The organism is Variovorax sp. V15, from assembly GCF_041154425.1.
GTDB classification, from domain to species: Bacteria; Pseudomonadota; Gammaproteobacteria; order Burkholderiales; family Burkholderiaceae_C; genus Variovorax; species Variovorax guangxiensis.
Genome location: NZ_AP028659.1, coordinates 3,697,300 through 3,808,919, shown reverse-complemented (window position 1 = coordinate 3,808,919; position 111,620 = coordinate 3,697,300). Strand labels below are relative to the sequence as shown.

Genomic DNA, 111,620 nt, shown 5'->3' with positions numbered 1-111,620 from the left:
TGGCTGGACCGCCAGTTGCCCGACGGTACGCGCATCATCTGCAGCCCGGCGCGGCGTTGCGAACAGACCGCGCTGGCGCTGGGCCGCAAATACAAGCTGCGCTCGGAACTCGCTCCGGACACCACCGCCGAGGCGCTGCTCGGCGCGGCCGGCTGGCCCAATGGCAAGTCTGTGGTGCTGATGATCGGCCACCAGCCATCGGTCGGGCAGGCGATCTCGCTGCTGCTGGGGCTGAAGCAGGACAGCTGCCCGGTGCGCAAGGGCGCGCTGTGGTGGATTCGTACGCGTGAGCGCGACGGCGACGTGCAGACCGTCGTGGTGACGGTGCAATCGCCCGAATTGCTCTGATCGGGAGCGAGAAAGCCCGGCAGTCGGGAGTGCTCAGCAGCCGCTGAGCTCGACCCGCCAGTTGCTGGTCTTCTGCCAGGCCAGCACTTCCTCGCGCAGCAGGTGCGCCGATTGCGGATAGGCCTCGGCCCAGTCCGGAGCGCAGGCGATGGCGAAGGCTCGTGCGCCCAGTGCTGCCAGGTGGAGCGCCTGCGGGTCGGGATCGCGCCGTGCGTGGCACAGGATCACCGCGAGCCGCAGCGACAGCAACTGCATCACGAAGGTTTCATCGTCCAGCGACGCCTCGAGCTTGCGAAGCTTGCCTCGCTGGCCCAGCACCAGCTGGCCCAGCGCATGCAGTTCGTTGACCGCAAAGCCGGGTGCGTCGGTGTTGTCGAGGATGTAGGCGCCATGCTTGTGGTAATCGCTGTGGGACACCAGCGTGCCGATCTCGTGCAGATGTGCGGCCCACCCGAGCTTGCGAAGCGCGCGGCCAGCCCGGTTGGTGGTGCTGCCGCCGCGCGCGGCGGGCGAGAGCTGCACGAAGAGGGCCGCGGCGGTGTCGCCGACACGGCGAGCCTGCTCCGGATCCACCGCGAACCGGCTGGCCAGCCGCGCGACGGTGGTGGTGCGCATGTCGGCGACGCTCTCGTCGCGCTCAAGCAGCTCATAGAGCACGCCGTGGCGCAGCGCACCCTGGGCGACCTTCATTTCGTCGATGGACAGGAGATCGAACACGGCACGCAGCACGCTCAGGCCGCCGCCGATCACGGCCTTGCGGTCTTCGCGCATGCCATCGATGCGCAGCTTGTCGGCGCTGCCGGCCTTGAGCAGGCGGTCGAGCAGCCAGTCGAGGCCCTCGCGGGTGACCAGGCCAGGCTCGCCGCCCGCCGCGGCCAGCACATCGCCGACCGCACCGATGGTGCCCGAGGCGCCATAGGCCACGTCCCACTGGTCACGCGTGTAGCTGCCGAGCGCGTCGTCGAGCACTGCCTTGGCCGCGACTTCGGCGGCGCGGAAGGCGGCCTGAGTGAAAAGACCTTCGCCGAAGTGCTTCATCGACCAGGCGACGCTGCCGACGCGATACGACTCCATGCGGTCGGCCTCCAGGGCGCGGCCGATGATCATTTCGGTGGAGCGCCCCCCGATGTCGACCACCAGCCGACGCTCGCGGTCGGATGCATCGTTGTGCGGCAGCATGTGCGCCACGCCCTGATAGATGAGGCGGGCTTCTTCCCGCCCAGGGATCACGTCGATGCCGAACCCCAGAATGGTGCGCGCGCGCAGCAGGAATTCTTCGCGGTTGCGCGCCTCCCGCAGCGTTTGCGTGGCCACTGCCCGGACCTGCGAGCGCTTGAAGCCTGCCAGGCGCTCGCCGAAGCGGGCTAGGGCGTCCCAGCCGCGCTGCATGGCTTCGGTCGTGAGATTACGGGCACTGTCCAGGCCGTTGCCCTGGCGCACCGTCTCCTTGAGATATTCGGTGCGGTGGATCTGGCCGTGGTCGACCTGTCCGATTTCGAGCCGGAAACTGTTCGACCCCAGGTCGACTGCTGCGAGGCGGGTGCCGTTTTGCATGTGATTCTGAAAAGGAGGGGCGGTGTCTTTGTGTTTGATCGTAGCGCCGTGACAGGGCGTGCCGCCTTCCGATCGCGCGATGGCGAGTTCCGGAAGGCTAGGGGGCTCGCATGACGGTTATGTGACAGCGTCACATGCAAGACCGGCGAAACAAAGGCATTTTCCCTCGGTAGAGGGGTGTCATATTGATGTCACAGAAGCTTTCTAGAGTCCGTCCCAAGCCCGGAAAGGGACTACTTCTTACTTCTAAAAGGAAGCTTCATGAAAACGACGTTCAAATTTGCAACAGCCGGTCTCGTGGCCGCGGTGTTCTCCATTCCCGCCCTCGCGCAAGACGTGACCGGTGCCGGCGCCAGCTTCCCGGCGCCGCTGTATGCCAAGTGGGCTTCCGACTTCAACAAGGCCACCGGCGTCAAGATCAACTACCAGTCGGTCGGCTCGGGTGCCGGCATCAAGCAGATCGAAGCCAAGACCGTCGATTTCGGCGCTTCGGATGCTCCCCTGAAGGACGACGAACTCCAGGCCAAGGGCCTGATGCAGTTCCCCACCGTCATCGGCGGCGTGATTCCCGTGGTCAACATCCAGGGCGTGAAGCCCGGCGAGCTGAAGCTCAACGGCCAGGTCCTGGGCGACATCTACCTCGGCAAGATCACCAAGTGGAACGACCCCGCCATCAAGGCGCTGAACGGTTCGCTGAACCTCCCCGACGCCGCCATCGCCCCGGTTCGCCGCGCCGACGGTTCGGGTACCAGCTTCCTGTTCACCAACTACCTGAGCAAGGTCAACGCCGAGTGGAAGACCAAGGTCGGCGAAGGTACGGCCGTGAACTGGCCTACCGGCGCGGGTGGCAAGGGCAATGAAGGCGTCGCCGCTTTCGTGAACCGCCTGCCGAACTCGATCGGCTACGTCGAATATGCCTACGTCAAGCAGAACAAGATGACGTACGCCCAGATGCAGAACGCCGCCGGCACCTTCGTGTCGCCCGACGACTCGGCATTCAAGGCCGCCGCCGCCGGCGCCGAATGGAACAAGAGCTTCTACCAGGTGCTGACCAACCAGGCTGGCAAGGACGCATGGCCCATCACCGGCGCCACCTTCATCCTGATGCACAAGGTGCAGGACAAGCCCGCCAACGCGACCACCGTGCTCAAGTTCTTCGACTGGGCCTACAAGAGCGGCGACAAGACGGCCGACGAGCTCGACTACGTGCCGATGCCCGACGCCGTGAAGGCCACCATCGCCAAGGCATGGGGCGAGGTGAAGGACTCGTCGGGCAAGGCCGTCGCGTTCAAGTAAACCTACCCATCAGTCCAGAACGGCGCGCCCATGAGCAATTCTTCGCTCGAGGACGCGCCGCTTTCGTCTTTGCCGGAGCGACCCGTGTCATCCACCTTTCCCGCCGCCACCACCTCTCTCGACCTCGCGGCCGAGCGCGGTCGTGCCACCGCACCTCCGCCGCCTGTGAAGGCGCCGCGTTCCGGCCCCATGGCCGACCGGCTGTTCGGCTGGGCCGCCAAGGGCGCCGCCTTGCTGACGCTGGCGATGCTCATCGGCATCCTGCTGTCGCTGGTTGCAGGCGCCTGGCCCGCCATTTCGAAGTACGGTCTCGGCTTCCTCACGAGCAGCGTGTGGGACCCGGTCAAGGACGAGTACGGCGGCCTGGTCATGATCTACGGCACGCTGGCCACCTCGATCATCGCGCTGGTGATCGCGGTGCCGGTGAGCTTCGGCATCGCGCTCTTCCTCACCGAACTCTCGCCCAGCTGGCTCAAGCGCCCGCTGGGTACGGCCATCGAGCTGCTGGCTGCGGTGCCCTCCATCGTGTACGGCATGTGGGGCCTGCTGGTGTTCGGGCCGATCCTGTCGACCTGGGTGCAGCAGCCGCTGCAGAAGCTGCTCTCCGACGTGCCGTATCTCGGCGCGCTGGTGTCCGGCCCGCCCGTGGGCATCGGCATCCTGTCGGCCGGCATCATCCTCGCGATCATGATCATCCCGTTCATCGCCTCGGTGATGCGCGACGTGTTCGAGGTGACACCGCCGCTGCTGAAGGAGTCGGCCTACGGCCTCGGCTCCACCACCTGGGAAGTCGTCTCCAAGGTGGTGCTGCCCTACACCAAGGCTGGCGTCATCGGCGGCATCATGCTCGGCCTCGGCCGGGCGCTGGGTGAAACGATGGCGGTCACGTTCGTGATCGGCAACATGAACCAGCTCAACTCCCTTTCCGTGTTCGAGGCTGCGAACAGCATCACCTCGGCACTCGCCAACGAATTCGCCGAAGCCGGCGCGGGGCTGCACCAGGCCGCGCTGATGTATCTCGGCCTCGTGCTGTTCTTCATCACCTTCGTCGTGCTGTCGCTTTCCAAGATGCTGCTGGCCAAGATGAAGAAGAGCGAAGGAACCAAGTCGTGAGCACCGCCCAGAACCTTCTCGTGGCCAAGGCGCTGGCCGAAACGCGCCAGGCCAAGTTCGCCGCGCGCAACCGCGTCAACAAGATCGCGCTCACGCTGTCGCTCGCCGCGATGGCCTTCGGCGTGTTCTGGCTGATCTGGATCCTCTGGGAGACGCTGCGCCAGGGCGTGGGCGGCCTGGCCATCGCCACGTTCACGCAGATGACGCCGCCGCCGAACGAGGCGGGCGGTATCGCGAACGCGATCTTCGGCTCGTTCGTGATGGTGATGCTGGCCACCTTCGTGGGCACGCCGATCGGCATCATGGCCGGCATCTACCTGGCCGAGTACAACCCCAAGGGACTGCTCTCTTCGGTCACGCGCTTCGTCAACGACATCCTGCTGTCCGCGCCGTCGATCGTGATCGGCCTGTTCGTCTATGCCGTGGTGGTGGCCTACTTCAAGACCTTCTCGGGTCTGGCCGGGGCCATCGCGCTGGCGCTGATCGTGATCCCGGTGGTGATCCGCACCACCGAAAACATGCTGCAGCTGGTGCCGCCGGGCCTGCGCGAAGCTGCCTATGCGCTGGGCACGCCGAAGTGGCGCGTCATCACCAACATCACGCTGCGCGCCGCCCGCGCCGGTGTGGTCACCGGTGTGCTGCTGGCCGTGGCGCGCATTGCCGGCGAAACCGCGCCGCTGCTCTTCACCGCGCTGAACAACCAGTTCTGGACCGCCGACGTGAGCCAGCCCATGGCCAGCCTGCCGGTCACGATCTTCAAGTTCGCGATGAGCCCGTACGAGAACTGGCAACAGCTGGCATGGGCCGGCGTGTTCCTGATCACGATTGCCGTGCTTGCCCTCAACATCCTGGCGCGGGTACTGACGCGCAACAAACATTGAATCCGGAAGAAGTCAACAACATGCCAAACACCGTCGCACAACCGTCGCGCTCGAAGATCTCGGTCAAGGACCTGAACTTCTACTACGGCAAGTTCCACGCGCTCAAGGGCATCAATCTCGAAATCCCCGAGAACAAGGTCACGGCCTTCATCGGCCCGTCGGGCTGCGGCAAGTCGACCCTGCTGCGTACCTTCAACCGCATGTTCGAGCTCTATCCGGAGCAGCGCGCCGAGGGCACCATCGCCCTCGACGGCGAGAACCTGCTGACCTCAAAGCAGGACGTGGCGCTGATCCGCGCCAAGGTCGGCATGGTGTTCCAGAAGCCCACGCCGTTCCCGATGTCGATCTACGACAACATCGCTTTCGGCGTGAAGCTGTTCGAGAACCTTTCGGCCAGCGAGATGGACGACCGCGTCGAATGGGCGCTGAAGAAGGCCGCGCTGTGGACCGAAGTGCGCGACAAGCTGCAGCAAAGCGGCTCGGGCCTCTCAGGCGGCCAGCAGCAGCGCCTGTGCATCGCACGCGGCATCGCGATCAAGCCCGAAGTGCTGCTGCTCGACGAGCCCTGCTCGGCGCTCGATCCGATCTCGACCGCGAAGATCGAGGAGCTGATCGCCGAGCTCAAGAACGAATACACAGTGGTCATCGTCACGCACAACATGCAGCAGGCCGCCCGCTGCAGCGACTACACCGCCTACATGTACCTCGGCGACCTGATCGAGTTCGGTGCCACCGAACAGATGTTCTTCAAGCCGCAGCGCAAGGAGACCGAGGACTACATCACCGGCCGTTTCGGTTGAAGTCAAAGGAGACAACAACATGACCGAGAAACACCTCTCCAGCCAGTTCGACAGCGAGCTCAACGGCGTTTCGTCTCGCGTGATGGAGCTCGGCGGCATGGTCGAGTCGCAGATCAATCAGGCCGTGTACGCGCTGCTGCAGTTCGACTCGGAAGCGGCCAATCGCGTGATGGAAACCGAGCACCGCGTCAATGCGATGGAAATCGACATCGACCGCGAGCTGTCGTCCATCATCGCGCGCCGCCAGCCGACCGCACGCGACCTGCGCCTGCTGATCGCCATCAGCAAGACCACCGCCAACCTCGAGCGCGTGGGCGACGAAGCCAACAAGATCGCGCGCATGGTCAAGTCGATCATCGAGAGCGGCGCCGCCCGCCAGCTGCCCACGACCGAGCTGCGCATCGCCGCCGATCTCGCCGCGGGCCTGCTGCGCAAGGCGCTCGACGCCTTCGCCCGTCTCGACACCGCCGCGGCGCTGTCGATCCTGAAGGACGACGACCTGATCGACAAGGAGTTCGACGGTTTCGTCCGCAAGCTGGTCACCTACATGATGGAAGACCCGCGCACCATCTCGGCCAGCCTGGACCTGCTGTTCCTGGCCAAGGCCATCGAACGCATCGGCGACCACGCGAAGAACATCGCCGAATTCATCATCTACATCGTCAAGGGTGCCGATGTGCGGCACACTTCGATGCAGGAAATCGAGTCCGCGCTGCAGTAACGGCTGCGGCAAGACTCCCAAGAAAGCATGAAGAAACCCCGAGTCCTGATCGTCGAAGACGAGTCCTCGATCGCCGAGCTGATCGCCGTCAACCTGCGCCACAACGGCTTCGAGCCGATCTGGTCGGAAGATGGCGCCGCGGCCCAGCGAGAGATCGACGCCTTCCTGCCGGATCTGATCCTGCTCGACTGGATGCTGCCCGGCCAGAGCGGCCTGCAGCTCGCGCGCCAGTGGCGCAAGGACCCGCGCACCAAGGCCATCCCGATCCTGATGCTGACCGCGCGCGGCGACGAACCCGACAAGGTTGCCGGCCTCGATGCCGGTGCCGACGACTACATCACCAAGCCGTTCTCCACCCAGGAGATGCTGGCCCGCATCCGCGCGGTGCTGCGCCGCCGGGCGCCGGAAGTGGTCACGGAGCGCGTCGAGATCGGCGAGCTGGCCCTCGACACCTCCACCCATCGCGTGACCTGGCAGGGTGGCGCGCTGAAGGTCGGCCCGACCGAGTTCAAGCTGCTGGCCTACCTGATGCAGCATGCCGAGCGCGTGCACAGCCGTGCACAGCTGCTCGACAAGGTGTGGGGCGACCACGTCTACATCGAGGAGCGCACGGTCGACGTGCACGTCAAGCGCCTGCGTGAATCGCTGGGCGCGGCGGCGCCGATGGTCGAGACCGTCCGCGGAGCGGGCTATCGCCTGACCGCCCAAGTCACGGTTTGAGCGCCGTGGCTTCCTTTGGCCGCGGGCGCGGATAATCGCCCGCCATGCCTTTCCGCATTGCTACTTTTTTAATAGCGTCCCTTGCAGTAGGAGCGGGCGCTGTTGCCATTTTTGGCTGGAAGTTCGGCTGGCTGGGGGCCTGGCTTGGTTCTGTGCTCTGGCTGGCGCTGGATGCATGGCGCGCCGACCGGCTGCTGCGCATCCTGCGCAACGACGCCGCCGGCCTGCCGTCTCGCTGGCCGGGTGTCTGGGGCGAACTCGCCGAGCGCATCCGCAAGCTGCTGCGCGACCGCGAGCAGCAGACCCGGCAGGCCGAAGACCGCCTGCAGGAGTTCCTCGCGGCCATCCAGGCATCGCCCAACGGCGTGGTGCTGCTCGACGAGCAGGGCCGCATCGAATGGTGCAACCAGACGGCGGCCAGCCAGTTCGGCATCGATGCGGAGCGCGATCTGGCACAGCATCTGGCGAATCTGGTGCGCGATCCAGCTTTCGTCGCATACCTTGCGTCCTGGAACTACAGCCGCGACGTCGTCATCGACGGCCCGGGGCTGGGGCATGGGCACCAGCGCAGCCATCCGGTCAGGCTCTCCGTGCAGGTGCACCCCTATGCCGGCAATCGCCGCATGCTGCTCACGCGCGACATCACCGCGCTCGAGCAGGCCGAGGCGATGCGCCGCGATTTCGTGGCGAACGTGTCGCACGAGATCCGCACGCCGCTGACGGTGCTGGCGGGCTTCGTCGAGACCCTGCAGAACCTGCCACTCGATGCGGACGAGCGCGCGCGCTATCTGTCGCTGATGGGGCAGCAGTCGCATCGCATGGAGACGCTGGTGAACGACCTGCTGACGCTGTCGCGCCTCGAAGGCAGCGCGCCGCCGTCCGGCAGCCAGTGGATCCGCATCCGCGCGCTGTTCGCGCAGTGCGAGGACGAGGGGCGCGGACTGTCGGAACGGCTGACGCCCAAGGGGCACCAGTTGTCGTTCGTCGTGGATGCCGAGTCGGAGGTGTCGGGCGCGCCGACCGAACTGCAGAGCGCGATGTCGAACCTGCTGAGCAACGCCATCCGCTACACGCCCGGCGGCGGCGAGGTGGCTGTGAGCTGGAAGGTGCTGCCCGACGGGCGCGGCGAATACGCCGTGAAAGACACTGGCCCAGGCATTGCCGCGGAGCACATCCCGCGGCTGACCGAGCGCTTCTATCGCATCGACCGCAGCCGCTCGCGCGAAACCGGCGGCACCGGGCTGGGGCTGGCGATCGTCAAGCACATCGCCCAGCGGCACGGCGCGGAGCTGCGCATCGAAAGCATGGTGGGCAAGGGCTCCCGCTTCGCGCTGGTGTTCCCGGCGGCACGTGTGCGGGAAGCACGCGTGATGGCGAAGTAGGCCTTCGGGCCTCGTCTCTTTAGTCTCTTTATCTTGCGCGCTGACCCATCGTCCAGCGCAGCAGCACGCCGAACAGCAGGGCGGTCAGGGCCAGAGCCGCGGCGCTCATGATCCAGAACGCCAGGGGCGACTGCATGGCTGCCCAAGGCCCAAGGCCGCGGTATGCGAGCAGATAGCTGCCGCCCAGGCCCACTCCCCACAGCATCGTGCAGTAGATGACCAGCGGCGCCAGCGTGACCCGGTAGCAGCGCAGCACGAACACGCAGAGGGTCTGCACCGCGTCGGCGACGTGGTATGCAGCCACCGCCAGCAGCAGCGCGCCCGCCATCGCGATCACGGCGGGGTTGTCGGAGTACACATTGGCGAGCTGGTCGCGCAGCAAGGCCATGGCCGCGGCATAGAAGAGCGCGCACAGGGCCGTCAGCTCGAAGCCCAGGCGACAGGCGTGCCGCGCCTTGGCTGCGTTACCGGCACCGAGCCAGAAACTCATGCGGGCGCTGGTCGCGATGCCCAGGGACAGCGGCGTCATGTAGGCCACGGCCAGCAGGTTCGATGCGATCTGGTGCGAGGCCGCAGCGGCGGTGCCGAGGCGGGCGATGAAGAGGGCCATCAGCGTGAACGACGTGACTTCGACCAGCACCGCCAGCCCGCCCGGCACGCCGAGCCGGGCGAACTTGCGGATCTGCTGCCAGTCGGGCGCCTCGATGCGCTTCCAGAGTCCGTAGTCGGCATAGAAAGGCTGGTTGCGCAGCAGCCAGATGGCGCAGCCGAGCATGGTCCAGTTCACGCACAGCGTGGCCCAGCCGCAGCCCACGAGGCCCATGGCCGGCAGGCCCGCGCCGCCGAAGGTGAACCAGATCGACAGGGGTAGCTTCACCAGCAGCGAGCCCAGTTGCAGCCACGTCACGAGCTGGGGCCTGCCCAGGCTCTGGTTCAGCGTGCTGAACAGGCGGAAGAGCAGGGCGGGCGCCAGCGCGAAAGCCAGCACGGCAAGGTAGGCCTCGACCTCGCCGCGCATCTCCGCCGGCACCTGGGTCCACTGCAGGACGGAGCCCGGCAGCAGCAGGATCGTCATGCCGACCACGATGGCGATGACCGCAAGGTACAGCGACTGCCGCACAGAACGCCCCACCTCGCTGCCGCGCCCGCCGCCGTGCAACTCGGCCCAGACCGGCAAAAGCGCCTGCAGAACGCCCATCAGCGACACGTAGACGCTCACGAAGACCGCGGCGCCGACCGACAGCGCAGCCAACGCGTGCTCGGAGTAGCGGCCCGCGATGATGGTGTCGGTCACGCCGAAGGCCATCACGGCCAATTGGCCGACGAGCACCGTGCCCGCGTGCCGCGCGATCAGAGCCCGCTCGCTCCTCACTGCGGCGTGATCTTCTGGTAGAGCAGGAGGTCGTCAGCGGCGCTGCTCGGTCGGCGCAGCGTGCCGGCGAAGCGCCACTGGTCGAACGGAATGATGGTGTGCAGGCGCTCGATCGTGTCAGGGCTCACCAGCAGCCACGGGCAGTCGGTGCCCAGCAGCAGCGGCTGCACGTTGAAGTTGCCGTGATGGCGCAGTGCCGCGATGTGCGGACGGCTCAGTGCCAGTTCCGCGATGCAGCGAGGCTGGCCCACGCGTTCGGCCACGGCGCGGATCTGCGGGACGTAGCTGCGCGCATAGTCGATCGGCGGCAGCCACAGGGTCATCAGCAGCATCCAGCACAGGGCCGTGCCGCCGGCCGGCAGCACCAGCGTCTTCCAGAGGGCGGCGCGGTGCCGTCCCGTGCGCCAGCGCACCAGCCAGCACCAGGCAATGGTCGCTGCCACGGCGAGGACCACGGCAATGGGCGAGAACTCGGGCACGAAGCCAGGCACCAGTCGCGCGACGCTGGCTGCGGGCTTGGGCGGCACGCCCGTCTGCATGGCGATCCAGTAGATCCAGCCCAGCACGGCGAGACCGCTGAAGAACAGCACGTTGAACCAGTCGATCAGCGCCGAGGCGCTGCGCCGGAAGGTGGGCAGGGCGAATGCCGCGAGCGTGGCGAAGGCGGGCAGGGCCAGCAGCAGCGAGCGGTCGGAGTAGTCGGTGCTCCAGGTGGCGGCCAGCGGCACCAGCGCGAACCAGAAAGGCAGGGCGACATGGCGCGCCGTGAGCTGTCGCCGCCAGCGCCAGAGCGTCCAGATGGCCAGCGGCCAGACCGGCCAGGTGAACCAGACCAGCAGCTTGGCCTGGCTGCGCACGTCGCCCAGCAGGGTGTTGCCGATCACGGTGATCTTCCAGGTCGGCAGCTTCAGGCTGAACACCAGCACCGCCGCCAGCGCGGTGATGCCGATCATCGTGAACAGCGCAGCCCGCGTGTAGCCGGGGCCGCTGCTTTCGTCGTCGACGAAGTCTTCGCTGGCGGATTGCGCGGCGAGCCGGCGTTCGTAGGCGACGTAGAGCACGCTGCCGATGGCCAGTGCGAGCCCGACCGTGGGTGCACCGCTCAACGTGATGCCGATGGTGCCGACCGCCAGTGCGATCACCGGGCCGTTGCGGCGATAGGGCAGCGCAGCCACGCCATAGAAAAGATGCGAGGCGAAGAAGAGCTGGGCCAGCGCGGGCGTGGTTTCGTGGCCGAGCTGGGCGAGGCCGAGGCAGGCGATCAGTGCCAGCAGGCCGCCGTCGGCGATGGCGCGCGCGTAATCGGTAGGCCGGGCCTCGCCGCCGAAGGCAAAGGCCACGGGCTGGGCGCGCGCGGTGCGGGCCAGGTAATAGACGGCGTACCAGGTGGCCGTGAAGGTGCCCCAGAGCAGGAATGCGAACGCGACGCGAACGGCCAGGTCCGGGTTGATCCATGCGGGGGCGATCTTGATGGCCAGGGCGCCGATCCAGTACGGAATCAGCGCCGGTGTTTCCGGTCGCAGGCCCAGCAGCATCGGATCGAACCAGCGCGCGATGCCGTCGGTGCTGCGGGCCAGCTCGGCCATGTAGCCGAAGGCCGTGATGTCCGCGCTCTTCCAGGGGCCCCGGCCGACCAGCCCCGGCAGCAGGTAAGCCGCACAGAGCAGCAGCAATGCGATGCGCGGCAGCCGGCGCACGGCGCTCTGGGCAACGATCGCGGGGGTGGGCTGGTTCAAGTGGCGGGAAGAGGCAGGATTGGGAAAGAAAAAGGGCAGCGCGGTAAACCGGGCTGCCCTCGACGCAAAAGCGCGTACCTTACTTCGAGGCGGCGCCGGTGGTCTTGCCGAAGCGGTTGCGGAACTTCTCGACGCGGCCGCCCATGTTGTCGACCGACTTCTGCGTGCCGGTGTAGAACGGGTGCGATTCGCTCGTGGTGTCGAGCTTGAACAGCGGCAGTTCGCGACCGTCGTCGGTCGTGCCCATTTCCTTGGTGTTCGCGCACGAACGGGTCACGAACTTGAAGCCGTTCGACATGTCGACGAACAGGACTTCGCGGTAATTCGGGTGGATGCCTTCTTTTGCCATGGTGTTTCCTTTTGCGCTTTTGGAATCAATGCGCGGTCGATGCGAGAGCCACCAGCGTGCCTAGAGTGGCGCGCTGCCTCGGAGGAAACCCGAGGAGCCAGGCGAAGCTGCCTGACCGCACTTTTCGCGAAGCCAGCGATTATCGCATACTGCCCCATTTTCGAGCAAACCGAAGGCTCCCCAATGACTTCCACACCCTTGCGCGCGGGCCTCGTCGGCTACGGATTTGCCGGCCAGACCTTCCACGCGCCCGTTCTTTCGGCCGTTCCGGGGCTGGAACTTGCGGCCGTGGCCAGTTCGCAGCCCCACAAGGTACATGCCGACTGGCCCGGCGTGGCGGTGGTGCCGGACGTGGCCGCCCTCGTGGCCCGTCCGGACATCGACCTGATCGTGGTCGCCACGCCCAACGCCCAGCACCATCCGGTCGCCAAGGCGGCGCTGGAGGCTGGCAAGCACGTGGTGGTCGACAAACCCTTCACACTCGACGTGGCCGAGGCGAGGGAGCTCGAACTGTTGTCAAAGCGCAACGATCGGCTTCTCGCGGTCTACCAGAACCGTCGCTTCGACTCCGATTACCTGACTCTCAAGGATGTCCTTGCGTCCGGCGAACTGGGCCGCCCCGTGTACCTGGAGTCCCATTTCGACCGCTTCCGTCCCGAAGTGAAGGAGCGCTGGCGCGAACAGGCAGTGCCCGGCTCCGGCCTCTGGGTCGACCTGGGCTCCCATCTGGTCGATCAGGCGGTGCAGCTTTTCGGCCGTCCCGACACGATCCAGCTCGACACTGCCGTGCTGCGCGACGGCGCCGTGGTCGAGGACTACTTCCATGCCGTGCTGCGATACGAGTCCGGGCCGCACGCACCGCTGCGCGTGGTGCTTCATTCGACGACGCTGGCGGCTCATGCGGCGCCGCGCTACATCGTCCACGGCACGCTCGGAAGCTACGTCAAGCACGGCGTCGATACCCAGGAAGATGCGCTGCGCGCCGGGCAGCGGCCGCCCGCCGTAGGGTGGGGCGACGATCCGCTGGACGGACAGCTTTCGCTGGCCGGACCCGGCGGGACCTTCACCAAGCGGAGCATTCCCACGCGGGCCGGCAACTACGTCGACTACTACGCCGCGGTTCGCGATGCCATCCTGGGTCACGGACCCAATCCGGTACCACCCGATCAGGCTGTCGCACTGATGGAGCTGCTCGACCTCGGCCGCCAAAGCGCCTTGGAGGGCCGAGCGATTCGCACATGAAAAATGCCCGCACAAGGCGGGCATTCATTCGTGGGGTGCCACTGATCCGGCTTTGCCGGTCAGTAGGCACCGCCCCCGGTAGGGGGTAGGCGTAGCGACACGAAGTGCGCGCAGCCTGGGGGCGAGCAACAGCTACCCGCCGCGACGCATCATGTCGAAGAACTCGACATTGGTCTTCGTCGCCTTCATGTTCTTGAGCATCAGCTCCATCGACTCGATCTCGTCCATGTTGTACATGAGCTGGCGCAGGATGCGGGTCTTCTGCAGGATCTCGGGGGCCAGCAGCAGTTCTTCGCGACGGGTGCCGCTGCGGTTGAGCTGGATCGAGGGGAACACGCGCTTTTCGTACAGGCGACGGTCGAGGTGGATTTCGGAGTTGCCGGTGCCCTTGAACTCTTCGAAGATCACTTCGTCCATGCGGCTGCCGGTGTCGATCAGCGCGGTGCCGATGATGGTCAGCGAGCCGCCTTCCTCGACGTTGCGCGCGGCGCCCAGGAAGCGCTTGGGGCGCTGCAGCGCGTTGGAGTCGACACCGCCGGTCAGCACCTTGCCCGACGAGGGCACGACGTTGTTGTAGGCGCGGGCGAGGCGGGTAATGGAGTCGAGCAGGATCACCACGTCCTTCTTGAGCTCGACCAGGCGCTTGGCGCGCTCGATCACCATTTCAGCCACATGCACGTGGCGCGCGGCAGGCTCGTCGAAGGTCGAGGCAATGACCTCGCCCTTCACCGTGCGCTGCATTTCGGTCACTTCTTCAGGGCGCTCGTCGACGAGCAGCACCATCATGTGGACGTCGGGGTAGTTGGCGCTGATGGCGTGGGCGATGTGCTGCATCATCACCGTCTTGCCGCTCTTGGGCGGCGCCACGAGCAGGGCGCGCTGGCCTTTGCCGATGGGGGCGATGATGTCGATGATGCGGCCCGTGATGTTCTCGTCGCCCTTGATGCCGTCGCGCTCGAGCTTCATCTGCTCCTTGGGGAACAGCGGCGTCAGGTTCTCGAACATCACCTTGTGCTTGTTCTGCTCCGGCGGGCCGTTGTTGACCTTGTCGAGCTTGGTCAGCGCGAAGTAGCGCTCGCCGTCCTTGGGCGTGCGCACCTCGCCTTCGATCATGTCGCCGGTGTGCAGGTTGAAGCGGCGCACCTGGCTGGGCGAGATGTAGATATCGTCCGTGCTGGCCGTGAAGCTGGTGTCGGGGCTGCGCAGGAAGCCGAAGCCGTCGGGCAGTATTTCGAGCACGCCATCGGCGAAGACCTGTTCGCCGGCCTTGGCGCGCTTCTTGATGATCGCGAACATCAGCTCCTGCTTGCGCATGCGGCCGACGTTTTCGATCTCAAGCGCTTCAGCCTGCTTGAGGACTTCAGACACGTGGAGTGCCTTGAGTTCGTTTAAGTGCATGGAATGACCCCTCGCGGGGTAATCGAACTGGAAACGGGGGGAGGTTGAACGTGAAGCGAGAAGTGCTTCACCAACCGGGGAACTCGAACCGGTTGCCTCTATGCAGAAGGACCGGTGAACTGGAGGAGATTATGACAGGAAAAACGCGCCGGCCAACGCATTGCGCGCTGGCCGGTTGAAATGTCGCTCAGGCGAGTTGCTGGTCGATGAAGGCCGTGAGTTGAGCCTTGCTCATCGCGCCGACCTTGGTGGCGGCCAGCTGGCCGTCCTTGAACAGCATCAGGGTGGGGATGCCGCGGATGCCGAACTTGGCGGGGATGTCGCGGTTCTCGTCCACGTTCAGCTTGGCGATCTGCAGCTTGCCTTCATATGCAGCCGACACTTCGTCCAGGATGGGGGCGATCATCTTGCAGGGGCCGCACCATTCGGCCCAGTAGTCGACCAGAACGGGCTGGCTGGACTTGAGCACGTCGGCCTCGAAGGAGGAATCGGAGATGTGTTTGATGAGTTCGCTGGCCATGTGTGAATCCTTGTGCGCAGAGAGTTTCGGTGCAGCTAAAGTGCTGGTCATTGTGACAGAAACCAAGGGGTGGCGTTCCGCGCGGAGACGCTATGGCGGCGATAGCCAAAGCCCTTGCGCGATGCGCTCTCCAACCCCTCGATGGAACCAATGAACGAAGGCCACCCTGTGCAGGCCCTGTGGTGCGATCCAGCCGACGGCATCGTCGCGCGGATCGTCCGCGCGCTCGCCGAACGCCAGTTGCACGCCGCCCGCACCGTGGTGCTGGTGCCCTATGCGCAGCTGATGGGCGTGGCGCGCGCCATGTGGGCGCGCTGCGGCAGCCCCGGCTTCGTGCCGCGCTTCGAAACCACCCACAACTGGGCCCGAAGCGCTGGCGGCTTCGTGCCGACGGGCTACGACATCGCCCACGACATGGCGCGCGACCTGGTCACCGCCCAGGCGCTGCTGTCGCAGGCGGGCTTCCATGCCGAGCGCTTCTCCCTGGCCGGCCGCGTCGTCGAGCTCGCCTATCAACTCGGTCCTCTTTCGGCTGCAGTGACGCCAGAAGAGCGGGGGGGCGAGTGGGCGCAGCGTGCCGCGAGCGTGGCCGATGCCGGCAGCGAGTCGGAGTGGTTCCGCATCGAAAGCGCGCTGATCCGCATCGCCGTCGCGTGGACCTCCACTTCTGGCTACGCCACCGACGTGCTCCAGCGCGAATCCACGCGCGCCCATGTCGATGCACTGATCGTGCTCGAAGGATTCCAGGCCGACCCGCTCGCGCAGTCGCTCTGCAAGCTGTGGGGCGACCACGCCCTCCATCTGTCGCTCGTGCCTTCGGGCGAAGCCACCCGGATCTGCGCCTCCCACGTCGCTCTCGACCCTGAGGACGAGGCCGAGCTTGCCGCTGCCTGCGTGCTGCGCCATCTCGCCGAAGAGCGCGCCCCCGTCGCGCTGGTGGCGACCGATCGCGCGCTCACGCGCCGCATCAGCGCCCAGCTGAGCGCGCAGGGTGTCATCACGCACGACGAAACGGGCTGGAAGCTCTCGACCACCCGCGCCGCCGCCACGCTGATGAGCGCGTTGCGCGCCTGCGCCCACGACGCCACCAGCGACCAGGTGCTCGAATGGCTCAAGAGCAGTGTCGATGGCGATTCGCCGATCGTCCATTCGCTCGAGGCCCGCCTGCGGCAGGAGGCGATGCGCGACTGGTCGACCTGGTGCGCCCTGATGGCCCGTAGCGAGAAGTCGAAAGACACCGCGCTGCTCGTCTTCACCGAGGCCATCGAGGCCCGCCGTGCGCCCATGGCCCGCGCGCGCCCGCTGGCCGAATGGCTGCGCGCGCTGCGCGAGCTGCTGGAAGCCAGCGGCCAGTGGAGCCTGCTCGAGGAAGACCTGGCCGGCGGCAAGGTGATCGGTGCGCTGTGGCTCGACGCCGGCGCGCACGGCGACGATGAAGACGAATTCCCCGGCGGCCGCCACACCCTGGCCGAGTTCACTGCCTGGGTCCGAGACGTGCTGGAGGACGCCAGCTTCGTGCCCCCGGCAGGCGACCAGGCTCCCCGGGTCGTGGTGCTGCCGCTCTACCAGTTGCTGGGCCGCTCTTTCGGCGCCGTGGTCATCCCGGGCTGCGACGACCGCCGCCTGCCCGCATCGCCCGAACCTCCCGGCAACTGGAGCGCCGCCCAGCGCCTCGAACTGGGCCTGCCTTCGCGCGAAGCGCTCGAAGCCGCCCAGCGCGCGGCCTGGGCCGCGGCCCTGCACAACCCCTCGTGCGAGCTGATCTGGCGCCATTCCGACGCCAGCGGCGAGCCCGTGCGGCCCAGTCCGCTGGTGCAGGCGCTGCAGCTCGACCACGCGCTGCAGCCCTCGGCCGACCCGCGTACGCCACGCGAGGTGGCCCTCAGGCCGACCGGATACCCGACGCCCTCCGGCGCGCTCCTGCCGCTGCAGAACATCTCCACCAGCGTGTACGAGGACCTGCGCCGCTGTCCCTATCGCTTCTTCGCGCTGCGCCAGCTGGGCCTGCGTAGCGCCGACGAACTCGATGCCGAGGTCGACAAGCGCGACTTCGGCAACTGGCTGCATGCCGTGCTCGGCCATTTCCACGAGGCACTGGCCGAAGCCCCGACACAGGATGCGCAGGAGCGCGTCGCCCTCATCGAGGAGGCGGCCCGTCGCTCCACGCAGGAGCTCGGGCTTTCCGATGCCGAATTCCTGCCCTTTGCCGCCGCATGGCCCGCCGTGCGCGACGGCTACCTGGCCTGGCTCACGGGGCATGAGGCGGCCGGCGCCGTCTTCGCCGAATCCGAGCCCTGGAAGGAGCAGGCGCTGGGCGACCTGCGCCTGATCGGCCGGCTCGACCGCATCGACCGCATGCCCGACGGCCAGGCCTTCGTGATCGACTACAAGACTGAGTCCGCCACCGTCAGCAAGGAGCGCGTGAAGGACCCCACCGAAGATACCCAGCTGGCCTTCTACGCCGCGCTGGTGGCCGACGACACGCTGCGCGCGGCCTACGTGAACGTGGGCGAGAAGGCCGCCGGCACGCAGACCGTCGAGCAGCCTGCCGTGGTCGAGGCGCGCGATGCGCTGGTGGCCGGCATCATCGAGGACTTCAGGCGCATCGGGCAGGGCGCGGCGCTGCCGCCGCTGGGCGAGGGCGCCGTCTGCGACTACTGCGCCGCGCGCGGCCTGTGCCGCAAGGACTTCTGGGACGAAGCCGCACCGCCGCCGGGCGTCGAAGCCACCGGAGGCGACACGCAATGAACGGCGCAGCCTACGAACACAACGGCCGGCACGTCACGCGCGAGGCCTTCTACACCGTCGCCTGCGATCCGCGCCGCTCGGTCGCGGTCGAGGCCTGTGCCGGCGCCGGCAAGACCTGGATGCTGGTTTCGCGCATCCTGCGCGCGCTGCTCGAGGAGGGCGATGCCGCCTGCGAGCCGCACGAGATCCTGGCCATCACCTTCACGAAGAAGGCCGCGGGCGAGATGCGCGAGCGCCTCGACCAGTGGCTGGAAGATTTCGCCGAACGCCCGCAGGAAGAGCTGGTCGCCCAGTTGGTGATGCGCGGCATGGCGCCGGCGGCCGCATCGGCTGCGGTCCCGCGCCTCAAGGGCCTCTACCGGCGCCTGCTCGAAGGCGGCCGGCCGGTGCAGTTCCGCACCTTCCACGCCTGGTTTGCGGGCCTTCTGCGCAATGCGCCGCTCGCGGTGCTGCGCGAGCTGGGCCTGCCGTCGAACTACGAGCTGCTTGAAGACGACGCCGAGGCACGCAGCCGCACGTGGCGTCCCTTCTTCGAGGCCGTGACCGCCGACAGGCAGGCGCTGGCCGACTATTACGCCGTCGTCGCCACGCACGGCCGCTCGCAGACGGCCAAGGCGCTGGGCGAGGCGTTGTCGAAGCGCGTCGAGTTCTCGCTGGCCGATGCGGAGAACGCCGTACAGCACTTCAGCGCGATGTACCCGGCGCTCGAAGGGTTGGACGAGCCGACCGAGGCCCTGAGCGGCGAACAGGTCCGCCGCCGCTGGCTCGACCGCGCCGCGGCGCTGGGCCGCGAGAGCAACAAGACGCCGCAGAAGGCCGCCGAAGCCATCATCGACGTGTTCGGCACTGGCGAGCCGGCCGGCGATGCGCTGGTGGCTGCCCTTGCCCATCTGCGCAAGAACTTCTTCGTGGCGACGGAAGACCGCCTCAACAAGAACCTGCAGAAATTCCCCGCCGCGCAGGAGGCCGAGGCCGAGCTGCAGGTGCTGTGCGCCGCGCAGGCCCAGCACGCCGCCTGGCTCTACCAGCAGCGCATGACGCGCCTCACGCGCCTGCTGATAGCCGCCTTCGCCGACGTGAAGCGAGCCCACGGCTGGGTCGACATGAACGACGTCGAGCAGGCGGCCCAGCTGCTGCTGGGCCAGTCGGCGCTCTCGGGCTGGGTGCAGGAGCGCCTCGACGCGCGCATCGCGCACCTGCTGATCGACGAGTTCCAGGACACCAACCCGCTGCAGTGGCAGGCGCTCTACGGCTGGCTCAGCGCCTACACCGGTGCGCAGGGCCGCGCGCCGCGCGTGTTTATCGTGGGCGACCCGAAGCAGAGCATCTACCGCTTCCGCCGCGCCGAGCCGCAGGTGTTCATCGCCGCGAAGAAGTTCGTGCGCGAGGGGCTCGACGGCGAGCTGCTGAACTGCGACCACACGCACCGCAACGCGCAGTCGGTGGTCGGGCTGGTCAACGCGGCAATGCTGGCGGCTCAGGAGGCCGGCGAGTTCGACGGGTATCGCGCCCACACCACCGAGCGCCGCGACGACGGCGAGCTGCTGCGTCTGCCGGCCATCGACCGCGACGCGTTCGGCGACACGGCCGAGGCGGCGCCGGCCGACGACGGCATGCTGCGCTGGCGCGACAGCCTCATCACGCCGCGCGTGCTGCCCGAGGAGCAGCTGCTGCAGAAGGAATGCGAGCAGGCCGCACGCTGGGTGGCGCAGCGCATCGCCGATGGCACGCAGCCCAGCCGCATCATGGTGCTGGCGCGCAGGCGCAGCCGGCTCTCGGCCATGCAGGAGGCGCTGCGCCAGCGCCACATTCCCGTGCAGCAGCCCGAGAAGAACGATCTGTACGACGCACCCGAGGTGCAGGACGTGGTCGCGCTGATCGACGCGCTGGTGTCGCCCGCGCACGATCTTTCGCTGGCCAGGGCGCTGAAGTCGCCGGTGTTCGGCATCGGCGACGATGCCCTGGTGCAGCTCGCGCTGCGCCAGCGCGAGCGTGGCCCCGTGAGCTGGTTCTCGCTGATTCAGAAGGACGAGAGCCTGCCGCCGGTGCTCGTCGAGGCGGGCGTCCAGCTCAAGCGGTGGCAGCGCTGGCTAATGACGCTGCCCCCCCACGACGCACTCGACGCGATCTTCCACGATGGCGACCTGCTCGCGAAGTTTGGCGCCGCCGTGCCGGCCGCGATGCGGCAGGGCGCGCTGGCCAACCTGCGCGGCGTGCTGTCGGCCTCGCTGGACATCGATGGCGCACGTTTCGCAACGCCCTATGCGCTGGTGCGTGCGTTGCGCGCAGGCGGCGTGCGGGCGCCGACCGTGACCGCGCCCGAGGCCGTGCAGCTGCTGACCGTGCACGGCGCCAAGGGGCTGGAGGCCGACACCGTGCTCATGCTCGACTGCGACGCCCCTCCGCCGCGCGCCCAGACCATGGGCGTGCTGGTCGAGTGGAAGGGCAGCGACAGCGCACCTACGCGCTTCATCTTTCTCGCGAGCGAGAAGACGCCGCCGGCGTGCGCCGTCACGCTGCTCGAGGAAGAGCAGCGCGCGCGCCATCGCGAGGAGCTCAACGGCCTCTACGTCGCCGTCACGCGGGCGCGCGAGCGGCTGGTGCTCTCGTCGGTGAAGCCGGCACGCGCCAACGAAGGCAGCTGGTGGTCGCGCCTGCAGCCGCTGTGCGAGCCCACCGAGGCCGACGAGCCGCTGGTCGCGCTGCCGACCGAAGCCGGGTCGGGCAGCTTTGCAATGAAGCGCATGCCGCAGGCGCCGGAGCCTGCCGAGCAGCCGTCCGCGAAAAAGGCTGTCACCACCACGGTCGACGCGCGCGCCGCCGCCTTCGGGCAGGCCATGCACCGGCTGCTCGAATGGGCCGTGCCGGGCGAGCCACTGGCGGCCGCCCATGTACGAGCCGCCGCCCGCGAATTCCTGCTCGATGCGCAGCAGGCGCGCGGCGCCGCGGCGCTCGCCCACCGCATCCGCGCGGGCGAGGGTGCCTGGGTGTGGGACGATCGCAGGGTCGACTGGCATGGCAATGAGGTCACGCTGGTGCACGAAGGCGAGACCCTGCGCATCGACAGGCTGGTGCGCGAGCGCGGCAGCGGCGTGTGGTGGGTGCTCGACTACAAATCCGCGGCACGCCCCGAACGGGATGCCGCGCTGATCGCACAGATGCAGCGCTATCGCGCGGCAGTGCAACATGCCTATCCCGGTGCCACCGTGCGTGTCGCGTTCCTCACCGGGCAGGGCGAACTGGTGAATCTCGAATGACTGTTTCCCCGACCGTCGCCGTCATCGGCGGCGGACCCGCCGGCCTGATGGCGGCTGAAATACTGAGCGCGTCCGGCGCGCAAGTGCACGTCTACGACGCGATGCCCTCGGTGGGCCGCAAGTTTTTGCTGGCCGGCCGTGGTGGACTGAACCTCACGCACTCCGAGCCTTTCGACGCGTTCGTGAGCCGATTCGGCGAGCGCCGTGCGCAACTGGAGCCGATGCTCGTGCAGTTCGGGCCGCAGCAGGTGCGTGAATGGGCGAGCGGCCTGGGCATCGAGACTTTCGTGGGCACTTCGGGGCGCGTGTTTCCGACCGACATGAAGGCCGCGCCGCTGCTGCGTGCGTGGCTGCATCGGCTGCGCGCGGCTGGAGTGCAGTTCCACATGCGGCATCGGTGGGTGGGAGAGGGGGCCTTCGACCCGGCATCGCTGCGATTCACCACACCGGCCGGCGAAGTTATTGCCAGCGCCGATGCCGTTGTGCTGGCGCTGGGTGGAGCGAGCTGGGCGCGGCTCGGGTCTGACGGTGCATGGGTGCCATGGTTGCAGGCGAAGGGCGTGGATGTGGCTCCGCTCGAGCCGGCCAACTGCGGCTTCGACGGCTCGGGCTGGAGCGAGCATTTCTCCAGCCGCTTCGCAGGCCAGCCATTCAAGTCGGTCGCGACCTCGTTCACCGACAGCCACGGCCGGCAGTTCGCGCGCAAGGGCGAATTCGTCGCGACTGCCACCGGCATCGAGGGCAGCCTGATCTATGCGGCCTCGGCCCTGCTGCGCGACGAGATCGCCGAAAAAGGGAGCGCCACGCTGCTGCTCGACCTGTTGCCCGATCGCAGTGCCGAGCAGGTGCTGGCTGCCGTCAAGCATCCGCGCGGTGCGCGTTCGCTCAGCAGCCACCTCAAGAGCAGGCTCGGTCTGGAGGGCATCAAGGCCGGCGTGCTGCACGAAGCCCTGAGCCGCGAGGCGATGCACGACCCGCAGCAGCTTGCGGCGACCATCAAGGCAGTGCCGTTGAAGCTCGTGGCGGCGCGGCCGATCGACGAGGCCATCAGCACGGCAGGTGGCGTGCGCTTCGACGCGCTGGATGCCCAGCTCATGTCGAAGGCGCTGCCGGGCGTGTTCGCGGCTGGGGAAATGCTCGATTGGGAAGCGCCTACCGGTGGCTATTTGCTGACGGCATCGATGGCCAGCGGCGCGATGGCGGCGCGCGGCGCGATCCAGCGGCTCGGCCTTTGAGGGCCTGGCATCGCTGAAACTTTTTCGCTGGAGATTTGTTTGTGCGGGCCCCGTTTCATTTCGCATGGAATGAAACGAAACCGCTGAAGAGGTTGACGAGCCTTACCCCTGGCACTGACTACGCAGTTAGGGCTGCTTGGTTCCCCACCTGACCCGGTTGGCCACTTCACCATGCAGGGAGGCCCGTCAGGGATTATTGTAACCCCCCAGGCTGCGCGCACTTCGTGTCGCTTCGCCAACCCCCTGCTGGGGGCGACACCGGAGGACCGGCAAAGCCGGTTCCTCGGTGTCCCACGAAAGCCCTGCCCCAGTATCGGGATGGGGGCTCCGCGCCTTTTAGAATGCCCGCAATGTCTTATCTCGTGCTCGCCCGCAAGTTCCGTCCGAAAACCTTCGGTGAGATGGTCGGCCAGGGGCATGTGGTTCAGGCGCTCGAGAACGCGCTGACGACGCAGCGCCTGCACCACGCTTATCTCTTCACCGGCACCCGGGGTGTCGGCAAGACCACGGTTTCGCGGATTCTGGCGAAGTCGCTGAACTGCCAGGGGCCGGACGGGCAGGGCGGCATCACGGCCACGCCGTGTGGTGTCTGCCAGGCCTGCCGCGATATCGATGCGGGCCGCTTCGTGGACTACACCGAGCTCGACGCGGCCTCCAACCGCGGCGTGGACGAGGTGCAGTCGCTGCTCGAACAGGCGGTCTACAAGCCAGTGCAGGGGCGCTTCAAGGTCTTCATGATCGACGAAGTGCACATGCTCACGAACACCGCGTTCAACGCGATGCTCAAGACGCTCGAGGAGCCGCCCGAGTACCTCAAGTTCGTGCTGGCGACCACCGATCCGCAGAAGGTGCCGGTGACCGTGCTGTCGCGCTGCCTGCAGTTCAACCTGCGGCCGATGGCGCCCGAGACGGTGCTCGAGCACCTCACCGCCGTGCTGCAGACCGAAAGCGTGCCGGCCGAGCCGCAGGCGCTGCGCCTGCTGGCGCGCGCGGCGCGCGGCTCGATGCGAGATGCGCTCTCGCTCACCGACCAGGCGATCGCGTTCGGCAACGGCGAGCTGGTGGAAGCCGGCGTGCGCCAGATGCTCGGCAGCGTCGATCGCGGCCATGTGTTCCGCCTGATCGAGGCGCTGGCCCAGGGCGACGGCAAGACGGTGGTCGAAACTTCCGAGGCGTTGCGCGTCGACGGCATGTCCGCCGCCTCCACGCTGGAAGAAATGACGGCCGTGCTGCAGGCCATGGCGGTGCTGCAGGCCGTGCCCTCGCGCGCTGAAGCGGCCGACGCCGCCACCGACCCCGACGCGGCCGACACTGCGCGCCTCGCTGCGCTGATGCCCGCAGACGAAACCCAGCTGCTCTACAGCCTGTGCCTGCACGGGCGTGGCGAGCTGGGGCTGGCTCCCGACGAGTACGCCGCGCTGACCATGGTGCTGCTGCGGCTGCTGGCCTTCAAGCCTTCCAGCGCGGCCGCTTCGACGGCTACCCCGGAAAAAAAAACTCTGAATGAAGCCGAGGCCGCGGCGACGCAGGCTCCGGTGCGTGCGGTTCCGCCTGCTCAGGCTCCCGCCCCAGTGGCTCGCCCGCCAGTCGATGCGCCCGCGGCGGCCGTGCAGGCCCCGGTCCCGGCACCTGCGGTCCAGGCCGCCACTCCGGTTCCCGCAGGCCACCGCCTCGCAGTGGTCGACGAGCCCCGGCAGGCCGAGCCTCGTTCCGGCGGCGCCAACGGCGATGCTCCCGCCAAGGTCGTCGGCGTGCCTATCCGAGTGCAGCCGCCTCCGAGCGCCCGCGACACCCCGCGCCCCGACGAACCGCGCAGCGCTTTCACGCCGATTCCGACCAGCGAGGACGGCGACTTCTGGTACGCCACTGTCACCCAGCTGGTCGCTGCCGAGGCCATCACCGCGCTGGCGCGCGAGCTCGCCCTGCAGTCGCAGCTTGTCGGCCGCGACACCGACCAGTGGCTGCTGCGCATCGAGCGCGAAACGCTCAACCAGCCGTCCGCCCGCGAGAAGCTCACCGCGGCGCTGAACGGCGCCGGCCACAACGTCAAGCTCGCCATCGAGGTCGGCGGCGTGATCGACAGCCCCGCGCGCCGCAACAAGCAGGCGGCCGACGAGCGCCAGCGCCTGGCCGAGGAAGCCATCATGAGCGACCCCGAAGTCCAGGCGCTGATGCGCGATTTCGACGCGAAGATCGTCCCCGGCACGCTCAAGCCGGCCTGAGTTCGCGTCTCCCGTATCCTTCACCCACTTTCCAACCGACAGATCAGGACCAACGATGTTCAACAAAGGACAACTGGCCGGCCTCATGAAGCAGGCGCAGGCAATGCAGGACAACCTCAAGAAGGCCCAGGAAGAGCTCGCCACCATCGAGGTCGAAGGCGAATCCGGCGCCGGCCTCGTCAAGGTCGTCATGACCTGCAAGCACGACGTCAAGCGCATCACCATCGACCCCAGCCTGCTGGCGGACGACAAGGACATGCTCGAAGACCTCGTGGCCGCCGCCTTCAACGCCGCCGTGCGCAAGGCGGAGGAAACCAGCGAGCAGAAGATGGGCAAGCTCACGGCCGGCATGCCCGGTCTCCCCCCCGGCATGAAGCTGCCGTTCTGAGCCGGCGGCCGGAATAGATGGCAGACGCCAGTTCGCTCGACGCCTTGGTCGAAGCGCTGCGCCGCCTGCCCGGTGTCGGCGTCAAGTCGGCCTCGCGCATGGCGTTCCACCTGCTGCAGCACGACCGCGAGGGAGCGCAACTGCTCGCGCGCGCCCTGCAGCAGGCAGCGGGACAGGTGCGGCATTGCGAGCGCTGCAACACCTTCACGGAAGCGCCGATCTGCAGTGTCTGCCTCGACACGCGGCGCGACCCGACGAAGCTCTGCGTGGTCGAGACGCCGGCCGACCAGGCCGCGCTGGAACGCACCGGCGCCTTCCGCGGCTATTACTTCGTGCTGATGGGCAAGCTCAGTCCGCTCGACGGCGTCGGGCCGAAGGACATCGGGCTGCAGAAACTCTTCGACCGCGCGCGCGACGGCACGGTGAGCGAGGTCATCCTCGCCACCAACTTCACGGCCGAAGGCGAGGCCACCGCGCATGTGATCGGTGAAGGGCTGAAGCAGCGCGGCCTGAAGGTGACGCGCCTCGCGCGCGGCGTGCCGGCCGGCAGCGAGCTCGAGTACGTCGATCTCGGCACCATCGCGCACGCGCTGGTGGATCGCAGGTAGGGCAACCGCACATGACTTTCTCGCTGCTCACAGTCGCCTACTGGTGTGTGCTCGTTGCTTGCGTGTTGCCGTATGTCGCGGCATGGATCGCCAAGGCCGGCAGCTTTGCACCGCGCGACAACCAGCATCCGCGCGAATGGGCCGCGAAGCAGAGCGGCTGGCGCGCTCGCGCCAACAGCGCGCAGGCCAACAGCTTCGAGGGCCTGCCACTCTTCATCGGCGCGGTGATCATCGCGCACCAGCTCGGCGCGGCGCAGGCGCGCCTCGACATGCTCGCGATGGCCTACGTGGTGTTGCGCGTGATCTATCTCGCGCTCTACATCAGGGGCATCGGAAGCCTGCGCAGCGCTGTCTGGGCGCTCGCGTTTCTGGTCAATATCGCGATACTTTTTCTGGCTCGCTGAAGCCCCGGCGAAGGCTTCTCTGCGAGGCCTTCATGCTTACGTGGAAACCCGCACGGGATGACCCCGATGCAGTTGCCTGTTGCGGCCCCTAAGCTCGATTCAGTTTCTTACGAATCACAGAGCCCAGAAGCAACAGTTCAGGCAACAGCTTCAGGCAACAGTTCCAGGCCAGTTTTCATGCTTCATCGCCGTACCCTCATTTCTGCTTCCGCCATCGCCGCCGCAACCATCGCGTTGCCGCGTGTCTTTGCGCAGCAGGCCAAACTGGAGAAGACGAAGATCTCCATCGCGGTGGGTGGCAAGGCGGCGTTCTACTACCTGCCGCTCACCATCTCCGAGCAGCTCGGCTACTTCAAGGCCGAAGGGCTCGACGTGGAGATTTCCGATTTCGCCGGCGGCGCGCGCGCGCTGCAGGCAGTGGTGGGCGGATCGGCCGACGTGTGCTCGGGCGCCTACGAGCACACCATCAACCTGCAGGCCAAGAACCAGTTCTTCCAGGCCTTCGTGCTGCAGGGGCGCGCACCACAGATCGCGGTGGGCGTGTCGACCAAGAACATGGCCGGCTACACCGGCATCCAGGATCTCAAGGGGAAGAAGATCGGCGTCTCGGCACCGGGCTCGTCGACCAACATGGTGGCCAACCTCGTGCTGTCGCGCGGCGGGCTCAAGGCCAGCGACGTGAGCTACATCGGCGTGGGCGTGGCGGCCGGCGCGCTCACCGCGCTGCGCTCGGGCCAGATCGACGCCATCAGCAACACCGACCCGGTGATGACGATGCTGGAGCAGAAGGGCGACGTGAAGATCATCAGCGACACGCGCACGCTCAAGGGCACGCAGCAGGTGTTCGGCGGCACGATGCCGGCGGCCTGCCTCTATGCGTCGTCCGACTTCGTCCAGAAGAATCCCAACACCTGCCAGGCGCTGGCGAACGCGATCGTGCATGGGCTCAAGTGGCTGCAGACGGCTGGGCCGGGCGACATCATCAAGACGGTGCCCGAGACCTACCTGCTCGGCGACCGCGCGTTGTACCTGGCTTCTTTCGACAAGGTGCGCGAGTCGATCGCCACCGATGGCCTCGTACCCACCGACGGCCCCAAGACCGCGCTGAACGCGATCGCGAGCTTCGACACCACCGTGAAGGCCGACAAGATCGACCTCGCCAGGACCTACACCAACGATTTTGCAAGGCGCGCCAAGGACAGGTTCAAAGCCTGACCGCCGCATGTCCCGCGACCCGGCTCAGGCCGGGTTTTTTCTGCCATGTCCGAACACGCACTCGAACTCCTCTCCATCAGCTGCACCTTTCTGTCGAAGGACGATCCTGGCCAGCGCTACACGGCGGTAGCCGACACCACGCTGCGCGTGAAGGCCGGGGAGTTCGTCTCGGTGGTCGGTCCCACGGGCTGCGGCAAGTCGACGCTGCTGAACGTGGGCGCCGGGCTGCTGCAGCCTTCCTCGGGCACGGTGAAGGTCTTCGGCCAGGCGCTCTCGGGCATCAACGCGCGCGCGGGCTACATGTTCCAGTCGGAGGCGCTGATGCCGTGGCGCAGCGCCATCGACAACGTGATGGTGGGCCTGCAATACCGCGGCGTGCCCGAGGCGCAGGCGCGCGAGCAGGCCGGGGCATGGCTCTCGCGCGTGGGCCTCTCGGGCTTCGGCGACCGATACCCGCACCAGCTCTCCGGCGGCATGCGCAAGCGCGTGGCGCTGGCGCAGACGCTGGTGCTCGACCCCGACATCATCCTCATGGACGAGCCCTTCAGCGCGCTCGACATCCAGACGCGCCAACTCATGGAGAACGAGGTGCTCGAGCTCTGGAGCGCGAAGAAGAAGGCGGTGCTCTTCATCACACACGACCTCGACGAGGCCATCGCGATGAGCGATCGCGTAGTGGTGCTGTCGGCCGGCCCGGCCACGCATCCCATCGGCGAATTCGCCATCGATCTTCCGCGTCCGCGCGACGTGGCCGAGGTGCGAACGCAGCCGCGCTTCGTCGAGCTGCACACCCAGATCTGGGAGGTGCTGCGCGACGAGGTGCTCAAGGGCTATGCGCAGCAGCTCAGGAAGGCCGCGTGATGGCACGGCCCGGTCTGAACGAACGCAATGCGCGCTTCTGGCAGCTGGCGTTGCTGGCGCTGATCCTGGTGGCGTGGCATGTCGCCTCGCGCAATCAGCAGATCGCCTTCTTCCTCGGCGAGCCTATCCAGGTTGCGGGGCGCATCTGGAGCTGGTTCCTGCCGTTCGAGGTTCCGGCCAACGCACTCTTTCCCGAAGGACTGAAGGGCAACGCCGACATCTACCAGCACCTGGGCACCACGCTGCTGGAGACGGTGCTGGCCTTCGGCATCGGCACCGTGCTCGGGCTGGCCTGCGGGCTGTGGCTGGCGCTCGCGCCCACGGCGAGCCTGATTCTCGATCCGTACATCAAGGCCGCCAACTCGATGCCGCGCGTGATCCTCGCGCCCATCTTCGCGCTGTGGTTCGGGCTGGGCATCTGGAGCAAGGTGGCGCTGGCGGTGACGCTGGTGTTCTTCATCGTGTTCTTCAACGTCTACCAGGGCGTGCGCGAGGTGAGCCCGGTGGTGCTGGCCAACGCGAAGATGCTGGGTGCCAACCAGCGGCAACTGCTGCGCACCGTGTACCTGCCGAGCGCGACCAGCTGGGTGTTCTCCAGCCTGCACACCTCGGTGGGGCTGGCCTTCGTGGGCGCGGTGGTGGGCGAATACCTGGGCTCGGCGCGCGGCGTGGGCTACCTGATCCTGCAGGCCGAGGGCACCTTCGACGTCAACACCGTGTTCGCCGGCATCGTGGTGCTCACGGCCTTCGCGCTGGCGCTGGACGGGATCGTCGGGGTCATCGAAAGGCGCCTGATGAAGTGGCAGCCGAAGACGGGCGAGACCGAGAAGCTCTAGTTCGGCCCCGTGCGATGATCGCGCGCGGCACCCGCAGGGCGCCGCAACGATTCATGGGGGTAAACGAACAATGAGCCACGACAACAACCACAAGCGGGCCACGACCCTGCGCTCGCGCAGCGAGGCGGCACGGGTCTCCAACGAAGAGCTGTTCTTCGACCTGGTCTACGCCTTCTCCGTCACGCAGCTTTCCCACTACCTGCTCGACCACCTCACGCTGATGGGGGCGCTGCAGACGCTGGTCATGTGGTTCGCCGTCTGGCTGGGCTGGCAGTACACGGCCTGGACCACCAACTGGTTCAACCCTGGCACGCTGCGCATCCGCGGCGTGCTCTTCGCGATCATGCTGCTGGCGATGGTGATGGCCTCGGCGCTGCCAGGCGCCTTCTCCGAGCGCGGGCTGGTGTTCGCGCTGTGCTTCGTGGGCATCCAGGCGGGGCGCACCTTCTGCATGCTGATCGCCATCGGCCCGAACGATCCGCTCACGCCCAACTTCCGCCGCCTGCTGGCCTGGAACTGCGTGGCCGGCGTGTTCTGGATCGCCGGCGGCTTCGCCGAAGGGCAGGCGCGCCTTGCGTTGTGGTTCGGCGGCGTGCTGTGCGAGTACATCGCGCCGATGATCGGCCTGCGCTTTCCGGGCCTGGGCCGTTCGCTGACCAGCGACTGGACCATCGACGGCGGCCACCTTGCCGAGCGCTGCCAGCTCTTCGTGATCGTCGCGCTGGGCGAGTCGGTGCTGGCCACCGGCATCGCCTTCGGGCACCACGTCGAATGGCATGGCGTCGACCTGTTCGCGCTGCTCGTGGGCTTCGCGGGCAGCCTGGCGATGTGGTGGATGTACTTCGACACCAGCGCCAGGGAAGCCACGCACGTCATCGAGCATGCGCAGGACCCGGGCGCCATCGGCGCGAAGTTCCACTACACGCACGTGATCCTGGTGGCCGGCATCATCGTGTGCGCCGTGGCGGACGAGCTGACGATCGGCGAGGGCTCGCACCACGCCGAGCTCAAGTACCTGGGCGCGCTGATCGGCGGCCCGGCGATCTACCTGTTCGGCAATGCGCTCTTCAAGCGCGTGGTGCGCGGCTTCCTGCCGCAGTCGCATCTCTTCGGGCTGGGCTTCCTGGCGGTGCTCGCGGTGTTCGCCTCGCACCTGACGGTGCTGGTGGTGGGAACGCTCACCACCGCCATCATGATCGGGGTCGCCGCGATGGAGGCTATCGTGCGACGCAGGGCACAGCAGGCCGCAAAGGCCCACTGAGCCTCCGTCAGCCTGCTTCTCAGCGCTTCTTCTTGGAGGGCGTGCCGCCGCGCTTCTCGCGCACGACCTGCTGCTTGCTGCTCGCAGGCACCTTGACCACGCTGCCGGCGCCACGCGGGGCTGCAGACTTGGAAGGCGCGCCGCCGCGGCGGGCCGGGGCGGGCGCTGCTGCATGCGAGGTTGCGCGGATGCCGGTGCCGGCGCGGGCAGCCACCGTTGCGCGAACGGGCAGGTACACCACCACGCTGTAGCCGCGCTTGAACGCGTGGTTCGGCTTCACGTCGTTCCACTCGGCCACGCTGGCGGGCTTGAGGTTGTAGCGGCGCGCGATGCTCGCGACGTTGTCGGCGCGTCCGGCCTTCACCGTCGTGCGGCGCGTGACGATCTCGGGCTGGAAGCTCAGGTGGCCGCCATCGGCCACCACCGCCGCCACGTCTTCCTTCACACGGGCGCCGCGCGGCACGATCAGCGTCGAGCCGGCCTTGATGAGCATCCGCGGCGGGATGTTGTTGATGGAGCGCAGGTCGTTCTCGCTCATGCCCGAGCGCTGGGCGGCGTCGGCCACCGTCATGGTGTTGGGCACGACCCAGGCGGTCCAGCTGGCGTACTGGCCCTGCGAGTAGGCGTCGAAGTTGCGCTGGAACACGGCGGCGTTGTCCCAGGGCAGCAGGATCTGCGGCGTGCCGGCGGCGATCAGCACCGGCTTGTGGGCTGCGGGGTTCAACGCGCGGAAGTCTTCGAGCCGCACGTCGGCCAGCTTGGCGGCGAGCTCGACGTCGAGGTCGCGCGTGAGCGTGACGGTCTGGAAGTAGGGGTGGTTGGCGATCAGCGGCAGCTCGGTGTTGAAGGCCTGCGGATTCGCCACGATGTTCTTCACCGCCTGCAGCTTGGGCACGTACATGCGCGTCTCGGCGGGCATGGTGAGGTCGCTGTAGGTGGTGGGCAGGCCCAGGCGCTGGTTCTTGGCGATGGCGCGGCTCACGCTGCCTTCACCCCAGTTGTAGGCGGCCAGCGCGAGCTGCCAGTCGCCGAACATGCCGTAGAGCTTCTGCAGGTAGTCGAGCGCTGCGCGGGTGGAGGCCACCACGTCGCGGCGGTCGTCGCGGAAGATGTTCTGCTTCAGGTCGAAGTCGTTGCCGGTGGCCGGCATGAACTGCCACATGCCCGCGGCGCGGGCGCTGGAGATGGCCTGCGGGTTGAACGCGCTCTCGATGTAGGGCAGCAGCGCCAGCTCGGTCGGCATGTTGCGGCGCTCGAGCTCCTCGACGATGTGGAAGATGTACTTGTTCGAGCGCTCCGTCATGCGCTGGATGTAGTCGGGCCTGCTGGCGTACCACTGCTCGCGGTCGCGCACGAGGTCGTTGTCGAGGTCCGGCATCTTGAAGCCGCGGCGGATGCGGTCCCACATGTCGACCGGCGGTGCGAGCGTGACGACGCTCTGCGAGTGGGCCTGGCCGCTGGTCAGCGGGGAGAGCGCGTCGCGCGGATAGACGGGGGCCGCGCTGCCGGCGACCTTGGAGCCGGTGCCGCCGGCACGCGCCGACGAGGAGGGGGAAGAGGAGGAAGACGAGGTGCTGTTGTCGTTCGTGTTCGCGCAGCCGGCGAGCACCAGTGAACCTGCAAGGCAGGTGGCAGCGATCAGTTTCATCGGAAGTCGTTTTTCCATTGGCGCAGTGCCGCGAACACGTCGGCCTCGGCTGCATCGGCAGCCAGCTCGGCGTGGGCACGCACCGCTCTAAGGACAGTGGCTTCGCGGCTGCGAAGAAAGGGGTTGACCTGGCGTTCGACCGCCAGTTGCGACGGCAGCGTGGGCTGCCCCTTCGCGCGCAGGCTCTCGCAGCGCGCGTTGTAGTGAGTCAGCTCGGCGTTGGCCGGTTCCACCGCCTGCGCGAAACGCAGGTTAGAAAGTGTGTACTCGTGGGCGCAGCACACGCGCGTGTCGCCGGGCAAGGCGGCGAGCGCGTCGAGCGAGGCCAGCATCTGCGAGGGCGTGCCCTCGAAGAGGCGCCCGCAGCCGCCGGAGAAGAGCGTGTCGCCGCAGAAGAGCAGCGGCGCGTCTTCGCGCGAGGCCTGCCCGGCGGGCAGGAAGTAGGCGATGTGCCCTGCTGTATGGCCCGGCACGTCGATGACCTCGAAGCGCAGCCCGAGGGCCTCGGCAATGTCGCCTTGCGCCAGCGGCGCGAAGGGCTCGGGAATGCGCTCGCGCGCGGGGCCCCATACCTTTGCCCCGGTGGCCGCATGCAATGCGGCCACGCCGCCCGTGTGATCGGGATGGTGGTGCGTGACTAGAATCGCGGCCAGCCGCAGCTTGTCGCGCGCCAACGCGTCGAACACCGGTTGGGCATCGCCCGGATCCACCACGATGGCGTGGGACCCGTCGTGCAGCATCCAGATGTAGTTGTCGGCGAAAGCGGGCAGCGGAACAAGGGTCATGAGCGGTCAAATTATAGGTTTGCAGGATTGGTTCGCGACCCCCCCGGGGCGGTACCTGCTGGCTTGGGAGCAGGCCCAGTTCGATCAGGCGGTGGCCGATGTATTCGGCTATCACGCGCTCCAGCTGGGCGCCGCCGAGGTCGATGGCCTGCGCGCCAACCGCATGCCGCACCGCTGGCTGGCTCTCGACGACCCGGCCCGCGGCGGCAAGGCGACGCTGCTCACGGACTTCGCTGCGTTGCCTTTCGCGGCCAACAGCCTCGACCTGGTGGTGCTGCCGCACGCGCTCGAACTGAGCCCCGACCCGCACGCCACGCTGCGCGAGGTCGAGCGGGTGCTGGTGCCCGAGGGCCGCGTGGTCATCTGCGGGCTCAACCCGACCAGCCTCTGGGGCATGCGGCAGCGCCGCGCACATGTCTACCGCAGGCTGGGCATCGGCGATCTCTACCTGCCCGAGGGCGGCGAGTTCATCGGCTACTGGCGCATGCGCGACTGGCTGCGCCTGCTGAGCTTCGAGGTGGAGTCGGGCCGCTTCGGCATCTACCGGCCGGCGGTGCGCAGCGAGGCCTGGCTGGAGCGCCTGCGCTGGATGGACTCCGTCGGCGAGCGCTGGTGGCCGATCTTCGGCGCGGCCTACTTCCTGGTCGCGGTGAAGCGGGTGCGCGGCATGCGCCTGCTGAGCGCCGACTGGCGCCGCGCCGGTGCCCGCGCCACGGCCCCGGTGCCCATCGCCGGCAAGGTGCATCGCGACGGGCCCGGCAAGAATTGGAAGAAATGAAGATCGATTGGAATCGAATGAAGAAGAAGGAAACGTCAGCTTGAACGAAGTCGTGATCTATACCGATGGCGCATGCAAGGGTAATCCCGGGCCCGGCGGCTGGGGCGCGTGGCTCAAGTCCGGCACCAGCGAGAAGGACCTGTTCGGCGGCGAACTCAACACCACCAACAACCGCATGGAGCTGACCGCCGTCATCGAAGGCCTGGCCGCGCTCAAGCGGCCCTGCAAGGTGCTGCTCTACCTCGACAGCCAGTACGTGCGCAAGGGCATCACCGAATGGATCCGCGGCTGGAAGGCCAAGGGCTGGGTCACCGCGAGCAAGGAGCCGGTGAAGAACGTCGAACTATGGAAGCGGCTCGACGCGCTGGTGAACGAAGGCGGCCACCAGATCGAGTGGCGCTGGGTCAAGGGCCACTCGGGCGATCCGGGCAACGAGCGCGCGGACATGCTGGCCAACAAGGGCGTGGACAAGGCGCTGGGCCGGATCTGACCCCGGGCCCGCTCTCCGGCGGCTAGATCACGCCGTCGAACATCATCACGTCGACTTCCTCGCCGGGCGCTACGCTGCCTTGGTCGTGGCGCAGCACCACGAGCCCGTTGGCCTCCAGCATCGAACTCAGCACGCCCGAACCCTGGTTGGCCGCCACGCACACCTCCGGCAGCGCGCCCGGCACGGCCTTCACGAAACCGCGTTGATATTCGGTGCGGCCCGGCTTCTTTCGGATCGGGCCCGTGCTGCGCGCGCGCAGCAGCGGCGGCGGCGCGGCTGCCGCTTCGTGGCAGCCCATCATGCGCAGCAGCGCAGGCCGCACGAAGGCCAGGAAGGTCACCATCACTGCCACCGGATTGCCCGGCAGGCCGAACAGCACGGCCGGCGGCTTCGATGCACTTTCCTCCGCGGGAATGAGCCCCACCGCCAGCGGCCGGCCCGGCCGCATCGCCACGCGCCAGAAGGCCATGTCGCCCAGCTGCTGCATCACGGCGCGCGTGTGGTCGGCCGCGCCCGCGCTCACGCCGCCGCTGGTGACGATGGCGTCGGCCTCGCGCGCTGCGCGCCGCAGCGTGGCGGCGAGCGTGGCCGGGTCGTCGCGCACGAGGCCGAGGTCGAGCACCTCGCAGCCCAGCCGCGTGAGCAGGCCGATCACGGTGTAGCGGTTGCTGTCGTACACGGCGCCCTCGCGCGGCGCGTCGCCCAGGCTCAGGATTTCGTCGCCGGTCGAGAAGCAGGCCACCCGCAGCCGCCGCAGCGCGGGTACGCCCGGCAGGCCCAGGCTCGCGACCATGCCCAGCGCGGCGGGCGAAAGGCGCTCGCCCTTGCGCAGCGCGGGCTGGCCCTTCATGAGGTCTTCTCCGGCGAACCGGCGGTTGTCGCCGCGGCGCAGCACCCGGGCAGGGAAGCAGACGCGGTCGCCATCGACCTTGCAGAACTCCTGCGGAATGACGGTGTCGAGGCCCGCCGGCATCATCGCGCCGGTCATGATGCGCACCGCATCGCCGGGCCCCAGCGCGCCGCGCCATGCGGCTCCGGCGAGCGCCGTGCCCACCACGCGCAGCGTGATGGATGCGTCGCTGGGCGCCTTGTCGGGCAGCACGGCGCCGTCGAAGGCGTAGCCGTCCATGGCGGAGTTGTCGTGCGGGGGCACGCTGACCGGCGAGACGATGTCCTCGGCCAGCACGCGGCCGAGCGCTTCAGAGAGCGAGACGCTCTCGCGCCCGGTGACGACGGCCGTGGCCGTCAGCTGGGAAAGAAAGGCGTGGACGGCCTCGACGCTCAGGTCGGCGTCGTCATGGCCCGCGAGGGCGGAAGCGAGTTCTGCGATGCGGCTCATCTCATCGGTTTTCGAGGGCGTGCAGTTCGGCCAGGGTGTTGGCGTTGAAGAACGCGTCGGGCGCGTCGCCGGGGCGGTCGAAGGGCACTTGCACGGCGCGGTGCTGCGCGATCCAGGCGTGGACCTTGCGGCCGCCGGCGGCGGTGTAGCGAAGCAGGCTGTCGCGCAGATTGGCGCGCAGCAGGCAGAAGACGGGCTGGGGGCGCAGTTCCACCGTGCCGCCGCCATCGGCGGGCTCGGGCGCTACCACCATGGCGATGTCGGCCTGGCTGGCCGCCGCCGCTTCGGCGAGGCGGGCGGCGAGGTCCGGCGGGAAGAGGGGCGTGTCGCAGGGCACCGTCAGCAGCCAGGGCGTGGCGCAGTGCTCCAGCCCGGCCAGGAAGCCCGCCAGCGGGCCAGGGTAGTCCGCGAGGCTGTCGGGCCACACCGGCGCGCCGAAGGCTTCGTACTCGGCGAGATTGCGGTTGGCATTGACCATGAGCGTGCCGACCTGCGGCGCCAGCCGGCGCATCGCATGCAGCGCCAGCGGCTCGCCGTTGAAAGGCTGCAGGCCCTTGTCGACACCGCCCATGCGCGAGCCGCGGCCGCCGGCCAGCAGCAGACCCGTGATGTCGGCGGACGCGATGCTGGCGTGCGCGGGCATGGCGGGCGCCTGCCTCATCCGCCGATGTAGCTCATCTCGACGCGGCGCGGGCCCTTGGAGCCGGCGTCGCCGTTGCCGCTGTCGCCATCGGGGCCGCGCAGGGCGCGCAGCTCGGAGTAGCGGTCGGCTCGGCCCTGCCAGATGTGGCCGATGGCCGAAGCGATGTCTTCGTCGCTGGCGTTGCCGCGCAGCAGCGGGCGCAGGTCGTGGCCGGCGCTCGCGAAGAGGCACAGGTACAGCTTGCCTTCGGTGGAGAGACGCGCGCGGCTGCAGTCGTGACAGAAGGCCTGCGTGACGCTGCTGATGACGCCGATCTCGCCGCCGCCGTCGGCATAGGCCCAGCGCTTGGCGGTCTCGCCGGGCGTGGTGGCGCCCAGCGGCACAAGCGGGAATTCGGAATGGATGCGCGTGACGACGTCGGCCGACGGCAGTACCTCGTCCATGCGCCAGCCATTGGTGGCGCCAACGTCCATGTATTCGATGAAGCGCAGCACCACCTTGCCGGCGTGATGGGTACGGAAGTAGCGCGCCATCGGCAGGATCTCCTGCTCGTTGGTGCCGCGCTTGACCACCATGTTGACCTTGACGGGGCCCAGGCCCGCGGCCAGCGCCGCGTCGATGCCCGCGAGCACGTCGGCCACCGGGAAGTCGACATCGTTCATCTGGCGGAACACCGCGTCGTCGAGGCTGTCCAGGCTCACGGTCACGCGCTGCAGGCCGGCGGCGCGCAGGCCGGCGGCCTTGCGCGCGAGCAGAGAGCCGTTGGTGGTGAGCGTCAGCGCCAGCGGCTCGCCCGCGGACGTGCGGATCTCGGCGAGCTGCTCCACCAGGCCCTCGATGTTCTTTCGCAGCAGCGGCTCGCCGCCAGTCAGCCGGATCTTGCGCGTGCCGTGCGCGGCAAAGAGGCGGGCCAGCCGGGTGATTTCCTCGAAGCTCAGCAGGGCGCTGTGCGGCAGGTACTTGTAGTCCTTGTCGAACACGTCCTTGGGCATGCAGTAGCTGCAGCGGAAGTTGCAGCGGTCGGTCACGCTGATGCGCAGGTCGGTCAGGGGCCGGCCCAGCCGGTCGAGCAGCATGCCGGTGGCGGGCACGGCGACCTCCGGCACGGCCACCGCGGGGCGTGCTCGGCCGATGCTGGAGATCGGAATGACGGTGCTGCTGCTGTTCTTCATGGCTTCGTGAGGTGGGGCCCGATTTTGCGCCAGGCCCCAAGGGCCTGCGGAACACAGGCTACTTGATCACGGCCGCATAAATCATGTCCCGGGTCAATGTTCTGTAATGTGTCCTGAATTTCGGCGACTGCAGCATCAGCACCACGAACATCTCGTTCTTCGGGTCGACCCACATGTAGGTGCCGCCCGCGCCGCCCCAGTTGTATTCACCGCCCGCCGAGGGGTAGGGCGCCTCGCCGTCGTTGCGGCGCACCGCGAAGCCCAGGCCGAAGCCGTAACCCGGGCCCGGCAGGTAGAGCGGGCCGGGCACGATGCCGGCGCCCGCGTTGGAGTGGTCGGCGGTCATCAGGGCGATGGTGCGCGGGCCGAGATAGCGCCTGCCGTCGAGCGAGCCGCCGTTGATCAGCATCTGCAGAAAGCGGGCGTAGTCGTTCGCGGTCGACACCAGCCCGCCGCCGCCCGATTCGTACTTGCGCACGATGCGCGGGTCGTTGAAGTCGGCGCCGACGCCGAAGCTGCGGTCGTTGGGCAGCGGCTCGGCGATGCGTGACTGGCGGGCCGGCTCGGGCACGTAATAGGTGGTGTCCTTCATGCCCAGCGGATCGAATAGCCGGGCCTTCTCGAACTGGTAGAGCGACTGGCCCGAGACCACCTCGATCACCCGGCCGAGGATGTCGGTCGACTGGCTGTAGTCCCAGGTCGTGCCGGGCTGGTAGGCCAGCGGCAGCTTCGCCAGGCGCTGGGAGAACTCGGCCAGCGTGGGGTCGCCGGCGCCCAGGTTGGCGGCGTTGTAGGCCTGCTTCACGAGGCCAGGGCCGAAGAAACCGTAGGTCAGGCCTGAGGTGTGGCGCATCAGGTCGTGCACGGTGATGGGGCGGCGCGCGGGCACGGTCTCGAGCACCGGCTTGCCGTCGGCGCCGGGCTTCTCGACACCCACCGTCATGTTCGCGAATTCGGGCAGGTAGGTTGAGATCGGGTCGTCGAGCTTCAGGCGGCCGTCCTCCACCAGCATCATCGCGGCCACCGTGGTGATGGGCTTGCTCATCGAATAGATGCGGAAGATGCCGTCGCGCGGCATCGGCGTGCCGGCGGCGCTGTCGAGCTTGCCGACCGGCTCGAACCACGCCACCTTGCCCTGGCGGGCCACCAGCAGCACAGCGCCCGGGATCTTGCCGGCCGCCACGTCGGCCTTGAGGACGTTGCCGAGCATCTGCAGGCGCTCGGTCGAGAGGCCGACCTGCTCGGGCGTGGCCGTGGGCAGTTGCTGCGCCGCCGCAAGCAGGGGAAGGGCCAGGCCCAGGCCGAGCACTGCGGCGCGCAGCTTGCGCTTCAGGAATTTCATGGTGTCGTCTCCGTCTTGTTGTGGTGGATGAAAAAACGAAAACCGTGCGCGGCGGTCCCGGAGCCGCCCGTGCCTGACCAGCCCGGCGCTATCCGCGGCAGAGCTTCAGGTTCGTGCGCGTGGCGCGGACCACGGGCAGGTAGATGTCGGCGTCGGCCGGTGGGTAGTTTTCCTTGATGCCGTCGTCGGTGCGGGCGGCGTCCTCGGCCAGCGGCTGCAGCGTCTTGAGGCAGGCGGCGCGGTCGTCGAGCTTGTACTGCGTGAGCGCGAGGTCGTTGCGCAGCCAGGCCTTGGTGATCCAGTCGAGTGTCCTGTCGCAGTCCGAGAGAACGGGCGCGAGGGTGGTCTGCGCGGCGGCGTAGTCCTTGGCGTCGTACTGCCGCTTGAAGGTTCTGCGCGTGCTGCTCACGGCCTTGTCGGTGCAGGAGGGGGCAGGGCGGATGTAGGTGCCTTCGAAGACGGCGCGCATGCCGCAGTAGCCGCGGCACTCGTCCGAGCCATTGGTCGTGACCTGCAGCTTGTCGGCATTGGCCGCGAAGTTCACCACGCACCCCGTGTCGTCGAGCTTGGCCTTGCCGCGCGCGATGGTGCCGTCGAGCGCGCAGGTGTGGGCGTTGGCGCCGATGGTGGTTATGTCGAAGTGGCCGTTGGGCTTGATGCGCAGCGAGCCGCTGCCGCCCTCGTAGATGTAGTCGCCGGCGGGCGGCGTGGCGCCGTTCTGCGCGGCGGCGAGGCCGCAGCCAAGGAGCAATGCGAGGGGAAGAAAGATGGATCGTGCGAGCTTCATCGTTGGAGATCTCCCGGAAAACATGCCGTAGGGCAGTGTATCGATCGTTGCCGAAAGCTTCCGGGATTGGCGAGTTTGCGTCATTCGATGTCTCTATGTCTTGACATGGACAATGAGAATTCCTATCATTTGGGAGCCTGAGTACGCACATGTCGACAACGCAAAGGGCTCTTTCAACCAAGGAGCTTCCCGACCGTGCCGTACACCCTGCCAGCCTTGTCCTATGCCTTCGACGCGCTCGAACCCCACATCGACGCGCTGACGATGGAAATCCACCACGGCAAGCACCACCAGTCCTATGTGAACAACCTCAACGCGGCGTTGAAAGACACGCCGCACGAGGGAACGCCGGTCGAAGAGCTCATCGCCGGTGTCGAGCAACTGCCCGAAGCGCTGCGCGCGCCGGTGCGCAACAACGGCGGCGGGCACGCCAACCACACCCTGTTCTGGACCGTGATGGCGCCCGTCGGCCAGGGCGGCGGCGGGGTACCCACCGGAGCGCTTGCCAAGGCCATCGACGCCGACCTGGGCGGCTTCGATGCCTTCAAGGACGCATTCACCAAGGCCGCCCTCACGCGCTTCGGCAGCGGCTGGGCATGGCTCTGCGTCGGTGTCGGCGGCAAGCTCGCGGTGGAAAGCAGCGGCAACCAGGACAGCCCGCTGATGCGCGGCATCGGTTCGGGCAACACACCGATCCTCGGGCTCGACGTGTGGGAGCACGCCTACTACCTCAAGTACCAGAACCGCCGCCCCGAGTACATCGCGGCCTTCTACAACGTCGTGAACTGGGCCGAGGTGGCCCGGCGCCACGCTGCCGCCACCGGCGGTTGAGGAGCAACCCATGAACGAGCCGCGACAGGGCGCCATCGCGCAAGGCAGGCAGTCGAGGCCCGCCAGACCGATGCGCGAACGGATCGGCTTCGCCATCGTCGCGGCCGGCGTGCTGATCGGCGCCTTGCAGTTCTGGCAGTTCGTGCGATCCGACCCGCTGGTGTGGAACGCCTTGCTCGGCGGCTCGGTCGCGGCGCTGGCGACCGCGCTCGGCACGCTGCCGGTGCTGTTCTCGCAGAAGCTGCCCGAGCGGCTGCAGGACACCCTCTTCGGTTTCGGCGCCGGCGTGATGCTGGCGGCCAGCGCCTTCTCGCTGATCATCCCGGGCCTGGAGGCCGCGAAGAACGCGGGCACCTTCGGCGGCGGAAGCTGGGCGGCGGGCGGGGCGATCGGCTGCGCCATCCTGCTGGGCGGCATCGCGCTGATGCTGATGGACCGCGTGCTGCCGCACGAGCATTTCATCAAGGGCCGCGAAGGCAATGCCGCCAAGCAATTGCGCCGCACCTGGCTCTTCGTCTTCGCGATCGCGCTGCACAACGTGCCCGAGGGCCTGGCCATCGGCGTGGGATATGCCGCCAACAACGGGCTGCGCGCCGATGCGCTGGCCACCGGTATCGCGATCCAGGACGTGCCCGAGGGGCTGGTCGTCGCGGTGGCGTTGCTGGCCGCGGGCTACAGCCGTGGGTTCGCCGTGCTGATCGGCATGCTCTCCGGGATGGTCGAGCCGCTGGGTGCCGTGCTGGGCGCGGCCGTGGTCGGCCACTCGGCGATGCTTCTGCCCTGGGGGCTGGGCTTCGCGGCGGGCGCGATGCTCTTCGTGATCAGCCACGAGATCATTCCCGAGTCGCACCGCAAGGGGCACGAAGCCTTCGCCACCAGCGGGCTGATGATCGGCTTCGTGCTCATGATGCTGCTCGATACAGCGCTAGGCTGACGCACCCGCCCGCGCGGCGCGCCAACCAAGGCCCTCAGCCGTGCTTGACGGCGACGGTCTTCAGAGTGGTGAATCCGTACAGCGCCTCGAAGCCCTTCTCGCGGCCATAGCCCGACGACTTCACGCCGCCGAAGGGCAGTTCGACGCCGCCGCCGGCGCCGTAGTTGTTGATGAACACCTGGCCGCTCTTCACGCGCTTGGCCATGCGGAACTGGCGCGCGCCGTCGGCCGTCCATACGCCGGCGACCAGGCCGAAGTGCGTTGCGTTGGCCAGTGCGACAGCCTCGTCCTCGTCGGCGAACTGCATCGCGGCCAGCACCGGGCCGAACACTTCTTCCTGTGCGAGACGGTGGTTTACCGGCACATCGCGCAAAAGCGTGGGGGCCTGGTAGAAGCCGGTTTCGGGCGCTTCCTCGACCACGATGCCCTGCGCCACCATCGGGATGCCGGCGTGCTGCGCGTCGCTCAGGAAGTCCCACACGCGCTGCTGCTGCGTCTGGCGGATCAGCGGGCCCACGTCGAGGTCCATGGCCGCCGGGCCGACGCGCAGCGCCTCGAAGGCGTGGCCCAGGCGCTCCAGTAGCGGCTCGTAGATGTCGCGCTGGATCAGCACCCGCGAGCCCGCCGAGCAGGTCTGGCCGGCGTTCTGCACGATGGCGTTGATGACCACCGGAATGGCCGCGTCCAGGTCGGCGTCCGCGAAGATGATCTGCGGGCTCTTGCCGCCCAGCTCCAGCGTGACCGGGCAATGCCGCTCGGCCGCCACCTGCTGGATCAGCGTGCCGATCTTCGGGCTGCCGGTGAAGCTGATGTGGTCGATGCCCGCGTGCCGCGCGAGCGCGTCGCCCACCTCGTGGCCGTAGCCCGTCACGATGTTGAGCGCGCCGGCCGGAAAGCCGACCTCGGCCGCCAGCTGCGCCACGCGGATCAGCGAGAGGCATGCGTCTTCCGCCGGCTTCACCACGCACACGTTGCCGGCCGCCAGTGCGCCGCCCACGCTGCGCCCGAAGATCTGCATCGGGTAGTTCCAGGGAATGATGTGGCCCGTTACGCCGTGCGGCTCGCGCCAGGTGAAGACGCTGTAGCCGTCCTGGTAGGGGATGGTCTCGCCGTGCAGCTTGTCGCAGGCGCCGGCATAGAACTCGAAGTAGCGCACCAGCGCCACCGCGTCGGCGCGTGCCTGCTTGACGGGCTTGCCGCAGTCGCGCTGCTCGATCAGCGCGAGCTCGTCGACGTGCTCGGCGATCTTCTGCGAGAGCTTGAAGAGCAGGCGGCCGCGGTCGGCGGCGCTGACCTTGTGCCAAACGCCATCGAAGCAGTCGCGCGCGGCGCGCACGGCGGAGTCGATGTCGGCGGCATTGCTGCGCTGGATTTCGTCGAAGGGCTGGCCGTCGGAGGGGTCGATGACCGGCAGGGTGCGGCCGGAGGAGGACGGGACGTCCGCGTTGGCGATGTAGTTGAGCTGCATGGGGCTGGATTTTGCGCGAAGCACTCCAAACCCCGTGGCCCGGCGGGGCTCAGACCCCGGGCGCTACTTGGCCGCGCTCGTCTTAGGCAGCGCCTTCACCGCATTCAGCATCCGCTCCACATGCTTGTCCGGATTCAGGTTCTGGTAGTAATAGGCGACCTTGCCGTTCGGCGCGATCACGTACGACAGGCGGTTGGCGAAGTCGGGGCGGGTCTGCATCAGGGCGTCGAAGCCCTGGATCACGGTCTTTCCTTCGTCGGAGGCGACCGGGAAGCGGCTCTGGCATGACTTGACCGAAAACTTCGACAGGGTACCTATGTCGTCGGCCGAAACGCCGATGACGCTGGCGCCCAGCGCGGTGAACTGGTCGATGGCCTCGGCGAAGGCGTGGGCTTCGATGGAGCAGTCGCTGGAGTCGGCCGCAGGGAAGAAATACACCACCACCGGGCCCTTGGCCAGCGCTTCGGCCAGCGAGTAGCGGAAGGTCTTGCCGCCGAGGGCGGCGTTGGCGGTGAACTTGGGCACCGGGTCGCCGATGTCGAGGGCGGCCCAGGTGGTATTCGTAAGAGCCGCAAAAAAGGCGAGGCAGGCGATGCGGTGGGTGAGCGAACGGGCCATGATGTAACTCCGCAGCGGTGTGGATCGAATTCTAGGCCGGAGCCTTCCCGAAAAGGAGGCGAAAAGCGCCTTGAAACCGGTGCGGACCGGCCGGCGTACTGCAGGAACACAAGGACAGAAAACCACAAGAACACGAACTCATGGAAAGACGATCATGAACGCCTGGCTCCCATCATTTCTGCGCATGGCGCTCGCGGGTGTCCTGATTGCGGCGCTGGGCGCCTGCGGCTCGCTGCCGCCCGCGCGCGAACGGCCCGCCGAATTCGCCGCGTCCGCCGATCCCTCGACCACGCTCGCCAGGATTGCTGCTGCTTCCACGCCCCCCGACGAGCATTCCGGCTTCCGGCTGATGCCGCTGGGCGTGTATTCGCTCGACGCGCGCATCCAGCTCGCCCAGCGGGCGCAGCGCTCGCTGGTGGTGCAGTACTACCAGCTCGAGAACGACCCGGTCGGCCGCCTGCTGCTGCGCACGCTGCGCGAGGCGGCGATGCGCGGCGTGAAGGTGCGGGTGCTGGTGGACGACCTGTACACCGTGAAGAGCCAGCAGCTGCTGCTGGCGCTGTCGGAGACGCCCAACGTGGACGTGCGCCTGTTCAACCCGTTCTGCTGCGGGCGCAACGGCTTCCTGTCGCGCTTCGCGGCCTCGCCGTGGGAGATTTCGCGGCTCAACCACCGCATGCACAACAAGCTCTTCATCGCCGACGGCGTGATGGCGGTGGTGGGCGGGCGCAATATCTCCGAGGAGTATTTCGTGCTGAACGAGGCGCAGAACTTCATCGACATGGACGCGCTGGTGGTCGGCAAGGTGGTGCCGCAGCTCGAGTCGATCTTCGACGCCTACTGGAACAGCGAGCAGGTCTGGCCCATCGCCGACATCGTGACGGGCGAGGGCGGCCGCAAGCCCACCGGCGCCGATTTCGACAGCTGGGTGGGCATGGCCGCGCCGCCGCCGAAGGTGGTGCTGCCGCCGTCTGACATCCTCGGCTACGGCCCTATTTCCGAGGAGCTCGACGCCGGGCGCATGGGGCTGCTGTGGGGCGAGGCCCGCGCGGTCGCCGATCCGCCCACCAAGCCGAAGACGATGACCGCCGAGGAGGCCATCTCCACCAGCGTCACGATGCAGGTCTGGGGCCTGTTGATGGATGCCAGGACGGAGGTCGACCTGACCTCGCCCTACCTCGTGCCGGGCGAGCGCGGCATGGAGGCATTCCAGGATCTGGCCCGGCGCAAGGTCAAGCTCACGCTGCTGACCAACTCGCTGGCCGCCAACGACGAGCCGCTGGTGCACACCGGCTACGCGCGCTACCGCGAGAAGCTGTTGAAAAGCGGCGCTGACCTGTACGAACTGAGCCCGCAGCGCACCACCGCGGGCGAGCGCTTCGGCATGTTCGGCAAGTCGCTCGGGCGGCTGCATGCGAAGACCGCCGCCATAGACAAGAGGCGCATCTTCATCGGCTCGATGAATCTCGACCCGCGCTCGGCCAGCCAGAACACCGAGATGGGCGTGGTGGTCGACAGCCCGCAACTGGCGCGCGAGATGCTGCGCGTGATCAACATCAGCAAGCTGCAGAACTCCTACCGGCTGCGGCTGGCCAAGGACACCGGCACGCTGGAGTGGCTCACCAATGACGGCGAGAAGGAAATGATCCTGACCACGGAGCCGGAGTCCGGCTTCTTCAAGCGCTTCTACAACATGCTCATCGCGCCGATCGTTCCCGAAATGCTGTTGTAGCCTCGGGGGATGGCGCAGACCTTCACCTCGTTGTCCGCCCCGCAGGTCATGCTGTGGGGCCTGCTTTTCTTCGGCGGCATCTATCTCTGCTTCGGCGCCGCCACCTGGCTGCTGACGAAGCGCGTGCTGCCGGCGCTGGGCATCGGGCGGGTGCTCGATCCGCGGCCGCTGCAGCCGGGACAGCTGCGGCGCGAGCTGACGCAGTCGGGCGTGTCGGTGCTGATCTTCGGGCTGGGCATGGTGTTTCCGTGGGGGCTGCTGCAGCTGGGCTGGGCGAGGCTCGATCCCGATGCGGGGTGGCGGCAGATCGCGGTGGAAATCGTCGTGCTCGCGATCTGGAACGACGTGCACTTCTGGATCAACCACAGGCTGCTGCACACGCGCTGGCTGCGGCGTTTCCACGGGCCGCACCACCGCTCCTTCGTGACCACGCCCTGGTCGACCTACAGCTTCCATCCCGTCGAGGCGCTGATGCTGGGCAACGTGATCCTGCTGCCGATGGTGGTGCACGACTTCAGCTTCTGGTCGCTGGCGGCGGTGCCGGTGTTCAGCCTGTTCTTCAACTGCGTCGGGCATTCGAACTACGACTTCTTCACGGGCGTGTCGTACAGCCACTGGTTCGCGGCGAGCCGCCGGCACCATCTGCACCACGCGGTGCACAACGGCAACTACGGCTTCCAATTCACCTTCATGGACCGGCTGTTCGGCACGCGCGTGGCGGCCGACGCGGCCGAACCGGTTCTGCAGGCTTTCCGCAAGAAGCATGGCGCGACCACGGCCTGAGGTGAGCCGCCGCGTGCCGAGCTTGCGTCACTGGCGCGACTGGCAGAGCCTCGCCTATCTCGCCGCCTTGCCCGCGCTGGCGGCGTGGCAGTGGGTCCGTGGCTTCGACGTGGTGCTGTACGGGCTGATGCTCTTCCTGACGCTGGGTGTGGGCGTGATCCACCACAACCACGTGCACCTGCGCATGTGGCGCAGCCGGCGCATGAACCGGCTGACGGATTTCTGGATCACGCTGCTGCAGGGCCATCCGACCTTCGTGTTCTGGCCCGCGCATGTGGCCAACCACCACCGCCATCGCCATGGCCCGAAGGACGTGGCGCGCACCTACCGCTTCGGCGGCGACACGAATCACCTGTGGGGCTACCTGCTGCACCCGTTCCAGGCCGTCTGGGTGCTGATGCCGCTTTTCTTCGCATGGCTGGCCCGGCTGCGGCGCCACCGGCGTGGCGCCTGGCGCTACTGCATGGCGCAGTACGCGGTGTGGCTGGCGAGCTGGGCGGTGCTGCTGGCGATCGACTGGCGCAAGGCGCTCCTCTTCGTCATCGTGCCGCAGCTGCACGGCCTGCATTGGCTGCTGGCGACCAATTACCTGCAGCATGCGCACGCCGACGGCCGAAAGGCTCCGCCGGGTGCACCGCGCGATACCGCGGGTAGCCGCCTGAACTACGCACGCAATTTCGAAGGGCTGGTGAACCCGTTGCTGTTCAACATCGGCCTGCACACCGCACACCACGAGAACCCGCATGCCCACTGGTCCGAGCTCACCCGCCTGCATCGCACGCGCTACCGCGCGCAGGTGGACCCTGTGCTCAACGAGGGCGGGCTGGTGCCGTACATGGTGCGCGTTTTCGTGCTGGGGGCCGTGTGGCCGCGTTTTCGCAGCCGCCCGCTGATGCCCCGCGATCCATCAACTCTCTGAACCATGCCTGTCTCATTCCAACGCGTGTACCTCGAAAGCGCCGGCTATTTCATGCCGGGCGAGCCCGTTTCCAACGACCACATGGACGCGTACATCGCGCCGCTCAACCGCATGTCGGAGCGCATCAAGCGGCGCATCCTGGCGGAGAACGGCATCCTCACGCGGCACTACGCCATCGACGCCGAGGGCATGACCCGGCATACCAACGCGCAGATGGCGGCCGGCGCGATCCGCGACTGCCTGCAGCGCGGCGGCGCCGAGCTCTCGCGGGTGTCGCTGCTGGCCAGCGGCTCCTCGGGCGGCGACACGATGATGCCGGGCTTCGCCAACATGATCCAGGGCGAACTCGCGGCGCAACCGATGGAGACGCATTCGGTGCACGGCATCTGCGCCGCTGGCGTGTCGGCGATCCAGACGGCCGCGCAGGGCATCGAACTGGGCGCGCACCGCTCGGCGATGGCGGTGGCCAGCGAGATGCCGTCGCGCCTTTTCAAGCGTTCGCGCTTCGCGGCGCGCGGCTACGAGACCGACTTCGACTCGCACTTCCTGCGCTGGATGCTGTCCGATGGAGCAGGAGCCCTGCTCCTGTCCGACAGCGCATCGGCCCTGGCCGGCTCGCCGGGCCTGCGGCTTAAGCTGAAGTGGGTGCACCAGCGCGCCTTTTCGGGCGACTACCCGGTCTGCATGCAGCTTGGGCTGACCGAGGATCGGGCGCGCGGCCATCTGGATTTCGGCTCCTGGGCCGAGGCCGAGGCGGCGGGGGCGCTGTCGCTGAGGCAGGACATCCGGCTGCTGCCGCACCTGTTCGATATCGGCATCCACGAGTACGCGGGGCTGGTACGCGATGGCTGGGTCGATCCGAAGCGGGTCGACCACTTCCTGTGCCACTACTCGTCGGAGAAGTTCATCCCGGTGGTCGAGGACCTGATGGCCAAGGCCGACCTGTCGATCCCGCGCGAACGCTGGTGGAGCAACCTCGCGTGGCGCGGCAACACGGGGGCGGCGTCGATCCTCGTGATGCTGGCCGAATTCCTGCACACCAAGGCGCTGAAACCGGGCGAGCAGATCTTCTGCTACGTGCCGGAGTCCGGGCGCTTCATGGCGGCGTACATGCTGTGGGAAGTAGAGGCCGTCGATGCGGCGCCCGTCGCGGTGGCGCCACGCGCCGCGGCCGTGCCGGACGACGAACTCGCGATCGCGCCCCCGCACGATCCCGCCGCCGCGCCCGAAGGGCTGGGCGCGCTGCTGACAGAGCTGGCGGCCATCTGGCACGACTACCGTTCGCGCGTGTGGCGCACGCCGCTCATCCGCCAGATCCGCGAGCGCCGCTTTGCCGTGCCCGACTACCTGAACTGGATGGAGCAGTGGGTCCCGCAGGTGCGCGAGGGCAGCAAGTGGATGCGCGAAGGCGCAGCCTCTCTGAGCGAGCCGTACCAGGTGCTGGCCTCGCTGATCGGCGTGCATGCGGGCGAGGAGCAGAACGACTTCAACATCCTCTTCAGCGACTACCGAAAGGCCGGCGGTACGGTCGAGAACATCGAGGAGCTGCGCCGCAACCCCGGCGGCGAGGCGCTCAACGCCTACCTGCACGGCCTGGCCGCCACGCGCGACCCGATCGGGCTGCTGGGCGCGATCTACATCATCGAGGGCACGGGCCAGCGCATCGTGCCGGCGCTGCTGCCGCTGCTCAAGGCGAGCCTGAAGCTGCCGCCGGATGCCTTCCGCTTCCTGGAGTACCACGGCCACAACGACGAGAACCACCTCAGCCGCTGGCTCACGGCGGTGGAGATGGTGATGGCGGTGGAAGGGCAGTCGCGCGCCGCCAGCCAGATCGTCGAGACGGCGCGCCACACGGCCGCGCTGTACCTGATGCAGTTCCAACACATCACGCAGCGGATGCCCCATGGATCGAACGCCTGAATTCCTGAAGCAAGCCCACGACGAGCGCGACCCCAGCCCCTGGCTGGCGCTGTACCTCGACCAGAGCACGCCGCTGCCGGACGACGTCAAGTCGGCCTGGCTGGCCGATTCGAGCTCGGGCTCGCGGCAGTACCTGCTGCCGTTCCTGCGGCCGATCGCGCGGCTGACGATCATCCTGATCCAGATCGCGAAGGTGTTCGTGCCGCGCAACTGGTCGCATTCGATCCTGCTGCACCGGCTGCTGGCCTGGGGGCTGAAGCGCTTCGTGTCGCCGGAAGCCAACTGGCTGATCCTGCGGCACTTCCACCTGGGCTCGCAGATCCTGGCCTTCATCGGGCGCAATTCGCCGGCGCCCGTGGCCACCAATCCGCTGGAGCCGGCCGACATCGACGCGCTGAAGGACGAGATGTTCCTGAAGCACGACCTGAACCTCTTCAACTTCGTGATCAGGCTGAACACAGCGCTGCGCGAGAGGGGGCTGGCGCTGTGCAAGGCGGAAAAGGTCGATTTCTCGATGATCAGGGAGCCGGGGCTGCGGCTGGAGGACATGCCGCAGGGCAGACTCAACTTTCTGGACCTGCAAAGCGCCATCGAGCTTTTCACGCCGCTGTACCAGCTGATGCTCACGGACAACGATTTCTGGCGCGCGGCCAATTCCCTGCAACTGGACGAGACCATCGGCATCTACGCGGCGACCATCCTGAACGCTCCGGAGCACCTGATCCTGGTCAACAACAAGCACCCGCTGGTGCCGCTGTCGACCCTGCGGGCGGGGCACCGGCTGGTGATCCACGGGCTGTCCACCGAAATGCTCCACAGCCTGCTTCAGCGGATGCAGGTGGCTCAGCAGAAGGCCGCAAAGGACGAAACTGCCGGCCAGCCGGAGACAACCCTGTACGAGCAGCCACTTGCATAGGCGTATGCTGCCCCCAGATGCCGATCATGAACACGACCGATAATCCGTCTTCCAAGGCCGATCTGGCGGTGACCCATGTTTTGGCGCAACTGCTGGAAAAGCTCGAGCACAGCCCTGTACCCGTGGGTGCAGAGCAGTACCGCTCCGTGGTCGAACACCTCGTGCATGAGTTCGAGGACATAGGGCAGGGCGCCGAACTCGGTCGCCTGCTCGATGCGTATCCGGCCGCGGCAGAGGTGTACGAGAACCTCAACTACCAGCACGCCGGGCTTTGCCGCTCGGCGTTGGACGCTTCCCTGGCGGCCGAAATCAGCGCCCGGGAAGCCATTGCACGCGCGATGCGCCGTGCAGAACCGAACAGCAAGGATCAAATGCATGGCGAAGGGTGAAGTGAAGACGGCAGTGGTGGCGGATGGCCTGCGCTACAAGTCGAAGGCGCCGGGGTCGCCATTTCGCGCCTCGGCCTCCTTCAGCGGGGCGACCATGTCGTGCTTCATGTGCGGCAAGCACCGCGTGCGCTCGCAACTGCGCACCCGTCAGGTGCTGGGCAAGTCGCAGACCGTCTGCGCGCCTTCCTGCAAAGCGCTCGACGAAGCCCTGGAGTAAGGGCGTCCTGCCTCTGGGGCGGGCTGGCTGCTACCACATCGGAGAGGCATTTTGGAGACATTTCCTCGTGCATAAGTCACGGATTGGCCTTCCACATTCCCGGTAATCGCTATACAGTTGGACACAAATGATGCATGTAATTGCATGTAATCAAAGGTTCTACTAGTAGCTGATTTCCAATGAATTGCTGCCACGCTGTCCACACCCAATGCGGGACATGGAATTCGACCTTTCCAGAAGGGTTCCGCCATGGCTAAGTCGCGTCACGTGATCATGCAGGTGGTCAAGCGCTCCTCCGGCAGCGCCACGCACCACGTCGAATTCCTGATGGACGACACCTTCGCCGAGCGCCTGCGCCAGCTGCGCTCGCTGGTGCCTCCCCTGGGCAGCCTCAACAAGCAGCGCGACCTGGTCATAGACAAGGTGCGCGTGCGCCTGCCCAACGCCATCTGGCGCTCGGGCAACGAGATCGAGATGGACGGCGGCGTGGACGGCTCCTGCATCGTCATCGCCGCCGAAGGCTCGTTCAACTGCGGCGGCAAGGACCGCAAGACGCGCGAGAAGCTCGTGACGTACAACTTCTCGATCGCCCGCCTGGTCGAACTGCACGCCGAGCGCCCGGAAGGCGAGACCCTCTACATCCGCGACGGCGTGTTCGCCAACGACGAGCCGGCCGACTCCCCGGCCGGCCGCTGGGTCGCGTCGATGCACGAGCTGGAAGTGGTGATGCGCGTGCCGGATGCCCCGTCCGACTTCGACACCCTGCACGACCTGCAGATGCGCCCCGAGCACCAGCAGGCCGGTGGCAACACGACGACCCGCGCCACCTTCTTCTGAGCGATTGGGCGCGGTCCGGCGCCGTCAGCGCGCCGCCGCCGCCTCGGGTGCCGCGCCCACCGGCGTGTACTGCGCCCGGTTGTCCGCGAGCCAGCGCGTCGAAAGGCTGCTGTCCTGCTGCATCGGATGGAAATCGGGGCGCAGGTAGCTGCGCCAGCCGGCGAGATTGCCGCGCAGCAAGCCATCACGGCTCAGCAGGATGCGCGCGGCGCTTTTCCAGGTCGACCATTTCCACAACTGCTTTTCCTGGCGCAGGTTGTCGATGGTCTGGCGCATCAGGTCGCCCAAAAACATCATCGTGACGCGGCGGAACCAGCGCGTGCGCCATTCGTCGGAGCCGCCCGCGGCCCTGTAGATGTCGAAGGCCACGCTCTTGTGTTCGAGTTCCTCGGCGCTGTGCCACAGCCACATGGTGCGCAGCCGGGGTTCGGCACCGTCGAGGACGGCGGGGTGCGCCAGCAGCCACTCGGCGAACATGGCCGTGAAATGCTCGGTGGCTGCCGTCACCGCCAGCGCATGGCGCGGATCGGCGCCTTCCATCAGCTCCATGCGCTTGCTGGCGCGGGCGGTCCAGCGGTCGACCAGCCCCTGTTTCTCGAGATGGTTGTTGAAGAGCGAATGGATGCGCCGATGCGTGGCTTCCTGCCCGATGAACCCGCGCACGTCGGCCTTGTGCTGCTCCTGGACCTCGGGCGGCAGCGTGGCGACGGCGTCGCGCACCGCGTCGATGAAGAACTGCTCGCCGAAGGGAAAGCTCATCGACAGCGCATTGAAGAAGGCGGTCGAGAATGCGTCGCCGCCGCACCAGTCACGGGCGAACGGCGGTTGCAGGTCGATCAGAAGGCGGCGTACGACAAGATCGGTCATGGGAACAAGCCTCGGAAAAGCGCGGATTGCGTGGAACGGAATTGCTGGTACATCTTCGTACCGCGCGCCGCCATGTTGCAATCGCGACTTGGTACTGTCAAGTACCGGGGCGTAGGAAAATGTGTCGTCCATGAGCGAAACCATCGAAAAATCAGCTCCGTCCAAGTCCGCGGAGGGCCCTGGGAGCGAGCACTACGCGCGTCTGCTCCAAGGCATGGCGCATGCCGTGGCTGCCAAGGGCTATGCCGAGACCACGATTGCCGACATCGTGCGCGAGGCGGCAGTGTCGCGCCGTACCTTCTACGAGCACTTCAGCACCAAGACCGAGTGCCTGATCGCGCTCTATGAAACCGCCAGCCGCCTCGCGCTGCAAACGGTGAGCGAGGCCTTCGACCCGGCCCAGCCCTGGCATGCGCAGGTCGAGCAGGCCATGACGGCCTATTTCGATTACCTCGCGCAAGACCCGGTGCTGCTGCGCACGCTCTTCGTCGAGATCCTGGGGCTCAGTCTGCCGGGGCTGGCGGTGCGCCGCCGGGTGAACGACGAGATCGCCAATTTCATCCAGACCGCCATCAACACCAGCTCGGACGGCAATACCGACGGACCCGCGGTGCACCTGACGAGCGAGATGGCGATGACGGTGGTGGGCGGCATCAACGAACTGGTGCTGCAGGCCATCGAGCAGAACAGGGCAGGCGATCTGCGGGACCTGGTGGAACCCGCCACGCGGCTCGTGCGCGCCGTGGCCGCAGAGAGCCGGCGCTAGGCTTGCTTCGGGGCCGTGGCCGTGAGCCGCAGCGTCAGGAGTCCCGCCAGCGTCAGCGACAGCAGCACGCCCAGATGGGGCAGCACGTCATGCAGCGGCGCACCCATCTGGTTGAGTCGCAGCGAGGCCTGGATGCCTGCGGTGCTCGGAAAGAGCCACCGCAGCGCCTGCAGCGGCTCCGGCAGAGCTTCCACAGGCCAGGAAAAGCCCGAGAGGAACGCCATCGGCAGCGCCGTGAACAGCAGCACCTGCAAGGCCCGTTCGCGTTCGCGGAACCAGCAGCCCAGCAGCAGTCCCAGCGTGCAGATCGCTGGCACGTAGAACGCGAGCAGCACCAGCGCCCCCAGGGGATTGCCGCCGCGAGGGTAGTCCTGCAGGAAGAACACCCAGCCGAAGTAGAAGACACCGCTGAGGAAGCCGAACGCCGACAGCGCCCCCAGCCGGCCCAGCCAGGCGCCCATCGATGCCCGCAGCCGCCCGGCCTCGGCCCACGTGCCCGCCAGCATCGCCACGCCCATCAACAGCGTCTGCTGCAGGATCAGCAGGGCCACCGCCGGCACGACATAGCTGCCGTAGCCCTCGGTCGGATTGAACAGCGCGACGAGCTGCGTGTTGAGCGGGCTGCGGCTGCGCGCCGCCTGGATCGCGCTCTGGCCGCCGGCCTGCAGCTTGCGGATTTCGACGCCCGCCGACACCGTGCCGACGGCCTCCGAGAAGCCGTACAGCACCGCCTTGTTGAGCAGCGCATAGGCGCCGTTGCCCTCGATGGTGACCACGGCAGAGGTGCCGCGCAGCACGCTGCGCTTCAGGTCGGCCGGCAAGAGCGCGTAGCCCTCGATCTCGCCGCGCCACAGCGCCTGCTGCGCCTCGCCCACGTCGCCCGTGACCATGCGCACGTCCAGCCTCGGATTGGCCAGCGCGAAGCGCGCGATCTGCCGCGACAGCGCGGTGTGGTCCTGGTCGACCACCGCCACCGGCACACGCGTCACCGCCTGCGTGCCGTAGGGCCACGGATAGAAGAAACCGTAGATGACGGGCGCGAGCAGCATGATCAGCAGCACGCCCTTGTCGCGCAGCACCGCGAGCGCCGTCTCGCGCCATGCGGAGCCGAAGCGAAGGGCTTCGTCAGCCATCAGCGTCCTCCCCAGCTTTCGGGCGCCTTGGCCGCCTTCACCAGCGCCCCGGCGCATGCGGCCATCAGCACGCCCGTGCCCACCACCATCCACAGCGGCGTGGCCACCGAGTACGCCACCGGCGCGCCCATCTGCAGCTGCTCCATCTGCACGCGGATGTAGTGCGTGTAGGGCAGCAGCTTGGCCCAGGCCTGCGCCAGCAGCGGCATCGCGACCAGCGGAAAGCCGACACCGCCGAACGCGAAGGCCGGCGCCGTGATGAAACCCGTGGCCGACAGGGCGGTGCGCAGCGAGCGCGTGAGTGCCGCCACGAAAGCTCCCAGCGCGATCGACAGCGCCAGGAAAACCAGCAGCGCAAAGAGCGTCCACCCGAGCGAGCCGGCCGGGTGCCAGCCCCGGCCCGCGGTGATCCACAGCATCGCCGCCAGCGCGACCACCGACAGGCTCGCGAACGCCAGTGCCAGCTTGCCCGCCAGCGCGGCCAGCGCCTCGTGCCAGCGGGGAGAGGCGCCCAGCCATTCGCCGATGCTGCGGTCGCGCAGCTCGCGGCCCACCGCCCAGGCTCCGGCCGTCATCGCGAGGATGTGCAGCAGCGCCGGAATCAGCGCGGCCCCGAGGAACTGCTCGTAGTCGGTCGACGTGTTGAAGAGCGCCACCATGCTGGCCTTGATCGGCTCCATGCTCACGCGCGCCGCCTTCATCGACTCGCCGCGCTTGCTGCGCACCGTGAGCTCGACCCCGCCCGATACGGTGCCGACGGCGGTGCGCACGTCGCGCTGGATCAGGCTCGAATGCGTGCCGAGCTGTGCGTTGTGCAGCAGCACGATCTGCCCGACGCGGCCTTGCTTCACGTCGCGGCTCAGCTCGCGCGGCAGTTGCACCGCCGCGTCGACGTCGCCGCTTGTGAGCGCGCGCGCCATCTCGGCTTCGTCGCTGTAGCGCTGCGCCACGCGCAGGCCGGGCGTGGCATCGAGAAAGCGCACCACCTGCCGCGAGAGCGAAGAGTGGTCCTGGTCGAGCACGCCGATCGGCAGCCGCTCGGGCAGGCCGGCCGAGAAGATCCACCAGATCAGGAACACCGCCAGCAGCGGCACCCACGAGATCATCGCGAGGTCCCACGGTCGCGTGCGCAGCAGCGCGAACTCGCGCCTTGCGCTGGCGGTGGAGAAGCCGCGGAGGCTCATCGCGAACGGACTCAGTCCACCAGCACGCTCATGCCGGGCCGCGCGCCTTCGATTGGCTTGAGCGGACGTGCCCGGACCTCGAAGGTGCGCACGTCGAAGCCGGTGCCGCCGCGCGTGGCTCGCCACGTCGCGAAGTCGGGCAGCACGGCGCTGTAGTAGACCTTGAAGCGGGCGGTGCGCTTGCCTTCGGGCAGCGCGGGCAGATGCGCGTCGAACTCGTTGCCGAGCGCGAAGCGGGAGAGCCGGTCTTCGCGCACGTTCAGCACCACCCACTGGTCGCTCAGGTCGACCACCGTGACCACCGCCACGCCCTGCGGCGAGAGCTCGCCGACCTTCGCCAGCACCTTGGCCACTTCGCCGCCGACCGGGCTGCGCAGCTCGGTCTCGGCCTTGGCGGCTTCGGCCTCGGCCACCACGCCCGCGACCTGGCGGGCCTGCGCGCTGGCTGCCGCCTTGTCCTCGGGGCGGGCGCCGGTGCGGGCCATGTCGTACTGCGCCTTGGCCGCGATGGCGGCGTCGCGCGAGGCTTTCCAGTTGGCTTCTGCTTCGTCGCGCTTCTGGTCGGCCACAAGACCCTCGCGCGCAAGTCCGTCGACGCGGCGGAACGATGTCTGCGCAAGCTGGGCCGCGGTTTCGGCGCGCTGCCACTGCATGCGCGCCATCTCCACTTCCTGCGGGCGGGCGCCGTTCTGCGCCTTCTCGGCGACGGCCTGCGCGGCCTGCTCGGCGGCGGTGGCCTGTGCGAGCTTGGCGCGGACCTCGGGGCTGTCCATGCGCACCAGCACCGTGCCGGCCTGGATGCGGTCGCCTTCCTTCACTGGTACCTCGGCGATGCGCGCGGTCACCTTGCCCGCGACGTCGGTCTCGCGCGCTTCCATCTGGCCCTGGAACACCTCGGGCGCCGGGCGCGAGGCGCGCCAGAAGCCCCAGGCGAGCAGCGCCAGCACGAGCAGGGCGGCGAATATCGCGATCAGTTTTCGGGTCTTGGCACTCATCATCAATTCACCTTCACGTCGGCACGCGCGATGTAGTCGGAAAACTTCTCGGAAAGCCCCGCGCTCTCGAGCAGTTGCGCGAGCGCCTGCACGTAGTCGTTGGCGGCCTGCGCGCGTTCGGTCAGCACCTTGGCCTGGTTGGTCTCGGCGTCGATCAGGTCGAGCGTGGTGCTCGTGCCCTCGCGCAGGCCGGCGGTGCGCAGCTTCACGACCTCCTGCGCGAGCTCGACCGAGGCCTTCATCTCCAGGTACTGGCGCCGCGCGTTCTCCAGCGCGCGCCAGTTGCGCTCGACCAGCAGCGAGATGTCGCTGCGCGCCTGCGCATCGGTGCGCTCGGCCTGCTCGACCTGCTTGAGCGAGGCGGCGGAGAGCTTGTCGCGGTCGACCGAGTCGTACAGCGTCCAGCGCACGCCGACGCCGGCCACCCAGTCGGCGTTGCCGCTCTTGAGCTCGCGCGTGCCGAAGGCGATCACCTGCGGGCGGCGCAGCGCCTCTTCGCCTTCGTGCAGCTGCTCGGCCTGCGACTTCTTGGCCGCGACCTTGTCCAGGCCCGGATGCCGCGTGAGCGCCGAATCGATGAAGTAGTTCAGCGGCTCGATCGGCGTGCTGATGAGAAAGAGCGGCGTCTGCGGCGCCACGCTGCCGTCGGCGCGCACCGTGCGCGCCAGCGCCACCGAGGCGAGCGCCGCGTCGTTCTCGGCCTTGCGTGCGTTGCGGCGGGCTTCTTCATATGCGGCGCTCGCCTGCAGCCGCTCGACGCGCGAGATCACGCCGGCCGCCAGCATCTTCTGCGCCGCCGAGTCGTGCTGCGCGATGGTGCGCTCGGCCTGCAGGCGCAGGGCGGCAGCGCGACGGGCGAGCTGTGCGCCGAAGTAGCGCTGCACGAGCAGGGTGTCGACCTCGTGGCCGGCTTGTTCGGCGTCGGCCTGCGCCTCGCGCGTCTGGGCCGAGACGAAGCCGCGCACCGCGTCGGTCGCGCCGCCCACGTAGAGCGGCCACACGGCCGAGATCGACGCGTTGGCGCCGGTGTCGTGGCGGTTGAGCGTGTAGCTGTTGGGCAGCTGCGGAATCGGCACGCGCGCGATCACGCTCTGGATGGAAGTCGGCAGCGAGGAGCCGAGTTGCCCAAGCCGCTGGTTGAGCGGATCGAGGTCGAGGTTCAGGTTCGCGTTGTAGGCATAGGCCAGCCCCGAGACGCTGATCGACGGGCCGCCCAGCCTCTTGAGGCCCTGGCTCTGCAGTTCCTTGGCGTCGACGGCCGCGCGCGCCGCGGCCAGCTTGTCGGAGCGGTCGAGCATGCGGGCGCGGGCCGCGTCGAAGCTCAGGGAAAGGGTGTCTTCGCCGGTCTGTGCGAAAGCGGCGCCGCACAGCACGAGCAATGCCGGAAACAGGCTCAGCTTGATGGGGCTTGCGGCGTGGCAGGTTCGTGTCGTCATCGTTTCAGGTGGTCTTGCGCAGCAGGACGTCGAGTTCCTGCTGAAGGATCACGGGGAACGCGGCCTGCACCGCGCCGGTGGCGAGCCCTCGGGCCTGTTCGAGCAACTGGGCAGTTCGCCCGGCCTCGATGGCGTCGTCGCTCAGCAGGTTGTCCGCCAGCGCGCGCAGCCAATGGCGCGCCACGGTGCGCAGCGTGCGGACCATGGTTTCCTGCATGCTGATCGCAGCCTCCAGCGGCAGGCCGAGTGCGGCGAGCTGTTCGGCGATCTGGCCGAGCGCGGGGCTGAGCATCTGCACCTGGCCGTCGGGCAGCTCGCGCATGAGGCCGGCCTTGGTGGCGCGGGCGAGCAGGGCGGGTGTCATCTGGCCCTTCCATTTGGCGGCCAGCGCATCGGTCGAGACCACCACCGGCGTTTCCTCCGCGAAGAGGCTGCCCGAGACGGAGCGGGCCACGGCCACCAAGTCGCGCCAGGCCGAGGCCGGCGCGCGGCCGAAGATGCGGCGGATGGCTTCTATGCCGAAGCCCTGGTCGCGCAGTTCGCGGATCACCGCGAGGCGCTGCGCGTGCTCGTCGCCGTACAGGCCGAGGCGGCCGCGCAGCCTGGGCGGCGGCAGCAGGCCGGCGGTGGTGTAGGCGCGGATGTTGCGCACCGTCACGCCGGTGCGCGCTGCCAGTTCCTCGACGGAGAGTTCCCGGGCGGCATCGGTGACGGCTGAGGTGTTCATGTGACGGGCTGAATGTTACATCATCGATGTCACATAGCCTTGCCTAGACCTGGATCGTCGGCTTGTAGTCCGCCGGCAGCACTTCGTTCCACTTGCCGAAGATGGCCATCAGCCCGACGGCCACCGCGCCCGACAGCAGCACCGCGCCGCAGGCATGCGCCCAGCCGTTGTCGAAGGCACCGAACATCACGGCGCGGAAGGCCTGCACCACCCAGCTGAAGGGCAGCCAGCCGTGCACGTCGCGGAAGAAGCCGGCCGAAAGCTCCACCGGCAGCACGCCGCCGCCGGCCGACAGCTGCAGCGTCAGCAGCAGCACGGTGAGGATGCGGCCGAAGTCGCCGAACACGTGCAGGATCGCGAACAGCACCACCAGGAACACCAGCGAGGCCAGCGCCATCGTCAACGCCAGGGCCGGAACGTCGGGGGCCTGCACCCGCAGCACGCCCACCAGCGTGGCCAGCACCAGCGCCACCTGCAGCAGCACGACCAGCGCCGGCATGGTGATCTTGCCAAGCGTCTTCGCGAGCTTCGGGTAGTGGCTGTGCTCCGACAGCACGATGCGGATGTTGAACAGGTAGCCCGCCATCACCGCGCCGATCCACAGCGCCACCGACACCATGTTGGGCACGAAGGCGCTGCCGTTGTTGGCCACCGGCGCCACCACTTCGACCTTGGGCTCGACCGAGTCGGCCAGCCCCGAGGCGCTGCCCTGGATGCGGGTGATCGAGGCGGGCAGGGCGGCCTCGATGGTGCGCACGCCGGTCGACAGGCGCTCCGCGCCCTGGGCGAGCTGCGCGCCGCCCTGCACGAATTCGTCGAGCTTCCGGTCAGGGGGCAGCTTGCCGGACATAGTGTGGATGCCGGCCGCAAGCGCCGTCATGCCGTCGGTGAGCTTGACCACGCCGCCGTCGAGGGCCGTTGCGCCGGTCGCGAGCTTGTGGTTGCCGTCCTGCGCCTTGGTCATGGCCGCCTGCGCCTGTTCGATGCCGCCGCGCAGCTTGTCGGCGCCGGTGGCGAGTTCGCCCGCGCCCTTGGCGATGCGATCGCCCACGAAGGGGATGTCGGCCGTGTCCTTCTGCAGTTTGCGCGCGCCGTCGCCGAGCTGGCCGGCGCCGCCTTCCAGCTGCTCCAGCCCGTCGCCGATCTGCGCGAGCCCGCTGCCGAGTTCGCGCTGGCCCGACGCAAGCTGCTGCGAGCCGGCCTTGAGCGCGCGCAGGTCGGCGTCGGCCGGCAGCTTCGATTCGATGGTGCGGATGCCGCCGTTGACCTGCTTGAACCCGCTGCCCAGCTGCTGAGCCGCCGCGCTGTACTGGGCCGCGCCGCTGGCCAGCGTCTGGCTGCCGTCGCGCAGCTCCAGCAGGGCCTGCTTGAGCTTGTCGAGCCGCGCCTGCGAGCCGGAGGCCGCGCTCAGCACCAGCCCCCAGCGCTGCTCGTTGAGCATCTCGTTGACCTGGTGACCCAGCTCGCCCGCGAAGCGCCGCGCCAGGCCGGCCGAGCTGTAGTTGTTGCCCTCGGAGGTGTAGACCACGATCTGCCCCGCGCCACGCTGCGTGCCAGGCACCGCGTTGGCGCTGAAGTCGGGCGGGATCAGCAGCGCGAAGGCCAGCGTGCCGCGCCGGACCTCGGCGCGCGCGGCTTCGGTGTCGGTCATCGTGCGAAAGCCGAAGGCACGCTTGTCGAGCAGGGTCTGCGTGAGCTCGTCGCCGACGTTGACCGTGCGCGACATGTAGGTCACGCCCTGGTCCTGGTTGACGATGGCGGCGGGCAGGTCGGCCGTATGGCCGGCCGGGTCCCACACGCTCGAGAGATAGATCAGCGCATAGATCGCCGGCACCACGCCGACCGCCACCACGGCCAGCAGGATGCGCGGAAAGCGCCGCACAATCGCCAGCTCGGCCCGGGCAATGGCCCAGGTGCCGGCGAACAGTGCTTGGAGGTATCGCATGGGGCTAGGAGGCTACCAGCAGCGCCATGGCGGTGGGTCGCGCGAGAAAGGCGCTGGTCAGCCCGGCTTTCGTTGCGCGGGGTCGTAGAAGAACTGCTCCTCTGCGATGCGGTCGCCCTCCCAGCGCTGCCAGGCGATCTCTTCCATGCGCATCCTGCCGCCGCCCTTGAACGTGAACTCGAAGATCCAGTGGATCGCCACGTGGTCGCCGTTCACCAGCACCGGCCGCACGCAGGTGGAGGCCACCGACTCGGTGCGATCGAGCACGGCGGTTTCCTGCGCCACCAGCGTGCTGCGCCCGCGCCGGGGCTCGGCCTGGTTCTCTCGCATGGTGGCATCTTCGGTGTAGTAGTCCTCGATGGCCTTGGCATGCGCGCCGCCTTCGACGGCGGCGATGAATGATTCGAGTCGTTCGGGCGTGGGCATTCTCAGGACTTTACTTTGACTTCGACGCGGCGTGCCTCGGCAGGCGGGCCGTCGGCCTGCGACTGCTCCGGCTTCGCCAGCTCGATCTTGTCCTCGGGCGCGCCAGCGGCCTTGAGCGCATCGCTCACCGCCATCGCGCGCTGCTTGGCGAGTTCGGCGTTCCTGGCCGGGTCGCCGCTGGCGTCGTGGTAGCCGCTCACGAGCACGGTGCTGCCGCTCTGCACGGCCTTGATGACGTCGGCCAGGGCCTCCTTGGCGTTCGGCGCCACTTCGGAGCTGGCGCTCGCGAAGTAGAACTTCACGACACCGTTCTCCACCTTCACAGCGGCGGCTTCGGCGGCCGATACGGCGCCCGATGCGACCACCGCTGCAGGCGTCGACGGTGCCATGGCTGCCGGTGCCGTGGCGGCGGGCGGAGTCTCCACCTTCGCCGGAGCTGCCGCAGCCGCATCGCCCGCATGGAACTTCACCACCAGCGGCACGATGAGCAGCGCCACGATGTTGATGATCTTGATCAGCGGGTTCACGGCCGGGCCGGCGGTGTCCTTGTAGGGGTCGCCCACGGTGTCGCCGGTGACGGCGGCCTTGTGCGTCTCGCTGCCCTTGCCGCCGAAGTGGCCGTCCTCGATGTACTTCTTGGCGTTGTCCCAGGCGCCGCCGCCCGTGCACATGCTGATGGCGACGAACAGGCCGGTGACGATGGTGCCCATCAGCAGGCCGCCCAGCGCCTTCGGCCCGAGCACCAGGCCGACGATGATCGGCACCAGCACCGGCAGCAGCGAGGGGATCATCATTTCCTTGATGGCCGCGCCGGTCAGCATGCCCACGGCCTTGCCGTACTCGGGCTTGCCGGTGCCTTCCATGATGCCGGCGATGTCGCGGAACTGGCGCCGCACTTCCTCCACCACCGCGCCGGCTGCGCGGCCCACGGCCTCCATGGCCATCGCGCCGAACAGGTAGGGAATCAGGCCGCCGATGAAGAGGCCGACGATCACCATCGGATCGCTCAGGTTGAAGCTGATCGCCTGGCCGAAGCTTTCCAGCTTGTGCGTGTAGTCGGCGAAGAGCACCAGCGAGGCCAGGCCCGCCGAGCCGATGGCGTAGCCCTTGGTCACCGCCTTGGTTGTGTTGCCGACCGCGTCGAGCGGGTCGGTCACGGCGCGCACGCTGTCGGGCAGTTCGCTCATCTCGGCGATGCCGCCGGCGTTGTCGGTGATGGGGCCGTAGGCGTCGAGCGCCACCACGATGCCGGCCATGCTCAGCATCGACGTTGCGGCCACCGCGATGCCGTAGAGGCCCGCCAGCGAGTACGCGGCCAGGATCGCGATGCACACGAAGATCACCGGCCAGGCGGTGGAGCGCATCGACACGCCCAGGCCCGCGATGATGTTGGTGCCATGGCCGGTGGTCGAAGCCTGTGCGATGTGCTGCACGGGCTTGTACTGCGTGCCGGTGTAGAACTCGGTGATCCACACCAGCGCGGCCGTGAGTGCCAGGCCGACGAAGCAGGCGCCGAACAGCTTGAGCTGGCTGCCGCTGGCGGCGATGGCGTTGTCGGGAATAAGCCAGCTGGTGACGAACCAGAACGCGATCAGCGACAGGACGCCCGACACGGCCAGCCCCTTGTAGAGCGCCGGCATCACGTTGACCATGCCCGGCGAGGCCTTCACGAAGAAGCAGCCGATGATCGACGCGATGATCGACACCCCGCCCAGCGCGAGCGGGTACAGCACCGCGTTGGTGGGCGCCGCCGCGACCATCAGCGCGCCCAGCACCATGGTGGCGATGAGCGTCACGGCGTAGGTCTCGAACAGGTCGGCTGCCATGCCGGCGCAGTCGCCGACGTTGTCGCCCACGTTGTCGGCGATCACGGCCGGGTTGCGCGGATCGTCCTCGGGAATGCCGGCTTCCACCTTGCCCACCAGGTCGGCGCCGACGTCGGCACCCTTGGTGAAGATGCCGCCGCCCAGCCGCGCGAAGATCGAGATCAGCGAGGAGCCGAACGCGAAGCCGATCAGCGGATTGAGCACTGCCGACAGGCTGCGCCCCGCGGCCGGCGTGCCGCTGCCGATCAGCACCCAGTAGAAGGCCGACACGCCCAGCAGGCCCAGCCCCACCACCAGCATGCCGGTGATGGCGCCTCCGCGGAAGGCGACGTCGAGCGCCGGGCCGATGCCGTGCGTGGCCGCCTGCGCGGTGCGCACGTTGGCGCGCACCGACACGTTCATGCCGATGAAGCCGCAGGCACCGGAGAGCACCGCGCCCACGATGAAGCCGACGGCGGTGGTGAGGTCGAGGAAGACGGCGATCAGGATCGCGAGCACGATGCCGACGATGGCGATGGTGCTGTACTGCTTGGCGAGATAGGCGGAGGCGCCGGCCTGGATGGCCGCCGCGATCTCCTGCATGCGGGCGTTGCCCGCGTCCTTCGAGAGAATCCAACTTCGGGCCCAGAAACCGTAGGCCACGGCGACGAGACCGCAGACGATGGCCAGTATCAGGGGGGTGTTGCCGATCATGCTTTGCTTCTCCATTCGTTCGTTGTGACTAGTGGAGACGGACAGCACGGGCCCTCTGCGTGCAACGCGTACGGGACCGTGATTTCCGCCGCGTTGCTTCCTCGAAGCTCGCTGCACCGGGGGTGCGGAGCCGATTGGCCAACGGTTGCAATTTACAGGCAAAAACAGATGCGTGTGCGACCGGCCGGTGACACGGAAAGTAAACTCAGGGTTTGTCCCCGTCTCTCTCATACTTTTCAACTACTCGAAAAACGTCATGTCCTTCGACAAAGTTTCCCCCGGCAAGAACCTGCCCGATGCCTTCAACGTCGTGATCGAAATCCCGATGAACGCCGATCCGATCAAGTACGAAGTGGACAAGGAATCGGGCGCCATCTTCGTCGACCGCTTCATGACGACGGCCATGTACTACCCCGCCAACTACGGCTACGTGCCGCAGACCCTGTCGGGCGACGGCGACCCGGTCGACGTGCTGGTGATCGCCCCGTACCCGCTGCTGCCGGGCGTGGTGGTGCCCTGCCGCCCCCTGGGCATCCTGATGATGGAAGACGAAGCCGGCGTAGACGGCAAGGTGCTGGCCGTGCCCACCGACAAGGTGCTGCCCATCTACAGCCACTGGAAGTCGGTGGACGACGTGAACCCGATGCGCCTGAAGGCCATCAGCCACTTCTTCGAGCACTACAAGGACCTGGAAGCGGGCAAGTGGGTCAAGGTGCTGGGCTGGGAAGGCATCGACTCGGCCAGGAAGGAAATCCTGGACGGCGTGGCCAACTACAAGAAGTAAGAAACTGAAAGTGAAAGCGGCAAGCTCGCCTATTCGTTCAGGAAGGGCGAGCGCCGCGGGTCGCGCACGAAGCTGCCGGCCAGCGCGGGTGCGCAGCCCGGTCCGTCCGATACGGTGACGCGGTCGGCGTCGAACCGCAGCGTGCGGGTGCAGCCGCTGGCCTCGCGCACCACGAGGCGCCGCTGCCCGTCGAGCACGTTCTTTCCCTGCAGCAGCATGTTCCCGCGCGAATCGGGGCAGATGTACAGATCGATGCTCAGCGTGCCGCCGACCTCCGGCGTCACGTCGAGGAAGCGGCCGTCCTTGGGGCATCGGCCCTCCACGTAGCGGCCCATCCACTGCAGAAGAGGGTGGCCGAGGTAGCTGATGCGCCGCTCGTAGTCCTGCTTCAGGCACTCGGCGTTGCCCTTGCATTCGCGGTTGCGAACGACGATCCAGTCGCGCTGGTCGCGTTTCAATAGGGTGGACCACTGGCCCGCATCGGGCATCTCGACCTGCCGCTTGTAGAGCGCGGCCATCGCCTCGTCCTGGCGCGAGAGGCCGGGGTCTGCGCAGATCGCCTTCTCGGTGGCGTTGCCGGCCTTGGCGCAGTCGAAGCTGGCGGCCGTTGCCAGCGGCGCGGCGGCAATGAAGCAGAGTGCCGTAATTGCTCGGCGTGTGGATGTCGGCATGCGGGGATCTCCTCGAAGCCGATGCTAGGAGAGGCCCGGCACGCCGTCGATGTGCCAAACGGACAAGGGCGCTATGCCCTTGGACAGAGAGAAGCCTCAGCCCCGGACGGCGTCGCCCGCCAGCCGCATCCATTCGCGGTTGACCGAGCGTGCGTGCGAGTTCCAGTGGCGCGCGGCCTGCTGGAGCTCGTCCCACTGGCGCTGCGCGCCGGCGGTGTCGCCTTGCTGCGCGAGCCACGCGATGTAGCGGGCGCGGGCCTCGACGGTGTTGTAGCGGCCGAGCGCGTCCTCGAAGGCCTGGCGGGCTTCCGCCTGCTGGCCGTCGGCGGCGAGGGCGCGTGCGGTGAGCACCGCCACTTCGTCCTTGCGGTAGTCGTCGCGCGTGGAGCGCAGCGTATGCAGGGCCTGCAAGGCGTCGCGCCCGGCGGTGGCGCCGCCTGCGGCGAGCAGGGCGCTGGCCAGGCCGAACTGCAGTTCCGGGTCGGAGGCCAGCGGGCCCTTCAGCGCATCGCGGTAGTGGCCGACGGCGTCGGCGGCCTGGCCCCTGTCGAGCGCGGCCCTGGCGAGGCGCAGCTTGTTCTGGGCGGTGGGAGCGAGGTCGTAGGCCTCGGCGGCCGCGCGGTACTCGCGCTCGGGGTCGATGAAGCCGATGGCCGCGTTCGCCACCTTGCCCGCGGTGCGCTGCATGCGCGAGGCAGGGAGGTACTCGACCACGAAGTACACGATGCTGCCCAGCAGCGGAAAGCTGAAGAGGATGAGCAGCCAGTACATCTGCTTGCCGTGGCGCATGGCATGCACGGCGAAGAACAGTGCGATGAGGACGTGCAGGCCCAGTCCCAGGAATGGCATCGATTTCTCTCTGAGTTGTTGTGGATGGCGGGCGCTTTTATAGCAGCGCGCCATGGCACTCAGGCTGACTTGAAGGGGCTGCGCTCGCCCAGGTGGTCCATGTAGTTCTCGATGCCCGCGCCCTCGCGTTCGAGAAAGCGCTCCACCGCGTCGGCGAAGGACGGATGCGCCAGCCAGTGGGCGCTGGTGGTCTTCACCGGCATCAGGGCGCGCGCCATCTTGTGCTCGCCCTGGGCGCCGCCCTCGAAGCGTTGCGCGCCGTGCTCGATGCACCAGGCCAGCGGCTGGTAGTAGCAGGCCTCGAAGTGCAGGCAGTCGACGCGCTCCAGCGCGCCCCAGTAGCGACCGTAGGCAACCAGCGGCCTGTCGGTATCCGTCGAGAGCGCGATCAGGCTGCTCGCCATCGGCTTGCCGTCGCGCTCGGCGATGAAGAGCAGCCACGCCTCGGGCATCGTGTCCGCCATGCGCCGGAAGAAGTCGCGCGTGAGGTAGGGCGGGTTGCCATGCTCGCGGTAGGTGCGTTCGTAGCAGCGGTAGAAGAAGTCCCAGTCGGCCTTGCGGATGTCAGCGCCGCGCGACCAGCGGAAGCTCACGCCGGCGTCCGCCACCTTGCGGCGCTCCTGGCGGATCTTCTTGCGCTTGTCGTGGGAGAGGCTCGCGAGGAAGGCGTCGAAGTCGGCGTAGTGCGCGTTCGTCCAGTGGAACTGCACCGTGTTGCGCAGCATCAGGCCCGCTTCGGTGCAGGCGGCGATGTCCGCATCGGCGCCGAACAGCAGGTGCAGCGACGACAGCTCGAGCTGCTTGCACAGCGCAATGAGCCCTTGCACCAGCAATGTGCGGCTTTCGGCATCGCGCGCCAGCAGCCGTGCCCCGGGCACGGGCGTGAACGGCACCGCCACCACCGCCTTCGGGTAGTAGGCGAGCCCGTGCTGCTCGTAGGCATTGGCCCAGGCCCAGTCGAAGACGTATTCGCCGTAGGAGTGGTCCTTGACGTAGAGCGGGCACGCGGCCTGCAACTGCTCGCCCTGCCAGAGCGTGACGAACTGCGGCAGCCAGCCGCTGTCGGGTGCGGCGCTGCGGCTGTCGGTCAGGGCCGAGAGGTATTCGTGGCGCATGAAGGGCGACGGCTCGGCCTGGGTGGCAAGCAGCGCGTTCCACGCTTGCGGGCTCACCTCCGACGGAGACGGCAGAACCCGAATGACATAATCGTCCAAGCCTTTTTCTTCCTTCTGTATGACGCTCAAGCTCGCCATCGCGCAACTCAATTTTGTGGTGGGCGACCTCGCCGGCAACGCGAAAAAGATCGTCGATGCCGCACGCGATGCCCATGCCCAGGGTGCGCGCCTCCTGCTGACGCCCGAACTCTCGATTGCCGGCTACGCGGCGGAGGACCTGTTCCTGCGCCCCGCCTTCACCGAAGCCTGTGATGATGCCGTGAAAGGCATCGCCGCCGCTCTGGCCGACCTCAAAGACATGGTCGTGGTGGTGGGGCATCCGACCGGCGGCAGCCTGCGCAGCCGCTCGGTGGCCGTGCAGATGCGCCACAACGCCGCCAGCGTCATCAAGGAAGGCCGCATCCTCGAAACCTACGCCAAGCGCGAGCTGCCCAACTACCAGGTGTTCGATGAGCGCCGCTACTTCACGCCGGGGCAGGGCACCTGCGTGTTCGAGGTGGAGGGTGTCTCGGTCGGACTGCTGATCTGCGAGGACGCCTGGTTCGACCAGCCGGCCGAGCTGGCGCGCGAAAGTGGTGCGGAGGTGGTGGCGGTGATCAACGCCTCGCCGTACCACGTGGGCAAGGAGGGCGAGCGCGTCGCGCGCATGGCCGACCGGGCGCGCGCGGTGGGGCTGCCGCTGGTCTATGCGCATCTTGTTGGCGGGCAGGACGAGGTGGTGTTTGACGGTGCCTCCTTCGCGCTGCAGGCCGACGGCTCCACGGCGATGCAGGCCGAGAGCTTCCGGGAGAAGCTGGTTTTCGCGCAGTTGGAGCGCAAGCCGCAGGGCGGCGTGGGCTTCGTGGCCGACCCTGCTGCCGTGGCGCCGCCACGCGATGCCGAAGCCCAGCTCTGGGACGCCCTGGTGCTCGGCGTGCGCGACTACATCGGCAAGAACGGTTTTCCGGGTGCCATCCTGGGGCTTTCGGGCGGCATCGATTCCGCCCTGGTGCTCGCGATCGCGGTCGATGCATTGGGCAAGGACAAGGTCCGCGCGGTGATGATGCCTTCGCCTTACACCGCCGACATCAGCTGGATCGACGCGCGCGACATGGCTGGCCGGCTGGGCGTGCGCTACGACGAGATTTCGATCAGGCACACCTTCGAGTCATTCAAGGGCGCGCTGGCGGAGGAATTCAAGGGCCTGCCCGAGGACACGGCCGAGGAGAACATCCAGGCCCGCATCCGCGGCACGCTTCTGATGGGGCTGTCGAACAAGTTCGGCTCCATCGTGCTCACCACCGGCAACAAGAGCGAGATGGCCACCGGCTACTGCACGCTGTACGGCGACATGGCAGGGGGCTTCGCGGTCATCAAGGACCTGCTCAAGACCACGGTTTTCGCGCTGGCGCGCTGGCGCAACGCCCACGACCCGTATGGCACGGGCAGCGAGCCGATCCCCGAGCGGATCATCACGCGTCCTCCCAGCGCCGAGCTGCGGCCCGACCAGACCGACCAGGACAGCCTCCCGCCCTACGACATCCTTGACGGAATCCTGGCACGCTACATGCAGGACGACGAGGGCATCGACGAGATCATTTCGGCCGGCTATGAGCGCGCGGTGGTCGAGCGGGTCGCGCGGCTGATCAAGATCAACGAATACAAGCGGCGCCAGGCGCCGGTAGGCATCCGGGTCACCCACCGAAGCTTCGGCAAGGATTGGCGTTACCCTATCACCAGCAAATTCAACGAAACCGCCGGAGCGCAAAAACCATGAAGCAGATCACCGCCATCGTCAAACCCTTCAAGCTCGAGGACGTGCGCGAGGCCTTGGCCGAAGTGGGCGTCACCGGCCTGACCGTGACCGAAGTCAAGGGTTTCGGCCGCCAGAAGGGGCATACCGAGCTCTACCGAGGCGCCGAATACGTGGTCGATTTCCTGCCCAAGATGAAGGTCGAAGTGGTCGTCAACGAGGCCGACGTGGAGCGCTGCATCGAGGCCATCGTCAATTCCGCGCGCACCGGCAAGATCGGCGACGGGAAGATCTTCGTGACTGGCGTGGAGCGCATCGTGCGCATCCGTACCGGCGAGGAAAACGAGAACGCTGTCTGATTGGTTCGCCCCCAAGCTGCGCGCACTTCGTGTCGCTGCGCCAACCCCCTTCCGGGGGCAACACCTGAGGCCCGGCGGAGCCGGTTCCTCGGTGTTTCTGGAATGGCTTTTCCGGGGTTGCCTGGGGGTCAGAGGTTTTCCGAGAGGCGGTCTTCGCGCGGGTGCAGCGGCACCTCGGCGCGCAGCGCGGTGAGCAGTTCGGGCACGTCGGTGCCTGTGCGGATCAGGTCCATCTGCCAGTCGCCCATGAAGCCCTCGCGCACGCTGTGCGCCAGGAAGGCGAGCAGGCCGTCGTAGTAGCCGGCGGTGTTGAGGATGCCGGTGGGCTTGTCGTGGTAGCCGAGCTGGCGCCAGGTCCAGATCTCGAACAATTCCTCGAAGGTGCCGATGCCGCCCGCCAGGGCGATGAAAGCGTCGGCGCGCTCTCCCATCATGGCCTTGCGCTCATGCATGGTGTCGACCACATGAAGCTCGTCGCACAGGGGGTTGGCCAGTTCCTTGTCGACCAGCGCCTTGGGGATGATGCCGACGACGCGGCCGCCGGACTGGCGGGTGGCCTCGGCCACGGTGCCCATCAGGCCGGTTCGGCCACCGCCGTAGACAAGTTGACCGCGATGCTGGCCGATCCATTGGCCGACCGCCTGTGCGGCTTGGGTGAATTCGGGACGCTCGCCGGGGCGCGAGCCGCAGTACACACAGATCGAAAATTCAGGAGTCATCCCGCCATCATGCCGCAGGCGGTGGGCCGTCTCATGACATGAAGCGCTGCCACAGTGCCGCGGCCCAGATGCCCCCGCACAGCGTGAGCGACAGCAGCACGGCGGCGCTGCCCATGTCCTTGGCGCGCTTGGAGAGGTCGTGCCACTCGGGCCCGATGCGGTCGATGGCGGCTTCCACGGCCGTATTGAGCAGCTCCACGATCATCACGAGGATGGCGCTGCCTGCGAGCAGCGCGACCTCGACCCAACTGCGCCCGAGCCAGAAGGCGGCCGGGATCATGACGATCGACAGGATGGCTTCCTGGCGGAATGCGGGCTCGCTCCAGCCGGCGCGCAGGCCGTGCAGCGAGATCAGCGTGGCATGCCAGACGCGCTCGAAGCCCTTGCGGGCCTTCTGCGGGTTGACGGCGGGATCGGGAAGCTTCGGCACGGCACTCATCGGCGGCTCATCGGTTTGGAGGTGATGAGCCGTGTACCGGCCCAGGCGTCGTGCCAGAACTGGCGGTCGGGGTGAAAACGCGCCAACACGGCCCAGACGGCCACCCAGCCGAAGATCAGCACGGTCGATTCGCCGCCCGACAGCTTGAAGGGCGCGATGGCGGCCAGCGGCGGCAGGAACCAAACCCAGCTCAGCAGATAGCGCGCGAGCGCGCGGCGCTGGCTCACGGGCCGGCCGAGCATGTCGACGATGCGGATGTTCCAGGTTTTCATGGCGAGGGTCTGGCCTTTGGTCCAGAACCAGACGAAGTACACGCCGAATACCACGAAAAGGAAAGCCTGGAGCAGATGGCGCCGCGAATCCATGGCGTCGCGCATCTGGCCGAGGGTGCTGAAGAGCCAGCCCGAGACGAACACCACCGCGAACAGCAGCATGCCCTCGTACAGCCAGCAGGCCATGCGGCGCCAGAGGCCGGGCACTGCGGAAACAGGAGCGCTGGCTGCGGGAGGGGTGGAGGAGGCGGGCTGGTCGGAGCCTGAGGCTTCGGAAGAGCTGGAAACCATCGAAGCCTTGCGGTCAGGGGGCCGAGGAGGAAGGCGGCTGCTCTGCTGCCGACGACGGCGCCGGCACCTGGGCTTCGGCGGGAACCGGTGGAGTCGCCGAGCTGGACGCCGGGGCAGAGGCTGCCGGCACCACGGAAACCGCTGGCGTCGCCGCCGAGGCGGCGGGTGCACGCTCGGGCGGTGACGACACCAGCACGGTCGTGGCCGGCGCGGCGGCAGGCGCGGGCGGCGGGGCCAGCAGGATGCGCGGTGTGTGCTGCCCGCCTGGGGTGATGGCGGGTACCGGCACGAGCTTCTGGGACGACACCGGCCGCACGGGAATGGCGGCGCCGCGTGGCTTGGGCGGAGCGCGCTCGGCGAGCTTGCGCTTTTCTTCTTCGCTCAAGGCTTGATACTGCTCCCACTTGACCTTGCGCTCGTCAGCCGGAATGCGCTTGACCTCGGCGAAGTTCAGGCGGGCCTGGGCGCGCTGCTGGTTACTCAGGGCGGCCCATTCGATCATGCGGCTATGCAGGGTGGACTGGTCGTCCGCGGACATGCTCCCGAAGTTGCGCGAAAGCGCCAGCCACTTCCGCTTCTGTCCGATGTTCAACGTGTTCCAGTGGGTACCCAGGGGTTTGAGCGCCTGCTGTTGCTCGGCCGTGAGCTCGCTCCAGAGCGGCTTGGTCGTGGAGACCGCCTTGGGACTGGAGGCCGGCGCGGAGCTTCCAGCCGCTTTCGAGGCCGCCTCGGAGTGAGGCTGGGCGCAGGCAATCGTCAGGCTGAAGGCCGCGACAACAAACGCCCCTGCCCAAACAACTGCGCCCGCCGGAAGCGGGCGCAACGGGCGGGGGCTGTTCGCGCTGGAAGTGGAACGGCGTCGCATTCGATCGATGAAGGTTCAGTCGGAGGCGTTTTCGGCCTTGAGAAATTGGGCAAAACCGGGGTCGGTATAGGCGGCCGGAGGGAGATCGCCCGTCAGCAGCGCGGAGTCCACTTCGGCCAGCTCGCTGGCGCGGTCGTCGTCCTGCATCACGCTGATGGTGATCAGGCCTGCGACGAGTGCGATCAGCGGCACCACGGAACCGATACGGGTCCACCAGCTGCCGCCCATGGTCAGCGTATGGCCCGACTGAACCACCACAGGCGCCGTCCTCAATTGCGGGGCCTGCTTGCGCGCCGCAACGGCCTGCGCGCGCGCCACGCGCAGCCGCTCGCTGATGTCGTGCGGCAATTCGCCGTTGCCGGCCGAAAGGCGGGCGGCAAGACGCTTGCCGAACTGGTCTTCGGCGACGGTGTTGGTTGAGGTTGGAACCTTAGTGTTCATAGCGACATTCCCTTGGCCTTGAGCGCCTTGCTCAGAGCGTGGACGGCTCGCGAGCAATGGGTTTTGACGCTGCCCTCGGAGCAGCCCATCGCGGCGGCCGTCTCTGCGACGTCCATTTCCTCCCAGTAACGCATCAGGAAAGCCTCGCGTTGACGGCCCGGCAATGCTGCGATCTGCTCCTCGATTTCCTGGAAGATCTGGGCACGGCGGGTCGTGTCTTCGGCGCTCTCCGACTCCCTAGAGTCGGCCGGCGAGACGAAGTTCTCCAGCAGGTCGAAATCTCCGTCTTCGTCGACCGAATCGAAATCGCTGAGGTTGGAGAACAGGGCGCGCCTGGTTTTCTGGCGGCGGAACCAGTCGAGCGTGCAGTTCGACAGGATGCGCTGGAACAGCATCGGCAGCTCGGCCGCGGGCTTGTCCCCGTAGTGCTGGGCCAGCTTCATCATGCTGTCCTGCACGATATCGAGGGCCGCTTCTTCATCCCGCACGTGATAGACCGAGCGCTTGAAAGCGCGCCGTTCGACGCTTTTCAGGAAGTCGGAGAGTTCTTGTTCAGTGGCCAAGCGAGAGGGGGCGCGCAGGGCGCGCCGCGTGGGAATGGGGTCTAGCGATCGCTACGTTTATCGCCGCGGATTATGCCTTTGTAGCTTTACAAGGCAGCTGAAGCGAATATGAACGCCCGGAAATGTCATAATCCGGGTCGCAAGTCAAAAGGCAAACGGGTCACGGTCCGGCGGAACATCAGTCCGCTCATGGCTTTGGCCTCAAGTCCTGGCGCGACCTCACAAGGGTTGGCAAGGGGCACCCAAGGTATTTCGTTCCCGAAATAAACAAAGGTTGATCATGGAAATCTCCAAGGCGGAAATCGTCTCCGCAGCCGCTGCGTCCGCTGGCGCCGGCAACTCGACTCAGGAACTCATGGGCGCCGAAGTGCTGGTCAAGGCACTGCAGGCCGAAGGCGTCCAATACGTCTGGGGCTACCCAGGCGGTGCGGTTCTCTACATCTACGACGCGTTCTACAAGCAGGACACCATCCAGCACGTGCTGGTGCGCCACGAGCAGGCCGCCGTCCATGCGGCCGACGGCTATGCCCGTGCCACCGGCGAAGTCGGCGTGGCGCTGGTCACTTCCGGTCCCGGCCTGACCAACGCGGTCACCGGCATCGCGACGGCGTACATGGACTCGATCCCGATGGTGATCATCTCGGGCCAGGTGCCGACGGCGGCCATCGGCCTCGACGCATTCCAGGAATGCGATACGGTCGGCATCACCCGTCCCATCGTCAAGCACAACTTCCTCGTCAAGGATCCCAAGGATCTGGCCATGACGATGAAGAAGGCCTTCCACATCGCACGCAGCGGCCGTCCCGGCCCCGTGGTGGTGGACGTGCCCAAGGACGTCTCGTTCAAGAAGATCCCGTACGCTGGCTATCCCGACAAGGTCGAGATGCGCTCGTACAACCCGGTGCGAAAAGGCCACGGCGGTCAGATCCGCAAGGCGCTGCAGCTGCTGCTGGCTGCCAAGCGCCCCTACATCTACACCGGCGGCGGCGTGCTGCTGGGCAATGCCTGCAACGAGCTGCGCACGCTGGTCGACATGCTGGGCTACCCGGTCACCAACACGCTGATGGGCCTGGGTGCCTATCCGGCGAGCGACCGCAAGTTCCTGGGCATGCTGGGCATGCACGGCACGATCGAGGCCAACAACGCGATGCAGAACTGCGACGTGCTGCTGGCGGTGGGCGCGCGCTTCGACGACCGCGTGATCGGCAATCCCAAGCACTTCGCGCAGAACGAACGCAAGATCATCCACGTCGACATCGACCCGTCGAGCATCTCCAAGCGTGTGAAGGTCGACATCCCGATCGTCGGCGACGTGAAGGACGTGCTCACCGAGCTGATCTCGATGATCCGCGAGAGCACCGCCAAGCCCGACGCAGGCGCCCTGGCCGACTGGTGGAAGACCATCGAGTCCTGGCGTTCGCGCGACTGCCTGAAGTACGACCGCGGCAACAAGGACGTGATCAAGCCGCAGTACGTGGTCGAGACCCTCTGGAACATGACCAAGGACACCGACACGTACATCACGTCGGACGTCGGCCAGCACCAGATGTGGGCCGCCCAGTACTACCGCTTCGACGAGCCGCGCCGCTGGATCAATTCCGGCGGCCTGGGCACCATGGGCGTGGGCATTCCCTACGCCATGGGCATCAAGCTCGCCAAGCCCGATTCGGAAGTGTTCACCATCACCGGCGAAGGCTCGGTGCAGATGTGCATCCAGGAACTCTCCACCTGCCTGCAGTACAACACGCCGATCAAGATCTGCTCGCTCAACAACCGCTACCTGGGCATGGTTCGCCAGTGGCAGGAGATCGAATACTCCGGCCGCTACAGCCACAGCTACATGGATGCGCTGCCCAACTTCGTGAAGCTCGCCGAGGCCTATGGCCACGTCGGCATGCTGATCGAGCGTCCACAAGACGTGGAGCCGGCGCTTCGCGAGGCGCGCAAGCTCAAGGACCGCACGGTGTTCATGGACTTCCGCACCGACCCGACCGAGAACGTGTTCCCGATGGTGAAGGCCGGCATGGGCATCACCGAGATGCTGCTGGGTTCCGAAGATCTTTGACCGATCGACGGAACGGACATTCGCTCAACTCTTAACTACTGACGAATCTATTGCCCGCCAAGCCCGCGCATTACCGTGCACGGGGGAGGGCGGCGAAAAGAGGAGTCACGCAAACATGAAACACATCATCGCAGTGCTGCTGGAAAACGAGCCGGGTGCTCTTTCCCGCGTGGTGGGCCTGTTCTCGGCCCGCGGCTACAACATCGAATCGCTCACGGTGGCGCCCACGGAGGACTCGAGCCTCTCGCGCATGACCATCGTCACCACCGGCTCGGACGACGTGATCGAGCAGATCACCAAGCACCTGAACCGCCTGATCGAAGTGGTGAAGGTCGTCGACCTCACCGAAGGCGCCTACACCGAGCGCGAGCTCATGATGGTGAAGGTGCGCGCGGTCGGCAAGGAGCGCGAGGAGATGATGCGCATGGCGGAGATCTTCCGCGGCCGCATCATCGACGTGACCGACAAGAGCTACACCATTGAACTCACCGGCGACCACGGCAAGAACGACGCTTTCCTGGAAGCGATCGAGCGTAGCGCTATCCTCGAGACTGTCCGTACCGGTGCCAGCGGCATCGGCCGCGGCGAGCGCATCCTGCGCGTGTAGGAGGGTGAAGGCGCCCTCAGTTCATACGTTCATCCACACATGAGGCAAGAGTGATGCGAGGTCTGCTCGGTTTCGACAGGATGGTGACCCCGGCGATCGTCCGGGTGCTCTACTTCCTCGGCCTGCTGGGCGTGGTCGTGCTGGCGGTGGCCGCGCTGTTCCAGCGGCAGTACCTGCCGGCCTTCACGGTCCTGATCTTCGGCACCATCGGCGTACGCATCTACAGCGAACTGCTCATCGTGCTGTTCCGCATCCACGACAGCCTCGTGTCCATCAACCAGCAGATGAAGGACCGGAATTCGTCCGGCCTTTGAGTGAAGTGCATCCGTACGGATGCTCGAGATTTTTTAGGAGAGATTCAAATGAAGGTTTACTACGACAAGGACGCTGACCTGAGCCTCATCAAGGGCAAGACGGTTGCAATTATCGGCTACGGCTCGCAAGGCCATGCGCACGCACAGAACCTGAACGACAGCGGCGTCAAGGTCGTGGTCGGCCTGCGCAAGGGTGGCGCCTCGTGGCCCAAGGTCGAGAAGGCCGGGCTGAAGGTCGCCGAAGTCGCCGACGCCGTGAAGGCCGCCGACGTCGTGATGATCCTGCTGCCCGACGAGCAGATCGCCAACGTCTACAAGAACGACGTCGCCCCCAACATCAAGGAAGGCGCTTCGCTGGTGTTCGCGCACGGCTTCAACGTGCACTACGGCTTCGTTCAGCCGCGCGCCGACCTCGACGTGTGGATGGTCGCTCCCAAGGCCCCTGGCCACACCGTGCGCAGCACCTACACCCAGGGTGGCGGCGTGCCCCACCTCGTGGCGGTGCACCAGGACAAGACCGGCAAGGCGCGTGACCTCGCGCTGAGCTACGCCACCGCCAACGGCGGCGGCAAGGCCGGCATCATCGAGACCAACTTCCGCGAAGAAACCGAGACCGACCTGTTCGGCGAACAAGCGGTTCTGTGCGGCGGCACGGTCGAGCTGATCAAGGCCGGCTTCGAGACGCTGGTGGAAGCCGGCTACGCCCCCGAAATGGCGTACTTCGAATGCCTGCACGAGCTGAAGCTGATCGTCGACCTGATCTACGAAGGCGGCATCGCCAACATGAACTACTCGATCTCGAACAACGCCGAGTACGGCGAGTACGTCACCGGCCCGCGCGTCGTGACGGAAGAGACCAAGAAGGTCATGAAGCAAGTGCTGAAGGACATCCAGACCGGCGAGTACGCCAAGAGCTTCGTGCTGGAAAACGCCGCTGGCGCTCCCACGCTGATCAGCCGCCGCCGCCTGAATGCAGAGCACCAGATCGAAGTCGTCGGCGAAAAGCTGCGCGCGATGATGCCCTGGATCAAGAAGAACAAGCTGGTCGACCAGACCCGCAACTGATCTGCGAGCCACAAGGGCGCTTCGGCGCCCGTTTCCCGAGGGCCACCCGTTGCGGTGGCCCTTTTGTTTGACGAGGGGCGGCGCGGCCCCTGAACTACACTGCGAACCATGCGATTCAAAGATCAAGATGCTATCGAATGGATAGCTGCCAGCGCAGTGCCCACGAGGGACGGAGGCAAATTCAATGCATGACGACACGCTCCCCGACGATGTGCAGCCGCGCAAGCGGCGCAAGGGCATCTACATCCTGCCGAACCTGTTCACGCTGGCGGCGCTTTTCGGCGGCTTCTATTCGGTCGTGATGGCCATGAACGCGCGCTTCGACCTCGCGGCGCTCGGCGTGTTCGCGGCGATGATCCTCGATAGCCTGGATGGCCGCGTCGCGCGCATGACCAACACGCAGAGCGCGTTCGGCGAGCAGATGGATTCGCTGTCCGACATGGTGTCCTTCGGCGCGGCGCCGGCGCTCATCGCCTACGAGTGGTCGCTCAAGGGACTGGGCCGCTGGGGCTGGATCGCGGCCTTCGTGTACTGCGCCTGCGCGGCGCTGCGGCTCGCGCGCTTCAACGTCAACACCGGCGTGGTCGACAAGCGCTGGTTCCAGGGGCTGCCGTCGCCCGCGGCCGCGGCGCTCGTGGCGGGCTTCATCTGGCTGGTGAACGAGTGGGGCAAGCGGGGGGGCGAGGTGCTGTATCTCTCGTGGACGCAGATCACGTGGGTCACCTTCGCATTCACGCTGTACGCGGGGCTCACGATGGTCACCAACGCGCCGTTCTACAGCTTCAAGGACATCCAGATGAAGAAGAGCGTGCCGTTCGCGGTGATCGTGCTGATCGCGCTGGGCATTGCCGTCATCAACATCCATCCGCCGACAGTGCTGTTCGGCCTGTTCGTCGTGTATGGCCTGAGCGGCTACGTGGTCTATGCATGGCGCAAGGCCAAGGGCCAGCAGGCCAGCGTGATCAGCACGTCGACCGAGGAGCCCGACGAACGGGGCTTGCATAACTGAGTGTGGCTTGTGCTACATTCGTCACCCTCATGAACAAGATTTCGCTGCTGGCCCTACTAGACCTCCCTCACGGGCGGAGACGGTAGCGCACGCGCAAATCCCTCACCACGGCCCGTTCGCACCAGCAACGGGCCGTTTGTTTTTTTGGGGTTGCTGGTCGATTACCAACCATCTAAGAGAAATCGACATGCTCAAGCAACCTCAAAGCAAATATCGCGCATTCGCCCCGATCGGCCTCAAGGACCGTACCTGGCCCGATGCCGTGCTGACCAAGGCGCCGATCTGGCTGTCGACCGATCTGCGTGATGGCAACCAGGCCCTGGTCGAGCCCATGGACATCGCGCGCAAGATGCGCATGTTCGAAACCCTCGTGGCCATCGGCTTCAAGGAGATCGAAGTCGGCTTTCCCTCTGCTTCGCAGATCGAGTTCGATTTCGTGCGCAAGCTCATCGAGGAAGACCGCATTCCCGACGACGTGACGATCCAGGTGCTGACGCAGGCGCGCGACCACCTCATCGCTCGCACCTTCGAAGCGCTGCAGGGCGCCCCGCGCGCCATCGTGCACCTCTACAACGCCGTCGCGCCCGTGATGCGCCGCGTGGTGCTCGGCATGGACGAAGACCAGATCGTCGAGCTCGCCAGCAGCCACGCCCGCATGTTCAACGAGTTCGCCGCCAGGCAGCCGAACACGAAGTGGACCTTCCAGTACTCGCCCGAAATGTTCTCGGGCACCGACGTCCACTTCTCCAAGCGCGTGGTCGATGCCGTCACCGAAGTCTGGGCGCCGACGCCCGAGCGCAAGTGCATCGTCAACCTGCCCACCACGGTCGAGCACTCTACGCCGAACATCTTCGCCGACATGATCGAGTGGATGCACCGCAACCTCGCTCGCCGCGACTCCATCGTGCTGTGCGTGCATCCGCACAATGACCGCGGCACCGGTACGGCGGCCGGCGAACTGGCCTTGATGGCCGGCGCCGAGCGCATCGAAGGCTGCCTCTTCGGCAACGGCGAGCGCACGGGCAATCTCGACCTGGTCAACGTCGCGCTCAACCTCTATACCCAGGGCGTCTCGCCGGAGCTCGACTTCTCGAACATCGACGAGATCCGCGCGACGGTCGAGCACTGCAACCAGATCCCGGTGCACCCGCGCCATCCGTACGTGGGCGACCTGGTCTACACCTCGTTCTCGGGCTCGCACCAGGATGCGATCAAGAAGGCCTTCGCGGCACGCAAGGACGGCGACATCTGGGAGATTCCGTACCTCCCCATCGACCCGAAGGACGTGGGCCGCAGCTACGAGGCCGTGATCCGCGTGAACAGCCAGTCGGGCAAGGGCGGCATGGCCTACCTGCTCGAGAGCGAATACGGCATCGAGATGCCGCGCCGCCTGCAGATGGAATTCATGCAGTCGGTGCAGCGCGTGATGGACGTGGCCGGCAAGGAGCTCACCGCCGCCGACCTCTGGCAGCTGTTCGTGCGCGAATATGGCATCGAGACCGCGCAATCGCTGCGGCACCGCCTGATCGAGGAGAAGAGCGAGGGCGCCGACGCCGCCGTGGCAATTCACGCCGACGTGCATTGGGACGGTGAAGTCCGCGCCATCGAAGGCCGCGGCAACGGCCCCATCGACGCCTTCACCCAGGCGCTGAGCCAGGCCACTGGCCATTCCGTGCGCGTGATGGACTACCACCAGCACGCCATCGGCGCGGGTGCCGACGCCAAGTCGGTGGCCTACCTGGAGCTGCGCGTGGACGGCAATCAGACGCTCTTCGGCGTCGGCGTGGACGCGAACGTGGTCACGGCCTCGCTGAAGGCGATCGTCTCGGGCGTGCAACGTGCGCGTGCCCGGGGCGCGCACAGCGCACAATCGGTGGTTGAAGTCGCCTGACGCTGAAGCGCTGGTCCGGTCCGGACGCGCAGGAAGGGCGCGTACGAAGGAGAACCACGATGACCGACCAGCTGATCATTTTCGACACCACCCTGCGCGACGGCGAGCAATCGCCGGGCGCCTCGATGACGCGCGACGAGAAGATGCGCATCGCCAAGCTGCTGGAGCGGCTGAAGGTCGACGTCATCGAGGCCGGCTTCCCGGCCAGCTCGAACGGCGACTTCGAGGCGGTGAAGGCGATCGCCAACGCGATCAAGGATTCGACGGTGTGCGGTCTCTCGCGCGCCAACGACCGCGACATCGGGCGCGCGGCCGAGGCCCTGAAGGGCGCCGCCCGGGGGCGAATCCACACCTTCATCGCAACTTCGCCGCTTCACATGGAAAAGAAGCTTCGCATGTCGCCCGACGAGGTCCATGCGCAGGCCAGGCTGGCCGTGCGCTTCGCGCGCAACCAGATCGGCGACGTGGAGTTCAGCCCGGAAGACGGCTATCGCAGCGACCCCGACTTCCTGTGCCGGGTGCTCGAGACCGTGATCAACGAGGGGGCCACCACCATCAACGTGCCCGACACCGTCGGCTACGCCATCCCCGAGCTCTACGGCAACTTCATCAAGATGCTGCGCGAGCGCATTCCCAACAGCGACAAGGCGATCTGGTCGGTGCACTGCCACAACGACCTGGGCATGGCCGTGGCGAACTCGCTGGCCGGCGTGAAGATCGGCGGCGCGCGCCAGGTGGAGTGCACCATCAACGGCCTGGGCGAGCGCGCGGGCAACTGCTCGCTCGAAGAGGTCGTGATGGCTGTAAAGACCCGCAAGGACTACTTCGGTCTCGACCTGCGCATCGACACGCAGCACATCGTGGCCGCGAGCCGCATGGTCAGCCAGACCACCGGTTTCGTGGTGCAGCCCAACAAGGCGGTGGTGGGGGCCAATGCCTTCGCGCACGCTTCGGGCATCCACCAGGACGGTGTGCTCAAGGCGCGCGACACCTACGAAATCATGCGCGCCGAGGACGTGGGCTGGACGGCCAACAAGATCGTCCTGGGCAAGCTCAGCGGTCGCAACGCCTTCAAGCAGCGCCTGCAGGAGCTGGGCGTGGCCATGGACAGCGAGGGCGAGATCAACGCCGCCTTCCTGCGCTTCAAGGAGCTGGCCGACCGGAAGTCGGAGATTTTCGACGAGGACATTCTTGCGCTCGTCAGCGCCGAAGAGGTGTCGAACGTTGGTGAGCAGTTTGCTTTCGTCTCTCTCTCCCAGCACAGCGAAACCGGCGAGCGCCCCCAGGCGAAAATCGTGTTCACCGTCCAGGGCAAGGAAGTCACCGGCGAATCCGACGGAAATGGCCCGGTTGATGCTTCCTTGAAGGCCATCGAGTCGCACGTCAAGAGCGGTGCCGAAATGGTTCTTTACTCTGTAAATGCCATCAGCGGCTCGACGGAAAGCCAGGGAGAAGTTACAGTCCGGTTACAAAACGCAGGGCGGGTGGTCAACGGTGTGGGTGCAGATCCGGACATCGTTGTCGCTTCGGCTAAGGCTTATTTGAGTGCGCTCAACAAGTTACAGAGCCAAGCTGAGAGAGTTGCGGCACAAGGTTAGGTTGTCGGGCGATCCTTGATATTCGAATGAAGAAGAGGATGCAAGTAACTGATATTGCGTGTCTTTTTTGATTTCGATACACTGCGGTCCTCGTTTTTGCCGCTGGAGATTTTTTAATGCCTGAAGCCCGCCTACGCCGAGTTTCCAGCCAGCGGTTCCTGCCCGCTTTCAAAGCCATCGCCGTCGCGCTCTGCGCCACGGCGTTTTTGCTGCCTGGCGCCCAGGCCGCGAAGAAGGAAAAGCCCGCCGCCGCCAAGACCGCCGTCGCCTCCAAGAAGGCGAAGGGGCCGGTGCCGGTCGAAGTCAAGCGCAATGCCGCTTCCTCCAAGACCGCCACTGTCGCCAAGCGCGGCGGCCGTGCCGAAAAGGCCGAACGTGCCGAGAAGGTGGTTCGCGGCGGCCGCAACGTCGTCGCCACCATCCACAAGAAGAACGGCAAGACCGTGGTGGCCGTGCAGCGCCGCTCGGTGGTTCGCGTTGTCGAGGCGCCCGCGCGCCAGTCCTTCGGCCAGATGGCCGGGCTGCATGGAACCGAAGATGCGCTCGACCTGAAGTCGAGCGTCGCCCTGGTCATCGACCAGGACACCCACGAAGTGCTGTTCAGCAAGAACGACCACGCCGTGCTGCCGATCGCGTCGCTCACCAAGCTCATGACCGGCCTGCTCATCAGCGAGGCCCATCTGCCGAACGACGAACTCATCACCATCACCCAGGACGATGTCGACACCGAGAAGCGCAGCAGCTCGCGCCTGACGGTAGGCACCACGCTCTCGCGCGGCGAGCTGCTGCACCTGGCGCTGATGTCGAGCGAAAACCGCGCCGCGCACGCGCTGGGGCGTACCTACCCGGGTGGCCTGACGACCTTCGTGAGCATCATGAACGCCAAGGCCAAGATGCTCGGCATGAAGGACACGCGCTACGTGGAGCCCACGGGCCTCTCGAGCCGCAACCAGTCGAGCGCGCAAGACCTGGCGCTGCTGGTCAATGCCGCCTATGCCGATGCCACGGTGCGTTCGCTGTCCACCTCGCCTGAATACCAGGTCGAAGTCGGCAACCGAGTGCTTCAGTTCAACACCACCAACCGCCTCGTGAAGAGCCCCGACTGGGAAATCGGCGTGCAGAAGACCGGCTACATCTCCGAAGCCGGCCAGTGCCTCGTGATGCAGGCGCGGGTGGCGGGCCGCAAGCTGATCATGGTGTTCCTGGATTCGGCCGGCAAGTTCAGCCGTATCGCCGATGCGGAGCGCGTCCGCCGCTGGGTGGAAGCCACGCACTCGGTGGGCTCGCCGGCGGCTTCGTCGCGCAATGCTGCTTACCAGGTGGCTGGCTGATCAGCCGATCAGGCAAGTCCCGGCCCTGCACCTCCAACGAAAAACAGGCCCTCTCGGGGCCTGTTTTGCTTGGGGGTGGCTGTTTGGCCCGCTTGTCAGACGCTGACCGATGGTGCAGACCCCCCCGAGGGTGACGGCGTTGCCGGCATGCCTTCCTTGAACCCCAGCGCACCCGAGATTTCGTTTGCCGTCGCCTGCAGCTTGGGCAGCCAGCCCTCGTCCAGCCGGTCGGCCGGCGCGGAGATCGACAGCCCCGCCACCAGCTTGCCCTGGTCGTCGTAGATGCCTGCGGCCATGCAGCGCACACCCAACTCCAGTTCTTCGTTGTCGCGGGCAATGCCGTATTGGCGCGCCTTCGACAACTCGCGCTCCAGCGCCGGCAGCTGGGTGATGCTGTTGCGCGTGTGGCCGGCCAGGCCGGTGCGGGTGGCGTAGCTGCGCACCCGTTGCGGGTCATCGGCCGCCAGGAACAGCTTGCCGGTCGACGTAAGGTGAAGGGCGGCGCGGCCGCCGATGGCACGCACCACCTGCATGCCCGAGCGCTCGCTGTAGGAGCGCTCGATGTACACGATCTCGTCGCCCTGGCGCATGCTGAGATTGACGGGCTGCTGCGTCAGCTTGTGCAGCTCGCGCATCGGGCCCAGGGCCGCGTCGCGCACGTTGAGCCGGCCCTTGACCAGGTTGCCCAGCTCCAGCAGGCGCATGCCGAGCCGGTAGCTGCCGGCCTCGGGGCGGTCGACGAAACGGCCGACGGCCAGGTCGTTGAGGATGCGGTGCGTGGTCGACGGGTGGAGCCCCGTCTTTTCGCTGATCTCCTTCAGCGAAATGGCGTCCTCGCGAGATGCCAGGACGTCGATCAGCGCAAACATGCGCTCGATCACCTGGATCACGGGAACGGCGGGAATGTCGGATTGGTTTTTTCTCATGGCGCTCTGCGGTGATGACCGAGCGCCATTTTACCTTGTGAAATCGCTTGGCGGTTGCCAGCGACCATCCAACAACACTTCATGAGGGGAGAAGCGCGCCTTGTAGTTCATCTTGGGGCTGTGCTCGATCCAGTAGCCCAGGTAGACGTGCGGCAGCCCGAGCTTGCGGGCCTGCTCGATCTGCCATAGCACGCTGTAGGTGCCGTAGCCGACGCTCGAATCGGGCTCGTAGAAGGTGTAGACGGCCGAGATGCCGTCGTTGAGCACATCGAGGATCGACACCATCCTGAGCGCTCCCGCGCTGCCGTCGGGCTGGGTCTCGCGGAATTCCACCAGCCGCGAGTTGACGCGGCTTTGCAGCAGGAACTGGGTGTACTGGTCGATGCTGTCGTGGTCCATGCCGCCACCCGCGTGGCGGCCGTTCTGGTAGCGCAGGTAGAGCTGGTAGTGCTCCGGCATGAAGCACAGCTTGAGCACGCGGGCCTGCAGGTTTGCATGCTGCTTCAGCGCCCGGCGCTGGCTGCGGTTGGGATGGAAGGCATTGGCCAGCACGCGCAGCGGAATGCAGGCCCGGCAACCGTCGCAGTACGGCCGGTAGGTGAACATGCCGCTGCGCCGGAAGCCGCTGAGCACCAGGTCCGAATAGGCGTCGTTGTGGATCAGGTGGCTGGGCGTGGCCACTTGCGAGCGGGCTTGCCGGTCCGGCAGGTAGCTGCACGGGTAGGGCGCAGTCGCGTAGAACTGCAGCGTGTGAAGCGGGAGGTCCTTGAGGTGCGTCACGTCAGGGAAGGAGGTCGCGCTGAAAGGAGTTCGGACCAGTATACGGGCTCGAATCGCCACCGTGGACCCTCTTGCTGCCGTGCCCCTGCCACGTGCGCGACGAAGCGCTTGCGCGCCATTTCGCGTGCGCCGAGGCTCGCGAGGTGGGCGGTGTTCTGCTGGCAGTCGATCATCCGCACGCCGAAGTGGCGGCATAGCGACACCAGCGCGGCCAGCGCGATCTTCGATGCGTCCGGCCGGCGGGTGAACATCGACTCGCCGAACACCGCGCGGCCCAGCGAAACGCAGTAGAGGCCGCCCGCCAGTTCGCCATCGATCCAGGTCTCGACGCTGTGGGCGTGGCCCGCGCGGTGCAAATCCGTATAGGCGGCCACCATGTCCGGCACGATCCAGGTGCCCGACTGGCCCACCCGCGGCGAGGCCGAGCAGGCCCTGATGACGGCCTCGAAACCGTGGTCGATGCGCACCTCGCAGCCGGGGGTTTCCACGAAGCGCGCCAGGGTCTTGCGCAGAGAGCGGTGCAGCCTGAACTCGTCCACCTGCAGCACCATGCGTGGGTCGGGGCTCCACCACAGGATCGGCTGGTCCTCGCTGAACCAGGGAAAGACACAGTTGCCGTACGCCTGCATCAGAGTATTGACGTCGAGAGCACCTCCGGCGGCCAGCAGGCCGGGCACCGGGTCGGCCACACCCCAGGCCGAGGCGGGGTCGGGCAGGGCATCTCCAGGTTCCAGCCAGGGAAGTTGTCGCATGGGCATAGGTATACACGGCTTCGCAAACACCAATCCAGTGGGCGAAAATCGCTGGTCGCCGATATCGCCACCAGCGTTCGGCCCACACGCCACGGCACCACAAGACCCGCCGGAAACCCTATAGTGCACAGCTTGCATCCGCAGCACCCACGAACAGATCAGGCAGGCCCGAGCGCACGCCGGGGATAAGTACAAGAGGACAACGTTGACCACTGAACCCAATCCCACCCGCTTCGGCAGCGGCCAGGCAGTGCGCCGCCTGGAAGATGAAAGCCTTCTGTCGGGCGCCGGCCGCTACACCGACGACGTCACGCTCCCCGAGCAGGCGCACCTCGTCTTCCTTCGATCCTCCTACCCGCACGCGCGCATCCTGTCCATCGACACCAGCGCCGCCGCCGCCATGCCCGGCGTGCTGCGAGTGATCACCGGCGCCGAGATGGTGGAGGCCGGCGTCAAGCCTCTTCCTGGCGCCGCCGGCTTCAAGCGCGCCGACGGCAGCGACAGCGCCAGCCCCCCGCGCCGAGCCATCGCCCACGAGCGCACCCGTTTCGTCGGCGAAGTGGTGGCTGCCGTGGTGGCCGACACCGTGCAGCAGGCGCGCGACGCCGCCGAAGCCATCATGGTCGACTACGAAGACCTGCCCATGGTGGTCGACCTCGCCAGCGCCACCGCGGAAGGCGCGCCGCTGCTGTGCGAGGAGGCCACCGGCAACATCTCCGCCGAAATGCGCCACGGCAGCAGCGAAGCCGCCACGGCCGCCTTCGCCAAGGCCAGCCACGTGGTCGCGCTCGACGTGAACAACCAGCGCGTGGTCGCCCTGACGATCGAGCCGCGCTCGGTGCTCGCGGCGCGCGACGCCGAAACCGGCCGCCTCACGATCCGCATGAGCACCCAGATGCCCTCCGGCGTGCGCGATTCCATCTGCGCCGCCATCGGCCTGCCCAAGGAAAAGGTGCGCGTGGTGGTGGGAGATGTCGGCGGCGGCTTCGGCATGAAGACTGGCGCCTACCCGGAGGACATCGCCATCGCCTATGCGGCGCTGCAGGTGGACCGGCCGGTGAAGTGGGTGGCCGACCGCAGCGAGGAGTTCCTCTCCAGCGCGCACGGCCGCGACATCGAGGCGCGCGCCGAGATGGCACTCGACGCCGACGGCAAGATCCTCGCGCTGCGCATCAAGACGCTGGCCAACGTCGGCGCCTATGCGACCGGCACCGGCGTCGCGATCCAGCTGCTGATCGGCCCCTGGGTGCAGACCAGCGTCTACGACATCCAGACCATCGACTTCCATTTCAAGGCGGTGCTCACCAACACCGCTCCCACTGGCGCCTACCGCGGCGCGGGCCGCCCCGAAGCCATCTTCACCATCGAACGGCTCATGGACGAGGCCGCGCGCCAGACCGGCATCGACCGCATCGTGCTGCGCCGGCGCAACTTCATCCGCCCCGAGCAGATGCCGTACAAGAACCCGATGGCGCAGACCTACGACACGGGCAACTTCGAGTCGGTGATGGACCAGGCGCTCACGCTCGCCGACTGGCAGGGTTTCGAGAGCCGCGCCGCCGAGTCGGCCGGCCGTGGCAAGCACCGTGGCCTGGGCATCGCCACTTTCCTCGAATGGACCGGCGGCAACGTGTTCGAGGAGCGCGTCACCGTCTCGGTGCAGGCCGACGGCGTGATCGAGGTTTTCTCGGCCGTCAACGCCATGGGGCAGGGCATTGCCACCTCGCTGGCCCAGCTCGCCGTGGATGCCTTCGGCGTGCCCATCGAGAAGGTGCGCGTGGTGCTGGGCGACACCGACCGCGGCGACGGCTTCGGCAGCGCCGGCTCGCGCTCTCTCTTCACCGGCGGCTCGGCCGTGCGCATCGGCGCCGAGCGCACCATCGACAAGGCTCGCGAACTGGCCGCGCAGGAGTTCGAGGCGGCGCTCGACGACATCGTCTACAGCCGAGGCGTCTTCAACGTGGCCGGCACCGACCTCGAACTCGACCTCTTCACCCTGGCGGCCAAGCAACCGGGGCGCGAGATCTTCGTCGACTCTACCAGCACCGTGGCCGGCCCCACCTGGCCCAACGGCTGCCACATCTGCGAGATCGAGATCGATCCGCCCACCGGCGAGATCAGCGTGGTGGCCTACAGCTCGGTCAACGACGTGGGCCGCGTCATCAATCCGATGATCGTGCGCGGCCAGCTCGAAGGCGGTGCGGTGCAGGGCATCGGCCAGGCGCTGTACGAGCAGGTGGTGTACGACCACGAGACCGGCCAGCCCGTCACCGGCAGCCTGATGGACTACGCCGCCCCGCGCGCCGACATCGTCGACACCATGTTCAACATGGAGATGGACGAGTCGACGCCCTGCAAGAACAACCCGCTGGGCGTGAAGGGCGTGGGCGAGCTGGGCACCATCGGCGCCACGCCGGCCATCGTGAATGCGGTGGCCGACGCCTTCGCGCGCAACGGCTTCGCTACGCGCGCGCCGCGGCTGCACATGCCGCTGAGCCCTGCGCGTGTCTGGCAGGCGATGCAAACGGTCGATTGAGCAATCGTTTTCGTGGGGCAGAAAGGCACCGGCCATGCTTGTCACCACCGAGGTCCGGACCGATGCGATCCGCATCGCCAGCTACCGCTGCGACGCGGGGCCCGACGCGCAGCCCTTCACCGAGCTGCACGAAGGCCATTCGGTCTCGTACGTGCGAAGGGGCAGCTTCGGCTATCGCACGCGCGGCAATGCCTATGAGCTGGTCGCCGGCTCGGTGCTGGTCGGCTGTCCGGGCGACGAGTACGTCTGCACGCACGACCACCATGTCTGCGGCGACGAGTGCCTGGCCTTTCACCTCTCGCCGGGCTTCGTCGACCTGATCGGCGGTGACCGCAAGACCTGGCGCACCGGCGGTGTGCCGCCGCTGGCCGAGCTCGTGGTCATCGGCGAGCTGGCCCAGGCCGCTGCCGACGGACAGAGCGACGTGGGGCTGGACGAACTGGGCATGTGGTTCGCGAGCCGCTTCGTCGAGGTCGTCTCGGGGCGGGCGAAGCCAAAGTTGCCGTCCCCGGCCATCTCTCGCGACCGCCGCCGCGCGGTCGATGCCGCGATGTGGATCGACGCCAACCTGCAGCACGACATCGGCCTCGACGGCGCCGCTGCCGAAGCCGGCCTGAGCTCCTTCCACTTCCTGCGGCTCTTCTCGCAGGTGCTGGGCGTCACGCCGCACCAGTACCTCGTGCGCTCGCGCCTGCGGCATGCCGCGCGCCTGCTGGCCGACGACGACAGCCGGCCCGTGACCGAGGTCGCGCTGGACGTGGGCTTTGCCGACCTCAGCAACTTCGTGCGTACCTTCCATCGCGCAGCGGGCGTGTCGCCGGGCGGCTTCCGCAAGGCGGCCAGGGGCGACCGCAAGATTCTCCAAGAACGCATCGCGGCGCTCTTAGATGATGGACTCCTGATCAACACATCGAGGAAGCCATCATGTACGACCACATCGGACTGAAAGTCAACGACCTCGCCGCGAGCCGCCGCTTCTACGAAGCAGCGCTCGCGCCTCTGGGCCATGTGCCGGGCCCGCACGACGACAGCTACGCCGGCATCGGCCCGGCCGACGAACCCGCGCTGTGGCTCTACGCCGCCAAGGGCGCGAAGGGGCCGGGCACTCACATCGCATTCCGTGCACCGAACCACGAAGCCGTGGCCGCCTTCCACAAGGCCGGCCTGAAAGCCGGCGGCACCGACAACGGTGGCGCGGGCCCCAGGACGGACTACAGCCCGACCTATTACGCTGCCTTCCTGATCGACCCCGACGGCAACAACGTCGAAGCGGTCTGCCCCTGAAGAGAGGTTCCACGCCATGGCCACGGTCTACAAGGAATTCATCGTCGAGGCGAGCGCGGCGCAGGTCTGGGACGCGCTGCGCGACTTCGATGCGGTGCACACGCGGCTCGCGCCGGGCTTTCTCACGGCCTGCACGATCGATGAGGAGGGCGCGCGCATCCTGACCTTCGCCAACGGCCTCGTTGCGCGCGAACTGCTGGTGGGCATCGACGAGACCCATCGCCGGCTGGCCTACACCGTCACCGGCGGGCAGGCGAGGCATCACCATGCGACGGCGCAGGTTTTCGAGGAAGGCGAAGGCCGCTCGCGCTTCGTCTGGATCACCGACGTGCTGCCCGATGCGATGGCGGCCTACATCGGGCCGATGATGGAGCAGGGCGGCGCTGCCATGAAGGCCGCGCTGGAAGGTCGCCCGGTTCCGTCTGCGGCCTAGAAGTCTTCGAGCGGCAGCCCGACGTAGTTCTCCGCCAGCGCGGTGGAGGCGGCGGCTGAATGTACCAGGTAGTCGAGCTCGGCTTCCTGGATCTTCTGGCCGAAGGCGCCCGTCTCCGGAAAACGGTGCATCAACGAGGTGAACCACCACGAGAAGCGCTCGGCCTTCCATACGCGGCGCAGGCACAGGTCGGAATAGCGGTCGAGCGCCGAGGCCGACTTCTCGCCGTAGAAGATTTCGAATGCGCGCGAGAGATACCCGACGTCGGCCGTGGCGAGGTTCAGCCCCTTGGCGCCCGTCGGCGGCACGATGTGCGCCGCGTCGCCCGCCAGGAACAGCGAGCCGAAGCGCATCGGCTCGGCGACGAAGCTGCGCAGCGGTGCAATGCTCTTCTCCAGCGAAGGCCCGGTCACCAGTCGCTCGCGCGCTTCTGGGTCGAGGCGTGCGCGAAGCTCGTTCCAGAAAGCCTCGTCGCTCCAGTTCTCCACCCGCTCCTCGGTGGGCACCTGCACGTAGTAGCGGCTGCGCGTGGCGCTGCGCATGCTGCACAGCGCGAAGCCGCGCTCGGTGTTGGCGTAGATGAGTTCGTGCGACACGGGCGGCACGTCGGCCAGCACGCCGAGCCAGCCGAAGGGGTAGATCTTCTCGTAGGTCTGGATCGCATCGGCCGGCACGCTGGCGCGGCTCACGCCGTGGTAGCCGTCGCAGCCGGCGATGAAGTCGCATTCGATCTCGTGCGTCTGGCCATCCTTTTCGTAGCGCACGCGGGGCTTGCCCGACTGGAAGTCGTGCAGGCTCACGTTGGCCGCGCTGTAGATGGTGGCGAGCCCTTCGGCCGCGCGCGCTTCCATCAGGTCGCGCGTCACTTCGGTCTGGCCGTACACCGTCACCTGCTTGCCGCCCGTGAGGCCGTGCATGTCGATGCGGTGGCGCGCACCCTTGAAGAGCAGCTCGATGCCCTCGTGCGGCAGTCCCTCGGCCTTGGCGCGGGCGTCGACGCCCGCACGTGCCAGCAGGTCCATCGTGACCTGCTCGAGCACGCCGGCGCGGATGCGGCCGAGCACGTAGTCGCCGCTCTGGCGTTCGACAATGACGTTGTCGATGCCTGCCTTGTGCAGAAGCTGTCCGAGCAGAAGGCCGGCGGGTCCGGCTCCGATGATGGCGACCTGGGTGCGCATGTTCGTGTCTCCGAGAGGGTTTCACGAAGCGTAGGGTGCACGGGGCCTTCCAGGGAGGCCGTGCGTGCGGCTGTGTGCGATCATGCGAATGCGTGCGCGATCATCGCGCAACACTTCCACAGACGACGAACCCCATCCTCCATCGACCGAAGAATGAGCATCGCCAAGGCCGACTTCATCGAGGGCATCGCCAAGGGCATGGCCGTGCTCGAAAGCTTCGACACCGAGCGCCAGCGCCTGAACGCCACCCTGGCCGCCGAACGCGCCGGCCTCACGCGCGCAGCAGCCCGCCGCCATTTGCTGACGCTGGCCCACCTGGGCTACCTGGAAACCGACGGCAGCTATTTCTGGATGGCGCCGAAGGTGCTGCGCTTCTCGGGCAGCTATCTCGCGTCTTCCCGATTGCCGCGGGCACTGCAGCCCACGCTGAACCGGCTCGCGGCGCAGACCGGCGAGTCGTTCTCGGCCGTCGTGCTCGACGGGGAAGAGGTGGTCATCGTTGCGCGCAGCGGCAGCTACGGCACGCCGACGCGCGTGCTGGCCTATGGCCTGCACCTGGGGGCGCGGCTGCCCGCGCATGCCACTTCCACCGGGCGCGTGCTGCTCGCGGCGATGGCGCCGGCGCAGTTCACGCAATGGCTCAAGGGCCGGCATCTCGCACGGCTCACGCCGCGCACGGTGACGCAGGCGCGCGGCCTGCGTCAGCTGATCGCCCGCGCGCGCAAGGACGACTACTGTTTCGCCAGCGAAGAGCACGAGCTGGGCGTGCAGGCGCTGGCCGTGCCGCTGCGCGACATGCAGGGCCATACGGTGGCCGCGCTCAACGTGGTGCTCTCGGGCACGCGCTACCAGGAAGAGACGCTGCAGCGCGAGATGCTGCCGCTGCTCTTCGAGGCTGCACGGGAAGTCCGCTCGCTTCTCTGACTTGCTCTGAACTTTGGCCGCGGCCCGCGCCTCGAATCCCCGAAACGGACACAACCATGCGACTCCTACTCCTCGAAGACGACGTGATGATCGGCGAAGCGGTGCTCGACCTGCTGCGCGCCGAACAGTACGCGGTGGACTGGGTGAAAGACGGCGAGGCAGCCGAAACGGCCCTGCGCACCCAGCAATACGACCTCGTGATGCTCGACCTGGGCGTGCCACGGCGCGACGGGCTCGAGGTGCTGCGCAACCTGCGCGCGCGCAAGCAGCGCATGCCGGTGCTGATCGCCACCGCGCGCGACTCGGTGCAGCAGCGCATCGAAGGCCTGGACGCCGGCGCCGACGACTACGTGCTCAAGCCCTACGACCTCGACGAGCTGCTGGCGCGCATCCGTGCCCTGCTGCGCCGCGCGGCGGGGCGTGCGGAGCCGGTGTACGAGCACATGGGCGTGAGCATCAACCCGGCCACGCGCGAGGTCACGGTGGCCGGCCAGCCGGTGGTGCTGTCGGCGCGTGAATGGGCCGTGCTGGAGCCGCTGCTGGCCCGGCCCGGCATGGTGCTGTCGCGCGCCCAGCTCGAGGAAAAGCTCTACAGCTGGAAGGACGAGATCAGCAGCAACGCCGTCGAGGTCTACGTACACGGCCTGCGCAAGAAGCTCGGCGCCGAGCTCATCCGCAACGTGCGCGGCGTCGGCTACATGGTGCCGAAACTATGACTCACCCCCAGGCTTCGCGCACTTCGTGTCGCTTCGCCAACCCCCTTCCGGGGGCGACGCCTACGGACCGGCGAAGCCGGTTCCGTGGCGTCCCGCGAAGGGGGGCTGCATGAGGCGGTTGTTGGGTTCGCTGACCGGTTCCTTGCGCGCCCGGCTGCTGTGGTTCCTGCTCGCAGCCATCGTGCTGGCGGCGGGGGCGCAGGCACTGGTGGCCTACCGCACGGTGCTGGCCGAGGCCGACGACATCTTCGACTACCACATGCAGCAGATGGCGCTGTCGCTGCGCGCCGGCCTGCCGCCGAGCGCTGCGGTGGGCGGGCTGGGCGCCACCGAGCAGAACTTCGATTTCGTCGTGCAGGTGTGGACGGCCGATGGCGTGCGCATCTTCGAATCCGCCGAGCAGGCCGCGCTACCGCAGCTCGCGGTGCTGGGCTTCGCCGACGTGAACGCGCGCGGCACCACCTACCGCGTGTTCTCGATGCAGACGCGCGGGCTGGTGATCCAGGTGGCGCAGGACATGGCCGCGCGGCGCCACATGGCCGGCACGCTGGCCCTGCGCACCATCGCGCCGGTGGCGCTGATGGCGCCGCTGCTGATGCTGGTCGTGTGGTGGGTGGTGAGCCAGTCGCTCGCGCCGGTGGCGCGGGTGCGCAAGCAGGTGGCCTCGCGCCAGGCCGACGATCTCTCCCCGGTGAGCGAGGAGAACCTGCCCGACGAGGTTCGCCCGCTGGTGCAGGAGCTGAACCTGCTCTTCGACCGCGTACGCCATGCCTTCGACGCGCAGAAGCACTTCGTCGCCGATGCCGCGCACGAGCTGCGCTCGCCGCTGGCCGCGCTCAAGCTGCAGGTGCAGGGCCTGCAGCGCGCGCCTGACGATGCCTCGCGCGAGCTGGCGGTGAGCAGGCTGGTGGCGGGCATCGACCGGGCGACGCGTCTGGTCGAGCAGATGCTTGCGCTGGCCCGACATGAAGCCAGCATGGCGGCCGGCGCGAAGCCCGAGCCGGTGGACCTGGCCGAGGTGGCGCGGCTCGCGGTGTCCGACGCCGTGGCGGCCGCACAGGCGCGCGGCATCGACATCGGCATCGCCCATGCCGACGAGGCCGTGGTGCATGGCCAGTCCGAGGCGCTTCGGATGCTGCTGCGCAACCTGCTGGAGAACGCGATCAAGTACACGCCGGTGGAAGGCCGCGTCGACATCGGCATCGCGCGCAAGGGCGATACGGCCGAACTCACCGTGGACGACAGCGGGCCAGGCCTGCCGCCGGAGGAGCGCGAGCGGGTGCTCGACCGGTTCTACCGCTCGGGCGAATCCCAGGCGCCCGGCAGCGGCCTTGGGCTGGCCATCGTCAAGTCGATTGCCGACCTGCACGGGGCCACGGTGGCGCTGGAGCAGTCGCCCAGCCTCGGCGGGCTGCGCGTGCTGGTGCGCTTTTCCGCGCGCGCCTGAGCCCCGGCCGCGCCGTTTAAGCGGCGCTTAAGTCAGACCCGCGACATTCCTTTCATCGTTTTGCGTCCATACGCCTTGAAAGGAACCGACAAATGAACTCACGTCTGACTTCGCCCCGTGCCCTGGCCATCGCCCTGGCAAGTGCGGGTGTGATCGGTGCGGTCGGCGCCGGCGCCTACACCAGCGCCCGCGCCGTGGGCGCGCCGACCACCAATGCCGTCGCCATCGCGCCCGCGGCCATGGTCACGCTGCCCGACTTCTCGACGATCACTTCTCGCGACGGCCCGGCCGTGGTCAACATCAGCGTGACCGGCACCATGAAGGCCTCCGACGACGAGGCAGCCGCGGAGATCCAGGGCATCGATCCGGACGATCCGATGTTCCAGTTCTTCCGCCGCTTCCAGGGCCAGATGAATCCGCGCGGCCAGCAACAGCAGCGCGAAGTGCCGGTGCGCGCGCAGGGTTCGGGCTTCATCGTCGACCCCAGCGGCATCATCATCACCAACGCCCACGTGGTGAAGGACGCGAAGGAAGTCACCGTCAAGCTCACCGACCGCCGCGAGTACCGCGCGAAGGTGCTGGGCGCCGACGCCAAGACCGATATCGCGGTGCTCAAGATCGACGCGAAGAACCTGCCCGTGCTCGCGCTGGGCAACACCAAGGACCTGAAGGTCGGCGAATGGGTGCTGGCCATCGGCTCGCCCTTCGGCTTCGAGAACACTGTCACGGCCGGCGTGGTGAGCGCCAAGGGCCGCTCGCTGCCCGACGACAGCTACGTGCCCTTCATCCAGACCGACGTGGCGGTGAACCCCGGCAATTCCGGCGGCCCGCTGCTCAACACGCGCGGCGAGGTGGTCGGCATCAACTCGCAGATCTACAGCCGCAGCGGTGGCTACCAGGGCGTGTCGTTCGCGATCCCGATCGACGTGGCGATCCAGGTGAAGGACCAGATCGTCGCCACCGGCAAGGCGCAGCACGCACGCCTTGGCATCGCGGTGCAGGAGGTGAACCAGGCCTTCGCCGATTCGTTCAAGCTCGATAAGCCCGAAGGCGCGCTGGTCTCGAACATCGAGAAGGGCGGCCCCGGCGACAAGGCCGGCCTGAAGGCGGGCGATGTGATCCGCAAGGTCGACGGCCAGCCCATCGTGTCCTCGGGCGACCTGCCCGCGGTGATCGGCCAGCAGGCGCCCGGCAAGAAGGTCACGCTCGAAGTGTGGCGCCAGGGCGAACGCCAGGAGCTGCAGGCCAAGCTCGGCGATGCGAGCGACAAGCCCGCGAAGGTCGCCAAGGCCGATGCCGACGTGGGGCAGGGCAAGCTGGGCCTGGCGCTGCGTCCGCTGCAGCCACAGGAAAAGCGCGAGGCTTCCGTCGACAACGGGCTGCTGATCGAAGACGCGGCCGGCCCCTCGGCCCAGGCCGGGGTGCAGGCGGGCGACGTGCTGCTGGCCATCAACGGTACGCCCGCGCAAAGCGTGGAGCAGGTGCGCGAGGTGGTGGCCAAGGCCAGCAACAAGTCGGTGGCGCTCTTGATCCAGCGCGGCGAAGACAAGATCTTCGTGCCGGTCCGCATCGGTTGAGTTAGCCCCGCAGGCATGACGTCGCCCGCCCAGAGCCTCTCGGCTCACATCCTGCCCACGTCTGCGACCATGATCGGCGTGTGCATGACGGTGATGTCCATCGGGCACCTGGGGCCGCGCGACGACATGCGGCTTCTGATCGACCGCCTGCTCGCAGTGGACGCGCTGGTCTTCCTGGCCAGCGCGTTGCTGTCTTTCATTTCGATGCGTTCGCGCAGGTCGGGCGCGCGGCTGGAGGCCTGGGGCGAGATGGTCTTCATCGCCGGCCTCGGGTTGCTGGCGCTGGGTGCGGTGACGCTGGCCTTTGCCCTGCGCTGAACGGCCGCGCGGCGCCTCAGGCAGGCGAGCAGGGCCAGTCGAGCTGCATGCGCGTGCCGCCGGCGGCCGGGTCCGCCGTCTCGATCTGCAGCCGCGCGCCGATGGACTGGGCGCGCGCCCGCATGTTGGCGATGCCGTGGCCGGTTCTCCCGCCATTGGCCGGCGCCGAAGGCAGGCCGCGCCCGTTGTCGGTGAGCATGATGCGCACCAGCGAAGGCGTCTCTTCCCCGTGCCAGCTCGCGTGCATCACGATGCGCGAGGCGCCCGCGTGCTTGAGCACGTTGGTGAAGGCTTCGAGCAGGATGCGTTGCAGCTGCAGGGCCGCCTGTGCGGCGAAAGGCTCCAACTGCGGGATCACTTCCACGTCCCACACCAGCTCGATGCCGGCGGCGTCCAGCCGCGGCTGCAGGCGGTAGCGCAGCGTGGCCAGCACGGTGGCCAGGTCGTCGTGCGTGGGCTGCAGCGAATCGACGGCCATGCGCATCTCATCGAGTGCGAGCTTCACGTGTTCCTCGATCACCGTGCGGTCCGGTTTGGCCTGCGTCACCACGTTGAGGAGGCCGACCAGCTGCGAGCCGACGCCGTCGTGGATTTCCCGCATGATGCGCTGGCGCTCCAGCAGCACGGCCTGTTCCTGCTGCTGCTGGCGCACGGTCTCGAAGGCGCCGCGCAACTGGTCTTCGCGCTCGGCCACGCGGGCCGCGAGGTTGGCGTTGAGCGCGCGGTAGTCGGCTACGGTGCGGCTGTAGCGCTCGACCACCAGGCCGGCCAGGATCATCACGAAGAAGAACATCGCGTGCGCCGTCAGCGTGTAGTAGGCGCCGCCGAATAGGCCCATGCGCACCAGCAGCAGGTCGTGCGCGCCGGCCAGGATGGCCAGCGTGCCCGCGGCCATCAGCACGCCCGCGATACGGCGACGGTCCACCAGCGCCCCGTACACCACGTAGGGCAGGCAGATGATGCTGATGCATTGCAGGATGACGAGGCCGCCGGTCCACAGCAGCGGCTGCGCGAAGGCGAAGGAGGCGCAGGCCAGCGTGACCGACAGCGCGAGCGCCGTGTAGATCGAGCGCACCAGCCACGGCGGATTGCGCTCCAGCACCAGCAGTACGAAGCGCGCGATCAGCCCGATGTGGCAGGCGTAGCAGACCGCCACGATGGCGCCCCACAGCGGCCAGGGAATGGCCACGTCGGGCCACACGCGGTCGAGGTTGCGCGCCACGCCCGAGAGCGCGGCCAGCGCGAAGCAGCCGTAGAGCGCGTCGCGCTGGCGCAGCCACAGCCCGCCGGCGATGCCGCCCATCAGCAGCAGGCTGACGGCATAGACGATGGCCGAGGTGTTGCGCCAGTTCTGCCGGGCGCGGTAGACCGTTGCCAGCGACGCCTCGGGGCCGTAGTCGATGCTGGCCAGCCCCGCGCCGCGCTGGCGCTGGATGGTGGTGCGCACCACCAGCGACTGTGGCTGGCCTGCCTGGTGCAGCACGGCCGGCACCGGCACCAGCAGGTTGCTCTTGGACGCGTCGTAGCTCGGCAAGCCCAGCGTGCCATAGCTCGCCACCAGCGCGTCGTTGAACGAGATCGCCACCTGGTTGCCCGCGCCCGAGAGCAGCAGCGCGGCGGGCTTGCCGGCCGGCACCGCGGAAGCGGGAAGTTCGATGCGGTAGGTGGCCTTGCCGCCGCGCCCGGGGAATTCATGGTCCCAGCGGAAGGGAATCTCCACGCGTCGCTGCTGCGCCGGCAGGCCGTCGGGTTCGAGCACCGCCTCGGCCGAGGGAACGTCGAAAGCGTCGGGCGATTCCGCTGCGTCGGCACGGGAGGCCGCCGACGCCAGGGCGAGCCACAGGCACAAGGCGGCGAGCAGCAGGCGGCAGAGGCCGCCGGCGGTCACGCTAGGGAAGCCAGCCGAGGTTGCGGGCCTCGAACACAGCTTCCGATTTGTTGTGCACATCCAGCTTGCCGTAGATATTGCGGATATGGGTTTGGACAGTCGAGGCCGAGACTCCCATCTGCACCCCGACTTCGACATAGGTGAAACCACGAGAGACCAGGTCGAGCACCTCGAACTCGCGCGGCGACAGGCGCTCGGGCACGACCGTCGGCGTGCCAGCCGCCTTGGCCGCGGCCTGTTCCCTGGGCGCGCCGCCCGAGTGGGCCTGCCAGCGGCGCAGCAGCTTGCGCGCGATGACCGGCGACATCGGCGAGCCGCCGGCGCGCAGGTGGCGGATGTGGGTGGCGAGGTCGGCCTCGGTGCCGTCCTTCAGCAGGTAGCCGCTGGCGCCGGCCTCGAAGGCCTGGACCATGTTGGCTTCGTCGCCGAAGATCGACAGCACCATCACCGCGCAGGCCGGCTGCATGTTGCGGCACTGGCTGATCACCTGCAGCCCGGGGCGGTCGGGCAGGCCGAGGTCCACCAGCAGCACGTCGATCGGGTTGTCGACCAGCCAGCGCAGGATGTCGCTGGCGTTGGAGGCGCTGTAGGCCAGGCTCAGGGACGGGTCTGCGTCGACCACGCGCGAGATGCGCTCGCGCATGCCGGTGTCGTCTTCGACGAGGGCGACCTGTGTTTCCGCGGTCATGCGTGGACCGGGCCCGGAAAGAAGCTGCATGCGCTCATGCATGGCGTGGTGACAAGGCGCATGGGGGAAAAGACCTGGGTTGCTGATGCCGCAAAGGGTAGGGGGCTGCCCGCTCGCTGCCCATCCTATATACGGGGGAGGCGCCCTACCGCTTTCGGTGGCCTATGGGATGTCTTGCCGGTTGCCGCCCTGGCCAGCCGCCCGGCCACGAGCGCGAGGTGCGCGACCAGCTCCAGAGGCGACTCGACCTCGAAATCGTGCGGCAGGCAGCCCAGCCACACGGCCAGCGCATCGAGCGAATTGGCCGCGGTGGCGATGCGGGTGGAGCCGTCGCCGACAGCCTGCGGCGTACCGCCGACCCAGCCGAGATAGGGCTCCAGCGCCTCGACGGGTGCATGCACCACGACCTGCGCATGGTGCAGGTAGGGCGATACCTTCAGCGCGTGCTCCATGTAGGCGGCCACGTCGCCATGGGGCAGCCGGCGCGGCGTGAAGCGCTCGCCGGTGGGCTCGGGCTCGACGATGCGGTCGAGGCGGAAGGTGCGCCAGTCCTCGCGCGCCACGTCCCACGCCAGCAGGTACCAGCGCCGGCCCGTCTGCACCACGCGATGCGGCTGCGCCGTGCGCTCGGTGAGGGCGTCGTGGTGGTCGCGGTAGCCGAAGCGCAGCTCGAGCCGGTCGGTGCAGGCTTCGGCGAGGAAGGACACGGCCTTCAGGCGCACGGGCGACTTGTCGTGCATCACCGGCACCACCGACGAGCGGACGCTGTCGAGCCGGCGGCGCAGGCGCGGCGGCATCAGCTGTTCGAGCTTGGCCAGCGCGCGCATCGAGGCGTTCTCGATGTCGCCCGAGGCGCCCACCGGATTGCCCAGGCCGAGCGCGACGGCGATGGCTTCCTCGTCCTCGAGCAGCAGCGGCGGCATCGCGGTGCCAGCGCCGAGCCGGTAGCCGCCGGCCACGCCCGAGGTGGAATCGACCGTATAGCCCAGGCTGCGCAGGCGGTCGACGTCGCGGCGCAAGGTGCGCTCGGTGATCTCGAGCCGGGCGGCGAGGTCGGCGCCCGTCCAGGAGCGTTGCGCCTGGAACAGGGAAAGAAGCCGGATCAGGCGTGCGGTGGCGGAAAGCATGCGCGCATCATGCCTTTGATCGAGGACAGAATTTGTCCGCAATGGGTCGTAGCCTCGGTTCTTCTCTCAACCACCTCCGCACCGCGGAACACAGGACGAAGACCCATGAAGAAGACGTACAACGGCAGCTGCCATTGCGGCAAGGTCCGCTTCCAGGCCCTGATCGATCTCGCCGAAGGCACGGGCAAGTGCAATTGCTCGATCTGCACCAAGAACCGCGCATGGGGCGCGATCGTGAAGCCGGATGCCTTCACGCTGCTTTCGGGGGAGGAGGACCTGTCGCTGTACCAGTTCAACTCGCACAGCACAGAGTGGCTGTTCTGCAGGAATTGCGGCGTGCGCTCTTTCGGACGTGGCAACGTGCCCGAAATCGGCGGCGCCTACGTGAGCGTGGCGGTGAACTGCCTGGACGACGTGACGCTGGAGGAACTGTCGACGGCGCCCGTCCGGTACATGGACGGGCGCAACAACAACTGGTTCGAGGCGCCGGCCGAGACGCGCTACCTCTGAGCGAGGCGGGTCGGCCGGCGGGTTGCTGCCTTCTTACTTGCGGCGGCGGGTTGCCGGCGCGGCGCCCGGTGCCGAGGTCTGCGAGGGAGCGGCACCGCCGTCCACGCCCAGACGACCGCCGCCGCCCAGGCCCTGGCCGCGCACCGTCTGCGCCTTGTAGTTGCGCAGCGAGCGGACCATCTGGTTGAAGGCGTCCATGAAGGCCGCCGCGATCACCTTGCCCTGCGGCGTGCGGGTGTAGCCGCCGATGCCGCCGGCGGCGGAGAGGCCGCCCAGGCCGGCGAAGCCCGCGAAGTCAGTCTTGGAAGCACTGCCTTCGGCGGCAGCGACCTGCACGCCCGAGCGGTTGTCGATCAGCGTCAGGAGGGCGCTGGCTTCCTTGGTCTGCAGGCTCGCGCCGAGGCTGGCGATGGCGCGGCCGCGGCCGCCGCCCACCAGGCCGCCGAGCGCGCCGCCCAGGCCGCCGGCATCGCTGTTGCTGAACACGATCTCGGGCGACAGGCCGTAGTCGGAAGCGACCATCTGGCCGCGGCCGAAGTTGCTGCCGCCGCGCATTTCTCCCGACTGCATCAGCGCGCGCTCGCGCGTCATCGCGTTCATGCCGGCTGCGCTGCGCTCGACCACCACGAAGCAGTTCGACTGCTGCACCAGCAGGCGCAGCAGGTTGGCCGTGGGAGGCAGCTTGTACTCGCCGGTGAGGATGGTGTACCAGCCCGCGTTCACGTTCTCGATCAGCGAGACCGTGCCCAGCGGCGAATCGCAGCGCTCGAGCTGGCTGCTTTCGCCTGAGGTCGCGGCGCCGGCGGCGCTGCCGGTGGCCACGGTCTTGGCCGACTGGCTACCCATTTGCATGTCCATGGTCTGGCAACCCGAAAGGGCCAGCAGGCCGGCGAGTGCGCTTGCGAGAGAAAGTTTAGAAAAAGCCATGTCCCGATCTGTCAAGTGAAAAGAATGCGGCGCCCGTTGCGGACGTCACTTGTCAAGATCGAAGATGGATCTGCCCTGGCCTGTATGACCTCCCGATTCGACGCGCCGCCGGCGACCGCGCGACGATACGACCCGAGATTCAGGCACGCCAGTGCCGAAAGTCATGTGCATTCACGCGCGGCCCGGCCGTGTGTTTTCCACCGCGCGGGCGGCGGCGTATCGGCCGGAATCCGAAGTGTGGGAGGTGCGGGCCGCGGCAGCCCCCTTCCTCGATCGCCCGGCCGCGACGTCGGGCAGGCGCACTGCGCTTGGGGGACGGGCGGGTGGGGCGCGGCGATTCTATTACTCTGGAAACTTTCAGGAACACCGTGAAACAACGAGAGCTTCCGTACCAATGGCTCAGGAGGGAAAAGCCGCGGGATGCGCTGTCCCGAAAGTTACATTCGGGCCTTCACTTCCAGGAGTTTCAGATGGCGACCAAGAAGAACATCGTTGGAGAAGCAGCCGCGGAACTGACCCGCCAGCAGGTGCAACAGGCCCTGGCCATTGCGGGAGCTTCGAACTTCAGCGCAGCGGCCGACCCGGCTTTCGTCGGCTCCATCCTGGTGGCCCTGGCAGTCAACACGAACTCGGTGAGCGCGACCATCGACAGCGCCAAGGACCGGACCAGCGCGGTGATCAAGCACTGAAAGAAACGGCCTGCCTCAGCGCGTGTAGTCGCCGCTGGCCTCGGGCTGGAAGAGCACTGCGGTCACACGTGCAGAGCGCTCGATGCCGTTGGGCATGCGCCAGCAGGCGAGCGCCCCGGTCTTCACCCCCAGCAGGCCGATGCCGACGGGCGACAGCACCGATACGAAGCCAGCGCCCGGCTGCGAGTCTCCGGGATAGCACAGCGTGATCTGCTGGCGCTGGCCCGTAGCCGGGTCCTCGATCTCGACCTGGGAATTCATCGTCACGAGGTCCTGCGGGACTTCGCGCGATGGCAGCACGTCCGCCGCGTCGAGCAGTTCGGCAAGTGCCGGTGGGAGCTGGTGATCCGCCAGTTTGCCGAGGCGGACGAAGTCGAGTTCGGTGAGCGTGCGCTCCCCATGAATGGTGGCAAGCATGAAGCACTCCAGTTGAGTGCGGCGCCGTCAGGAACGAAGGAAATGAACGGCGACGCGGCCGCGCGGCGGGTGCCCGGCGGTCAATGGTTCGCGCATCAGAAGGAGGGTAGCGGACCGCCGGGCTCAGGAAAGTGCGCAGGTGCGTCGGTAGGCCGCCATCGTCGCCACGGCACCGGTACGCGCTGCTTCGAGCGCAGCGTGCTTGCGGGAGTGGAACGAACGGGCCATGCGCACGAGTGTAGGGATGCACTAAGAGCCCATCAAGCAATGGCCCCGCGTGTACTGCCGTTAAGCACGGCGGGCAGGGTGCTCATCGCGTTCCAGCCGCGCTAGCCGGTTTCACGGCGTGCCTGTGTGGCGGATCGGAATCAGCAAGTCGGTGCGAAGCTCGGCCTGCGAGACCTGCCGCGGCGAGTTCAGGTAGTGCTCCAGCGTGGGCCGGTCGTCGGGCTCGTAGCCGCTGGCGGGCAGCCAGCGGATGTAGAGGGCGCGCACGGCAGCGTTGATCTGCGAGTACGGGCCCGCGAGGCGATGCGCCGCGTAGCAGCCGCCGGGAATGTCGAGCATCTCGACTTCGGGGACTTCCGGCCACGCATCGGGAGAGTCGACGGCGGCGTAGTACCTGAAGCCGATGCTGCCCTCCGGCTCGTCGAAAGACGCTCCCCAGCGGTCCGTGATGCGGGCCGTGCCGGCGTGCTGGCGCAACCGCCGATGAGTGTGAGGGATGGTCGAGAACGGCCCCTGGTGCCGCAGCGCGTGCAGCCGTCGTGTCGGGTGTTCGACGATGCGCACGGCTGGCGCGGCGACGCCGTCATCGGGTTGAGGCAACGCATCGACATCGAGAATCGCCCGCACCATCTTTTGCTGGAATGCGCGCGGCGACTGTCCGGTGAACTGGCCGAAGGCGCGCGTGAAGGCCTGCGGGCTTTCGTAGCCCACGGCCAGCGCGACCTGCGTGATGCTCTGGTCGCCGGCTTCCAGCAGCCGGGTGGCGAGCGCCAGTCGTACGCGCCGCACTGTGGCCGCCACGGTTTCTCCGGCCACGCTCGCATAGACGCGGTGGAAGTGGAAGGGCGAGAAGTGCGCGAGCCGCGCGAGGTCTTCGAGCCGGTGCTCAGCCATCGGATCGGCAACGATGGCCGCGACGGCGCGCGCCACGCGGGCGCGGTAGTCCTGCTCGATCCGGCGGCTGCTTTCCATGCGCGCGAGTGTGCGCCTTTCATGCGAGGGGCACTTAGCCGACTTTGCTCACATGGGCCAGCGGAGCAACCAAAGAAAAAGCCCGCTGTCCGTAAAGACAGCGGGCTCTTCAGAGGCCTTGCGGCTTGATGGTGGCTCCTCGACCTGGGCTCGAACCAGGGACCTACGGATTAACAGTCCGGCGCTCTACCGACTGAGCTATCGAGGAACAAGCCTTAAATTATATGCAATGGATTTGCCGATCTCGGCGCTTCGACTGCATTTTTTGCATCGATGCGACGATTGCCTGCAAGAAACACCGCGCACCACTTCAAATGAAATGCCCCGCTACCTTGTGGGTAGCGGGGCATCCAGAGGCCTTGCGGCTTTGTGGTGGCTCCTCGACCTGGGCTCGAACCAGGGACCTACGGATTAACAGTCCGGCGCTCTACCGACTGAGCTATCGAGGAACAAGCCTTAGATTATAGCGTCATTTTTTATGACTTTCGGCAACGCGTTCAAAGTGCAACGCTCAGCCCCAGACGCAGCGTGCGCGGCGCGCCAGGGAACAGGTAGACATGCCCGAACTGGTAGGGCGATTCCTTCCAGTAGCGGCGATCGAACAGGTTGTCGACCGACAGCGTCCAGCTCGCGTTCGCGCCGCGCAGCTTCGTGTCGTAGCGCAGCACGGCATCGACGCGCGTCCACGAGGGCAGCGTGATCGAGCCATCAGGCAGCACGTTGCGGCGGCCTTCGTACGAGAGCTGTCCCGCAACCTCGAGGCCCGGCACCGATGCGAAGCGGTAGGCGGTCTGCGCGCGCAGCACCTGCTTGGGCACGTTCGTGGGCGACTGCCCGTTGAGCGCCGGATCGGCGGTGCTGCCGCGCCGCTTCGCATCGATCAGCGTCACGCTGCCACCGATGCGCCAGGGCCCCTGGTTCCACTGCGCACCCGCTTCGAGACCACGATGCACCGCCTTGCCGTCGTTGCGCACCTCGCACAAGCCGCTGCACAGCTCCATGTTGGTCAGCGGCCGCGAGATGTCGAACCATGCGAGCTGCCAGTTGAAGGCGTCGTTGCCGCCCTTGAGGCCAAGCTCCCACTGACGCGAGCGCAGCGCGGGCAGGGCCTGCCCCGCGTTGCTGTACTGCGAGATCCTGTTCGGCACCACCTGCGACTCGACGCCGCGTCCCCAGCTCGCATAGGCCAGCAGCTCCGGCTGGAAAGCGTAGCTCGCCGCTATCCACGGCGTGGTCACGTCCTGCTTGTAGCCGGTCGGATTCGAGCCGTCGTTGCCGATGCTGCTGCGGTCGAGCCGCGTATGGCGCGCGCCGAGCCACGTGGTGAAGCGCTCGTTCCAGCGGATCGCGTCCTGCACAGAGAACTCGGTCGATCGCTCGTCCCGGTTGGTCTGCGGCGTGGTGGCATCCGGCGCCGGCGGCACGACGGCCGTGCCCCAGATGTTGCCGGTCCCCGCGTAGTTGTAGGCCTGGTTGTCAAAGCGGTTGCGCACGCGGCTTTGCAGCAGCCCGAAGCCGAGCTCGTGCCGCACGCTGCCCGTCGTCACGTTGCCCTTGAGGTTGATGCTGCCGGCCGTCAGCGTGCGGCGCTCGTTGTCGCTGCGGAAGTCGTAGAAGTCGAAGGTGCCGTCGGAGCAGTAGCGGTCGTAGTTGCCTTCGGCGCCGCAGCCGAAGGCATAGGCCAGTCGGTCGTCGCTCTTCAGCCGCTGCTGGCCGATCTGCGCGCTCCAGCGCCAGTCGGCGTTCAGCGCCTGGCTGAAGCGCACCGTGCCCGTGAGCGCCTTGAACACCGAGGGCTGCGACCACGGCTGGTTGTTGAGGTTGATGCGCGGATCCACCGGCGCCGGCAGCACGCTACCCAGCAGGCTGTAGCCGTTCTGGCTCGGCTGTGTCTTGCGGCTCTGCTCGATCTCGAACTCCAGCACCGAGTCGCGCGTGATGCGCCAGTCGGCCGCGAGCGAGAACAGGTTGCGGTTGCCGTCGAGGTTGTGCGTCAGCGGCCTGAGGTTCTCGCTCGCCACGTTGAGCCGGTAGCCGAACTGCCGGTTCTCGCCGAAGCGCCCTCCGAGGTCGATGGCGCCGAGCACGCTGCCGCGGCTGGTGGTCTCGATGCGCACCGTGCGCAGGTCCTGTTCGGTGGGCCGCTTCACGACGTAGTTGACCAGCCCGCCCGGCGCGCTGGTACCGGCCTGTATGCCGCTTGTGCCGCGCAGGATCTCGACGCGTTCCTTGTTGTCGAGCGGAATCGAAGTCTCGGCGCTGATCGGCAGGCCCTCGCGCCGGTAGTTGAAGCGGTTGTCGAGCACGAAGCCGCGCACCGTGAGGTAGTCCCAGTAGCCGGCGGAGTTGTAGGCGTCGGTGACGGAAGCGTCGAACTGCGTCAGATCGGCGAGCCGGCGCGCGCCGCTGGCCTGCAGCTGCTTGCTGTCGATCACCGTGGCCGAGATCGGCAGCTCGCGCAGCGGCACGTCGCCGAAGCCGCTCACGTCGGCCTGGGGCGCGGCCGTGCCTTCGCTGACGGTGATCTCCGGCAGCGCGGATTGCTGCTGCGCATGCGCTGAACATGCCGCCGCGAAGAGCATGGCTGCCAGCGCACGCGAGACGGGAGACAGCCGATGCCGGCCGGAAGAATCGAAGGGAAGCTCTGTCTTTTTCATTCTGTTCATTTGCCCGCAGCGGCATCGATGGCCGCGATCCATTCCGCGGCCGTGGCTTCCGGGGCGTCGGCCGCGACGAGCGCGCGCACCACGGCGATGGAACCCACGCCGGTCGCCAGCACCTCCGGCAGCCGCACCGCATCGATGCCGCCGATGCCGACCTGCGGATAGCCGCGCAGCAGCCGCGCATAGGCGCCCAGCCGCGCCACGCCCTGCGGTGCGGTCGCCATCTTCTTGAGCGTGGTCGGATACACCGCGCCCATGGCGATGTAGCTCGGGCTCACCTTGTCGGCGCGCACCATCTCCGCATAGCCGTGCGTGCTGACGCCAAGGCGCAGGCCGGAGGCGCGAAGTTGCGCCAGTTCGTCTGGCGAGAGCGCGTCGAGATCCTCCTGGCCGAGGTGGATGCCGTAGGCACCGGCCGCGATGGCGGCCCGCCAGTGGTCATTGATGAAGAGCAGCGCACCGGTACCTCGCACCTCCTCGACGGCCGCTTGAACTTCGCGCTCGATGGCCGCGCTGTCGTCCGACTTGAATCGCAGTTGCACCGTCGGCACACCCGCGCGCGCCATGCGGCCGACCCACTTCGCATCGGGCAGCACGGCATAGAGGCCGAGCCGTTCTGGGCAGGGCGGAAATGCGTCGTCGCGCGCGGTGGGCGGAAAGGGGCGCATGCCGAAGTCCTCCGGCGCGTCGGGCCACAACGCAGCATCGAAGCTGCTCAGGCGCTGTGTCTGCGCGGTCCATGCGAGGGCCAGGCATTCGGCGTCGATCTCGATGAAGCCGAGCGCGGAACACGCGCGCTTGGCGCCGCGATACACCGGATCGTCGGAAGAGAAGTTGGGCGCGCTCACCGGCGCCGACGTGATCGCGCCGAAGCGCAATCCGTGCGCAGCGACGATGGCCTGCGCGATGGCGCCGGAGTCGAATGTGGTGCTCATGATTCGTGGTGCCAGAAAGGCGTGCCGAGCACGGGCGTGCTGGGTTGCGCGGCCTCCTGCGCGGCCATGGCGCCGGCGCGATGCGCGCTGCGCCCGGCCTGCACTGCGTCGGCGAAGGCGCCGGCCATTGCGACCGGGTCCTGCGCCAGCGCGACGGCCGTGTTCAGCAGCACCCCGTCGTATCCCCACTCCATCACCTGGCAGGCGTGCGAAGGCAGGCCCAGTCCAGCGTCCACCAGCATCGGCACCTTGAGCCGGTCGCGCAGCACCTGCAGCGCGTAGGGGTTGACCGGTCCGCGGCCGGTGCCGATGGGCGCGGCCCAAGGCATCACCGCCTGGCAGCCGACGTCGACCAGGCGCTGGCACAGCACGAGGTCCTCGGTGCAGTAGGGCAGTACCTTGAAGCCCTCGCGGATCAACTGCGAGGCCGCGTCGACCAGGTTCAGCGTGTCGGGCTGCAGCGTGTAGTCGTCGCCGATCAGCTCCAGCTTGATCCACGGCGTGTCGAACAGCTCGCGCGCCATCTGCGCGGTGGCGACCACCTCCTGAATGCTGTGGCAGCCGGCGGTGTTGGGCAATACCGGCACCGCGAGCTTGCGCAGCAGCTCCCAGAAGCCGTTGCCGAGCTCGCTGTTGCCCGAGCCCTGGCTGGCCGTCTGCCGGCGTAGCGAGGCAGTGAGCATTGCGGGCTTCGCGCGCTTCACGGCGGCTTCGAGCAGGTCGGGCGACGGGTAGCGCGCGGTGCCCAGCAGCAGGCGGCTGTGGAAGGTCTCGCCGTAGAGCACCAAGGGGTCGTTCGGGGTCGTCATTTCTGTTGTCTCCATCAATCAGCCGCCCGTCACGGGGCGGATCACTTCGACGCGGTCTTCGGGTTTCAGCGCGCGCGTGGCGTAGGCCGAGCGCGGCACGAATTCGCGGTTCACGGCCACCGCGAAGGGCGGCGTGGCCTCCAGCGCGGCCAGCGCGTCGGTCAGCATCGCCTGGTCGGGCAGGGTGAAGGGCTTGTCGTTGATCAGGATGTTCATCGTCATGTGTCTCGGGTCTCCATGCCGAAGCTCTCCGCAAGGGGCGAGCGGCCCTGCGTCAGCACCTCCATCGCCGCGTCGAGCATCGCGGGCGCGATCATGAAACCGTGGCGGTACAGGCCGTTGATCTGCAGCACGCGCGGTTGCGGCAGGCGCAGGGCAGGGAGGTTGTCGGGCAGCGTGGGCCGGCACTGCGTCGCGATCTCGACGATGCGCGCCTCGGCGAAGCCGCTGTGCACCGCATACGCGGCACTCAGCAGTTCGAGCGTGGAGCGCACGCTGGCGGGCGACATGTCGTCCGACTCGATCTCGGTCGCGCCGATCACGAACAGGTTGCCCGGCTTGGGCGCGATGTAGAGCGGGTAGCGCGGATGCACGAGGCGCGTCGGTCGCTTCAGGCTCACCTCGGGCGCATGCACGCGGATCACCTCGCCGCGCACACCACGAAGAGCATTCCACTGCGGACGGGCGCCGAGGCCGCGGCAGTCGATTACCCAGTCGGGCTGGCCTGTCGTTCCGGGCGAGAAGTCCGAAGGCGTACGCGGCGATTGCCAGTGCAGCGTGACGAGAGGGCTGCTCTCGAGCGTGGCGAGCAGCGAGGCCAGCAGCGCGCGATTGTCGAGCTGGCCTTCGCCCGGAAGGAACAGGCCCTGAGCGAAGCGCTGGCCCAGCGAGGGCTCCAGCGTGGCGATCGCGCGAGCGTCGACGGATTGCATCGGCGCCAGCTCGGGCACCTGCGCACCGGTGTTCGCGAGCACGCGGGCGAGCCGCGTTGCTTCGGCCGCGTCCTGCCGATGCCAGAGCACCAGCGTGCCTTCGCGCTGGAAGAACACGGGCTGTGCCAGCGGCGCGAGCAGCTCCGGCCAGCGCGCGAGCGCGTGCTGCCCCATGCGCACGACAGACACCGGTGCGACGGCCGATTCGGCCAGCGGCGCCAGCATCGCGGCGGCCACGCGCGCGGCAGCGCCTTCGGCCTCGGCGCTGCCGGCCTCGAACACATCGACCTTGCACCCGGCGTGCGCCAGCGTCACCGCCATCAGCCGGCCCATGAGGCCTGCGCCGAGGATGGCGACCGAGTCGAAAGGAAGGCTCATGCCAGGGCTCCTTCGCGTCGCCGATAATTTTCGGCATGACCCAAGAGCCCACTCAGCGCTACGCACGCGTGCTTTCCATCGCCGGTTCCGACAGCGGTGGCGGCGCCGGCATCCAGGCCGATCTCAAGACCTTCGCCGCCCTGGGCTGCTACGGCATGACGGCCATCACTGCGCTCACCGCGCAGAACACGCTGGGCGTCTCGGGCATCCACGGCGTGCCGCCCGACTTCCTCAAGGCGCAGATCCAGGCCGTGGTCGAAGACATCGGCGTCGATGCCGTCAAGCTCGGCATGCTGCACGCGCCCGAGGTGGTCGAAGTGGTGGCCTGGGCCATCGACCGCTACCGGCTGAAGAACGTGGTGCTCGACCCCGTGATGGTCGCCACCAGCGGCGATCGCCTGATCGCGGCCGAGACGGTGCAGGTGCTGGTGCGCGAGCTGTTCCCGCGCGCCGTGGTCGTCACGCCCAATCTCGACGAAGCCGCCTTGCTGATCGGCCGTGCCATCGAAGGCGTGGATGCACTCGACGGCGCGGCCGACGAACTGCTGGCGCTCGGCGCGAAGGCCGTGCTGCTCAAGGGCGGCCATCTGCCGGGCAACCAAGTGGTCGATGTGCTGCTGCAGGCCGATGGCGAACGCAAGCGACTGGCCTCCGGCCGCATCGAAAGCCGCAACCTGCACGGCACCGGATGCACGCTGTCGTCCGCCATTGCCGCGCACCTTGCGCTGGGCGCGACGCTGCCCGAGGCGGTCGAGAGGGCGCGCGCCTACATCCTCGGCGCGATGGCTGCAGGTGCAGACGTGAAGATCGGCGCGGGTCATGGCCCGCTCAACCACGGCTTTGCGCCAGTGCCGACGCACCGGCTGCCGTTGAAGGCCGGCTGAGCCAGGCCAGCGCGAAAGTCGCGGCCAGTGTCGGCAGCGCGGAGCCGAACTGCGGTGCCCACTTGGCAAGCGCGTGATACGCGGCGATGCCCGCGATCCAGATCAGTGCCGCGCCGAAGTCGATTTTGCGCCGCGCGCCTTGCGGCGATACCGCCTCGCCGCTGCCCAGCCGGCCGATGATCACCCCATACAGCGGCACGAACACCGAACTCAGCAGCAGCAGGAAGGGCTCCAGCGTGTGCATCGGCAGCACCAGCGCCAGCGCGATGCACAGGGCAGCCAGCAGCAGGCCCCAGCGCTTCACGCTCCAGCGCGGCAGCAGGCTGTGCGTGGAGACCGAGCCCGAGTAGACGTCGCCGTACGCGTTGTCGAGCTCGTCGATGAGGATGAGGCCCAGCGCCACCAGGCCGCCCTGGGCCAGCAGCAGCGCGGTGACGAGGCCCGTGCCCGGTTCGGCCACGCTCACCACCATCACGCCCAGCGCATAGCACCAGACGTTCGCGACCGCGTAGCCGATCCAGGTGCCGCCGAATGCGCCGCCGAGGCCGCCGGAACTGCGCTTGCCGTGCCGCGCATAGTCCGCCACCAGCGGCAGCCACGACACCGGCATCGCGATCACCAGGTCGAGCGCACTGAACATGCCCATCGTGCCGTCGCCGGGGCGCGCCCAGAAGGCGTCCAGCCCCTTGGCCTGCAGTTGCGCCGCGAACTGCCACGTGAGCCACAGCAGCGACAGCACCACCAGCGGCAGCCCGAACCGGCTCACGAAGCGCCGCACCAGCTTCACCATCGAGCCGGCGAGCAGCGCCAGCAGCACCGCGCCCCACAGCAAGGTCGTCAGCACGCCGCCCCAGAAGCTGCCCAGCGCCGGCCCCACCACCGTCTGGCCGATGGCCTGCGTGCCTTCGCGCATCACCACGAGTTCGAAGGTGGTCCAGCCCACCAGCTGCACGATGTTGAGCAGCACCGGCAGCCGCGCGAAGGCACTGCCGTAGGTGGCGTGCATGAGGCCGGCGCTCGCCAGGCCGCTCTGGCAGCCAAGCCGCGCGGTCCAGGCCAGCAGGCCCGCGCCGATGCAGGAGCCGAGCACGATGGCGATCGCCGCGTCGCGCGTGCCCACGGCCGGCACCAGGTAGGCGCCGATCTGCATCACAAGCAGCCCCACGCCGAGGCTGAACCAGAGCGAGGCATGGTCGTGCCAGCCGAACACGCGCCGCGAGGCGGGCAGGGGCGTCAGCGCCTCGTTCGAGACGCCAGCGGCATCGTTGTTCTTGTCGTCGTGTGCCATCCGTTTGCTCCAGTGCAAAAGGTTTGGCAGGTGGGCGAGGCCCCAGTGGCGCGGCTTTCACGCGAGAAGGCGCGAGAGGCCACCGGACCAGCTTCCCTGCGCGAGGATTACCTCAATCAGGTTCAAAGGGACTTTCTCAGCCGGACGGCAAGCCGCCCAACACCCCTAGCAAGTACGCCGCGGCAAACCCGTGGCGCGGAGCCGATTTTATGCGGGGCCGGGAAGCCGCGACGCCAGGCATGCCTTTGCGGGCAGGGAAAACCCTCGGCATGCGGATGCGCCGCGCGAGAATCGACCGCCGAGGAAAACGACGGCAGAAGAAACGGGAGCGCATGCCGATAAGCGTGCAGAAACAAGAAATGAAGAGGAGCTTGCATGGTCGATGAGGATTTCAAGGGCACCCGCCTCAGGCGGTTCAGGGTCGACGTGGGGACCATCATCTGCGCGGTGGCGCTGGTGCAGTCGCTGCTCCTGGTGGCCTTCGGCTACTGGGCCGCCGAGAGGCTGGTGTCGAGGCTCGGCACCGCCGCGCACAAGATCAACCACGACCGGGTCGAGGACAGCGTGCTCGCCTTCCTTGCGAAGACCGAGGCGGCGATCCGTGCGATCGCCGATTCGCCCAGCGTCCATGTCTGCGGCGAAGATGGCGAGCAGACCGCCGAGATGCTCTGGACGCTGCTGGAGCAGACGCCGGAAATCGACAGCATCAACGTGGCCACCGACCACGGCCACGTGCTGATGGCGGTGCGCTACCCGGTGCCGGCCATCCGCCAGGTGCTGCGCGCCGACGGATTCAGCACCGAGACCTGGCACTACAAGGACTCGCCGGACCGGGACGGCGGCGACGCGAAGCAGCGTTTTGCGACAACATCGATCTCGGCCTACCGCAGCGATTTCGATCCCGAGAAGCGCACCTGGTACCTGGAGGCCATGAAGGCGAAAGGACCGGTGTGGACCCAGCCATTCATGATGAGCGACTCGCAGGAGCTGGCCGTCGGGCACGCGCGGCCTTCGGCGCGCGCCGACGACGAAGGGCACAGGCGGGGACTCGTGGTCGATGCCAACGTGTCGCTGGGGCATCTGTCCAGGCTCGTGGGTGCCTTCGGTGCGCAGGGCCATGGCGAGAGCGCCCTGATGAGTTCGGACCACCACGTGATCGCGCGCAGCGACCATCCCGATCCGGTGCGCGAGCTGGAGTCGCCCGACAGCGGCGTGCTCGGCGCCATCCATGCGCACATGCTCTCGGTCAGCACGGCAGGCGGAGCCGACGACCAGGCCTTCTCCATCGAGCACGAAGGCAGTCGCTACCTCGTGCAGACCTCGCACCTGCCGCACACCCGGTGGCAGCTCGTGAGCTGGGA

General features: G+C 67.6%; 106 protein-coding genes, 2 tRNA genes, 1 other RNA gene and 1 riboswitch (2 of these 110 only partly in view). Of the genes, 57 read left to right on the top strand and 52 right to left on the bottom strand.

From position 1 onward, the window contains the following. A protein-coding gene (locus ACAM57_RS18000) for a histidine phosphatase family protein (RefSeq protein WP_171022539.1) crosses the window boundary here: on the top strand, nt 1–348 show its 3' portion. Its footprint begins 114 nt before the window's first position; 348 of the gene's 462 nt are visible here — the last part of the coding sequence; its start codon lies beyond the left edge, outside the window; the stop codon is at nt 346–348. 33 nt (nt 349–381) lie between these two features. On the opposite strand, the gene ACAM57_RS17995 is transcribed toward ACAM57_RS18000, so the two are convergent. Continuing rightward, nucleotides 382–1,902 (bottom strand): Ppx/GppA phosphatase family protein, encoded by a 1,521-nt coding sequence (locus ACAM57_RS17995; RefSeq protein ID WP_126019030.1) that lies wholly within the window; start codon nt 1,900–1,902, stop codon nt 382–384. 261 nt (nt 1,903–2,163) lie between these two features. On the opposite strand from ACAM57_RS17995, the gene pstS reads away from it, so the two are divergent. From pstS to phoR, 7 genes are read left to right on the top strand one after another with little or no spacing between them, the layout of a single operon-like run. Then, nucleotides 2,164–3,198: a phosphate ABC transporter substrate-binding protein PstS gene (pstS, locus tag ACAM57_RS17990; protein ID WP_184638461.1), complete on the top strand. Its 1,035-nt coding sequence runs from the start codon at nt 2,164–2,166 to the stop codon at nt 3,196–3,198. A 30-nt stretch (nt 3,199–3,228) separates the two neighbouring features. Beyond that, nucleotides 3,229–4,311: a phosphate ABC transporter permease subunit PstC gene (pstC, locus tag ACAM57_RS17985; RefSeq protein WP_126019034.1), complete on the top strand. Its 1,083-nt coding sequence runs from the start codon at nt 3,229–3,231 to the stop codon at nt 4,309–4,311. Next, nucleotides 4,308–5,192, top strand: a complete 885-nt coding sequence (gene pstA, locus ACAM57_RS17980; RefSeq protein WP_019653049.1) for a phosphate ABC transporter permease PstA — start codon at nt 4,308–4,310, stop codon at nt 5,190–5,192. Before pstC ends, pstA begins: the two co-directional genes overlap by 4 nt. Before the next feature lie 20 nt (nt 5,193–5,212). Continuing rightward, complete coding sequence (gene pstB, locus ACAM57_RS17975) at nt 5,213–5,992, top strand: phosphate ABC transporter ATP-binding protein PstB (protein WP_021007056.1); 780 nt, start codon at nt 5,213–5,215, stop codon at nt 5,990–5,992. 19 nt (nt 5,993–6,011) lie between these two features. Further along, nucleotides 6,012–6,713 carry a phosphate signaling complex protein PhoU gene (gene phoU, locus ACAM57_RS17970; RefSeq protein ID WP_126019038.1) on the top strand — a complete coding sequence of 234 codons (702 nt, stop codon included), beginning with the start codon at nt 6,012–6,014 and terminating at the stop codon, nt 6,711–6,713. A 27-nt stretch (nt 6,714–6,740) separates the two neighbouring features. After that, the gene (phoB, locus tag ACAM57_RS17965) at nt 6,741–7,433 is read left to right on the top strand and encodes a phosphate regulon transcriptional regulator PhoB (protein ID WP_007836652.1); all 693 of its coding nucleotides are present in this window, start codon (nt 6,741–6,743) and stop codon (nt 7,431–7,433) included. 44 nt (nt 7,434–7,477) lie between these two features. Further along, nucleotides 7,478–8,815 (top strand): phosphate regulon sensor histidine kinase PhoR, encoded by a 1,338-nt coding sequence (phoR, locus tag ACAM57_RS17960; protein WP_369658361.1) that lies wholly within the window; start codon nt 7,478–7,480, stop codon nt 8,813–8,815. A gap of 28 nt (nt 8,816–8,843) precedes the next feature. On the opposite strand, the gene ACAM57_RS17955 is transcribed toward phoR, so the two are convergent. From ACAM57_RS17955 to ACAM57_RS17945, 3 genes are all read right to left on the bottom strand, one after another. Next, a complete protein-coding gene (locus ACAM57_RS17955; protein WP_369658360.1) occupies nt 8,844–10,187 on the bottom strand; it encodes an MATE family efflux transporter in 1,344 nt (447 codons plus the stop codon). Beyond that, complete coding sequence (locus tag ACAM57_RS17950; RefSeq protein ID WP_369658359.1) at nt 10,184–11,923, bottom strand: hypothetical protein; 1,740 nt, start codon at nt 11,921–11,923, stop codon at nt 10,184–10,186. The genes ACAM57_RS17955 and ACAM57_RS17950 overlap by 4 nt, the downstream gene beginning before the upstream one ends. Before the next feature lie 79 nt (nt 11,924–12,002). Further along, entirely contained in the window at nt 12,003–12,272 is a 270-nt protein-coding gene (locus tag ACAM57_RS17945; protein ID WP_126019047.1) for a type B 50S ribosomal protein L31, read from the bottom strand. 183 nt (nt 12,273–12,455) lie between these two features. Between ACAM57_RS17945 and ACAM57_RS17940 the strand changes: the two genes are divergently transcribed. Continuing rightward, entirely contained in the window at nt 12,456–13,514 is a 1,059-nt protein-coding gene (locus ACAM57_RS17940) for an oxidoreductase (RefSeq protein ID WP_369658358.1), read from the top strand. A 132-nt stretch (nt 13,515–13,646) separates the two neighbouring features. Here ACAM57_RS17940 and rho read toward each other — a convergent pair whose 3' ends face one another. Continuing rightward, nucleotides 13,647–14,912: a transcription termination factor Rho gene (gene rho, locus ACAM57_RS17935; protein WP_126019051.1), complete on the bottom strand. Its 1,266-nt coding sequence runs from the start codon at nt 14,910–14,912 to the stop codon at nt 13,647–13,649. Between the two features lie 187 nt (nt 14,913–15,099). Then, nucleotides 15,100–15,432: a thioredoxin TrxA gene (trxA, locus tag ACAM57_RS17930; protein WP_093431992.1), complete on the bottom strand. Its 333-nt coding sequence runs from the start codon at nt 15,430–15,432 to the stop codon at nt 15,100–15,102. A gap of 150 nt (nt 15,433–15,582) precedes the next feature. On the opposite strand from trxA, the gene ACAM57_RS17925 reads away from it, so the two are divergent. From ACAM57_RS17925 to ACAM57_RS17915, 3 genes are read left to right on the top strand one after another with little or no spacing between them, the layout of a single operon-like run. After that, nucleotides 15,583–18,180: a PD-(D/E)XK nuclease family protein gene (locus ACAM57_RS17925; RefSeq protein ID WP_369658357.1), complete on the top strand. Its 2,598-nt coding sequence runs from the start codon at nt 15,583–15,585 to the stop codon at nt 18,178–18,180. Continuing rightward, complete coding sequence (locus ACAM57_RS17920) at nt 18,177–21,437, top strand: UvrD-helicase domain-containing protein (RefSeq protein ID WP_369658356.1); 3,261 nt, start codon at nt 18,177–18,179, stop codon at nt 21,435–21,437. The genes ACAM57_RS17925 and ACAM57_RS17920 overlap by 4 nt, the downstream gene beginning before the upstream one ends. Continuing rightward, nucleotides 21,434–22,672, top strand: a complete 1,239-nt coding sequence (locus ACAM57_RS17915) for a TIGR03862 family flavoprotein (RefSeq protein WP_369658355.1) — start codon at nt 21,434–21,436, stop codon at nt 22,670–22,672. Before ACAM57_RS17920 ends, ACAM57_RS17915 begins: the two co-directional genes overlap by 4 nt. Nucleotides 22,673–22,763: 91 nt before the next feature. On the opposite strand, the gene ffs is transcribed toward ACAM57_RS17915, so the two are convergent. After that, an RNA gene (ffs, locus tag ACAM57_RS17910) (signal recognition particle sRNA small type) lies at nt 22,764–22,860 on the bottom strand. A 162-nt stretch (nt 22,861–23,022) separates the two neighbouring features. On the opposite strand from ffs, the gene dnaX reads away from it, so the two are divergent. The 8 genes from dnaX to ACAM57_RS17870 all read left to right on the top strand — a co-directional run bounded on the left by dnaX (nt 23,023) and on the right by ACAM57_RS17870 (nt 30,467). After that, nucleotides 23,023–24,894: a DNA polymerase III subunit gamma/tau gene (gene dnaX / locus ACAM57_RS17905; protein WP_369658354.1), complete on the top strand. Its 1,872-nt coding sequence runs from the start codon at nt 23,023–23,025 to the stop codon at nt 24,892–24,894. A 55-nt stretch (nt 24,895–24,949) separates the two neighbouring features. Further along, a complete protein-coding gene (locus ACAM57_RS17900; protein WP_012747441.1) occupies nt 24,950–25,282 on the top strand; it encodes a YbaB/EbfC family nucleoid-associated protein in 333 nt (110 codons plus the stop codon). A gap of 17 nt (nt 25,283–25,299) precedes the next feature. Next, on the top strand, nt 25,300–25,890 hold the full coding sequence (recR, locus tag ACAM57_RS17895) for a recombination mediator RecR (protein WP_184638442.1): 591 nt from the start codon (nt 25,300–25,302) through the stop codon (nt 25,888–25,890). An 11-nt stretch (nt 25,891–25,901) separates the two neighbouring features. Then, complete coding sequence (locus tag ACAM57_RS17890; RefSeq protein WP_369658353.1) at nt 25,902–26,294, top strand: MAPEG family protein; 393 nt, start codon at nt 25,902–25,904, stop codon at nt 26,292–26,294. A gap of 177 nt (nt 26,295–26,471) precedes the next feature. Further along, nucleotides 26,472–27,509, top strand: coding sequence for an ABC transporter substrate-binding protein (locus ACAM57_RS17885; RefSeq protein WP_126019066.1), 1,038 nt, complete (start codon nt 26,472–26,474; stop codon nt 27,507–27,509). Between the two features lie 45 nt (nt 27,510–27,554). Next, nucleotides 27,555–28,370 (top strand): ABC transporter ATP-binding protein, encoded by an 816-nt coding sequence (locus ACAM57_RS17880; protein ID WP_369658352.1) that lies wholly within the window; start codon nt 27,555–27,557, stop codon nt 28,368–28,370. Next, a complete protein-coding gene (locus ACAM57_RS17875) occupies nt 28,370–29,206 on the top strand; it encodes an ABC transporter permease (protein ID WP_019653029.1) in 837 nt (278 codons plus the stop codon). Before ACAM57_RS17880 ends, ACAM57_RS17875 begins: the two co-directional genes overlap by 1 nt. A gap of 70 nt (nt 29,207–29,276) precedes the next feature. After that, a complete protein-coding gene (locus ACAM57_RS17870) occupies nt 29,277–30,467 on the top strand; it encodes a low temperature requirement protein A (RefSeq protein ID WP_126019072.1) in 1,191 nt (396 codons plus the stop codon). A 19-nt stretch (nt 30,468–30,486) separates the two neighbouring features. Here the strand turns inward: ACAM57_RS17870 and ACAM57_RS17865 are convergent, their stop codons facing one another. Together ACAM57_RS17865 and gloB are read right to left on the bottom strand one after the other, a co-directional pair. Next, complete coding sequence (locus ACAM57_RS17865; RefSeq protein WP_126019075.1) at nt 30,487–32,115, bottom strand: transglycosylase SLT domain-containing protein; 1,629 nt, start codon at nt 32,113–32,115, stop codon at nt 30,487–30,489. Continuing rightward, a complete protein-coding gene (gene gloB, locus ACAM57_RS17860; RefSeq protein WP_369658351.1) occupies nt 32,112–32,900 on the bottom strand; it encodes a hydroxyacylglutathione hydrolase in 789 nt (262 codons plus the stop codon). The genes ACAM57_RS17865 and gloB overlap by 4 nt, the downstream gene beginning before the upstream one ends. 19 nt (nt 32,901–32,919) lie before the next feature. Between gloB and ACAM57_RS17855 the strand changes: the two genes are divergently transcribed. Then, a complete protein-coding gene (locus tag ACAM57_RS17855) occupies nt 32,920–33,678 on the top strand; it encodes a class I SAM-dependent methyltransferase (RefSeq protein ID WP_369662450.1) in 759 nt (252 codons plus the stop codon). A gap of 40 nt (nt 33,679–33,718) precedes the next feature. Further along, the gene (rnhA, locus tag ACAM57_RS17850; protein ID WP_126019079.1) at nt 33,719–34,168 is read left to right on the top strand and encodes a ribonuclease HI; all 450 of its coding nucleotides are present in this window, start codon (nt 33,719–33,721) and stop codon (nt 34,166–34,168) included. A 22-nt stretch (nt 34,169–34,190) separates the two neighbouring features. Here rnhA and glp read toward each other — a convergent pair whose 3' ends face one another. The 5 genes from glp to ACAM57_RS17825 all read right to left on the bottom strand — a co-directional run bounded on the left by glp (nt 34,191) and on the right by ACAM57_RS17825 (nt 39,451). Further along, entirely contained in the window at nt 34,191–35,507 is a 1,317-nt protein-coding gene (gene glp, locus ACAM57_RS17845) for a gephyrin-like molybdotransferase Glp (RefSeq protein ID WP_184638434.1), read from the bottom strand. Nucleotide 35,508: 1 nt separating this feature from the next. Continuing rightward, nucleotides 35,509–36,150: a molybdenum cofactor guanylyltransferase MobA gene (gene mobA / locus ACAM57_RS17840; protein WP_369658350.1), complete on the bottom strand. Its 642-nt coding sequence runs from the start codon at nt 36,148–36,150 to the stop codon at nt 35,509–35,511. 14 nt (nt 36,151–36,164) lie between these two features. Next, nucleotides 36,165–37,322 (bottom strand): GTP 3',8-cyclase MoaA, encoded by a 1,158-nt coding sequence (moaA, locus tag ACAM57_RS17835; protein WP_369658349.1) that lies wholly within the window; start codon nt 37,320–37,322, stop codon nt 36,165–36,167. A gap of 58 nt (nt 37,323–37,380) precedes the next feature. Then, on the bottom strand, nt 37,381–38,664 hold the full coding sequence (locus ACAM57_RS17830) for a serine hydrolase domain-containing protein (protein ID WP_369658348.1): 1,284 nt from the start codon (nt 38,662–38,664) through the stop codon (nt 37,381–37,383). 88 nt (nt 38,665–38,752) lie between these two features. Continuing rightward, nucleotides 38,753–39,451: a hypothetical protein gene (locus ACAM57_RS17825; RefSeq protein WP_369658347.1), complete on the bottom strand. Its 699-nt coding sequence runs from the start codon at nt 39,449–39,451 to the stop codon at nt 38,753–38,755. Nucleotides 39,452–39,646: 195 nt separating this feature from the next. Here ACAM57_RS17825 and ACAM57_RS17820 point away from each other — a divergent pair, with 195 nt between their 5' ends. Next, nucleotides 39,647–40,282: a superoxide dismutase gene (locus tag ACAM57_RS17820; RefSeq protein WP_369658346.1), complete on the top strand. Its 636-nt coding sequence runs from the start codon at nt 39,647–39,649 to the stop codon at nt 40,280–40,282. Between the two features lie 70 nt (nt 40,283–40,352). Beyond that, nucleotides 40,353–41,216 (top strand): ZIP family metal transporter, encoded by an 864-nt coding sequence (locus ACAM57_RS17815; protein WP_184638790.1) that lies wholly within the window; start codon nt 40,353–40,355, stop codon nt 41,214–41,216. Nucleotides 41,217–41,250: 34 nt separating this feature from the next. Here ACAM57_RS17815 and ACAM57_RS17810 read toward each other — a convergent pair whose 3' ends face one another. Both ACAM57_RS17810 and ACAM57_RS17805 read right to left on the bottom strand, forming a co-directional pair. Beyond that, a complete protein-coding gene (locus ACAM57_RS17810; protein WP_369658345.1) occupies nt 41,251–42,684 on the bottom strand; it encodes an aldehyde dehydrogenase family protein in 1,434 nt (477 codons plus the stop codon). A gap of 63 nt (nt 42,685–42,747) precedes the next feature. Then, the gene (locus tag ACAM57_RS17805; protein WP_184638421.1) at nt 42,748–43,302 is read right to left on the bottom strand and encodes a peroxiredoxin; all 555 of its coding nucleotides are present in this window, start codon (nt 43,300–43,302) and stop codon (nt 42,748–42,750) included. A 154-nt stretch (nt 43,303–43,456) separates the two neighbouring features. Between ACAM57_RS17805 and ACAM57_RS17800 the strand changes: the two genes are divergently transcribed. The 8 genes from ACAM57_RS17800 to ACAM57_RS17765 all read left to right on the top strand — a co-directional run bounded on the left by ACAM57_RS17800 (nt 43,457) and on the right by ACAM57_RS17765 (nt 51,015). Continuing rightward, nucleotides 43,457–45,034: a phospholipase D family protein gene (locus ACAM57_RS17800; RefSeq protein WP_126019097.1), complete on the top strand. Its 1,578-nt coding sequence runs from the start codon at nt 43,457–43,459 to the stop codon at nt 45,032–45,034. A 9-nt stretch (nt 45,035–45,043) separates the two neighbouring features. After that, complete coding sequence (locus ACAM57_RS17795; RefSeq protein WP_369658344.1) at nt 45,044–45,817, top strand: sterol desaturase family protein; 774 nt, start codon at nt 45,044–45,046, stop codon at nt 45,815–45,817. After that, nucleotides 45,798–46,736, top strand: coding sequence for a fatty acid desaturase (locus tag ACAM57_RS17790; RefSeq protein WP_369658343.1), 939 nt, complete (start codon nt 45,798–45,800; stop codon nt 46,734–46,736). The genes ACAM57_RS17795 and ACAM57_RS17790 overlap by 20 nt, the downstream gene beginning before the upstream one ends. A gap of 3 nt (nt 46,737–46,739) precedes the next feature. After that, entirely contained in the window at nt 46,740–48,656 is a 1,917-nt protein-coding gene (locus ACAM57_RS17785) for an iron-containing redox enzyme family protein (protein WP_369658342.1), read from the top strand. Further along, nucleotides 48,640–49,572: a hypothetical protein gene (locus ACAM57_RS17780; RefSeq protein WP_369658341.1), complete on the top strand. Its 933-nt coding sequence runs from the start codon at nt 48,640–48,642 to the stop codon at nt 49,570–49,572. Before ACAM57_RS17785 ends, ACAM57_RS17780 begins: the two co-directional genes overlap by 17 nt. 17 nt (nt 49,573–49,589) lie before the next feature. Further along, entirely contained in the window at nt 49,590–49,961 is a 372-nt protein-coding gene (locus tag ACAM57_RS17775) for a hypothetical protein (protein ID WP_126019109.1), read from the top strand. Next, on the top strand, nt 49,948–50,178 hold the full coding sequence (locus ACAM57_RS17770) for a hypothetical protein (RefSeq protein ID WP_019653008.1): 231 nt from the start codon (nt 49,948–49,950) through the stop codon (nt 50,176–50,178). The genes ACAM57_RS17775 and ACAM57_RS17770 overlap by 14 nt, the downstream gene beginning before the upstream one ends. 249 nt (nt 50,179–50,427) lie before the next feature. Continuing rightward, on the top strand, nt 50,428–51,015 hold the full coding sequence (locus ACAM57_RS17765) for a hypothetical protein (protein ID WP_184638407.1): 588 nt from the start codon (nt 50,428–50,430) through the stop codon (nt 51,013–51,015). A gap of 24 nt (nt 51,016–51,039) precedes the next feature. Here ACAM57_RS17765 and ACAM57_RS17760 read toward each other — a convergent pair whose 3' ends face one another. Beyond that, nucleotides 51,040–51,882, bottom strand: a complete 843-nt coding sequence (locus tag ACAM57_RS17760; protein WP_126019114.1) for a metal-dependent hydrolase — start codon at nt 51,880–51,882, stop codon at nt 51,040–51,042. 130 nt (nt 51,883–52,012) lie between these two features. Between ACAM57_RS17760 and ACAM57_RS17755 the strand changes: the two genes are divergently transcribed. Next, entirely contained in the window at nt 52,013–52,648 is a 636-nt protein-coding gene (locus tag ACAM57_RS17755) for a TetR/AcrR family transcriptional regulator (protein ID WP_369658340.1), read from the top strand. On the opposite strand, the gene ACAM57_RS17750 is transcribed toward ACAM57_RS17755, so the two are convergent. From ACAM57_RS17750 to ACAM57_RS17715, 8 genes are read right to left on the bottom strand one after another with little or no spacing between them, the layout of a single operon-like run. Beyond that, nucleotides 52,645–53,781: an ABC transporter permease gene (locus tag ACAM57_RS17750; RefSeq protein ID WP_369658339.1), complete on the bottom strand. Its 1,137-nt coding sequence runs from the start codon at nt 53,779–53,781 to the stop codon at nt 52,645–52,647. The two genes, ACAM57_RS17755 and ACAM57_RS17750, sit on opposite strands and share 4 nt — an antisense overlap. Beyond that, a complete protein-coding gene (locus ACAM57_RS17745; protein ID WP_369658338.1) occupies nt 53,781–54,965 on the bottom strand; it encodes an ABC transporter permease in 1,185 nt (394 codons plus the stop codon). The genes ACAM57_RS17750 and ACAM57_RS17745 overlap by 1 nt, the downstream gene beginning before the upstream one ends. 11 nt (nt 54,966–54,976) lie before the next feature. Continuing rightward, nucleotides 54,977–55,960 carry an HlyD family secretion protein gene (locus ACAM57_RS17740; protein ID WP_369658337.1) on the bottom strand — a complete coding sequence of 328 codons (984 nt, stop codon included), beginning with the start codon at nt 55,958–55,960 and terminating at the stop codon, nt 54,977–54,979. Between the two features lie 2 nt (nt 55,961–55,962). After that, nucleotides 55,963–57,396 (bottom strand): TolC family protein, encoded by a 1,434-nt coding sequence (locus ACAM57_RS17735; protein WP_369658336.1) that lies wholly within the window; start codon nt 57,394–57,396, stop codon nt 55,963–55,965. Between the two features lie 4 nt (nt 57,397–57,400). Continuing rightward, nucleotides 57,401–58,123, bottom strand: a complete 723-nt coding sequence (locus tag ACAM57_RS17730) for a MerR family transcriptional regulator (RefSeq protein ID WP_369658335.1) — start codon at nt 58,121–58,123, stop codon at nt 57,401–57,403. 43 nt (nt 58,124–58,166) lie between these two features. Further along, nucleotides 58,167–60,068 (bottom strand): YhgE/Pip domain-containing protein, encoded by a 1,902-nt coding sequence (locus ACAM57_RS17725; protein ID WP_184638391.1) that lies wholly within the window; start codon nt 60,066–60,068, stop codon nt 58,167–58,169. Between the two features lie 57 nt (nt 60,069–60,125). After that, nucleotides 60,126–60,494 carry a nuclear transport factor 2 family protein gene (locus tag ACAM57_RS17720; RefSeq protein ID WP_126019129.1) on the bottom strand — a complete coding sequence of 123 codons (369 nt, stop codon included), beginning with the start codon at nt 60,492–60,494 and terminating at the stop codon, nt 60,126–60,128. Nucleotides 60,495–60,496: 2 nt separating this feature from the next. Beyond that, nucleotides 60,497–63,013, bottom strand: a complete 2,517-nt coding sequence (locus ACAM57_RS17715) for a sodium-translocating pyrophosphatase (protein ID WP_369658334.1) — start codon at nt 63,011–63,013, stop codon at nt 60,497–60,499. A gap of 256 nt (nt 63,014–63,269) precedes the next feature. On the opposite strand from ACAM57_RS17715, the gene ppa reads away from it, so the two are divergent. After that, nucleotides 63,270–63,797, top strand: a complete 528-nt coding sequence (gene ppa / locus ACAM57_RS17710; protein ID WP_126019134.1) for an inorganic diphosphatase — start codon at nt 63,270–63,272, stop codon at nt 63,795–63,797. 29 nt (nt 63,798–63,826) lie between these two features. On the opposite strand, the gene ACAM57_RS17705 is transcribed toward ppa, so the two are convergent. The 3 genes from ACAM57_RS17705 to ACAM57_RS17695 all read right to left on the bottom strand — a co-directional run bounded on the left by ACAM57_RS17705 (nt 63,827) and on the right by ACAM57_RS17695 (nt 66,531). Beyond that, nucleotides 63,827–64,468: a lysozyme inhibitor LprI family protein gene (locus tag ACAM57_RS17705; RefSeq protein ID WP_369658333.1), complete on the bottom strand. Its 642-nt coding sequence runs from the start codon at nt 64,466–64,468 to the stop codon at nt 63,827–63,829. Between the two features lie 96 nt (nt 64,469–64,564). Then, nucleotides 64,565–65,317 carry a hypothetical protein gene (locus tag ACAM57_RS17700; RefSeq protein ID WP_369658332.1) on the bottom strand — a complete coding sequence of 251 codons (753 nt, stop codon included), beginning with the start codon at nt 65,315–65,317 and terminating at the stop codon, nt 64,565–64,567. 59 nt (nt 65,318–65,376) lie between these two features. Beyond that, nucleotides 65,377–66,531: a GNAT family N-acetyltransferase gene (locus ACAM57_RS17695; protein WP_369658331.1), complete on the bottom strand. Its 1,155-nt coding sequence runs from the start codon at nt 66,529–66,531 to the stop codon at nt 65,377–65,379. A gap of 19 nt (nt 66,532–66,550) precedes the next feature. Between ACAM57_RS17695 and ACAM57_RS17690 the strand changes: the two genes are divergently transcribed. Further along, nucleotides 66,551–68,248, top strand: coding sequence for an NAD+ synthase (locus tag ACAM57_RS17690; protein WP_126019142.1), 1,698 nt, complete (start codon nt 66,551–66,553; stop codon nt 68,246–68,248). After that, complete coding sequence (locus ACAM57_RS17685) at nt 68,245–68,583, top strand: P-II family nitrogen regulator (protein ID WP_056518066.1); 339 nt, start codon at nt 68,245–68,247, stop codon at nt 68,581–68,583. The genes ACAM57_RS17690 and ACAM57_RS17685 overlap by 4 nt, the downstream gene beginning before the upstream one ends. Nucleotides 68,584–68,711: 128 nt before the next feature. On the opposite strand, the gene ACAM57_RS17680 is transcribed toward ACAM57_RS17685, so the two are convergent. Genes ACAM57_RS17680 through ACAM57_RS17655 form a run of 6 tightly spaced genes read right to left on the bottom strand, consistent with a single transcriptional unit; the run spans nt 68,712 to nt 72,173 of the window. Beyond that, nucleotides 68,712–69,302: a TIGR00730 family Rossman fold protein gene (locus tag ACAM57_RS17680; RefSeq protein ID WP_369658330.1), complete on the bottom strand. Its 591-nt coding sequence runs from the start codon at nt 69,300–69,302 to the stop codon at nt 68,712–68,714. A gap of 31 nt (nt 69,303–69,333) precedes the next feature. Beyond that, complete coding sequence (locus ACAM57_RS17675; RefSeq protein ID WP_369658329.1) at nt 69,334–69,741, bottom strand: diacylglycerol kinase; 408 nt, start codon at nt 69,739–69,741, stop codon at nt 69,334–69,336. Then, entirely contained in the window at nt 69,738–70,304 is a 567-nt protein-coding gene (locus ACAM57_RS17670; RefSeq protein WP_369658328.1) for an RDD family protein, read from the bottom strand. The genes ACAM57_RS17675 and ACAM57_RS17670 overlap by 4 nt, the downstream gene beginning before the upstream one ends. Nucleotides 70,305–70,317: 13 nt before the next feature. Continuing rightward, on the bottom strand, nt 70,318–71,169 hold the full coding sequence (locus ACAM57_RS17665; RefSeq protein WP_369658327.1) for a DUF3106 domain-containing protein: 852 nt from the start codon (nt 71,167–71,169) through the stop codon (nt 70,318–70,320). 15 nt (nt 71,170–71,184) lie between these two features. Beyond that, nucleotides 71,185–71,610 carry a DUF3619 family protein gene (locus ACAM57_RS17660; RefSeq protein ID WP_369658326.1) on the bottom strand — a complete coding sequence of 142 codons (426 nt, stop codon included), beginning with the start codon at nt 71,608–71,610 and terminating at the stop codon, nt 71,185–71,187. Next, nucleotides 71,607–72,173 (bottom strand): RNA polymerase sigma factor, encoded by a 567-nt coding sequence (locus tag ACAM57_RS17655; protein WP_369658325.1) that lies wholly within the window; start codon nt 72,171–72,173, stop codon nt 71,607–71,609. Before ACAM57_RS17655 ends, ACAM57_RS17660 begins: the two co-directional genes overlap by 4 nt. Before the next feature lie 280 nt (nt 72,174–72,453). Here ACAM57_RS17655 and ACAM57_RS17650 point away from each other — a divergent pair, with 280 nt between their 5' ends. The 8 genes from ACAM57_RS17650 to ACAM57_RS17615 all read left to right on the top strand — a co-directional run bounded on the left by ACAM57_RS17650 (nt 72,454) and on the right by ACAM57_RS17615 (nt 82,053). Beyond that, on the top strand, nt 72,454–74,238 hold the full coding sequence (locus ACAM57_RS17650; protein WP_126019157.1) for an acetolactate synthase 3 catalytic subunit: 1,785 nt from the start codon (nt 72,454–72,456) through the stop codon (nt 74,236–74,238). Nucleotides 74,239–74,353: 115 nt separating this feature from the next. Beyond that, entirely contained in the window at nt 74,354–74,845 is a 492-nt protein-coding gene (gene ilvN, locus ACAM57_RS17645; RefSeq protein ID WP_081266310.1) for an acetolactate synthase small subunit, read from the top strand. 53 nt (nt 74,846–74,898) lie between these two features. Continuing rightward, nucleotides 74,899–75,159 (top strand): DUF4282 domain-containing protein, encoded by a 261-nt coding sequence (locus ACAM57_RS17640; RefSeq protein ID WP_126019159.1) that lies wholly within the window; start codon nt 74,899–74,901, stop codon nt 75,157–75,159. Nucleotides 75,160–75,207: 48 nt separating this feature from the next. Continuing rightward, nucleotides 75,208–76,224: a ketol-acid reductoisomerase gene (gene ilvC / locus ACAM57_RS17635; protein WP_081266312.1), complete on the top strand. Its 1,017-nt coding sequence runs from the start codon at nt 75,208–75,210 to the stop codon at nt 76,222–76,224. A 184-nt stretch (nt 76,225–76,408) separates the two neighbouring features. After that, on the top strand, nt 76,409–77,233 hold the full coding sequence (gene pssA / locus ACAM57_RS17630; protein WP_184638372.1) for a CDP-diacylglycerol--serine O-phosphatidyltransferase: 825 nt from the start codon (nt 76,409–76,411) through the stop codon (nt 77,231–77,233). 187 nt (nt 77,234–77,420) lie between these two features. Next, nucleotides 77,421–79,124, top strand: a complete 1,704-nt coding sequence (gene leuA, locus ACAM57_RS17625) for a 2-isopropylmalate synthase (protein ID WP_126019162.1) — start codon at nt 77,421–77,423, stop codon at nt 79,122–79,124. Nucleotides 79,125–79,183: 59 nt separating this feature from the next. Then, the gene (locus ACAM57_RS17620) at nt 79,184–80,722 is read left to right on the top strand and encodes a 2-isopropylmalate synthase (protein ID WP_369658324.1); all 1,539 of its coding nucleotides are present in this window, start codon (nt 79,184–79,186) and stop codon (nt 80,720–80,722) included. Nucleotides 80,723–80,838: 116 nt separating this feature from the next. Next, on the top strand, nt 80,839–82,053 hold the full coding sequence (locus tag ACAM57_RS17615; protein ID WP_126019166.1) for a serine hydrolase: 1,215 nt from the start codon (nt 80,839–80,841) through the stop codon (nt 82,051–82,053). A gap of 95 nt (nt 82,054–82,148) precedes the next feature. On the opposite strand, the gene ACAM57_RS17610 is transcribed toward ACAM57_RS17615, so the two are convergent. From ACAM57_RS17610 to aat, 3 genes are read right to left on the bottom strand one after another with little or no spacing between them, the layout of a single operon-like run. After that, entirely contained in the window at nt 82,149–82,979 is an 831-nt protein-coding gene (locus ACAM57_RS17610; protein WP_369658323.1) for an IclR family transcriptional regulator, read from the bottom strand. Between the two features lie 30 nt (nt 82,980–83,009). Continuing rightward, nucleotides 83,010–83,759, bottom strand: coding sequence for an arginyltransferase (locus ACAM57_RS17605; protein ID WP_369658322.1), 750 nt, complete (start codon nt 83,757–83,759; stop codon nt 83,010–83,012). Beyond that, nucleotides 83,756–84,511, bottom strand: coding sequence for a leucyl/phenylalanyl-tRNA--protein transferase (gene aat, locus ACAM57_RS17600; protein WP_369658321.1), 756 nt, complete (start codon nt 84,509–84,511; stop codon nt 83,756–83,758). Before aat ends, ACAM57_RS17605 begins: the two co-directional genes overlap by 4 nt. A 205-nt stretch (nt 84,512–84,716) precedes the next feature. Here aat and ACAM57_RS17595 point away from each other — a divergent pair, with 205 nt between their 5' ends. The 4 genes from ACAM57_RS17595 to ACAM57_RS17580 are packed head-to-tail and all read left to right on the top strand — an operon-like array spanning nt 84,717 to nt 88,764. After that, a complete protein-coding gene (locus ACAM57_RS17595) occupies nt 84,717–87,047 on the top strand; it encodes a xanthine dehydrogenase family protein molybdopterin-binding subunit (RefSeq protein ID WP_369658320.1) in 2,331 nt (776 codons plus the stop codon). 34 nt (nt 87,048–87,081) lie between these two features. Further along, nucleotides 87,082–87,993: a helix-turn-helix domain-containing protein gene (locus ACAM57_RS17590; protein WP_369658319.1), complete on the top strand. Its 912-nt coding sequence runs from the start codon at nt 87,082–87,084 to the stop codon at nt 87,991–87,993. Continuing rightward, the gene (locus ACAM57_RS17585; protein ID WP_369658318.1) at nt 87,972–88,331 is read left to right on the top strand and encodes a VOC family protein; all 360 of its coding nucleotides are present in this window, start codon (nt 87,972–87,974) and stop codon (nt 88,329–88,331) included. The genes ACAM57_RS17590 and ACAM57_RS17585 overlap by 22 nt, the downstream gene beginning before the upstream one ends. A 16-nt stretch (nt 88,332–88,347) precedes the next feature. Further along, complete coding sequence (locus tag ACAM57_RS17580) at nt 88,348–88,764, top strand: SRPBCC family protein (protein ID WP_369658317.1); 417 nt, start codon at nt 88,348–88,350, stop codon at nt 88,762–88,764. Here ACAM57_RS17580 and pobA read toward each other — a convergent pair. Further along, a complete protein-coding gene (pobA, locus tag ACAM57_RS17575) occupies nt 88,761–89,942 on the bottom strand; it encodes a 4-hydroxybenzoate 3-monooxygenase (protein ID WP_126019182.1) in 1,182 nt (393 codons plus the stop codon). The genes ACAM57_RS17580 and pobA overlap by 4 nt on opposite strands. A 153-nt stretch (nt 89,943–90,095) precedes the next feature. On the opposite strand from pobA, the gene ACAM57_RS17570 reads away from it, so the two are divergent. The 5 genes from ACAM57_RS17570 (at nt 90,096) to ACAM57_RS17550 (ending at nt 94,924) form a co-directional block, all read left to right on the top strand. Next, entirely contained in the window at nt 90,096–90,866 is a 771-nt protein-coding gene (locus tag ACAM57_RS17570; RefSeq protein ID WP_126019184.1) for an IclR family transcriptional regulator C-terminal domain-containing protein, read from the top strand. Nucleotides 90,867–90,922: 56 nt separating this feature from the next. Continuing rightward, nucleotides 90,923–91,582, top strand: a complete 660-nt coding sequence (locus ACAM57_RS17565) for a response regulator (protein WP_184638356.1) — start codon at nt 90,923–90,925, stop codon at nt 91,580–91,582. Between the two features lie 109 nt (nt 91,583–91,691). Further along, entirely contained in the window at nt 91,692–93,029 is a 1,338-nt protein-coding gene (locus ACAM57_RS17560; protein ID WP_369658316.1) for an ATP-binding protein, read from the top strand. Between the two features lie 92 nt (nt 93,030–93,121). Then, the gene (locus ACAM57_RS17555; protein WP_369658315.1) at nt 93,122–94,606 is read left to right on the top strand and encodes a DegQ family serine endoprotease; all 1,485 of its coding nucleotides are present in this window, start codon (nt 93,122–93,124) and stop codon (nt 94,604–94,606) included. 15 nt (nt 94,607–94,621) lie between these two features. Continuing rightward, nucleotides 94,622–94,924 (top strand): hypothetical protein, encoded by a 303-nt coding sequence (locus ACAM57_RS17550; RefSeq protein ID WP_126019191.1) that lies wholly within the window; start codon nt 94,622–94,624, stop codon nt 94,922–94,924. Nucleotides 94,925–94,940: 16 nt separating this feature from the next. Here the strand turns inward: ACAM57_RS17550 and ACAM57_RS17545 are convergent, their stop codons facing one another. From ACAM57_RS17545 to ACAM57_RS17535, 3 genes are all read right to left on the bottom strand, one after another. Further along, entirely contained in the window at nt 94,941–96,812 is a 1,872-nt protein-coding gene (locus tag ACAM57_RS17545) for a sensor histidine kinase (protein ID WP_369658314.1), read from the bottom strand. A gap of 1 nt (nt 96,813) precedes the next feature. Further along, nucleotides 96,814–97,500 carry a response regulator transcription factor gene (locus ACAM57_RS17540; RefSeq protein ID WP_126019195.1) on the bottom strand — a complete coding sequence of 229 codons (687 nt, stop codon included), beginning with the start codon at nt 97,498–97,500 and terminating at the stop codon, nt 96,814–96,816. A 125-nt stretch (nt 97,501–97,625) separates the two neighbouring features. Then, entirely contained in the window at nt 97,626–98,627 is a 1,002-nt protein-coding gene (locus tag ACAM57_RS17535) for a YafY family protein (RefSeq protein WP_126019197.1), read from the bottom strand. A gap of 105 nt (nt 98,628–98,732) precedes the next feature. On the opposite strand from ACAM57_RS17535, the gene ACAM57_RS17530 reads away from it, so the two are divergent. Then, the gene (locus ACAM57_RS17530) at nt 98,733–99,137 is read left to right on the top strand and encodes a GFA family protein (protein ID WP_369658313.1); all 405 of its coding nucleotides are present in this window, start codon (nt 98,733–98,735) and stop codon (nt 99,135–99,137) included. A gap of 33 nt (nt 99,138–99,170) precedes the next feature. Here ACAM57_RS17530 and ACAM57_RS17525 read toward each other — a convergent pair whose 3' ends face one another. Then, nucleotides 99,171–100,064: a CsgG/HfaB family protein gene (locus tag ACAM57_RS17525; RefSeq protein WP_126019203.1), complete on the bottom strand. Its 894-nt coding sequence runs from the start codon at nt 100,062–100,064 to the stop codon at nt 99,171–99,173. Between the two features lie 470 nt (nt 100,065–100,534). On the opposite strand from ACAM57_RS17525, the gene ACAM57_RS17520 reads away from it, so the two are divergent. Continuing rightward, a complete protein-coding gene (locus ACAM57_RS17520) occupies nt 100,535–100,753 on the top strand; it encodes a hypothetical protein (RefSeq protein ID WP_126019206.1) in 219 nt (72 codons plus the stop codon). A gap of 15 nt (nt 100,754–100,768) precedes the next feature. On the opposite strand, the gene ACAM57_RS17515 is transcribed toward ACAM57_RS17520, so the two are convergent. The 9 genes from ACAM57_RS17515 to ACAM57_RS17475 all read right to left on the bottom strand — a co-directional run bounded on the left by ACAM57_RS17515 (nt 100,769) and on the right by ACAM57_RS17475 (nt 108,087). Next, a complete protein-coding gene (locus tag ACAM57_RS17515; protein WP_369658312.1) occupies nt 100,769–101,170 on the bottom strand; it encodes a GreA/GreB family elongation factor in 402 nt (133 codons plus the stop codon). Between the two features lie 339 nt (nt 101,171–101,509). Next, the gene (locus ACAM57_RS17510) at nt 101,510–102,370 is read right to left on the bottom strand and encodes a GyrI-like domain-containing protein (protein WP_184638340.1); all 861 of its coding nucleotides are present in this window, start codon (nt 102,368–102,370) and stop codon (nt 101,510–101,512) included. Between the two features lie 132 nt (nt 102,371–102,502). After that, nucleotides 102,503–102,578: transfer RNA gene (locus ACAM57_RS17505), tRNA-Asn, on the bottom strand. A 165-nt stretch (nt 102,579–102,743) separates the two neighbouring features. Next, nucleotides 102,744–102,819: transfer RNA gene (locus ACAM57_RS17500), tRNA-Asn, on the bottom strand. 48 nt (nt 102,820–102,867) lie between these two features. Further along, nucleotides 102,868–105,027, bottom strand: a complete 2,160-nt coding sequence (locus tag ACAM57_RS17495; RefSeq protein WP_369658311.1) for a TonB-dependent siderophore receptor — start codon at nt 105,025–105,027, stop codon at nt 102,868–102,870. A 5-nt stretch (nt 105,028–105,032) separates the two neighbouring features. Next, on the bottom strand, nt 105,033–105,968 hold the full coding sequence (locus tag ACAM57_RS17490) for a thiamine phosphate synthase (protein WP_369658310.1): 936 nt from the start codon (nt 105,966–105,968) through the stop codon (nt 105,033–105,035). Beyond that, entirely contained in the window at nt 105,965–106,777 is an 813-nt protein-coding gene (locus ACAM57_RS17485; RefSeq protein WP_184638334.1) for a thiazole synthase, read from the bottom strand. The genes ACAM57_RS17490 and ACAM57_RS17485 overlap by 4 nt, the downstream gene beginning before the upstream one ends. An 18-nt stretch (nt 106,778–106,795) precedes the next feature. Next, nucleotides 106,796–106,999 (bottom strand): sulfur carrier protein ThiS, encoded by a 204-nt coding sequence (thiS, locus tag ACAM57_RS17480; protein WP_126019219.1) that lies wholly within the window; start codon nt 106,997–106,999, stop codon nt 106,796–106,798. Next, nucleotides 106,996–108,087, bottom strand: coding sequence for an FAD-dependent oxidoreductase (locus tag ACAM57_RS17475; RefSeq protein ID WP_369658309.1), 1,092 nt, complete (start codon nt 108,085–108,087; stop codon nt 106,996–106,998). The genes thiS and ACAM57_RS17475 overlap by 4 nt, the downstream gene beginning before the upstream one ends. Nucleotides 108,088–108,122: 35 nt before the next feature. On the opposite strand from ACAM57_RS17475, the gene thiD reads away from it, so the two are divergent. After that, nucleotides 108,123–108,971, top strand: coding sequence for a bifunctional hydroxymethylpyrimidine kinase/phosphomethylpyrimidine kinase (thiD, locus tag ACAM57_RS17470; protein WP_369658308.1), 849 nt, complete (start codon nt 108,123–108,125; stop codon nt 108,969–108,971). Here the strand turns inward: thiD and ACAM57_RS17465 are convergent. Further along, entirely contained in the window at nt 108,916–110,259 is a 1,344-nt protein-coding gene (locus ACAM57_RS17465) for a cytosine permease (protein ID WP_369658307.1), read from the bottom strand. The genes thiD and ACAM57_RS17465 overlap by 56 nt on opposite strands. A 76-nt stretch (nt 110,260–110,335) precedes the next feature. Then, a riboswitch (TPP riboswitch) is annotated at nt 110,336–110,436 on the bottom strand. Nucleotides 110,437–110,634: 198 nt separating this feature from the next. Here ACAM57_RS17465 and ACAM57_RS17460 point away from each other — a divergent pair. Then, nucleotides 110,635–111,620: the 5' portion of an adenylate/guanylate cyclase domain-containing protein gene (locus ACAM57_RS17460; RefSeq protein ID WP_369658306.1), read on the top strand. The gene runs 913 nt beyond the window's last position; the window shows 986 of its 1,899 coding nt (coding positions 1–986); the start codon lies at nt 110,635–110,637; its stop codon lies off the right edge, out of view.

Coding starts and splice junctions, on each gene's coding strand:
- ACAM57_RS17790 (WP_369658343.1), top strand. CDS start 45,798: ATGGCGCGACCACGGCCTGAGGTGAGCCGCCGCGTGCCGAGCTTGCGT.
- ACAM57_RS17590 (WP_369658319.1), top strand. CDS start 87,082: ATGCTTGTCACCACCGAGGTCCGGACCGATGCGATCCGCATCGCCAGC.
- ACAM57_RS17495 (WP_369658311.1), bottom strand. CDS start 105,027: ATGAAAAAGACAGAGCTTCCCTTCGATTCTTCCGGCCGGCATCGGCTG.
- ACAM57_RS17525 (WP_126019203.1), bottom strand. CDS start 100,064: ATGGCTTTTTCTAAACTTTCTCTCGCAAGCGCACTCGCCGGCCTGCTG.
- gloB (WP_369658351.1), bottom strand. CDS start 32,900: ATGACCCTTGTTCCGCTGCCCGCTTTCGCCGACAACTACATCTGGATG.
- ACAM57_RS17640 (WP_126019159.1), top strand. CDS start 74,899: ATGCGAGGTCTGCTCGGTTTCGACAGGATGGTGACCCCGGCGATCGTC.
- ACAM57_RS17485 (WP_184638334.1), bottom strand. CDS start 106,777: ATGACGACCCCGAACGACCCCTTGGTGCTCTACGGCGAGACCTTCCAC.
- ACAM57_RS17810 (WP_369658345.1), bottom strand. CDS start 42,684: ATGCAGCTCAACTACATCGCCAACGCGGACGTCCCGTCCTCCTCCGGC.
- ACAM57_RS17780 (WP_369658341.1), top strand. CDS start 48,640: ATGGATCGAACGCCTGAATTCCTGAAGCAAGCCCACGACGAGCGCGAC.
- ACAM57_RS17825 (WP_369658347.1), bottom strand. CDS start 39,451: ATGAAGCTCGCACGATCCATCTTTCTTCCCCTCGCATTGCTCCTTGGC.
- ACAM57_RS17560 (WP_369658316.1), top strand. CDS start 91,692: ATGAGGCGGTTGTTGGGTTCGCTGACCGGTTCCTTGCGCGCCCGGCTG.
- ACAM57_RS17620 (WP_369658324.1), top strand. CDS start 79,184: ATGACCGACCAGCTGATCATTTTCGACACCACCCTGCGCGACGGCGAG.
- thiS (WP_126019219.1), bottom strand. CDS start 106,999: ATGACGATGAACATCCTGATCAACGACAAGCCCTTCACCCTGCCCGAC.
- ACAM57_RS17735 (WP_369658336.1), bottom strand. CDS start 57,396: ATGACGACACGAACCTGCCACGCCGCAAGCCCCATCAAGCTGAGCCTG.
- ACAM57_RS17755 (WP_369658340.1), top strand. CDS start 52,013: ATGAGCGAAACCATCGAAAAATCAGCTCCGTCCAAGTCCGCGGAGGGC.
- phoU (WP_126019038.1), top strand. CDS start 6,012: ATGACCGAGAAACACCTCTCCAGCCAGTTCGACAGCGAGCTCAACGGC.
- trxA (WP_093431992.1), bottom strand. CDS start 15,432: ATGGCCAGCGAACTCATCAAACACATCTCCGATTCCTCCTTCGAGGCC.
- ACAM57_RS17680 (WP_369658330.1), bottom strand. CDS start 69,302: ATGACTCCTGAATTTTCGATCTGTGTGTACTGCGGCTCGCGCCCCGGC.
- ACAM57_RS17740 (WP_369658337.1), bottom strand. CDS start 55,960: ATGAGTGCCAAGACCCGAAAACTGATCGCGATATTCGCCGCCCTGCTC.
- ACAM57_RS17785 (WP_369658342.1), top strand. CDS start 46,740: ATGCCTGTCTCATTCCAACGCGTGTACCTCGAAAGCGCCGGCTATTTC.
- ACAM57_RS17685 (WP_056518066.1), top strand. CDS start 68,245: ATGAAGCAGATCACCGCCATCGTCAAACCCTTCAAGCTCGAGGACGTG.
- ACAM57_RS17760 (WP_126019114.1), bottom strand. CDS start 51,882: ATGACCGATCTTGTCGTACGCCGCCTTCTGATCGACCTGCAACCGCCG.
- ACAM57_RS17925 (WP_369658357.1), top strand. CDS start 15,583: ATGAACGAAGGCCACCCTGTGCAGGCCCTGTGGTGCGATCCAGCCGAC.
- recR (WP_184638442.1), top strand. CDS start 25,300: ATGGCAGACGCCAGTTCGCTCGACGCCTTGGTCGAAGCGCTGCGCCGC.
- ACAM57_RS17490 (WP_369658310.1), bottom strand. CDS start 105,968: ATGAGCACCACATTCGACTCCGGCGCCATCGCGCAGGCCATCGTCGCT.
- aat (WP_369658321.1), bottom strand. CDS start 84,511: ATGCGACAACTTCCCTGGCTGGAACCTGGAGATGCCCTGCCCGACCCC.
- ACAM57_RS17530 (WP_369658313.1), top strand. CDS start 98,733: ATGAAGAAGACGTACAACGGCAGCTGCCATTGCGGCAAGGTCCGCTTC.
- ACAM57_RS17700 (WP_369658332.1), bottom strand. CDS start 65,317: ATGCCATTCCTGGGACTGGGCCTGCACGTCCTCATCGCACTGTTCTTC.
- ilvC (WP_081266312.1), top strand. CDS start 75,208: ATGAAGGTTTACTACGACAAGGACGCTGACCTGAGCCTCATCAAGGGC.
- ACAM57_RS17660 (WP_369658326.1), bottom strand. CDS start 71,610: ATGAACACTAAGGTTCCAACCTCAACCAACACCGTCGCCGAAGACCAG.
- ACAM57_RS17745 (WP_369658338.1), bottom strand. CDS start 54,965: ATGAGCCTCCGCGGCTTCTCCACCGCCAGCGCAAGGCGCGAGTTCGCG.
- ACAM57_RS17675 (WP_369658329.1), bottom strand. CDS start 69,741: ATGAGTGCCGTGCCGAAGCTTCCCGATCCCGCCGTCAACCCGCAGAAG.
- ACAM57_RS17650 (WP_126019157.1), top strand. CDS start 72,454: ATGGAAATCTCCAAGGCGGAAATCGTCTCCGCAGCCGCTGCGTCCGCT.
- ACAM57_RS17940 (WP_369658358.1), top strand. CDS start 12,456: ATGACTTCCACACCCTTGCGCGCGGGCCTCGTCGGCTACGGATTTGCC.
- ACAM57_RS17875 (WP_019653029.1), top strand. CDS start 28,370: ATGGCACGGCCCGGTCTGAACGAACGCAATGCGCGCTTCTGGCAGCTG.
- ACAM57_RS17475 (WP_369658309.1), bottom strand. CDS start 108,087: ATGAGCCTTCCTTTCGACTCGGTCGCCATCCTCGGCGCAGGCCTCATG.
- ACAM57_RS17770 (WP_019653008.1), top strand. CDS start 49,948: ATGGCGAAGGGTGAAGTGAAGACGGCAGTGGTGGCGGATGGCCTGCGC.
- ACAM57_RS17555 (WP_369658315.1), top strand. CDS start 93,122: ATGAACTCACGTCTGACTTCGCCCCGTGCCCTGGCCATCGCCCTGGCA.
- ppa (WP_126019134.1), top strand. CDS start 63,270: ATGTCCTTCGACAAAGTTTCCCCCGGCAAGAACCTGCCCGATGCCTTC.
- ACAM57_RS17775 (WP_126019109.1), top strand. CDS start 49,590: ATGCCGATCATGAACACGACCGATAATCCGTCTTCCAAGGCCGATCTG.
- ACAM57_RS17920 (WP_369658356.1), top strand. CDS start 18,177: ATGAACGGCGCAGCCTACGAACACAACGGCCGGCACGTCACGCGCGAG.
- ACAM57_RS17510 (WP_184638340.1), bottom strand. CDS start 102,370: ATGGAAAGCAGCCGCCGGATCGAGCAGGACTACCGCGCCCGCGTGGCG.
- pssA (WP_184638372.1), top strand. CDS start 76,409: ATGCATGACGACACGCTCCCCGACGATGTGCAGCCGCGCAAGCGGCGC.
- ACAM57_RS17520 (WP_126019206.1), top strand. CDS start 100,535: ATGGCGACCAAGAAGAACATCGTTGGAGAAGCAGCCGCGGAACTGACC.
- ACAM57_RS17550 (WP_126019191.1), top strand. CDS start 94,622: ATGACGTCGCCCGCCCAGAGCCTCTCGGCTCACATCCTGCCCACGTCT.
- ACAM57_RS17670 (WP_369658328.1), bottom strand. CDS start 70,304: ATGGTTTCCAGCTCTTCCGAAGCCTCAGGCTCCGACCAGCCCGCCTCC.
- pobA (WP_126019182.1), bottom strand. CDS start 89,942: ATGCGCACCCAGGTCGCCATCATCGGAGCCGGACCCGCCGGCCTTCTG.
- ACAM57_RS17725 (WP_184638391.1), bottom strand. CDS start 60,068: ATGCGATACCTCCAAGCACTGTTCGCCGGCACCTGGGCCATTGCCCGG.
- ACAM57_RS17610 (WP_369658323.1), bottom strand. CDS start 82,979: ATGAGAAAAAACCAATCCGACATTCCCGCCGTTCCCGTGATCCAGGTG.
- ACAM57_RS17765 (WP_184638407.1), top strand. CDS start 50,428: ATGGCTAAGTCGCGTCACGTGATCATGCAGGTGGTCAAGCGCTCCTCC.
- ACAM57_RS17795 (WP_369658344.1), top strand. CDS start 45,044: ATGGCGCAGACCTTCACCTCGTTGTCCGCCCCGCAGGTCATGCTGTGG.
- ACAM57_RS17580 (WP_369658317.1), top strand. CDS start 88,348: ATGGCCACGGTCTACAAGGAATTCATCGTCGAGGCGAGCGCGGCGCAG.
- ACAM57_RS17870 (WP_126019072.1), top strand. CDS start 29,277: ATGAGCCACGACAACAACCACAAGCGGGCCACGACCCTGCGCTCGCGC.
- ACAM57_RS17615 (WP_126019166.1), top strand. CDS start 80,839: ATGCCTGAAGCCCGCCTACGCCGAGTTTCCAGCCAGCGGTTCCTGCCC.
- pstC (WP_126019034.1), top strand. CDS start 3,229: ATGAGCAATTCTTCGCTCGAGGACGCGCCGCTTTCGTCTTTGCCGGAG.
- ilvN (WP_081266310.1), top strand. CDS start 74,354: ATGAAACACATCATCGCAGTGCTGCTGGAAAACGAGCCGGGTGCTCTT.
- ACAM57_RS17715 (WP_369658334.1), bottom strand. CDS start 63,013: ATGATCGGCAACACCCCCCTGATACTGGCCATCGTCTGCGGTCTCGTC.
- ACAM57_RS17730 (WP_369658335.1), bottom strand. CDS start 58,123: ATGAACACCTCAGCCGTCACCGATGCCGCCCGGGAACTCTCCGTCGAG.
- ACAM57_RS17945 (WP_126019047.1), bottom strand. CDS start 12,272: ATGGCAAAAGAAGGCATCCACCCGAATTACCGCGAAGTCCTGTTCGTC.
- ACAM57_RS17805 (WP_184638421.1), bottom strand. CDS start 43,302: ATGGCCCGTTCGCTCACCCACCGCATCGCCTGCCTCGCCTTTTTTGCG.
- ACAM57_RS17535 (WP_126019197.1), bottom strand. CDS start 98,627: ATGCTTTCCGCCACCGCACGCCTGATCCGGCTTCTTTCCCTGTTCCAG.
- ACAM57_RS17865 (WP_126019075.1), bottom strand. CDS start 32,115: ATGAAACTGATCGCTGCCACCTGCCTTGCAGGTTCACTGGTGCTCGCC.
- pstS (WP_184638461.1), top strand. CDS start 2,164: ATGAAAACGACGTTCAAATTTGCAACAGCCGGTCTCGTGGCCGCGGTG.
- ACAM57_RS17995 (WP_126019030.1), bottom strand. CDS start 1,902: ATGCAAAACGGCACCCGCCTCGCAGCAGTCGACCTGGGGTCGAACAGT.
- ACAM57_RS17885 (WP_126019066.1), top strand. CDS start 26,472: ATGCTTCATCGCCGTACCCTCATTTCTGCTTCCGCCATCGCCGCCGCA.
- ACAM57_RS17915 (WP_369658355.1), top strand. CDS start 21,434: ATGACTGTTTCCCCGACCGTCGCCGTCATCGGCGGCGGACCCGCCGGC.
- pstB (WP_021007056.1), top strand. CDS start 5,213: ATGCCAAACACCGTCGCACAACCGTCGCGCTCGAAGATCTCGGTCAAG.
- ACAM57_RS17815 (WP_184638790.1), top strand. CDS start 40,353: ATGCGCGAACGGATCGGCTTCGCCATCGTCGCGGCCGGCGTGCTGATC.
- ACAM57_RS17565 (WP_184638356.1), top strand. CDS start 90,923: ATGCGACTCCTACTCCTCGAAGACGACGTGATGATCGGCGAAGCGGTG.
- ACAM57_RS17515 (WP_369658312.1), bottom strand. CDS start 101,170: ATGCTTGCCACCATTCATGGGGAGCGCACGCTCACCGAACTCGACTTC.
- ACAM57_RS17705 (WP_369658333.1), bottom strand. CDS start 64,468: ATGCCGACATCCACACGCCGAGCAATTACGGCACTCTGCTTCATTGCC.
- ACAM57_RS17800 (WP_126019097.1), top strand. CDS start 43,457: ATGAACGCCTGGCTCCCATCATTTCTGCGCATGGCGCTCGCGGGTGTC.
- ACAM57_RS17720 (WP_126019129.1), bottom strand. CDS start 60,494: ATGCCCACGCCCGAACGACTCGAATCATTCATCGCCGCCGTCGAAGGC.
- moaA (WP_369658349.1), bottom strand. CDS start 37,322: ATGAAGAACAGCAGCAGCACCGTCATTCCGATCTCCAGCATCGGCCGA.
- phoB (WP_007836652.1), top strand. CDS start 6,741: ATGAAGAAACCCCGAGTCCTGATCGTCGAAGACGAGTCCTCGATCGCC.
- phoR (WP_369658361.1), top strand. CDS start 7,478: ATGCCTTTCCGCATTGCTACTTTTTTAATAGCGTCCCTTGCAGTAGGA.
- rho (WP_126019051.1), bottom strand. CDS start 14,912: ATGCACTTAAACGAACTCAAGGCACTCCACGTGTCTGAAGTCCTCAAG.
- glp (WP_184638434.1), bottom strand. CDS start 35,507: ATGAGCCGCATCGCAGAACTCGCTTCCGCCCTCGCGGGCCATGACGAC.
- ACAM57_RS17665 (WP_369658327.1), bottom strand. CDS start 71,169: ATGCGACGCCGTTCCACTTCCAGCGCGAACAGCCCCCGCCCGTTGCGC.
- ACAM57_RS17750 (WP_369658339.1), bottom strand. CDS start 53,781: ATGGCTGACGAAGCCCTTCGCTTCGGCTCCGCATGGCGCGAGACGGCG.
- ACAM57_RS17900 (WP_012747441.1), top strand. CDS start 24,950: ATGTTCAACAAAGGACAACTGGCCGGCCTCATGAAGCAGGCGCAGGCA.
- ACAM57_RS17830 (WP_369658348.1), bottom strand. CDS start 38,664: ATGAAATTCCTGAAGCGCAAGCTGCGCGCCGCAGTGCTCGGCCTGGGC.
- ACAM57_RS17540 (WP_126019195.1), bottom strand. CDS start 97,500: ATGACCGCGGAAACACAGGTCGCCCTCGTCGAAGACGACACCGGCATG.
- leuA (WP_126019162.1), top strand. CDS start 77,421: ATGCTCAAGCAACCTCAAAGCAAATATCGCGCATTCGCCCCGATCGGC.
- ACAM57_RS17690 (WP_126019142.1), top strand. CDS start 66,551: ATGACGCTCAAGCTCGCCATCGCGCAACTCAATTTTGTGGTGGGCGAC.
- mobA (WP_369658350.1), bottom strand. CDS start 36,150: ATGCCCGCGCACGCCAGCATCGCGTCCGCCGACATCACGGGTCTGCTG.
- ACAM57_RS17880 (WP_369658352.1), top strand. CDS start 27,555: ATGTCCGAACACGCACTCGAACTCCTCTCCATCAGCTGCACCTTTCTG.
- thiD (WP_369658308.1), top strand. CDS start 108,123: ATGACCCAAGAGCCCACTCAGCGCTACGCACGCGTGCTTTCCATCGCC.
- dnaX (WP_369658354.1), top strand. CDS start 23,023: ATGTCTTATCTCGTGCTCGCCCGCAAGTTCCGTCCGAAAACCTTCGGT.
- ACAM57_RS17585 (WP_369658318.1), top strand. CDS start 87,972: ATGTACGACCACATCGGACTGAAAGTCAACGACCTCGCCGCGAGCCGC.
- ACAM57_RS17465 (WP_369658307.1), bottom strand. CDS start 110,259: ATGGCACACGACGACAAGAACAACGATGCCGCTGGCGTCTCGAACGAG.
- ACAM57_RS17570 (WP_126019184.1), top strand. CDS start 90,096: ATGAGCATCGCCAAGGCCGACTTCATCGAGGGCATCGCCAAGGGCATG.
- ACAM57_RS17890 (WP_369658353.1), top strand. CDS start 25,902: ATGACTTTCTCGCTGCTCACAGTCGCCTACTGGTGTGTGCTCGTTGCT.